This is a genomic window from Ruegeria faecimaris (assembly GCF_900182615.1).
Taxonomy (GTDB): Bacteria; Pseudomonadota; Alphaproteobacteria; order Rhodobacterales; family Rhodobacteraceae; genus Ruegeria; species Ruegeria faecimaris.
The window spans coordinates 57,672-172,614 of record NZ_FXTE01000007.1; the positions used below are offsets into that span (position 1 = coordinate 57,672).

Below are 114,943 nucleotides of genomic sequence, written 5' to 3' on the forward strand. Positions count from 1 at the left end.
GGGCAAATTGTCTGGACATCCCGGTGTCACGCCTGTGATTGTAAAAGGACATTCGGCCCGCACTATCATCGACTATTCCGAGGCGCATGGCATCGACTGCATCGTGCTTGGATCCCACAAACCTGGTCTGAGAGATTATTTCCTGGGCTCCACAGCTGCTCGCGTCGTGCGGCACGCAGGCTGTGCCGTCCATGTGCATCGCGCGTCCTCTTGATGACGCTCTCCTCTCCTTTCAAGAAAGGCCCTTCTGCAACATGAACATAGACAAGAAGATCACCGATGATCTTGTCGCGAATGACATCTCGTTCGTGACGACGGTGCCCTGCAAACAGCTTGCGGGCGTTATCGAGGAAATAGACCAACACCCCGATATCTTCCATATTCCGTCGAACAAGGAAGACGAGGGCATGGGCCTGTGTGCCGGTGCGTGGATGGGTGGAAAACGCCCTGCGATCATCATGCAGAACACAGCCATTGGGGTGACGATCAACACTCTTGCGACGTTGATCCAGTATTACCGGATGCCGCTGCCGATGTTGATCAGCTACCGCGGAGAGCTGCGCGAACCTGTGGCGTGCCAGGTGGAAATGGCGGTGCATACCAAGGCGCTGCTGGCGCAGATGAATATCCCCACCTACCACTTCCATCACCAGAAGGATGTGGAAGAGCTGGATATGATCCTGAAGTATACCTTTATGTGCAACAAACCCGTGGCAATCCTGACCGATGCCAATTTCTGGGGAGGCTATGGCGACCAATGATCCGTTCTGAAATCCTCAAGGAAATTGCACCTCAACTCCGTGATCAACTAGTGGTCTGCAACATTGGCATCCCCAGCCAAGAACTGCATGCCATCGACGATCAACCAACGAATTTCTACATGCTCGGCACGATGGGCCTCGCTTCGTCTATCGGCTTGGGTCTGGCGCTGGCGCAGCCTAAAACCGTGATCTCCATTGATGGCGACGGGTCGGTGTTGACCAATCTGGGCACTTTACCGACCATCGGGAACAATATGCCTCCAAACTTTATCCTGATGATCATCGACAATGGATCATATGGATCAACCGGTGATCAGCCGACCTATACCGGGCGCAAGACCGATCTGGCAGGCATGGCGCGTGCGGCCGGATGTGACAATGTCGTTGAAGTGCAGGATGTAGATACCGGGAAAGCATTGCAAGAGGCGATGGACGCGCAGGTCGGCACGGTCATGATCGTGAAGTGCGACAGTGGAAATGCCAAGATGCCGGTCATCACGATGGACCCAGTGATCATCAAGGATCGCTTTATGAAAGCGGTGGCTGGTTGATGAACCGCGCCGCGCGAATTCATTCCAGTGAGGATGCGCGGCGTTTGGCCAAGGCACGTCTGCCTTGGATGGTGTTTGACTATATCGATGGGGCCGCAGGGTCAGAAACGGGGGCTGCGCGTAACCGCGCTGCTCTGGATGACATTTGCCTTGAACCCCGGATATTGAAAGACGTCAGCAATCGGTCTTTGGACATGCCGCTGTTTGGCAAGATTGCCAAGCGGCCCTTTGGCATTGCGCCGATGGGGATGTGCAACCTGTCCAGACCTGGTGCCGATCTGATGCTGGCGCGGTTGGCCGCGCGCGAATCCGTGCCTTTGGGGGTCTCGACCGTGGCCTCAACCCCGCTGGAAAAAATGATCGAGGTTGCCGAAGGGCACGCGTGGTTCCAGCTTTATTTCAGCGGGGACGGAACGGGGTCGTTCAAGCTGGCAAAGCGGGCGCAAGATGCCGGATACGAAACCCTGATCGTAACCGTCGACGTGCCCGAGGTTGGTCGCCGACCGCGTGAGTTGCGCCATGGTTTTACCATGCCATTCCGTATCGGACCCCGCCAATTTCTGGACTTTGCCCTGCACCCGCAATGGTCGCTTATGTCACTTGCCGCAGGTCGTCCGCAGGTGGCAAATTTCGAGATGCCGGGCTTTGAATTCGACCGCACCGAAAGCCGCGCGAGGGCGACTTGGACAACATTGAAGGCTCTGCGCGATTTGTGGCAGGGCAACCTGGTAGTAAAAGGCGTGACCAACGCCGAGGATGCGCTGCAGCTGAAATCCGAAGGCGTTGACGCCATTCAAGTGTCAAATCATGGCGCACGGCAACTTGAAAGCGCACCCGCTGCCGTTCACGCGCTGGGCCGGATACGAGACAGCGTTGGTGCGGATTTTCCGCTATTCTACGACAGTGGCTTACGATCTGGCGAAGACGTTCTGAAAGCCCTCGATCAGAGTGCAAATTACGTGTTTTTTGGCCGCGTATTGCAATTTGCCATCGCCGCGGCCGGCGAAGAAGGTTTGCATAGACTGTGGAATATCCTCAGCGAAGAGTTGTCGAGTGCACTTGCTCAGGTTGGTCGGACGAAACTGACCTGAAGCATCTGAACAAATGTGAATGCCGTCGGTAACGCCTCTAACGCAAACAATCCGGATGCCGCTACGAATTATTTTGCCCTGGACGCTGTGTTCGACTACGCCAGCGGCCCGAGGTGTTTGCCCGCCGGTTCGAGAGTGCAAAGACCCTGAATTGGGAAGCGTTGGGAAACCTAAGCAACCATCCATTTCAGACGCGCATGCGTGCGCTTTGCAGGAATCGAAAGCCGATCACGTTTCTTTTGCCGACCGCGATTTTAGCCAGTTTACGACTTGCATCACCGCGTGTTGGTTTGCGGCCGAACGCTCTATGAGGAGGTAAAAATCGCTACCACCGATGTCTCTTGCCGCACCAACCTCTACCAGGCGTCCTGCCTCAAGATCTCGGGAAACCATGAAACGGCTGACAAGGGCCACACCCTGTCGCGCGATGGCAGCGTCAACCGCTAGCGCTGTCTGGCTTAATCGAAGGCCGCGTTGCGATTTGTCACGAACCCCTAGGTCTGCAAGGTATCGCGGCCAAAGGTCATGCGTGTCATGAATTTTGGGCAGGTGTGCAAGGTCATCTGGTGTTAACGAATCGAATGCTTCGCTGATAAACTCGGGTGCGGCTACGGCAATCACCTCTTGTCTGAAAATAAGCGCCGCACGAAGCGCGGCGCCAAACGGCGGCGATCCCTGCCGGACGGCAAGGTCGATCCCGTCGCTGTGAAAGCTGGAGACTTTTTCAGTGGCCAAGATCCGCAAGTCGATTTCCGGATGGCTCTCTGCAAAGTCTGGCAGATTCGGGATCAACCATCTCGCAGCAAAAGTCGGGGTGACGCTTATTATAACCTTGTCCGGTTCCGGCTTTAGCTCGGCGGTTGCTGATCTAAGACTTGCAAAGGCAACCGATATACGTGCGTGATAGCTACGGCCAACCGAGGTGAACTCCAATCCTTTGGGCACCCTTTCGAACAATGTGACTTCTAGGTGAGCTTCCAGCAGTCGCACCTGCTGCGCCACCGCCCCTTGTGTTACGCCCAACTCATCTGCAGCGGCGCGGAAACTGAGGCGGCGCCCAGCGACTTCGAATGCCCGTAAACCGTTGAGGGGAGGAAGATCAGCCATGAGACAATAGTATTTCTACTGTAATGAAACATCAAATCTCAATCGAACGACGCATCGAAACAGGATATTTTCACAGAATACAAAAGGGGAATCGTCAGATGGCAGTAGAAAAAGTAGCTTTGATTACCGCGGGCGGGAGTGGCATGGGGGCTGACGCGGCGCGCCGGCTCGCCAAAGATGGCTTCAAAGTCGGCATCCTCTCTTCTTCGGGTAAAGGCGAAGCACTCGGCGCCGAGCTGGGTGGTTTTGGCGTCACTGGTTCTAACCTCAGTGGTGACGATCTGACTGCTTTGGTCACGGGCGCGACGGAGCGTTGGGGCCGCGTCGATGTCTTGGTCAATTCCGCCGGTCATGGCCCGAAAGGGCCCGTATTAGAGATCGGTGACGATGACTGGCATCAAGGGATGGAGGTCTATTTGATGAATGTGATCCGCCCAACACGGCTGGTGACACCCTTGATGCAGCAACAGGGCAGGGGGGTGATTATCAACATCTCTACTTTCGCGGCGTTTGAGCCCGATCCGCTGTTTCCAACATCAGGCGTCTTCCGGGCAGGATTGGCCGCCTTTGCCAAACTCTATTCTGATAAATATGCCGCAGAGAATATTCGCATGAATAACATCCTGCCGGGTTTCATCGACAGCCTGCCCGAAACAGAAGACCGCAAAGCCCGGATTCCGATGGGACGTTACGGTCATGCTGCGGAGGTCTCTTCGCTTGTCTCATGGCTGGCGTCTGAAGGCGGTGGCTATATGACGGGTCAAAACTTGCGCGTTGACGGAGGATTGACCCGCGCTGTTTGAGGCAACGTATCTGTTTGCACAACATCAAGCCTCAATGCACTTGTGCATTGCCTGAGGCAGTACAAAAGGAAGCGGGCCGGTCGGCACCATGCCGATCGGTAGGTTGATGCCGTAAACTTGCTGCATCAGGTCATCGGTGAGGGTATTTGAAGGTGTGCCAGAGCCCCAGACAGTGCCCTGTGACATCACGTAAACACAGTCCGCAAATAGCGCGGTGAGGTTCAGATCGTGCATCACCACCACCACACCTCCACCTTGGGCGGCAAAATCGCTTGCGATACCAAGGACCGTAAATTGATGCGCGATATCCAGGCTGGCAACCGGTTCGTCCAGTAAAAGCCAACTGGGATGATCGGCCCGTTGTGCCTGCCAGACCTGCGTCATAACACGGGCTAACTGTACGCGCTGCTGTTCACCCCCGGACAGGGTCTGGTAAGACCTCTGCTCGAACCCGGCTAGGTCGACATGTGCCAGGGCGGTAGTGACCGAACCGTCATCTTGTGCGGCCAACCCGTTTGCCAGCCCCAGTCTGACAATCTCGTGCACTTTGAAAGGAAAGGCCACGCTGGTCGATTGTGGCAGCACGCCCCGTTTCGCGGCCAGTTGCCAGGGCTTTAACTCTGAGATGTCGTGGCCGTTCAGGGTGACGGTTCCGGTCGAGGCAATCTCTCCGGCCAATGCCTTTAGTAAGGTCGATTTGCCCGATCCGTTGGGCCCGATGATTGCGGTGACATGACCGGGATCGGCCTTGAAATTCACGTCGTGCAAGATGTCCTTTCGGCCCAGGCTGACGCAGATGTTCTTACCTTGCATGATTTACATTCCCATAATGCCGTGGCGGCGCAGGAGGATCCAAAGAAAGACCGGTGCGCCGAGAATTGCCGTGACGATCCCGATTGGCAGTTCCGCCGGGGCCACCACGACCCGGCTGATCATGTCGGCGCAAAGCAGCAGACTGGCACCCAGCAGGGCGGAATTCACCAAAAGCCTGTGGTGGTCCGGCCCTGTGGCCAGACGTAGCAAATGGGGGACCACAATTCCGATGAATCCGATGCCGCCGGACACGGCAACAGCGGCCCCTGTTGCACCGGAAACTGCAAGAATGGCGATGTTCTTGCTGCGCTGAACCGGGATGCCCATGTGATGGGCCACAGCCTCTCCCATCGCCAGACCGTTAAGCGCGCGAGCCAGAAATTGTGTGCTTGCAAGAGCAACCAAAATGATTGGCGCAGCCGAGGCGATTTTGGTCCAGGTTGCCCCTGCTAACGATCCCATTCCCCAGAACGTCAGGTCGCGTAATTGCTGATCATCGGCCATGTAGACCAGAACACCCGATGCGGCGCCGGATAAGGCACCCAATGCAATGCCGGCCAGTAGCATGGTTGCGACCGATGTCTGCCCTCCGCTGGTCGAGACACGGTATAGGATCAGAACAGACGTCCAGCCACCAAGAAAAGCAGCAATGGCCACTAACCCGTTTCCTGTCCAAACCAAAACCGACACTGGCAAGTGGCTGCCAAGGATGATGGCTGAAATTGCGCCCAGACCTGCGCCCGCGCTGACGCCGACAATTCCGGGGTCCGCCAACGGGTTTCGGAAAAGCCCTTGCATGACCACCCCTGAAACAGCCAGTGCGGCACCGACCAGTATCCCCATTGCAAGCCGGGGCAAGCGAATGTCCCAAAGGACAATCCGATTCAGGTCAGACAGGGACCGCCCATTGATTATGTCAATCACCGCCATGTTTAACGACGCATCCGAAGCACCGACTGAAATGCTTGCGGCGCTGGTCAGGCCAAGCAATACCAGTAAGGCCAAGGTAACCCGCCGTGCGGTTGCTCGCCGATTGTACCCAAGTGCCTCGGCGCTCATATGATCCAACGCCAGCGTCATGAGCCACCTTCATCCTGCAGGGCTGCTGACAGATCAGAAATGGCACTGGCGGTTCGAGGGCCAAACCCAAGCAGATATGCACCCTGCATGCGGATCAGCATCTTGTTCTGGCCCGCCGGGGTCAGCTTGACTGCGGGCAGTGAAAAGAGCGCGGCATCCTCGGTATTATGATCACCCCGCCGATCCATCATAAGGATGACATCAGGCGCAGCTGACACCAGCGCTTCGGGCGTCATTGGCTTGTAACCTGACACTTTGGCGGCGGCATTTACACCGCCAGCCAGTCGAATGATGCTGTCCGCTTGAGTATCCATACCTCCCACTGTGATCCGGTTGTCCTGCACAGACAGAACAAACAGAACCCGTTTCGGGTTGGATCCTGCGGCACTACTAGCCGCCAATTCCGCCTGATTGATCTGGCGTATGGTTTGCGCTGCCAATCCCTCGGCAGCAACGTCAGTGCCCAGCACGGCCCCAACGGTTTGGATTTTTTCGACCACGCCTTCCAGAGAGAACTCATCCTTGATCGTGACGTATTGCACGCCCGCTTCCTGCAGAACCGCTATCGCCTCTGGTGGTCCTGAACCTTCAAGCGCCAGGACCAAGTCTGGTTCTACCGACAAAACGCCTTCGGGCGACAGCGCGCGTCGGTATCCGATATCGGGCAGGTTCATCGCTTCTGTCGGGTAGGTTGATGTTCGGTCGCGACCAACTAGCCTGTCTTGTTGACCCAGAGCGTAGACGATTTCAGTGATGGAACTGCCGATCGCGATGATCCGCTTTGGTTCGTCGTCCGCAGCCTGCGCGACCTGTGTACTTAGCAGCATAGCCAAGGCAGGCCAGATCACTCGCATCCTGTTCATGTCAGCGCGGCCTCGGGTTGGGGTTCAAGTGCGGCAACTAACTCATTCCAGATTGGGCGATGGTCGGATTCGCCGGCGCGGCGGCCAAAAATCTGGAAGATCAGCCCACCTTCGGCATCGAAGGCCTCAACCGAGACGGCAGGGCCGCGCTGAGTCGGTTTGGTGACAGCCCAAACCTCTGCAATATGGTCCGTCCTCAGATGCAAATTGAAACGCGGGTCAAGCACATTGAACCAGGGTCCCATCTGCTTGATCGTTCCGATACGGCCACCGTGAATTTCGATACATCCACGATTGCCAACAAAGATCATCACCTCAATTTCCTTGTCACGCACCTGATCGAACATCGGCGATATCGCCGATGGGGTCAGTTCCCGGGCAAGCGGCTCACCGGCGATGCGATAGGCCCCCAAGCGGTTCATCTTGAGCTTTGAGGTCAAGCGCATGAACTGGTGGGTGTCCGTCATCTTGGCCCATTCCGCGCGCAGGATATCCGCCTTTTCCGGGTTGGCCTTGGGGGTCTCAGTCGGTTTTCGTGGTTCGACATCCAGAGTTTGCGATTGGTCCTCAGACGCAAGGGCGCTGACAAGCTGATCCCAATGGTCCAGATCCGATCCTTCGCGCAGGAATATCTTGTGCACCGCATCGCCTGCGGCATCAAAGACCTGAAGCGAGCGTTTCACACCGCTGTCTGTTTTGCGTTCGATCGCAAAGGCATGGACCCAATGGCTGGGAAACATGCGCAAATCAATCTCATCCGTCAGAACCATCGAGGCATGCGCGCCCGAATGGTAGTTGTCGTATTGACCGACCTTTTCGATCACGCAGGAGATATTGCGCGTCAACGCCATGACCTCTCCCAACCCGTTGAGCATTGGGAAAATGTCATCAAGTTTTGCCGTCAGCCGTGTAACGTCGTTCCCGGCGAAGGCAGCGACCAACTGGCCTTCGGTAAGTCCAATCGATTCTGCCAGATCGCGGTCACGTTTGCCGCTGTTTTGCGCATTGGCTGCACGAATTTGAGCCGGGGTGTTAGGCACCTGTTCCGTCATGGGTTTTCCCATCTTCGAGTTGATTTTCAGAGGTGCTGGCCCGGCAGCCGAATTGTTCGGGTGCCCGCTGGCGAGAGTCGGCGATGCGACGACGATTTATTGTTGACTGTTTTAGTAACCTTTATTAACGAGCACAAGTCGCCAAAAAAAGGCGGCTCCAAAAAACAATAAAACAGACTGACCAAAGCCAGCATGGCGCAAGCATTTCAGGTCCTCCTACTGTTTCGAAGGGACAGAGATGCGTGTGCAAATACGGAAGATAGCTTTGCTGGGAACGGCTTCGTGCCTCAGCATGATTGCGGCTGGCGCTATGGCGCAAGACCAAGACGATGGTTTCCTAGGCACCCTGATACTTGGGGAAAGCAAACGAGAGATTCAGACAGACACTGCCGTGCCGGTCACAAATATTGATCAGGAAGAGATCAACGACCGGCAGGCCAATACGGTTGCAGAGCTGATCGACTCGGTTCCGGGGGTAAGCCTGGTGAACGGCTCGACCCCTCAGGGATCGGGCATCAATATTCGCGGCTATGGTGCAAACGGCACGTTCGGAACCGACCAGAAGGTTCTGATCCTGGTCGATGGTGCCACAACGGGCGCGGAAGAGCTGTATCGGATCGGCAACCAGCTTTTTACTGACCCCCAGCTTTACAAAAGCGTCTCGGTCATTCGGGGCACTGTCGGGTCATTCGAATATGGGTCCGGGGTTGTTGGCGGTGTCGTTCAGCTGGATACCAAGGACGCGTCAGATTTCACCGGTGGCGAGCCGGGTTTTCGGTTCCGTCAAACCTTTGAGGGGTATTCGAACGGCAACGGTTTTGCCTCGTCCTCTATCCTGGCTTGGCAGCCGAATACCCAAACGGAATTCCTGTTCAACTACACCTATCGCGATCAGGACGATCAGGAGGATGGAAACGGCAATACGATCGGCAACAGCGCGTTCACGCTGCCGTCGCTTCTGGCTAAGGGCAAATACAGTTTCGGCAACGATCTCGAACATTCGTTCACCGCATCCTACAACCAGTCCACATCTGAAGAGCGCGACGTCCCTTATGACTCGTTTGGCACCACGTCGGATGCCTTTGGTAATGTAGACCGTGATATCGAAACAAAGATCGGTATCCTGCGGTATCAATATCAACCCACTGGAAATGATCTGGTCGATCTGGATGTGAACCTCAGCTATTCTGAGCAGGCGATCGAAAGCAGCTATGTTTCCGGGTCTTCCAGCCTTGAAGGCACGCCATTCTTCCCCGGCATTCAGGCCCTGGCAGATGCCACACATAACTATGAAACGACAAAGCTGACGATCAAGAACACGTCGTATTTCCAGACCGGCATCGCCTCGCATGATCTGCGGGCTGGGATTGAATTCATCAACCGCGAACGGTTGGACGCGGCATCGGCCCCGGGTGGAACCGACCGTCGATTTGCCCTGTTTGCTGTGGACGATGTGCAGATCGGTGACAATCTGACGATTACCCCCGCGGTGCGATATGAGACGCAGGACATCGACGGTGATGACGCCGCCGCGGCCCCGTTCAACGAAAGCTATGACAACAACGCGCTTATGGGCGGGTTGTCGGCGCGGTACGCGTTCAACAGCGGTTTCGCGATCTTTGGTGGTGCGGCCTACACGGAAAGCCTGCCGATCATCGATGATCTGGGCACGCCGCTTTACATGACGCAACCCGAGAGATCCCGCACGTGGGAAGCTGGTTTTTCCTATGATCGCGGTGACGTGTTTGCCGAGGGCGACGTGATCCGCGCCAAGGTCAATTTCTATCAAACGACCCTGTGGGATATCACCTCCTACGTCTCTGGCACCCCGTCTCAACCCCTGTCCGAAGTGGAAACAAAAGGCGCCGAGATCGAAGCCTCTTACGCCAATGCTGGTGGGTTCTACGTCGATTTCAACTCGAACATCGTGACGGGTACGGAAACCAGCGCCACCGGCGATGACTCGCGTTGGCGGAATGAGCCGTCGGATTCCGCGCGCCTGACATTGGGCAAGCGGTTCGGTCAGACGTTGGACGTCAGCTGGGAAATCTTCGGTGCCCGGGCCGGAACGGACTCGAGCGGGGACGCGACCGCGGGATACGGAGTAAACTCTCTGCGTGCGACCTACATGCCGCAAGAGGGTGTGTTTGAAGGCTTTGAGCTGCGCGCCGGTATCGAGAACATCCTTGATAAGGACTACCGCCCGAACCTATCGACCCGCAATTCGACGGGCCGGACCTTCAAGCTCGGCCTGGCCAAAACCTTCTGATCCCAAGGAAAGGACCCGTTATGCGAAGTGCGGCAGCAAACAAAGCCAGCGCTGTCCTGTCGACCCTGCTCTCAGTCTTGGGGGCAGGGATCGCCAGCGCAGAAGACGTGCCCAAGACTGGCGGCGTATCAATCGAACTCAGCTCTGCCGAAGCAAGGGGGCAAAACTGTCTGCTCAGCTTTGTCGCCGAAAATATGCATGAGGTTGACATCAACGGTGCGGTCTATGAAACCGTCCTGTTTGGCAAAAACGGTGCGGTCGCGTTAATTACCCTGCTGGATTTCGAAGAACTGCCCGCAGGCCGCCCACGGGTCAGGCAGTTTCAATTCACCGACATGGCCTGTGACCAGATCAGCCGGATTCTGTTCAACGGCGTGCAGGAATGCGTGACCCAGAGCGGTAACAAAGATGCCTGCATGAATGGCCTCAGTCTAAAAAGCCGCCTTGAAACTGAGATGATAGGATAAAGCCATGTCCGAAATGCTGCAAAAACTGATGGAAATCCTGCAATTAGGGGGCCCGGTGGTGGCGATCCTGATAGCAGCCTCAATCGCGACCCTCGCCTTGGTCTTTTACAAAATCTGGCAATACAAAGCGGCGGGGGTCGGCCGTCACGTCGAATTGTCCAGGGCGATCGACGCATGGGACCGAGAAGACCCCACGGCCGCCAGAACATACCTGAACAAAAGCCGTAGTTACCTGGCGCCGGTGATCGCAATGGCATTGTCCGGGAATGATCGCACCTTGTCCGAGCGGGTCGATGCCGAGGCTGAGACGCGATTTGCAAAACTGGAACAGGGTCTCAACGTGCTGGACATCGTCTCGCAACTTGCGCCCCTGCTTGGATTGTTCGGCACAGTGCTGGGCATGATCGAAGCTTTCCAGACTCTGCAGGGGGCGGGCAACGCCGTTGACCCGTCGCTGCTGGCTGGGGGCATCTGGGTGGCGCTGATGACAACAGCAGCGGGGCTGGCCGTAGCCATGCCGACGTCACTGATCCTGACCTGGTTTGAGGCCCGCGTGAACCGAGAACGCGTCTTTACCAACCGTGCGCTCAGAACAATATTTGCCCCCGGCCATGCCGAGGAGGCCGAGCAAACGGCAGGGGCCGCGATTACGGCACTGGCACATGGCGCTTGAGGTTCAAAGAAAGCGGCGCAAACGCCTGTCGATGACATCGCTCATAGATGTCATCTTTTTGCTGCTGCTGTTTTTCATGCTGACATCCACATTCTCGAAATTCGCCGAGATTGAGTTTTCGACGGCCTCAGTCGGCGGCGCAGAGCCAGACCAAGCCATCCGGTTTATTAAACTGAATGCAGACCGAATTCTGGTCGATGGTGCGCCTGTACCATTGGCGCAGGTGGCTCCAATGCTGCTCGACGCCAAATCCCAAGTTGCGCTCATCAGCCTGGGTCCGAGGGCAACCTCTCAGCAGCTGATTGATCTGTTCATCGTGCTGGCACCTGTCGAAAACCTGCGCACTCAGGTTTTGGGCTGATGCAGTTGAAATCGAAGCCCAGACAAAGCCGAGAGCCAACCATCGCGCTGATCAATGTCGTGTTCCTGATGCTTATATTCTTCATGATCGCGGGCACCCTTACGCCGCCGCTCAACGGATCAGTTCAGCTTGTCGAAACGATGGATCTGGAGGGGCGCGAGCCACCTGATGCATTGGTTATCCGTGCGGATGGCACACTTGAATATCGCGGGGCAGAGCTGACCAATGCTGCGGCCTATGTAGAGCGGGCGGCTGTTGATCTGCCCCTTGATGCGGTTCGGATCGTGCCGGATCGATCCTTGCCTGCGGTTGCGCTCAAACAGATCAGCGATGACTTGCGCGGGTTGGGTGCAAGTCAGGTTTATGTCGTGACCGAAAGGGGATTACGGTGATAACCAAATCCCGCGCGGTGGTTGTGATTTCTGTCGCATTGGCCGTAGCGACACATGGCCTTGCGCTTTTGGATTATTGGACCGCCGAACAGGTGCAGGTCGAAGGTGGCGGAGAGGAGAGCGCCGCCGCGCTGGGATCTGTATTCAAGGACTTCGTCGCCGGAACAAATGCACCAGCACCGGCCAGCACGCGCAAGAAACCGGCAGCACCTCATCGGTTGCAACCCAAGGCCCGCCCTGTCAAGCAGCAGCGCACAACGTCGCCGCAAACTCTCAGCCCGGTTGTGAGCAGCGCTACGGCCGCGACCGCTGTTGCGCCAAGCCCTCTCAGGCCTCAGGACGCTGAAACACCGAACAGACAGGGTGATGCTGCTTCGGTGTCGCCGACCGAGGATGCCAAGCCGCCGGAACCGAAGAAACAGGCAAGCAATCAAACTGCCACCGCGCATGGCAACGCGAAACAAACGGGGAAAAAAGGCGACGCCACCGGGAAAACCACGAAAGGCGCGGCAAAGGTTGTTACATCCACGTCAGCGCTGACCGCATCCGGCAATGCCGACGCCAGCAACTACGCCGGACAGATTAAACGCAAGATTATCCGCGCCCGGAGAAAGAGCGCCAATATTCGAGGTGCCGCGTTGGTGGCCTTTCGAATAGCTGAGAACGGGACATTACAGGCGGTTGGAATAGTACGCAGTTCAGGGTCAAAGCGGTTGGATCAGATCGCCCTTGCCCAGGTAAAAGCGGCTGCACCCTTCCCGCCACCTCCGGCAGGGGTGAGACGAGATTATACTTTCGAAATCATCGGGCAGCAATAAGTGCCATATCCCATCGAGCCATAGGGCCCCTGTGTAAAGATGGGGACAGGGCTGCGCTTTGCGCCATCAACTATGTACACCGGTGATCATGGCGACAATTTCGTTCTTGTCGGTCTCGGCAGTTGTTCTGACGCCTATCTGTTCACCCCGGCGTAAAACGCAGATGCGGTCGGCAAGACGAAAAACCTGATCCAGGGAATGGCTGATTATCAAAATTGCCAGATTGCGATCCTTAAGTGACGCGACGAGGTCCTCAACCTTCGCAGTCTCTGCAACGCCAAGTGCTGCAGTTGGTTCATCCAGAAGGATCAATTTGCTGGCCCAATGGGTTGCTCGCGCGATAGCAATGCCCTGTCTTTGGCCTCCGCTCAAATCACGTATGGCTGCGCGCTCAGAGGGGATGCGCACGTCAAGCTGATCAACAAGGCTTTGGGTTTCGGCACGCATGCGTTCTTTATCCAGCAGTCCAAAGGGTTTGCGCGTCAGTTCGCGGCCCAGAAACATGTTCATATAAACCGGCTGTTCGTCAGCCAATGCGAGGTCCTGATAGACCACCTCAATACCATGTGATCGAGCCGCGCTTGCATCCGAAAAACCGACTTCTTCGCCGTCAAGCGCGATCTCGCCGCTGGTTGGTCGATGCACGCCAGAGATGATCTTGACGAGCGTGGATTTACCCGCGCCATTATCACCGACCAGAGCCACGATTTCACCGGGGTAGAGGTCCAGTGAAAAATTCTGGATCGCGACCACTCCGCCAAAAGATTTGTGGATTTGCTTGAGGGAAAGAACCGGAGTCATTGCGCAAAGGCTCCCGGCCAGCTGACGTGGTCGCCAAAACCGTTTTCGATTGAGGTAAGCTCTGGCATTCCGCTGTCTACGCCTTTTATCCCGGCAACCAAAGCGCGGGTCACAAAGGCCTGCCCACGGAAACCGAAGACAACCGTGTCGCCTGGTGCGGGGTTTTGATCGCTGTCGCTGTCGATCATGGCGTAGTAATCTATTGCGGAATAATCAGGAATTTCGACATTTCGCAGGGCTGACCGGCTGATTGTCGGGCTGCTGCTGACCAGCGCCCGAACCTGGTATTTCGGGAAAACCGGATCGATATAGAGCCCGCCGCCAAAGCAATAGGCTTTCCCGCCGTGATGGTGCGAGACCTCGGAAAGGTAAAGTACGGCGGGATCCTCAGGAAGGTCTTCTACCGCATGGAGAGGCGTCGTGCCATGTAGGCCATTGCCCGGTTCAACCTGCGTGGCCCCGGCTTCGGCTAATGCTGGAAGAACAGCTGAAGATGTCGTTCCGGGGGCATTGATTTCGATCTCCGTACGCCCAGCACGCGCCAGAGCTTCTGCAGCCATGTTGAGCGTGTGGAGGTTTGGGGTCGGCACAACCTTGCGGGCATCCTGGTCGAAAAGCAGGGCGGGAAAGGTTGTAATGCCTGCAAAGCGCCCGCCCTGCAGCGCATCCAAACGGTCGGCCACCGCCAGGATATCATTCGCGTCAAATCCTCCCTCGTGGCCACGATAGAACGTATCCCCTTCGGTCTGGATGCGCGCCATCAGTGCCTGTTCTCTCTCGGCCCGAGCAGAGGCGTCCGCCGCCTCTTTTGCCTTGTTGTCCGAGAATACCGTCCAATAGTCCGGGCGTAGTTTGGCTGCGGCGAAGAGAGCTTCTTGGCGGGGCACCTGTACAAGGTGACCCAAATGACCTGTCCTTAAGCCAGCGCGGTCACATGCCAAGGCGCAGGCCATATCCACGGCGACGGACCGGCTGATGCCACCGCGCATGACCGCCTGACAAAAGCCGGAATGGCGACCCACCTGTTTGGTCATGGCAAAAGTTGTAAGGCCATGCCCACGGGCCACATCAGAGAAAAGGCGCGCGTTGCGTTCGACGGCATCCAGGTCAAGCACATAGGCGTTTGCGGGGATCTTCCCTTGTTGATGCAAGGCCATGGCGGCCTCGATGAACTTGGGGTTGCGACGTATGAGAAGATCAAGAAACATTGGGTTGCTCCGGTGTCTATCGGCGGATTTCGCGGAGTGAAATTGCTACGGCGATCAGTATGATCAGCCCGCGTACGATCATCTGGTCCGAGACCTGAAGCCCCATCAGGATCAGCCCGTTATTCAGCATTCCCATCATGAGCGAGCCCAAAAGCGCACCTATTATGGATCCCTTGCCGCCATTAAGCGCAGTGCCACCTACGATGACAGCGGCAATGACCGTCATCAGATCGCTTTCGCCCATTGTATATTTGGCGGCTTGAATGCGCCCGGCATAGAGCAAACCAGCCAGCCCAGCGGTTGCGCCGCACAAGGTCAGAACCATCAGCCGGATACGGGGAACCCTGATGCCAGAGACTTGGGCTGCGCGGGCATTGTCCCCAACGGCCAGAACGTGTGCGCCAAAACGTGTGTGCCGGTAGGTGACATGGCCAATCAGCACTGCAATCACGGTCCAGATAACAAGTGAAGGTACACCAAACAGCTTGCCCGAGCCGAAGACCCCGGTGAAAGTCCCGTTAACGACAGGAATGGATCGCAGATCGGTCATCGAACGCGCAATTCCGGCAAATAAACCCATGGTGGCCAAGGTCACCAGAAATGATGGCAACCGCAGATAGGCCACCAATGCACCATTGAACGCGCCGATCAGAATGCCTGCGCCAAGCCCCGCTGCGACACCCAGGATCATTGGGCCGTTCTGCATCGCAACAGCTGCCGAGAGGGCTGCAACTGCAACGACAGAGCCAAAACTCAGGTCGATCTCTCCGGCTGACAGGGCAAAGACCAATCCGATGGCCATGATCGTGGCTGGGGCTGTCTGAAGGACGATATTTGTCAGATTCCGACTGGTCAGAAACCCGTCATCGTAGAGAGTGATCCCAAAAAACAGAAAGATCGCAAGAAAGCCGAAATAAATGACGCAGCGCTGTAGATCCAAGTCGCGCATACGTTGAAAAGCCTGTTCCATGGATGCCTCTGGGAATATCCGGTTGCGGCAGGTCGCGAGTGGCGACCTGCCCATCAGGTCTCTACTTCGATGTCAGACTGGCTGGTGCATCAATATTCAGCGAGTTTTGCCATCCATCGGCAACGTTGTCCGCTGTGACTGTCAATGCAGGGGCTACAACAAAGGATGGTACCTCCTCGCCCAGCAGGTCGAGCACGGCACTGGCGGCCATTGCACGCCCCAGTTCATAGGCTTCATCGGCAACAATCGCCGCGACATTCCCACCCTGAACCATATCAAGGGCAATCGGCTCTGACAGATCCAATGTCACGATCTTGGTCGAGGTGTTTCCGCTCGTCCGCAGCGCTGCAAGAATACCCTCTGCCGGACCAGCCCAAGTTACGTAGATTCCACCCAGGTCTGGGTTTTTCAGCAGCATAGCATTGGCAATCTCTTCGGCGCGCGCAGGATCAGAAATGCCTTGTTCTGCAACGATTGTGATGTTCGGATAGTCGTTCTCAATCGTGGTCTTGAAAGCGTTGTCGCGCTGATTGGTCACATAATAATCTGCGTCGTGATAAATCCATCCAACTGTTCCTTCATTGCCCATGGCAGCCGCAAGCGCATCCGCCGCTTGTTTGCCCATCTGAAACAGGTCATCCGTCACGATTGCCGCATAGTCGTCCGGGTGCTTGTAGCCGGCCGGCAGGTTCGAGAGGAAACTTAGGGCAACTCCGGCCTCTTTTGCCTCTGCAAATGCTGCGGCAGAGGTCACCGGGTCCAGAGGAAGCGACAGAATGATATTGGGCGATTTGGCCATGACCGTCTCGATATCGCTACGTTGTTTTGCAGCATCAAATCCTGCGCTTGTCACGGCAACAACCTCTATCCCCAGACGCGCAAATTCATCGCTGGCACCTGCTGTTACCGCATTCACAAAGTCGGATTGGTCATGCCACAGCAAAGCAGCGGAATATCCAGCCTCTTTCACCTTTTCGACATCATCATCAGCGACAACAACCATTGATGAAGGGGTGGCACTTTCCCCCGCTGGACCGATGGTTTCGGCGTATAAGCTGCCCGCCAGCGCGAACATCGCGGTAGCGGCAAATGTGCTTCTAACAAGTGACATGTTTGTCCTCCTCAGGTTGGATGCATTGCGAGCGTGTCCGACGCACCGAACTGCGCTATGAAAAGCGCAAAGGCCCGGACGGCGGCGAGGTATTCTTCGACCTCAATTCGTTCTTCAAAAGTATGCGCCACGGCGATATCACCCGGTGCGCAGTAAACGGTTGGACAGCCGATCTGTTCAGTTAAAAATGGCATCTCAGACCAGTAGGGCGCGCCGCCGATTTCTACTTTTCGGGACAGAGTTTGCTGTACACAGTTCTGCAACAGGCGAACCGCCTCAGTATCGGGGTCGTTTTCAACTGGAGAGCCGCCCTTGGGATGATCACGACCGGCTGGGTAGTCGATGCACACCTCTATGCCCGTGGGTAGGTGATCCAGGCCAAGCGCTGATTCCAATGCTGCCGCTGCAACATCAAGCATTTCGCCAGGTCTAAGTTTCCGGATCAGCGAGAGCCTGCATTCTCCGGGCACTGCGATAAACCCGCCGCCATCGATATGCGTCACCAGAACAGAAGAGGCACCGACAAGGTCATGACGCGGGCCTGCGTTCAGTTCTTTTTCATGATCCCAGATTTTCGACAGAAGCGTATGCGTTGCTTTCAATGCATCGACCCCCAATTCGGGTCGGCCGAAATAAGCTGTCTTTCCAGTTATCGTGATCTCGGCGATAAAGAACCCGATCTGGGCGGAATAAATGTCCAAACTCGTTGGCTCGACATAGATCGCGAAATCAGGACGGGGGATTTCGGCGGACTTGATGCGTCCAACCAGATCTTTCGCCCCGGCGCTGACGCCGCTGCCAGGTTCACCGCTTTCTTCGTCACCGATGAAGGCAAAGGTCAGACTGGCTGAAGGCATAACGCCAAGTTTTTGCAGCAGGCGATACCCGGCAATCGCAGCGCAAATCCCACCCTTGAGGTCGCTTGCCCCACGCGACCAGATGTGCCCGTCCTGTTGGGCCGCGCCGAATGGATTTTTGCGTGCATCGTCTTCCCAATATTCCTCCCAGCCCCGGACATGCACCGTATCCGTATGGCCCAAAATCATGAGGTTGGGTCCCTCCACAGAAGCAATTCCCCAGACATTTTCGCGTTCACCCGCGAAACAGCCCCGTCCGGTATTCAGGCCCAGGGCCATAAGTTGCTGGTCCAGAAAACGCGCAAAACGTGTTTCATTGCCCGTCACGCTTTCGATGGACAGGGCATTGCGCAACAGAGTCAGGTCTGCATCAGCATCCTGTTCTTGACGCAAGCGTTCTGAAAGAGCCATAGCGGTCATGACATACTTGCCTTGAAGGTATCGAGCGCTGGAGGTGGTACGTTGATCTCGGCACCCTTCTGACCCTCGGCGAAAAGAGAAATATGTAGGTGCGACAGGGCTATAGACACACCTCCGGCAAGGGCAGCATGCGGACCCAGCTTTGAGGGCTGGATCTCTATTTCACGGGGGTAGCACTGGGCGGCAAAGCGTCTGATCCGGTGCATCAACTCGTCACGCGCGCCGATAGAGCCCCCCATCACGATAAGGGACGGATCAAGGACCGCTACAATCGACGCCGAAGCCCGCGCGATCTGACAAGCGACATTGTCCAGCGTTTGCTCAGCTGCTTTGTCGCCGTTATTGGCAGCCTCAAAGATCGCAGGAACTGAGCAAGTTTTGCCCGTAAGCATCCTGTATTCGCCGATGATTGCATCGGTGGCGGTTACGCGTTCCAGCGCGCCTATTTTATGGCTTTCCTTTGCAATGGGATCGGCACCAAAGGGAAGAAAACCTATTTCGCCAGCTGCACCAGATGCGCCACGCAGCAAAATACCTCCGACGACGATTCCTGCACCAATTCCGGTTCCGACGGAAACGAAGACCAGATCATCCTGGTCGCTTCGATGATCCATCCAATGCTCGCCCAGAGCGGCAAGGTTGACGTCATTTTCGACAAGGATATCTATCCCAAGCCGTTCGTTCAAAGTGCCAGCAAGATCAATCTGATCCAGCCCGGCTATGTTAGGCGCCATCAGGACCGCGCCGGTCCTGCTGTCCGGCACGCCTGGGACACCGACGACAGCTATTTTCAATTCGCCTGACGGGCATTGGGGGTCGTCTGCGGTTGCGCGAACCATACGGGCAACCTGATCGACCAATTGTCTGCCGCCGCTTTGTTCTGTCGGCTCTACGCGCTCGGCCAGAACGCGACCGGTCAGATCGCATAGTGCGACCCTGATCTTTGTTCCACCCAGATCGACGCTGGCGACCGTTGCCGCATCCGGAGCGATTTCATATACCACAGCGCGGCGTCCGACATGCCCCTCGGTCTGACCGACTGTCCGCACCCAGCCATCGCTTTCTAGGTTTCCCACAATTTCCGAGATTGTCTGTTTCGAAAGACCGGTCAGCTTCGACACGCTGGCGCGCGAAATGGGCCCATAGGTCGCAATCGCCTGAACGACCGCACTTTGAGACATTCGTCGAGAGATTTTCGTCTGCGTTGCCACGTCGATTCCATTTATTCGTTCTGTTACCGAACTAAATATGGAGTGCGATTTGAGTCAACCCGGTTTTTCTGCGCTAAAGCATGAAATACGAAAAATGAGCCTGCTGCGTCCGGGTCGAATTTTGGCTAAAGGCTTGGAAGCCGTTCTGAAAATTGGTGCTGGGTCAGAAGGTTTGGGTAAGGGTGCCCGAACCAGAAAGAATCTGATTGCGGGCTAAGAAAACCGGCTTATCCCAAGATGGCCTCGATCTTTTCAAGGGTCGCAATATTTACAGCCACGCCTTGTGTGGCCGATGCGACGCGTTTTGCGCGTCGGCCATCGCCAGGCAAATGTGCATCGTCTTGCGATCGAATGGCGTCGACGAGTTCCTCGATGCCCTGAGCAAAGCCACCCGACGACGATGTCGCCACAGGGTCGATCGCAATGAAAAACTGTCCGGTCTTAGGCGGGCCGCCAGCGGTTCCTGAAAAGGGCGAGGCGTTGATGCCCAGAGTGGCCCCTGTAAGAGCGGCCGCCATAACTTCGGTCAGAAGGGCCACACCGACGCCCTTGTACCCACCAGAAGGTGCCATGGAGCCCTTGAGGCCCACATTGGGATCAGTGGTCGGGTTGCCCTCGGAGTCCAATGCCCACCCAACGGGGATCGGCCTTCCTTCTCTGGCATGTTTCATGACCTCGCTCTTGGCGATTGTGCTGGCGCTTTGATCGATCAGCAGGGCGGGTTGCCCATCTGTACCGGGTACGGCAACGGAAAAGGGGTTGGTCCCTACAACCGGCTTTGCGCCACCCGATGGCGCGATCGAGGCTGGCGCGTTGGTAAAACCAAGCCCGACAAGCCCGGCCTGTGCCAGACGATAGGTGTGATAGCCCAGCACGCCGCAGTTATAGCTGTTGCAGATGCTCAGCACGGCAACGCCCTGTTCGCGCGCAGCGGTGATCAGCGTCTCATACCCGAGATCGATGGCTGAATGGGCAAATCCGGTTGCGGCATCTACGGTAACTACACCTGACTTGGGCCGTGTCATGACCGGTTTGGCAAGCCCGTCGACCTTGCCACATTGGACATGCTCACAATAGATCGGGATATAGGCCAGTCCATGGCTTGCCACGCCGTCCGCCTCGGTTGCCGCGGTCGCAACCGCCAGCGGGCGGGCGTTTTCCGGTGAAGTCCCCGCAGCAACAAGCGCGCGAAACGACAGGTCTTCGATTTCGTTCAGAGTAAGGGTCCGGGTCTCGGTCAAATCAGTACCTCATCAGTCATTATCAGAAAGCCCGGCCCCTGCACCCAGCAGGCGGGATTCCTCGGTTGCGGGGGCATAGGTGCGGTGGGCAAAGCGATTCAGCGTTGCCCAAGCCTGATCAGTCGGGGCGGCGCGGGTCTGATGTGGGCTGGGGCCTGTGCGCTGTTCCCCCAGCGAAACCACCACCCTGCGCGCCTGGGCGGGTAAGGTATCTGGGGTCGACACGGAATACCCATCACATGCCGCCAGATGCCCATCACAATCAAGCACCACACAGCCCTTGAGTTCACGTGCCGCATAGGCAGCAAAGGGCAGTAACAGGGCAGGGATTGCAATGTTGGCCATCTCAACCGGTCCGGCGCGCAGCTGTTCGGCACAATCCGACAGCAAGGTGCCAGTGGCCAGAGGGCACAAAGCGCCCTTGCCCTGCCATGGGCCCTGCATCGCATCTGGTCTGTGATCTGCCGGCGCCGCAGCCAAACCCAAGTCCAGCAGGTGGGCCAGCTCTGCCGTCCCGTCCAGCCCATGCCCGCACAACCAGCGTGTGGCTTTGGCGGCCTCTTCTGCCAGACCCCAGGCATACCCTGCCCCTCGGGCAGCGCGTTTAGAGGTGGCTTCGATCTCGTTCAGTGAATAGGTCATTGCGGCAACTCCGGATAAACCCACAGATCGGCATTTTCCGGCGTTAGCTCATCAGGATATGGTGCGCCGGAGTACATGCAGATCCGCACCCAGCGGTCCGACCGGGGGTCAAAATGGGTTGCCCCAAAAAACGACAGCTTGGCCCGCAGCATGTCGATAGGCAGGACAGCGGCGCTGATCGTGTTGTCGTGGATTTCACCATAGGGGGCTACTCGGCTCATTTGAGCGCGGCGCAGGGTGTGGCGATGTTCAGGATGGCGCAGCAGAAACTCTGCAACGGAGGAGCGAGTATCCCATTCGGCAAGTGCCTTAAACGCCATCGCGGCGTCACGGGCCGGGGCAAGGGGCTGTTCGTAACCGGCTATCGGTTCCTCAAAGCGCTCACCCAGTCGCGGCTCCAGCTTCTCCTCGGAGACATACCAGGCCCGCGCACAGTTTTCCGCTGCGTTCCAATCCAGATCCAAGGCCCAGCCAAAACTGTTACTGATCAGATCGCGCGCAGCGCCTACCGACATTGATCCATCAATCACATGGGCACTTGAATTACTGTCGGCCATACAACAGCTCAGCCCATCGACCAATTCGCCATAGGGCTCAAGGATAAGCGAGGCGAGCAGTTCCTGGCCCTCCTCGCTCAGCGCGGATTGCGACCACAGGATCAACCGATCCCAGGGTTGGTTCTGCGTCAGATCATCCCTGTCCAGATACCCAGAGATTGCCTGCAGATCGTTGTTGAGCGCCGCCAGCTTATCGCGCTGGACCGGATGCTCAGACTGCCACCAGGACATCGAGAGTTTGCTACGATCATAGATGCCACGGAATTGACGGGCCTCATCTTCCGAGGCGCTCAAGAGCGACCGTACACGGGCGATGGCCTCCTCTCGCGCCATGATCCAGTTATTGAACAAGATCGGATGGTTGACGATGAACGGGGCCATGCCCAGACCTGTGGAATTGCCAATGCCGAGCCAACTGGCGATCTGCGGATCTAACTGCGCGGTTTGATCGCCGCCCTTCACTTGGGCCATATGCTGCACCAGATCGCGCACAAAGGTCCGGGTCAGGTAGACCGACAACATCTCGGTCTGGAACGGGCCGTTGACCTCGGGGCGACTGGCTGTTTTCTCGCGATCTGCAGCCCCAAACTTGCCGGAACCATACACGGCGGTTGTCCGCATCAGGTAGCCAACCTGATAAATCTGTTCCAGATCAGGTTGTTGACCAGCGGCCAGACGGTCGACCACATGTGCCCACAGGCGGACTGACCGGTTGGCGCGCGACAATGACAGTTCTGACTCGCTGACGCGCCCGGCCTCTTGCACTGGTACGTTTTGCGACAGGCGGTGAATATCATCCGCCGTCGGAATGCCGTCAAATAGCGCGAAGGTGGCATCCCAGGCCTCGGCGATGACCCGGTCCGAGCGTTTTTCGGGCGGCAGATCATGGGCAAACGCCACAAGAGAATATGCGTGATCAGGGCCTTGCGCGGTATAGACCGCATGGCCAACGCCGTGTTCGTCAATCTCGAACGCAGGGCGGGAAAAACTCCAGTTTTCCTGCGCCATACGGCGGGTCAGTTGCCGCATAAAGCTGAGACGGCATTGATGCAGCGAGCCCAGCCGCGACAGCCGCATGACCATCGCGGGATCACGTCTGACATTTTCAGTCTGCACGCGTGTATTCATAGTGTTACCCTTGTGGGACGAAGTTCTCGGCGAAGAACTGATACCAATTCCTGCCCATGATCCCGGCCACTTCGTCATCGTTCAGGCCGGTCGCGCGTAACCCTTGTTCGATGTTCCCAAAATCTCGGTTGTCCTGAAACCAGCCCGGCATGGGCGGAAAGCCTGGTGCCGAAGCGGATCCCTCGCCATAGTCGATTTCCTTGGTCCAGCGGCCAACCCGCATCCATTCCACAATGCTGTCGGGTTGATCCTGACACAGGTCTGTGCCGATCCCCAGATGCTGCGCGCCGTATTTGTCGGCGGCGCGTGCGATCATCTCGCAAAAACTGTCCAGCGTGCAGTCGGATTTATCTTTCAGATGGTGGGGATAAACCGAAAAGCCAAGCATCCCGCCATTTTCCGTCACAGCACGAATGACATCGTCACGCTTGTTACGCAGCGCGGGCGACCAATCATACGGGTTCGCGTGAGTGATGGCTATGGGACGCTCGGACAATTCAGCGGCCTCGATGGTGGAACGGTCCGCCGAATGGCTCATGTCCACTACAAGACCTACGCGGTTCATCTCTTTGATCACCTGCTTGCCCATACGGGTGATGCCTGTGTCTTCGGCCTCATAACAGCCGGTCGCCAGCAAGGACTGGTTGTTATAGGTCAGCTGCATGAAACGGGCGCCAAGATCGTGCAGGATTTCGACTAGCCCGATATCGTCTTCGATGGGCGAGGGGTTCTGAAAGCCAAAGAACACAGCCGTCCGGCCCGTTTTACGAGCCGTATCGATATCGCTGGCCCAGCGCCCTTTCATGATCAGGTCCGGGTATTGTTCGAACCAGCGGTTCCATTTCTCGAAATTCAGAACCGTTTCGCGAAAGTTCTCGTGGTACGAGATGGTGACGTGGATCGCGTCCACGCCCCCGTCACGCAGTTGGCGGAAAATCTTTTCCGACCAGTTGGCATATTGTAGCCCGTCGATCCGCATCACACGGGGCCCGCGCTGATATAGGCGGTTTTGACCGTGGTATAGAACTCGGCCGCAGCCTTACCCTGTTCGCGCGGCCCGTAAGAGCTGTCGCCGCGGCCGCCAAAAGGCACGTGGTAGTCGGTGCCTGCAGTGGGCAGGTTCACAGTCACAACACCAGTGCGCGCATTGCGACGGAAATGCGTGGCGCGGGCCAGCGATTTGGTCACGATGCCCGAGGTCAGGCCAAAGTTGGTGTCGTTGACGACGCTCAGCGCTTCGTCATAGCTGCCAACCTTGATGACACAGGTCAGGGGCGCGAACATTTCTTCGCGGTTGATGCGCATGTCGTTGTTGGTGTTCAGAAACACGCCCGGCGACATGTAGAACCCGTCATGAGGCATCTCCAGCCGGGTTCCACCACAGGCCAGCTCGGCTCCTTCGGATTTGCCCAGATCAACATAGGCCAGGTTTTCGCTCAGCTGCTGTTGGCTGACGACGGGACCCATCTGCACGCCTTCCTCCAGCGCGTGGCCGACCTTCATCGCTTGCGCACCGGCCACCAGCTTTTCGACAAACGCGTCATGGATACCCGCATGCACGACAAGGCGCGAAGACGCCGTACATTTCTGTCCGGTGCCGCCAAACGCTCCTCCCAATGCCAGAGTAACGGCCAGATCCAGATCGGCATCGTCCATCACAGCCAGCGCGTTTTTTGATCCCATTTCCATCTGAACTTTGGTCAGGTTCTGGATGGCGGCTGCTGCGATACCCTTGCCGACCGGGACTGACCCGGTAAAGGAAATTGCATTGACCTTGGGGCTTTCGACCAGGCGTTGCCCGATGCTGCGCCCCGAACCCATGACCAGACTGAACAGACCTTTGGGGATGTCCTGACGTTCGATGATTTCGGTCAGTGCGACAGCGGATGCCGGGGTGATGTTGGCGGGTTTCCACACAACCGCGTTGCCATAGCACAGTGCTGGAGCAATCTTCCACGAGGCAGTCGCGGTAGGGAAGTTCCATGGGCTGATGATGGCGACAACGCCGACAGCTTCGCGGCGAACGTCTACTTCGATATCGGGGCGCACAGAATCCGCGTTCTCACCGATTTGACGCAGGCATTCAGCTGCGTAGTAGGTAAAGAACTGCCCGGCGCGGAACACTTCGCCTTTGCCTTCGGCCAGCGGCTTGCCTTCTTCGCGCGCCAAGAGCGTACCCAGTTCTTCGGCCCGGGCCATCATTTCATTGCCGATAGCGTTCAGAACGGCTTGCTTCCGTTCGATGCCATAGGCGGCCCATTCAGCCTGTGCAACACGGGCTTGATCCAGCGTCGCCTCAAGCTGGTCAGCGCTGGCCTGTGCAAACATGCCGACCAGATCGCTCAGGTCCGAAGGATTGCGGTTTTCGATTTCAGACTCACCTGCCAGCCATTCGCCAGCAATCAGATTCAGTTGTGTCACGTTACGCCCCAGTGCGATTTCATTTGACCTAGGATGGATTTTTTGGCGAACATCAGTCAAACTCAATTAAATGAAACAAATTGCAGAAAAACTGAAGTATGGCGATCAAGATTGAAACACTGCGCAGTTTTTGCACGGTTGTGCAGACTGGTAATCTGACCGAGGCCGCCGACCGTCTTGGACGAACGCAATCGGCGGTGTCGATGACGCTGAAGCAGCTTGAGGAGCACCTGGGTAAGAAGCTGTTCGAGGGAGAGCGCAAAAATCGACTGTCAGAAGTGGGTCGGCAGGTTCATGATTTGGCTTTGAAGCAGGTTAGACAGTTCGATCAAACAGTTCAGGATATCGAGGCAATAGCCAGCGCAGAGTACGGGCTGTTGCGGATCGTGTCTGTGCCGTCGGTGGCGGCGCTTGCCTTTCCCAAGGTGCTGAGTCACATGAATAGCCATTTCCCCGATATCAGGATCGAGCTCCGCGATACCGATACACAGCAGGTACTGGACGCAGTTGTGCAAGGAAAAGCGGATATCGGTATTGCATCCGGGTATCTTGCGCTAAACGGGGTCACAGCCACGCCCTTGTTCGAAGACAGGTTTGGGGTGGTTTGCACGGCTGCTCACCCGCTGGCACAGCAATCGGAGATGCCAACCATCGAACAGGTGGCTTCGGTTCCCTTCATACGCAATGCTCTGTGCGATCTGGTTCAGTCCCCGCGGTTTCACGCGGCGATTTCGAAGGCCGGTGTGACCATTCAGAACACCCATTCACTGATCGCATTGGTGCGCACCGAGGAATGGGTGACGGTTTTGCCGCAAACCGTTGCACGGTCTCTTCCTGAGGCTATCGTCTTCCGTCCTATAGCTGATCTCGAAGATCAAAGGCAGGTGTATCTTTATGTCTCGCAACGCTCGCGCTTTCAAACGCTGACGGACGCGTTTGGGGACTTCATCCTGAAGCAGGATCTTGTACTGGGATCTGAGGACTGACTGGATAAAATCTGTGCCCCTGTCTGAGATGGCGCCGCTTAGGGGATATTGATGGCAGACAAGCCCACTCAAGAATCGGCTGCACCTATTTCAGGCGTCATATCGATCAAGATCAGAATAAACCGAAACTAATATTCGAGAAAGACGCATATATCGATTTGTGGCATGTTGTTCTTGATGGGTCATGTGTCGGCATGTTTGAATTTTCCTGTCAAACCGGCGCGCCCGGTAACTGGCTAAGAAAGGGGGATGGAACGTCATCCCGATGTCGTTTGACAGGCGTACCGCTGCCCAGAGGGTAAGAAGAACAGCGCCTCGAACGCCCAACACGGAGAAATAATATGAACAAACTCACTATGTTACTGGGAGGCGCGTCGATGATGGTCGCTGTGCCTGCTTTTGCTGCTGACATTGTGATCGGTGTGCCGAACTGGCCATCGGTAAATGCAACAGCGCACATTCTAAAGGTTGCGATCGAACAAAATCTGGGGCTAGAGGTCGAGCTTCAGAATGGCACCAACCCGATCGTGTTCGAGGCGATGGATTCCGGCGCCATGCACGTACACCCCGAAGTGTGGATGCCGAACCAGCAGAACCTGCATGACACCTATGTAACCGAAAAGGGTACAGTTACCTTCAATTCCAATGGCGTTGAGGCATTTCAGGGAATGTGTGTCGACAAGGCGACCGCTGATGCCAATGATATCCGGTCCATTGACGACCTGACCAATCCTGACATCGCGGCACTGTTCGACAGCAATGGCGACGGGCAGGGCGAAGTATGGATCGGTGCCCCCGGCTGGGCGTCGACCAATGTCGAGAAAATCCGGGCCAAATCATATGGCTATGACCAAGTCATGGAACTGACCGAGATAGACGAAACCGTCGCCTATGCGAACCTTGATAACGCGATCAAAGCGGGTGAGCCTTGGGTGGGTTTCTGCTATACGCCGCATTACGTGTTTGAACTGCATGATCTTCAGATCCTGGAAGAGCCAGCCTATGACGCGGCAAAATGGAATGTCCTGCAGCCCACGGATGATCCGGATTGGCTGGAGAAATCCGAAGCAGGTGTCGCCTGGGATTTGGCCTATCTGCACCTTCACTATGCCAAATCTCTTGAGGATGAGTACCCCGAGGTTGCTCGGCTGTTGTCCAACATGAAACTGGATACTGCCGCTGTCTCGGCCATGACTTATGCGCTTGTCATAGATGGCAAAGAGCCGCTCGCATATGCCGAAGAATGGGTCGGTGCGAACGAAGATGCGGTTCTGAACTGGATGTCAGAGTGATCGGTAACGCTCGGAACTGAATTACAGATAGGCCGCCGGGAATGCCTGGCGGCCTGTTTTGCATTGAAGGGGCAAGTATGACCGAAACAGTCGTTAAGCTGACAGATGTCTGGAAGATTTTCGGTGCGCGGGCAGAGGAGGCCATGACCGCAGTACGGGATGAAGGGATTGGAAAGCCTGAAGTTCTTGAAAGGTATAATTGTGTGGTCGGCGTACAGGGTGCGTCTTTCGAAGTCCCGCGCGGCGAAATCTTCTGCATTATGGGTCTTTCGGGATCCGGGAAATCCACGCTGGTGCGCCACGTGAACCGCTTGATCGAGCCGACCTCAGGCAAGATCGAGATTCTGGGCCAGGACGTATCCAAAATATCCGAGGCTGAGCTGCGCCGTATCCGCGCGCAGCAGATCGGGATGGTTTTCCAGCATATGGCGCTGATGCCGCACCGATCTGTCAGAGACAATGTGGCCTATCCTTTGGAAATTCGAAAAGTGTCCAAATCCAAGCGCTGGGCAGTCTCGGACCATGCGCTGGGTCTGGTGGACCTGACCGGGTACGAAGATCGCTTGCCCAAAGAATTGTCGGGCGGGATGCAGCAGCGTGTTGGAATTGCCCGCGCGCTGGCCTCTGATCCGGAAATCCTGTTAATGGACGAGCCCTTTTCTGCGCTCGATCCGCTGATCAGGCTGCAGTTGCAGGACCAGTTCAAAGCGCTGGTCGCTCAGTTGCAGAAGACGACGTTGTTCATCACCCATGATCTGGACGAAGCGATCCGCATTGGCCACCGGATTGCGATCATGAAAGATGGTGTCATCGTTCAGATTGGCACACCGGAAGACATCGTGATGAATCCGGCTGATGACTATGTGCGCGAGTTTGTTCAGGGCATCTCCAAACTGAAACTTGTCAAGGCGCATTCAATCATGGAGCCACTGGACAGCTATTCCGGCCCGACCGACGGCGCGCCGCGCGCGGATGAGGGGGCCGATCTGGATCAGTTGATCGACCTGGCTGTCGACACGGACCTGCCGGTGATCATCACCGATGCAGGACAGGACGTGGGCGTCGTGACCAAACCGCGCCTGTTGCGCGGAATTCAGGGGGGCAAAAATGACTGATGTAACCACCGAAGTGAAAGTCACCGCCGCCTCGGATATCGAGGTCGACCATGAGGCACTGGATCGGTCCATTCACGAGTTTGCTGGTCCGAACGGGGACTATTACGTCAAGGCGTTTCACAAGATCCATGATGCAACCAGCGCGGTTCCGAATACGTTCAATCTCTGGGCCGCGGTTCTGGGGCCTTTGTGGTCAGCATCACGAGCTATCTGGGGGATGTTCTGGACCTTCCTGATCCTGGAAATCATCGCTTGGGTTCAGATCGGGCGTGGTGCCTGGGGCAATCCGGGCGCTGACATGGTGGAACGTGCCGAACGTCAGCAGGCACGCGCCGACGAGCTGCTGGCGCGGGCGGCCGATGCGACAGAGAAGGCCGATATTGACCGTTTCACCAAGCTGGCAGCGAATATACAGAAAGCCGCCGATGCCAGCTTTGGAAAAGCCGCGGCCGCGCAGTCTGAAGCGCTGAGCATCATGATCACCGGATTGCTGATGCTGCTGGTCTTCAAACTGGCACAGGGCTTCTATGCCGACCGCGTCTATGAAAAACAGTATTCAAAATGGCGGACCGATCCGGACAGTACCGAAAGTGGCCAGTCCAGGCGAAATATGGTGCTGGGGGCTGTGCTTGTTGCGGCGATTGGGCCGTTGATCGTCTACAAATTCACGGTCAATGCCTCGCTGGCCATGTTGGATGCATTCCCCGAAAAAGAAGTGTCCGCACTGATATTGGGTGAGGGCGGCGGGACCCTGTTTTCAAACCTTGCAAGCTGGATGGAGGCGCAGATAGATGCGGCCGCTCTTGCTGGCGGGGACGTATTCGATGGGATTGTCGCTGGGGTTCGGTCGGTTCTGGATGCCCTGACCATTGCGCTGATCGGGTCGCCTTGGCCGGTTGTGATGCTGGTGATATGTGTGACGGCTTGGCGGGCTGCAGGCCCCCGAGTGGCGATCTTCACGGCGTCTTCATTGGCCTATATCGCCTTGCTGGGATATTGGGATGTGGCGATGGAAACCGTGGCGCTGGTCGGTGCGGCGGTGCTGTTATGCGTTGTTTTTGGCATTCCACTGGGCATTTGGTTTGGCAAGTCCAGGCGTGCCTGCCGCGCGGCAGAGCCCGTGCTGGACTTGATGCAGACTTTGCCGGCCTTCGTCTATCTGATCCCGATTATCGCCTTCTTTGGCACCGGCAACCCGCCCGGCATTCTAGCCACGATCATCTTTGGCATGCCGCCGGTCATCCGACTGACCGCGCTGGGCATGCGCGGAGTGCCCGACAGTATCAAAGAGGCTGCAGTGGCCTTTGGGGCTTCGAAATGGCAGCTGTTGAAGGATGTCGAGATACCTCTGGCCTTGCCGTCGATCATGACCGGGGTGAACCAGACCATCCTGATGTGCCTATCGATGGTGGTGATCATTTCGCTGATCGGTGGCGGAGGGCTGGGCAAGGAAATCCTTGAGGCGTTGCAATACGCAGCCAAGGGGCCCGGCCTGTTGGGCGGCTTTGCCATTTTGTTCCTTGCTATGGTCATGGACCGTATTGTTCAGGGCGCATTCCGGCGAGAAGACGAAAGAATCTGAACTTCTATGCCCACGGCCCAAGCCGGGGGCTTTTTTTTACCGGAGGAAGAAATGGTCGACCGCTATGAGCAGTCCATGATGGACAATTTGTACTGGTGGGGCATACCGACGATGTTCCGCTGTCCCAATATCGGACCCGAGGGGCAGGATATTGCACTTGTCGGTGTGCCGCATTCGACCGGAAACGGGACAACCGAAAGGGATCAGCATCTGGGCCCGCGCGCCTTGCGGAATGTCTCGGCGGTACAGCGCAGGGTCCATTCGGTTTTTGAGATCGACCCCTGGAGCCGCGCCAAGATTGCCGATGTCGGCGATGTACCCTTTCCGCGCGCCAACGACAACGAAGACTGCATCGAACGCATTACCGCCTTTTACAAGGACATAGATACAGCAGGTGCTCGCCCGGTGTCAGTTGGCGGTGACCATTCCATTACCGGCGGGATCGTACAGGCGCTGGGCTGCGGGAAGCTGGCCGGAGGAGAGCCGATCAGCTTTCTGCATCTGGATGCGCATACGGATGTGTTCACCAAGGTCGACCACTTTCTGGGGGCAAAGAAATCCGCCGCCCATTGGGGGGCCTATCTGGCGGATCAGGGGCAGGTTGACCCAACCCGGTCGATGCAGATCGGCCTGCGAGGCCATCCGCGCAGCCTGGACTGGTTGCAGCCTTCTTACGACTATGGGTACAACATCGTCACCATGCGCGAATTTCGTCAGCGCGGGCTTGCAGATGTAGTGGCGCAGACCAAAGAGGTTCTAGGTGACCGCCCGGTCTATATCACCTTCGATCTGGATTGCCTTGACCCGACAATCGCTCCGGCGGTGTCCAATCTGGAGCCGGGCGAAAAGGGGTTCGACATTGACGAAGCCATTGGTATCCTGCGTGCCGCGCGCGGCTTGAACATTGTCGGCGGTGACGTTGTTTGCATGATGCCCACTAAGGACAGCCCCAACAATATCACCGCCCTGACCGCGGCGGCGGTGATGTTCGAGATGATCTCGATGATTGCCGAAAACACCGGTTAGCGGCGGGCGTCTACGGCCTGTGCCAGAACACACAGTAGCTCGAACATCAGTGAGATGCCCAGCCAGGCCGTGCCCCCAGCGGCATCGAAGGGGGGTGCGACCTCGACCAGATCAGCACCAACCAGATTGACACCGCTTAACTGGCGGATCACCTGCTGCGCCTGAAAGCTGTTTGGCCCGCCAATTTCCGGCGTGCCAGTGCCGGGGGCATAGGTGGGGTCCACAAAGTCGATGTCATAGGTGCAATAGGTCTGACCTGTTCCGACGATCTCCCGCACCTCGGCCATGACATCGTCAATGCCGCGGTCGAACAGTTCTTCGATGCGGATGATGCGGATGCCCTGTGCCTCGGCCCAATCGATATCTTCTGTGTTATAGGCCGTACCGCGTATGCCGACTTGGACAAAGCGCTTGGGGTCCACAAGGCCCTCTTCAACGGCACGACGAAACGGTGTGCCATGGGTGTATTTGTAGCCACCGAAATAGCTGTCGAACAGGTCGGTGTGGCTGTCGAATTGAATAAGGCCCAATGGCTCCGACTTGGCCAGAGCGCGCAAGACGGGCAGGGTGGTCAGGTGGTCGCCGCCTGCGGTTAGCGGCGTTATGCCCCGTTCGGTCAGATCGTCATAGAAAGACGTGACTCGGTTCATGGTGTCTTCGATGTCCACCGGGTTCGGCGCGACATCACCCAGATCGGCGCAATTCACCATGGTAAAAGGAGCTACACCGGTGACCGGGTTCATTGCGCGGATCATGGTCGAATAGTCGCGCAACTGCCGAGGCCCATGCCGCGCGCCTGGGCGGTTTGTGGTGCCGCCATCCCACGGGATCCCGATGATCCCAATATCAACTTCGTTGATCCGGTCGTCTTTGGGGGTCAGTCCGGGAAGGCGCATGAACGTGGGGACGCCGGCGAAACGCGCAAGCTCCATTGCCGAGACCGGCTGAAAGAAGGGGTTTGTCATGAGGGCCTCATCTGAGTGTATGTGCTGCAAGCCTACTGGCTAGAGTCGGTCGACGTAAGTCTAATAGAGAATGCGAAACCGTCTGCGGATTTCAGCGTCCTGTTCTTCGGTCAGGTATTGCGGATGATGTCGTGCCAGGATGTCCTTTGCGTGCCGGCGGGCAACCGTCCACGCATCTGCGGCCCCTTCGGTCTGCCATGTCCGGGGTTCGTTCCGGTCAGCCAGCGCTGGATAGAAGTAGTCCCGTTCCATCGCAGCATAGGTGTGGGCGCTTCCCAGAAAATGACCGTCGCCCAGTACCGCATGACAAATGGCGTCGAATCCCAGGTTTTCGTCGGTCACTTCGATGCCGCGCAAAGCGCGATAGGTGTGAGAGTGCATTTCGTCGTCAAGGACGAACCCTTCGAAACTGACGCCCAGCAACGAAGCGGTCATGCCCGAGCTTTCGTAGATCAGATTGCCGCCAGCCAGCGCCGCAGCGAGCGAGGTCATTCCTTTCTCGGCCCCGTACTGTGCGTCGATAGCTTTGGCATCAGTCATCGAGGCGGCCACTCCCGAAGGCAGCCCCAGTGCGTTAGTGATCTGTGCCGACGCCGCGTTCAGGATGGCGGTCTCACCGCTGCCACCTGCGAAGGATCCTGTGCGTAAATCAACAATGAAAGGCCAGTTCGAAAACACCATCGGAAACCCAGGCTTGATCGCGTTGACCATAACAAGGCTGGCCAGTGTCTCGGCCAAAGACTGCGCCAGAAACCCGGCGAGTGTCGCGGGTGCTGTGGCGCCCGCCTGTGCGGCGGTAATGCAGGACATCGGGATATTATGTGCGATACATTCATAGACAACATCCACCGCATCCTCGCCATAGCGCAGCGGTGAAATCACCGGGCTGATATGGGCCTTCAGAAACGGCCGCTTAGCGAACTCACCCGGCCCGCCTGCAACGATGTCGAGCATTTCGACGATCGGGGCCACATGTTCGGCAAGGGTAAACGACGTGGCAATCGGTTTGGTGGTATTGCGAACCAGAGCGTAAACCGTGTTCACGTCCAGATCGAAAACATCTGGCAGATCAGTCGCGACACAGCAGCGCGTAAACCAGCTGACATTGGCCAGCGTATCCTGAAGCCGCGTGAAATCATGCAGATCGGCCAGCGTGGATGGGCGATAGTGGCCGCTCTCCAGATCCAGCGTCTGCACCGCCGCACCGCCGGTGCCAAAGAACACACGATTTCCGCCCACTTCGATCGAGCGCGCTTCGTCCCGGCCATGAAAGGAGAAAGTCTTGGCAGCGGACCCAATAGCGTCTTCAACCAAGTTTCGAGGAAATAGCAGCCGCCCTTGCTGTCCGGTTTGTGCACCGGCTGACCGCAGGTCGTTGGCCAGCCTGTCCGGGACCTCGCCCATGCCCAGAGTTTCCAGAAGCCTTAAGGCGGTATTGTATATTTGTTTGACTTCGGACTGTGTCAAAGGTTGAAAGCGACCACCGGCTTGCCCGGGGGGGCACGGATCTATGGCGGGCTCTGCTGCGCGTTGCGCAAGACGCGCATTTCGACCGCTTCTTTTACTGCCCTTTGACAACGCCCAATCCTTTTCATGTCAGAATTCCCGGAATCGTAAAGGGCGATGCGGGGTCTCTGCAAAAGGGAAATGCGCCTTTCAGAATCCTCAATCGTAGTTTCGATTTTTCAGCACAAGCCATTCGTAAGCTGTTGCGAAGACCCGTTTTCAGCAAAACCTATTGGGGTTCAGAGGAGCAAAGCCAATGAAGTCGCGGACAAAAGTAGTGGTAATTGGTGGCGGGATCGCAGGGTGCTCAACTCTGTATCACCTGACGCAAGAAGGATGGGCAGATGTCGTCCTGGTCGAACGAAACGAGTTGACCTCTGGTACCACCTGGCATTCAGCCGCGCAGGTGACGAATTTTGGAACAAACCAGACCATGGTTGGACTGAAATCCCATTCGATCAAACTGTACCAAGACCTGTCTGCGAATCCCGACTATCCCATCAATTACCACCATGGTGACGGCGGAATCAGGTTGGCGAACACCCAAGCACAAATGCAGGGATACCGTCATTTCGCTTCGATGGCCCGGGGGATGGATGTCCATTTCGAGGTTATTGATGCCGAAGAATGCGCTCGGCGGCACCCTCTGATCTCGACCGAAAACCTAATTGGCGGGCTGTGGGATCCTTTGGACGGGGATATTGATCCGGCTCAGCTGTGTCAGGCGTTGGCCCGGGCTGCACGTTTGGCCGGGGCCGAAGTGTACCGGAATACCCCGGTTGTCGGGTTGATCCAGCACAAGGATGACACCTGGACGGTACAGACCGAACACGGTGATATCGACTGTGACATCGTGGTGAATGCCTGCGGATATCGTGTGAACGAAGTGGGCGCCTTGATGGGAGTGCACCACCCCGTGGCCTCAATGGAGCATCAGTATTTTCTGACGGAAGAAATTCCTGCAATCCGCGATGCCGGCCACCGAATGCCTTTGCTGCGATGTCCGATCAGCGATTTCTACTGTCGACAAGAAAAGAACGGCCTCTTGCTGGGGTTCTATGAACAGGACTGCAAGACCTGGGGCATGGACGGGATCGATCCAAATTTTGTAAATGCGCTTTGCCCGGACGATCTGGACCGCGTGTCGGACGTACTGGAAGGCGCTTTTGCTCGGATGCCTGCGCTGTTAGAGGCCGGGATTCACACGGTCGTCAACGGGCCGATAACCTATACGATTGATGGTGCACCACTTGTCGGGCCGATCCCGGGCAAGCGCAACGCCTTCTGTATTATCGGCCTGCGGGCTGGATTGGGTGAGGGCGGTGGCCATGGTTGGCTGTTGGCCCAGCAGATTGTGCATGGAGAGGCCTGTTATGACACCTGGTGCCTGGACCCGCGCAGGTTCACCGACCATGCGAATGTCGAACTGACGGCATTGAAGGCGGTTGAGGATTATCAAAACGAATTTCGCTTTCACCTCCCGCATGAACACCGCCCTGCAGGAAGGCCCGCCAAGACCACTGCTTTGACCCCGGTTCTAGCGGCCGAGGGCGCCGAATTCACTGTCGTCAATGGATGGGAAAGGGTGGATTACATCAAGCCTGACCCCAGCTTTGAACCGACCCTCAGTTTCGATTTTGACGAAACCTATGATCTGGTCGGGGCCGAGGTGGCAAATGTTCAGTCCAATGTCGGGTTGTCCGAGGTGAATGGTTTCAACCGTATCGAGATTACCGGCGCGGATCGGCATGCCTTTCTGGATCGTCTGTTTTGCGGTGCTGTCACGCGCCGCGACGGCAGGATTGGGCTGGGCTATCTTTTGAACCATCACGGGATGGTCAAAGCCGAAGCGACTGTGGCGAACCTGCCCGCCAGCGATCGCGGCCCTGCCCGGGTCTGGTATGGCTCGGCGGCGGCAAGTGAATTCCACGATATGGATTGGCTAAAGCAGAACCGCCACCCCGATGAAGACGTGCATTTACGCAGTCTGACCAACGACTACACCATTCTGATCCTTGCCGGCCCGAAATCACGTGATGTGCTGGCGTCCTGCGCGCGCGGTGATTGGTCCCCGGCAGCTTTTCCATGGCTGAGCGTCAGGGAGTGCTTTGTTGGCTTCGCTCCGGCAACGGTAATGGCGGTGAGTTTTTCTGGCGAACTTGCATATGAAATCCACGTTCCCAACCCTTCGCTTTATAGCGCATATCTGGCGCTGCGGCGGGCTGGAGAGCGCTTCGGCCTCAAGTTGTTTGGCGCTCGGGCGATCGACTCCATGCGGATGGAAAAGACGTTCCTGCACTGGAAGGCTGATTTGATCACCGAGTTTGATCCTTTTGAAACAGGTCTGAATCGGTTTGTGAGGTTGGAAAAGGGCGACTTCATCGGGCGCGATGCCCTGCTGAACCGTGATGCTGATGGGCCGCGGAGAAAACTCGTGCCGCTCCGGTTGGAAACCGGACAGGGACCTGCCCATGCCGGGGCTTCGCTTATGATGGGTGACACGGTTGTCGGGACAATCACCTCGGGCGAGTGGGGGCACCGCACCGGCCTCAATCTTGCCCATGGATTTGTCGATCCGTCACTTGCAGAAATCGGGTGCAAGATAGAGTTGGATCACTGTGGAAAACGGGTCAACGCAACGGTGATCGCACCTTCGCCCTATGACCCGGACCATAGCAGGCTCCGGGCTTGACGCAGAACGGGTTGCAAGTTCATCATTGCAATGAGGGGCGTTCTTTGTTTCGCTAGTTTTGATGTAATCGAAACAACGGACTGTAAATGTGCCAAAGTCGCTAAGCCTCCGCTGGCTGGAAGTTTTTCAGTTGGTCGCAAAGTCAGGATCGATCCAACAGGTCGCATCGGAAACCGGTTTGTCCATCAGCACAGTTTCCAATCACCTACGAAGCCTTGAGACTGCGTTGGGCATTGATTTGGTGGATCACGGGCGTCGTCCAATGGGTCTGACACCTGCCGGTGAAGTCTATGCGCGCCATGTCCGCGATGGGCTGATCGTTTTGAAAAAGGCCGAAGCGGAGATCCGGTCGGGTAACTGGCGCCATGCGACGGATTTGAGGCTGGCACTGATTGATGATTTCGACAATCAAATCTCGCCAGACCTGTTTCGGTTTCTTGCGCATGCTTTGCCGCGCTGCAGTTTTCGGCATTTCACACGCCCCAGCCATGAGATCATTGCCAAGTTGCAGGAACATAAGCTGGATGCAGGGGTGGCGACCCGACCGTTCGAACGGACCGAGGGCCTGATCGAATACCCGTTGATGCGCGACCCTTTTATCGTTGTTTTGCCCGGAGGGTTCAGTGGCATGCCCGAGGAGATGTTTTCATCAAACGCAGAATTGCCGTTGCTGCGCTATTCGCGTGATTACGTGATCGGCAAGCAAATTGAGATACAGCTCAGGCGAGGTAAATTTGATCTGCCCAACAGGTTCGAACTGGAATGCAATCAGTCGATCATAGGATTGGTCGCTGAAGGCACCGGTTGGACCATTACCACGGCCGCAAGTTTTCATAGGGCCCACAGATTTCACGACCAAGTTCGGGTGGTGCCATTTCCCGGCCGAAACTTTGTAAGAACAGTGTCTTTATTCACGACCGACGTATACCCCGAGACCACTTCGAAGCTAATCCAAAGAGCGATGGGAAAGCTCATCCGTCAACATTTTACCGACCCGATGTGCGCAAGTCACGCCTGGTTGAAAGGTGAGTTTCGCACCATGGAAAACGAGGCCGCCTGAAGTCAGCCGGGGCGCCCCAGCGATTGGCGTTCGACCAAATTGGTTCGCAACTGTACATTGCAACTTTCGGTGGGCTTTTCGATTAATCCAACCAGTTCCAGCGCAGCCCGTCGACCCATTTCCCGATGTGGGACATGCACGGTCGTCAAACCTGGATCGGTGATCTGCGCCAGTTCGATATCGTCAAACCCTGTGACGGATACGTCCTGAGGAACTCTAAGCCCCATCTCTTTGGCCCGGCGCGACGCACCGATAGCCAGAACATCGTTCCCGCACAGCACCGCTGTTGGTCGATCTTGCCGAGACATCAGACGGGAAAACGCCTCTGCCCCGTTTTCGATTTCATATGGCGTTTCTACGATCGTCAGCCGGTCATTTGGGATGTTGTTGCGGCGCATTGCTTCTTGCACCCCTTCGATCCTCAGTCGGGCACGGTCGTTTCCGGTGCTGACACCAGAAATCATACCCAGGGTTCGGTGACCCAGCTTGATCACTTGATTTGCCAGTTCGGCCATGGCCGCACGGTTGTCAAATCCGACTGAAGGGACTGGTGCGTCTGCCTGAAACGACCACGCTATCAGAACCGGAATCCTGCGCTTTGCGAGATAGTCATAGATCCGCGAGTCTCGATCATGCCCGATCAGCAGCAACCCATCCGCCCCCCGTGCGACCAGGTTGCGTATCTGCTCTTCTTCGATCTCAGGCTGATAGGCCGAACTAGAGACAAGCAGGGTATAGCCATGCTGGCGCAGCTCTTCCTGAAAGGCCTGAAGTCCACGCGCAAAGATCGCGTTTTCCATGGTGGGAATGATGGCGCCGATGGTGTGCGACCGTCTGGCAGCCATAACGCGTGCGGCAAAATTCGGCGTGTATCCCAAAGCGTCAACGGCAGACTGAACCCGATCACGCGTAGCCTGCACCACCAGGCTCGGAGAATTGAGGCAACGTGAAACCGTGGCGGTCGATACGCCCGCGAGTTTCGCAACATCCTCTAGGGTCGGTGCAGTTTTTGCCTTTGGCATTGTCAAACCTGAAATTTGATTTTGCAAATATGTGTAAGCTCTGCGCCGTTCAGGTGAAAGCGAAATGTAACCGCTTACAGAGATTGATTGCTTTGTCGCAGGCAAACCAGTGCTGGCTTGGCTCAGGAAATTACCAACCCGTCGCGATTTTGTGGTTGGTTATTCAGAATATATAAACTTCAAGTATAAAATATTTTTACTTGAAGGGATGGGCCGCCTGGTCTAGCGTTTCAGGTAAAGCTGCGAATGGGGGAAAGTAACGATGCGTGTTGCATGTCTCGGCGGCGGGCCGGCTGGCCTCTATTTCGGGATTTCAATGAAGCTCCGCGATCCGGATGCCGAAGTGGTTGTTATCGAGCGAAACCGCCCGGATGACACCTTTGGCTGGGGCGTCGTGTTGTCTGATGAGACGCTGGATAATCTTGCCGCCAATGACGCAGCCAGCGCGGCGGTGATACGTAAACACTTTGCCTATTGGGATGACGTAGCACTTGTGCATAAAGGTCAGCGCACCGTGTCCAGCGGCCACGGATTTTGCGGGATCGGACGCAAGCAACTGCTGCTCATTTTGCAAGACCGAGCGCGCGAGCTTGGTGTCGAGATGCGCTTTGAGACCGAGGCGGCATCAGCCTCGGACTATATGATGAGCTACGACGTCGTTGTGGCTTCGGACGGGCTGAACTCCAAGTCACGGGCCGAGTTCGCAGATGTTTTTCGACCCGATATAGACCAACGACGGTGTCAGTTCGTCTGGCTGGGTACGCATCAGAAGTTTGACGACGCCTTCACCTTTATTTTTGAGGAAACGCCAAAGGGCTGGGTCTGGGCACATGCCTATCAGTTCGACCGGGATACGGCGACTTTCATCGTGGAATGCTCACAACAGACCTTCGATGCTTTTGGGTTCGGTGAGATGACCAAGCAAGAGTCCATCGCTTTGTGCGAAGACATTTTCAAAGATCATTTGGGCGACCATCCCTTGATGAGCAATGCCAGTCATATCCGCGGCTCGGCCTGGCTGCGGTTTCCTAGGGTCTTGTGCGAAAAATGGAGTTACAAAAACCTGGTATTGCTGGGAGATGCCGCAGCGACCGCACATTTTTCCATTGGCTCGGGAACAAAGCTGGCACTGGAAAGCGCTATAGCGCTGGCTGACTTCGTCCATAAAGAAGATACGCTTGAAGCGGCTTTCGCGCGGTATGAGGACGAGCGTCGTCTTGAAGTGTTGCGCCTGCAATCGGCAGCGCGGAACTCGGTCGAATGGTTCGAGAATGTCGAACGTTACCTCGATCAGGATTCGGTTCAGTTGAATTACGCGATGCTGACACGGTCTCAGCGGATCAGCCACGAGAACCTGCGCCAACGCGATGCCAACTGGCTGGGGCATGCCGAGGCATGGTTCATGCAACAGTCTGGGGGCGCGGTTGATGGTCCGGCCCGGCCCCCGATGTTTGCGCCATTTCGCCTGCGGGGGATGCAGTTGAAGAACCGGATCGTGGTGTCACCCATGGCACAGTACAAGGCGGTTGATGGGTGCCCGGTTGACTGGCACCTGATCCATTACGGTGAAAGGGCCAAAGGTGGCGCCGGGCTGGTATACACCGAAATGACCTGTGTCAGCGCCGAAGGCCGGATCACCCCAGGATGCCCGGGGCTTTATGAGCCCGAACACGAGGCCGCATGGGCTCGACTCACCGAATTTGTCCATGCGGAAACCGACGCCAAAATATGCTGTCAAATCGGCCATTCGGGCCGCAAAGGTTCAACCTGCATCGGGTGGGAAGGAATGGACCAGCCGCTGAAGGAAGGAAACTGGCCTTTGATATCAGCTTCGGCGATCCCTTGGTCCGACGGTAACGCTGTGCCCAGCGCGATGGATCGTGCAGATATGGATAGGGTCACGTCCCAATTTGTGACCGCAGCCCGGATGGCAGATCGTGCTGGGTTTGACATGATCGAACTGCATGCGGCGCATGGCTACCTCATCTCGTCCTTTATCTCTCCTTTGTCGAACACGCGCGACGACATGTATGGGGGCAGTCTTGAAAACCGTATGCGTTATCCGCTTGAAGTTTTTTCAGCTATGCGGTCGACCTGGCCCAAAAATAAGCCGATGGCGGTGCGCATTTCTGCCAATGACTGGGTCGGACCTACTGGCGTGACGCCGCAACAAGCTGTGGATATAGCGGCGATGTTCGATGCGGCGGGTGCAGATATCGTGGATGTTTCCGCCGGGCAGACTTCGACCGATGCTAACCCGGTTTACGGCCGTATGTTCCAGACCCCTTTCGCGGACCGCATTAGAAACGAATGCGGCATCAGTACTATGGCGGTGGGGAACATCTATGAAGCCGATCACGTAAATTCGATTCTCATGGCCGGTCGTGCGGATCTGGTGTGCCTTGCCCGGCCTCATCTGGACGATCCGTACTGGACCTTGCACGCGGCTACGGCGTTGGGGGACCGGCAGGAAACTTGGCCCCGCCCCTATGAGGCCGGACGGGATCAGGCCTGGCGCCTGGCAGATCGCATGGCGGAAACGGCGGGTGAAGTATGAAACATGTCGTCATAACTGGCGGCGGCACCGGTGTTGGTGCGGCTATAGCCCAAGATTTCGCGAATGGCGGAGCAGCCGTTACCATTTTGGGCCGTACAGAGGCCAAGCTGCAGCAGCAAGCCTTGCCGTATGTCCTTTGTGATGTGACCGATGACAAGCAGGTCCGAGCTGCTATTGAAACAGCACGGGCAGAACGCGGCCCGATTTCGATAGCGATTGCGAATGCCGGCGCGGCTCATTCGCTTCCGTTTCATCGGATGACCGCCGATGATCTGCGGACCCTGACGGATGTGAATCTGGTGGGTGTTTTCAATCTATGGCAGGCGGCTTTGCCTGACATGCAAGCCGCAGGAGCGGGCCGTCTGATTGCCATCGCGTCCACCGCCGGTTTGAAGGGCTATCCATATGTTTCCGGCTATTGTGCGACAAAACATGCGGTGGTCGGGCTGACGCGGTCTCTGGCGGTCGAACTTGCGGCGACGGGCATCACCGTCAATGCGGTTTGCCCGGGGTTTGTGGAAACGCCGATGCTGGATCGCTCGATTGCGAACATCGTCGAGAAGACGGGAATGAGCGCGGAAAATGCGGTGAAAAGCCTGAAAAAGATAAACCCACAGGGCCGTTTCATCCAGGTCGAAGACGTAGCAGGTGCCGTGAGGTGGTTGTGCTCGGATGCGGCAAACTCAGTCAACGGCCACGCGCTTAGCCTGTCCGGAGGCGAGATATGAACCCAAACCCGCTTCAAGCACCATTGGAAGACCCTTCCAAAGAGAGATTGCGGTTATGGCTGCGGCTGCTCAAGACCACGCGTGGCATCGAGGCGGCGCTAAGAGAGAACCTCAGGGTAGAGTTCGACACGACACTGCCGCGTTTCGACGTGATGGCAGCCCTGTCGCGGTTCGAAGATGGGCTGAAGATGAGCGAAATCTCGGGCGCGCTGCGCGTTTCGAACGGGAATGTGACCGGAATCGTGGATCGGCTGGCCGATGACGGCCTGCTAGTGCGCGTACCTGTGCCTGGGGATCGTCGTGCCCATCGCGTACGCATGACACAAAAAGGATGCGAGGAATTCGCACGTCAGGCCGCGGCGCATGAGGCGTGGATATCCGATATGCTTGGCCAGTTTTCCGCCGAGGACGCCCGCACTCTGACAACCGAACTCACTATTTCGGAGGAAATCGATGGCCAGTGACGTCAAACATTTTCGCTGCGAAATCCGGAACCGGGTTGCAACGATTGCACTGAACCGACCAGAGCGTAAGAACCCTTTGACCTTCGACAGCTATGCCGAACTGCGCGATTGGTTCAGGGATCTGGTCTATTCAGAAGAGGTAGATGCAGTGGTGTTCGCCTCAAATGGTGGCAATTTCAGCTCGGGCGGCGATGTGCACGATATCATCGGTCCGCTAACGCGCATGAAAATGAAAGAGCTGTTACTCTTCACGCGAATGACCGGAGATCTCGTCAAGGCGATTGTGAATTGTGGCAAGCCGGTGATTGCTGCGGTGGACGGTATTTGCGTGGGGGCCGGGGCCATCATCGCTATGGCTGCGGATTTGCGTATCGCCACCCCGCAGGCCAAATGTGCATTCCTGTTCACGCGGGTGGGGCTGGCAGGGTGCGATATGGGGGCCTGCGCCATCCTGCCCCGTATCATCGGGCAGGGGCGTACGGCCGAACTGCTCTATACCGGGCGCAGCATGACCGCTGATGAGGGGCTTTCCTGGGGGTTCTACAATGCGGTGGTTGATCCATCCGAGCTTGACGCTACCACGCAATCTCTGGCTGACCGTATCGTGGCTGGCCCCAATTTTGCGCATATGATGACCAAGACCATGCTGGCGCAGGAGTGGTCTATGTCGATCGAACAGGCAATCGAAGCAGAGGCACAGGCCCAGGCGATCTGTATGCAAACCGGAGATTTTGAACGCGCCTACAAGGCCTTTGTTGCAAAAGAAAAACCAGTATTCGAGGGCGATTGATGGCAGATCAGAGCTTTCTTACGTGGCCATTCTTTGACCCTCATCACCGGGGCTGGGCGGATCGGGTGCAAGAGATTGCTCGGGGACTAGCTATTGACCATTGCGACCCGGACCAGGCTTGTCGCGATCTGGTCCGCCAGCTGGGCGACGCCGGGCTGCTGCAGCCTACTTCGGACGAAAATGGCCAATTGGATGTCAGGACGCTGTGCCTCAGCCGTGAAACACTTGCCCGCCATGATGGGTTGGCCGATTTCGCCTTTGCAATGCAGGGGCTTGGAACTGGTGCGATCTCGTTGTTCGGCTCAAAAGGCCAAAAGGCGCATTGGCTGCCGCAAACGCGCTCTGGTCAGGCTATCGCGGCCTTTGCATTGACTGAACCTCAATCGGGGTCGGATGTGGCAAATTCGACAATGACGGCTATCCGTGATGGCAACGACTTTGTCCTGAACGGTGAAAAGACATGGATATCGAACGGGGGTATCGCAGATGTCTACACCCTGTTCGCCCGTACTGGCGAGGCACCCGGGGCCAAAGGGTTGTCAGCTTTTATCATCACTCCTGATCTGAAGGGTTTCGAAGTTGTCGGGCGCCTGGACACAATCGCGCCACACCCATTGGCGACTTTGCGTTTCAATGATTTGCGTGTGCCGGCTAGCGCGATGATCGGTCAAGCTGGCGCAGGATTTCGTATTGCAATGTCTGTGCTGGACCTGTTCCGCCCGACAGTGGCCGCCGCTGCCCTGGGATTTGCACGACGCGCGCTGGATGAGGCGCTGACACGGGTATCGGAACGGCAGGTGCAAGGCGCGCCGTTGTTTGATTTGCAGATGGTGCAGGGGCACATCGCCGAGATGGCACTAGATGTCGATGCTTCGGCGCTTTTGATCTATCGGGCAGCGTGGGCCAAGGACAGCGGAGCGGCGCGCATCACACGTGAGGCGGCGATGGCCAAGTTGTTTGCTACCGATCAGGCACAGTTGATTATCGACAAGGCGGTTCAGTTGTTTGGTGGCGACGGGGTGCGTTCTGGGATGGCGGTTGAATCTCTGTACCGAGAAATCCGTGCCTTGCGCATCTACGAGGGCGCCTCGGACGTTCAAAAAGTAATCATTGCACGTCAGACGATGGCCGCGCACATGGAGGGAAGGTGATGCTTGGACCGTCTGCACATACCGACACGTTCAGCCGCGATAACCTGCCCCCCCAGGATCAGTGGCCCGACTTCCTGTTGGCGGGTTTTGCATATTCCGATCATGTGAATGCAGCATATGAGCTGACCGATGCCATGGTTGCCAAGGGCTTTGGTGATCATACCGCTTTGATCGGCAATGGTCGGCAACGAACATATAAAGAGCTCAGCGACTGGACCAACAGGCTGGCACATGTATTGGTCGATGACTTGGGCGTCGAGCCGGGAAATCGGGTGCTGATCCGATCGGCTAACAATCCGGCAATGGTTGCGTGCTGGCTTGCCGCAACCAAGGTGGGAGCGGTTGTCGTCAATACTATGCCGATGTTGCGCGCTGCAGAACTGACGAAAACTGTCGATAAGGCGGAAATCCAGTTTGCATTATGTGATACCCGGCTGATCGACGAAATGCAGTCCTGCGCCAGTGATAGCCGGTTCCTGCAGCGGGTCGTCGGGTTCGACGGAACTTCAAACCACGATGCCGAGCTTGATCGTCTTGCACTTGAAAAGCCGGTACAGTTCGATTGCGTTAAAACCGGGCGCGACGACGTGGCCTTGTTGGGTTTCACCTCCGGCTCGACAGGTGAACCCAAGGCCACCATGCATTTTCACAGAGATATTCTGATCATTGCCGACAGCTATGCGCGTGAGGTGTTGCAGGTCGTTCCAGAGGACGTTTTTGTTGGTTCTCCACCTTTGGCCTTCACATTCGGGTTGGGTGGTTTGGCGGTGTTTCCGTTGCGGTTCGGCGCGACTGCAACCCTGTTAGAACAAGCCTCGCCTGCGGGCATGATCGAGATAATCGAAAAATACAAAGCGACTGTCTGTTTCACTGCGCCAACCGCCTATCGGGTCATGCTGCAGGCGATGGATGACGGTGTTGATCTGTCTAGTCTGCGTGCGGCTGTGTCGGCGGGCGAGACCTTACCGCAGCCAATCTATGACGAGTGGATTTCCAAGACAGGCAAACCAATGCTCGACGGGATCGGCGCGACCGAGATGTTGCACATCTTTATTTCAAACCGGTTTGACGATCACCGCCCGGCCAGTACCGGCAGGCCGGTAACCGGATATGAGGCCAAAGTGTTAAACCCAGACGGAACTGAAGCTGCGGTTGGGGACATCGGACGCCTGGCTGTTCGTGGTCCGACAGGGTGCCGGTATCTGAATGATAAGCGGCAGGCGGGTTATGTAACAGATGGATGGAATATCACTGGTGACAGCTTTCATCGGGACGCGGAGGGGTATTTTCATTTTTCTGCGCGCAATGACGACATGATTATCTCGGCCGGATACAACATCGCCGGACCCGAAGTAGAAGCCGCACTTCTGGCGCATGAGGCCGTTGCGGAATGCGCGGTGATCGGCGTCCCAGATGCTGAGAGGGGTCATATTGTCCAAGCACATGTTGTTCTGGCTTCAGGTACGGCTGATGACGCTATGCGCGAAGCCCTTCAGGCTCATGTGAAATCTATGATTGCCCCGTATAAATACCCGCGCTCGATCCGGTTCTGCGATGGTTTGCCCAAAACCGCGACCGGAAAAATCCAGCGTTTCCGCCTGAAATCATGATCAATGTATCTAGAATATAGCGGACAGAAAGAATGTAAGAAAAAGACCGAATTGCCAAAGGCATAGACCGAACGTTGAGAATAATGACATAAATCGCGTTCATAGGGCCAACGAAGGGAGAAGACGATGAAGAGACTATTGGCGGCTGCAGCGATCACCGCGCTGTGCGCGACGGGTGTTACAGCGGAAGTTAAGGTGGGGATGATCACAACGCTTTCAGGCGGCGGGGCCGGTTTGGGCATCGACGTACGGGATGGGTTCATGCTTGCGATTGCTCAATCGGGGCGGGATGATATCGAGGTGGTGATCGAAGACGACCAGCGCAAACCGGATATCGCGGTACAGCTGTCAGACAAGATGATCCAATCCGAACGTGTAGATGTGATGACCGGTATCATCTGGTCAAACCTGGCGATGGCGGTTGTGCCAGCCGCCGTGAACCAGGACGTTTTCTATCTGTCACCCAATGCGGGCCCGTCACCTTTGGCGGGGAAGGGCTGTCACCAGAACTATTTCAACGTCGCCTGGCAGAACGACAACCTGCACGAGGCCGCGGGTGCATACGCCAATGGTGCGGGTTACAAGAGCAGCTTCATACTTGCTCCGAATTACCCGGCGGGTGTCGACGCGCTGACTGGCTATAAACGCTTTTTCGAAGGTGATCTGGCCGGTGAGATCTATACCGAGCTTGGCCAGACTGATTATGCAGCTGAAATCGCGCAAATCCGCGCAAGCGATGCGGATAGCGTATTTTTCTTCCTGCCCGGCGGGATGGGGATTTCGTTTCTGAAGCAATATGCCGACAGCGGGATCGATCTTCCAGTTGTTGGCCCAGCCTTCAGCTTTGATCAGGGCATTCTGCAGGCGGTAGGCGATGCAGCTCTGGGCGTGGTGAACACTTCGCAGTGGAACAAGGATATCGACAACCCGACCAACGCTGCCTTTGTTGAAAGCTTTCAGGCAGAATACGGACGTCTGCCCTCGCTTTACGCCAGTCAGGGATTCGATACCGCCAACCTGTTACTTGCCGCGCTTGACGAGGCTGACCCGTCAGATGCGGATGCCTTCCGCGAAGCGCTGAGGGCGGCGGATTTCAACAGCACACGAGGGGATTTCAGCTTTGGCCCGAACCATCATCCGGTTCAGACCATCTATGCGCGCGAAGTGATCAAAGAAGGTGATGTATTTACCAATAAGATCCTTGGCGTAGCTCTTGAAAACCACTCTGATGCCTACGCGGCCGAGTGCAAAATGTAACTGAATTTCTGCCTGCCCCTAAAAGTGGGGCGGGCAGATCACCGGAGTTTCCATGTCCTCGATCCTGATTATCGAGCAGATCCTGAACGGGCTGCAGTTCGGCGTCATGTTGTTCTTGATGGCTGCTGGCCTGACGCTGATCTTCGGGGTGATGGGCCTGATCAACCTGGCCCATGGCTCTTTGTACATGGTGGGTGCATTTGCCGCTGCAGCAGTTGCAGGGGCGACCGGGTCATTTCTGCTTGCTCTGATTGCTGCTCTGGCTGCGGCCGCACTGGCCGGGGTGATCGTAGAAATGCTCGTTATCCGGCGGCTTTATCAGGCACCACATTTGGATCAGGTTCTGGCCACCTTTGCACTGATCCTGATCTTTTCCGAAGGGACAAGGTGGGTCTTTGGGTCTTTCCCATTGTTCCTGGATATTCCAACGGCACTTTCGGGTCCGATCACGCTGCAGGGCGGGATCGAATATCCCCTCTATCGCCTAACCCTGATCGGGATTGGTCTTGCTGTTGCAGTAGGTTTGTGGGCCCTGATCGAACGCACGCGTTTGGGTGTGCAGATACGGGCCGGTAAGAACGACCGGGAAATGATTGCCGCACTGGGCGTCGACATCTCGAAACTTTACACGTTGGTCTTTGCACTAGGGGCGGGGCTGGCGGGGCTTGCCGGTGCTTTGGTTGGGGCAATTCAGTCGGTACAGGTGGGCATGGGTGAACCTGTTCTGATCCTGGCCTTCGTGGTTATCGTAATCGGTGGCATAGGCTCGGTTCGGGGGGCGTTCATCGGGGCGCTGTTGGTTGGGCTAACCGACACGCTGGGCGGGGTTTTCCTGCCCGAGCTGTTCAAACTGTTCATGGAACCGGGAGCCGCTCAGAAAAGCGGCTCGGCTCTGGCATCAATGGGAATCTATGTCCTGATGGGACTGGTCCTGATCTGGCGCCCAACAGGTCTGTTCGGAGCCCGCGCATGAGAATGAATGAAAGATACATCAATGGCCTGATGATCGCCGGCCTGCTGGCGCTGCCCCTTTGGGCGCTGGCCGCGGACCAGCCCTTCACAATCACGCTTGTGACGCGGACGGTGATCTTGGCGCTTGCAGCGGTTGGTCTGAATGTCATCCTGGGAATTGGGGGGTTGGTCAGCTTTGGCCATGCTGTTTTCTTCGGGATCGGCGGCTATGCGATGGGCATTCTGACCTATCACGCGCAGACCTACACGGCACTGGATCTGGGCTTGATTTCTATCGAAGGCAGTAAATCCATGCCCGTGATCTGGATAGTTGCGATGCTTACTTCGGGCATTGCTGCCTTTTTCGTCGGTCTTCTGTCCCTGAGAACGTCAGGCGTTTATTTCATCATGATTACGCTGGCCTTCGGACAGATGTTTTACTACTTCGCGATTTCTTGGGCGCAATACGGGGGCGAAGACGGATTATCCATCTATGTTCGCAACGGTTTTCCCGGCCTCAACACATTGGATCCGATCCAGTTTTACGGCATCTGTTTCGCGCTGCTATGTCTCGTCCTGTTCCTGTTTGCGCGGATGCAAGCCGCGCCATTCGGGCTGGCTCTTAATGCGACACGGCAATCTACGGCGCGAGTCGAGACTGTGGGATTGAACCCCATGCGGCTGAAACTTCTGGCCTTTGTTCTGTCCGGCGCTGTCACTGGTCTGGCCGGGGCGCTGTTTGCCGATCTCAACCGGTTCGTTTCGCCGTCTATGTTCAGTTGGCAGCTTTCGGGCGAATTGATTGTGCTGATAATCATCGGGGGTGTCGGACGCCTGATGGGTCCGGTAATTGGGGCTTGCGTGTTTGTCGCGCTCGAGCATTTTCTGGGTGAACTAACCGATTTCTGGCATGTATATTTGGGTATTGTTCTGCTGTGCATCGTTCTGTTTGGTCGCGGTGGCCTGATTGGGCTGCTAACCGGGAAAGAGGGGGCACATGTCTGATCCGGTCCTTGCCACCGAGAGTCTGAACAAAAGCTTTGGCGCGTTAAAGGCTACGGATAACGTCTCGATTGATCTCAGGCCAGGAGAGATCCACGCCATCATTGGTCCGAATGGAGCGGGAAAATCCACGTTGATCCAGCAGATTTGCGGAGGTTTGCAACCGGATTCGGGGCGTGTTTTGCTGTGCGGACAGGATGTGTCGGACCTGGGCACGCAAAAGCGGGCAAAGGCAGGGATGGGGCGGACGTTCCAAATATCTGAACTGTGCATGGAAGATACGGTTCTGGAAAATGTCGTGTTGAGCGCCATGGGGGCGGAAAACCTCGTATGGCGGTTCTGGAAACCTGCCTTGAAACGGCCAGAGCTGCTCGAAAGGGCCGAGGCTGCGCTGGAAAGGGTGGGCCTGGGCGATGAACGCGAAACGCGTTGCGCAAATCTCAGCCATGGTCAACGCCGCCAGCTTGAAGTCGCCGTGGCTTTGACTTTGTCACCTCGGGTCTTTGTTATGGATGAACCGATGGCCGGGCTTGGCGCTGGAGGGTCCAAACGGTTGACCGGGTTTCTTGACGGTCTGCGGGAAGAGGCGCCCATCTTGCTTGTTGAACATGATATGGACGCCGTTTTTGCGCTGGCTGATCGGATCAGCGTATTGGTCTATGGCAAGGTGATTGCAACCGGGACGGCAGATGAAATCCGCGCAAGCCGTGAGGTGCGCGATGCCTATCTGGGGGATGAGGCATGACTTTGTTGCGGGTAGAAAACCTGACCGCGACATATGGCGTCAGTCAGGCTTTATTTGGTGTCGATCTTTCTCTGGCGCAGGGCGAGGTTACAGCCCTTATGGGGCGCAATGGGATGGGCAAGACCACGACTGTCAAAGCCATTTGCCGGATGATCCGGTCCGAGGGCACCCTGTCGCTGAACAATCAGAATCTGCACGCTTTGCCCAGCTATAAGGTCGCGCGTCTTGGTGTCGGGCTGGTACCCGAGGGGCGCCGGTGCTTTGCCGACCTGACGGTGCGCGAGAATCTGATCGCCGCTGCCAGACCCGGCGAGTGGACATTGCAGAAGGTGGCTGAACTGTTCCCACGGTTAGAGGAACGTCAGGGCCAAGGGGCAGCCTCACTATCCGGCGGAGAACAACAGATGCTGGCTATCGGGCGCGCCCTGATGACAAATCCGCAGCTCTTGATCCTCGATGAAGCAACCGAAGGGCTGGCTCCGATCGTGCGACAGGAAATCTGGTCGGTCTTGCATCGCCTGAAACAGGAAACCAATGTTTCGATCCTGTTGATCGACAAGTCTCTGAAAGAGTTGGCGCTGGTGTCTGACCGCGCGGTCATTCTTGAGCGCGGTAAAACAGTCTGGTCTGGCGCGATGGTGGATCTCGGTCATGACATCACAGAAAAATATGTGGGGGTCTGATGACTTTTGAATTCCACCAAAAGGTTCTGTTCAAACATTGCGACCCGGCGGGGATTGTCTTTTTCCCGCGCTATTTCGAGATGATCAATGATTGCGTTGAGACCTATTTCGATCAGGTGCTATGCAAACCGTTTGAAGAGATTCATCCTGTTGGCGCAGTGCCTACCGCACAGATACAAACCCGATTTTCAGCGCCCAGCCGTCACGGTGACCATTTGATATTCCGGATGAAGATCACAAAGATCGGACGCAGTTCAGCCGAATACTCGGTCGTGGCCAGTTGTGCGCAAGAGGAGCGACTGACAAGCGTAGCAACGCTTGTTCATGTAGATTCAAAGGGCGGTCCAACGGCCTGGCCCGCAGACATCCGTAAAAAACTCGAGGCATTCAGGGACGACGCGCTATGAGCCACAAGACAATTCACCCCGACGGCTGGTTGCCTGCCAAAGGATATGCCAATGGCGTTTTGACCAAAGATGGAACGTTACATATCGGCGGGCAAATAGGATGGGACGCGAACAAGAAATTTGTCAGCGGCGGGTTCATCGGACAGATGAAACAGGCGCTGCAGAATATCGTTGATATTGTCGAGGCCGCTGGTGGCTCGGCCCGCGATGTGACCCGCCTGACCTGGTTCGTAACAGACAAACGCGAATATCTGTCTCTGCAAGCCGAAGTTGGGGCCGCCTATCGTGAGGTTTTCGGCAGGCATTTTCCTGCGATGTCAATGATCATCGTGGCGGGTTTGGTCGAAGACGAGGCCTTGTTGGAAATTGAAGCGACAGCACATTTATCCTGAAGGCAAGCGACATTGAAACGGGCCCAGCGGAATGAATTTGAGCGATTTTCACCATAGGAGGTGAGAATTCTGCCAAACCTCTTTTCTGAAATCACAGGGCCGCCGAAGCGGGTTGCAGCGGCCTAAACCGGGCTGGATTTTGCGCTCGTACCAGAGTGAAAAGGCCAACGTGCAGGGCGTAACCAAGTCATTTGGGCGACCGATTGAATGGTGAGGGGAGACAAAAACAAACTTCCGCCGCTATTTCGTCAGATCAATCACAAATTCATATCTCAAACAGATCCTCAACAAAACATGAGGGTCGACGCAGTGAAAAGAGTCACAAGGCATCTAAGTCTCGAAAGACGGCGGTTGTCGCTGATTGCGGCTCTGGCTTTTGCCTCAGGTTTCACTCTTTACTCACATATAGAGGCAACGCGTTTCGGATTACCCGTCCCGGTTGTTATCGGCCTGATCTATATGGCTGTCATTGTATGCGCGACGGCTCTATCCACCTATTTCCTTCCTGGCTTGCGCCGCGTCACGGATACGGTGGCGATGACGCGTCTGGCATTTGCTCTTTGGGTGGCCGGAACCCAAAGCCATGAGATCGCAGCCTCGCCCACAATCAGCGCCGCCGTTGTAGTAGGGGGCGCGATCTTCGTGTTGCAAACGGGTTCTTTGGTTCAAAAGCTGGCCGGTAATCGACCGGATTTCGGCTTTGTCCCTCACATTGTTGGAAACACGCGTCTGTTTCTGGCCTGGTTGGATAACGCCTGCGAATATCAGGGTGCCCGGGTCCAGCCGGTATTTGCAGGAAAGACGCCTCGAACGGTGGTCTGATGGCAAAACTCTGGTTTATTTGGTCAGCGTTGCACAGGCCGTCTGGGCCCATCTAAGGGCCAGAGGCGAAAGATGCGGCCCGACCTGTCTGAGAACCTTGGCATGATAGTCATTGATCCAGTCAATTTCTAACTGATTCAGCATATCTGGCATCAACATATCCGTCTGGATCGGGATCCAGGTCATGTTCGAGAACTCCAGAAATCCGTCATCTGCCTCGACAATTTCGAACAGGTTTTCGATGCGAATGCCGAACCTGCCGGCCTCGTAATATCCCGGCTCGATCGACATAACCATGCCAGGCATCAGGTCGACCGGGTTGTAAGGTTTGCCAATGCGCTGCGGATGTTCATGGACAGACAACCGGTGGCCAATTCCATGACCCGTACCGTGGTCATAATCCAATCCCAGATCCCACAGCGGGCGGCGACAGATTGCATCAATGTGATGGCCCTGTGTGCCTGCAGGAAAGCGCAGCGTGGCCAGAGCGTGAAAGGCCTTGAACACTGCGGTATAGGCCCGGTCATATCCATCAGGCCGCTGAGGCCCGAACGAAAAGCTGCGCGTGGCATCCGTTGTGCCGGTGTCGTACTGCCCCCCGGAATCCAGCAGGTATGTGCCCCGCGGTTGGATCGGAACGGTATTGTCGGCCTCGGTAGCGTAATGGCACATCGCGGCATTGCCATCGGCGGCCGAGATTGTGTTGAAGCTTTCGTGGATGAACCCATCCTGAGCGCGGCGGAAGGCCAATACCCGCTGTTCTGCTTCACGCTCGGTCACCGGTTCAGCCTGTTTCTGTACCTGAGCCGCCAGCCAGGCGCAGAATTCGGTCCAGGCGATCCCGTCCCGGATATGGCAAGCGCGCAACCCTTCCAGTTCCGTTGTATTCTTGCGGGCTTTGGTTTTGCTTAACAATCCGTTGACCGGCACGCCCTTTGCTCCGGTACGCTCCAGCACTTGTTTGACCGCCGTCGGCGAAAAATCGGGGTCGAAAATCACAGCCTGGCCGGGCGCTGTGAGATCACTGAGTGTAGACAGAAAACCATCCGGCGCCTGAACCGAAACATTTTCCGGCATGTGGTCAGTGACATCGGCATCCAGTTTTTGGTCAGACACGAACCAGTGAACCTGGCCCGAGCTTTGCAACAGAAGGAAAGAGTTGGGAACAGGGTTGAAAGCCACGTCTGAGCCACGCACATTAAGCAGCCAGGCGATGTTGTCGGGCTGAGTTTCCACCAGCAAGCCGGCCTCTCGGCGTGTTAGCTCAGTGGCCAGATCCGAGATCTTATCACCCGCCGCCCGGCCCGAAAACTGAAGTGGAAATGGCTCGATCTGTCCTTGGGGGGCAGCGGGTTGGTCGGTCCAGACTGCATCGACCGGATTTGAAGCCGTCGCTACCATCGCGGCACCGCTGCCTTCCAGCCCGTGCTCAAATCGGTCAAACCAGACCGGCGGTAGGTGCATCGAGTCAAAGCCGATTTTCCATCCTTTCTGTGCAACGGCGGCCAGCCAGTATTCGGGCGGCTCGTTAAACAGATGATGGTGCGAGAAAACAGCCTCGGCACACTGGTTTGCAGCCTGCACCACATAGCGGCCATCGACAAATAAAGCGACAGTTTCGGGTGTGACGATGGCCATGCCTGCCGAGCCGCTGAAGCCAGTTACAAAGGCGAGGCGTTCATCATGAGGGGCAACATATTCGCCCTGATGTGCGTCGTAGCGGGGCACGATAAAGGCATCCAGACCTTGTGCTTTAAGCTCTGCGCGCAAGGCCGAAACAATCGCGGATCGGTCGGTTCCGGGGGCATCAAGCATCGGCATTTATCTCTTCAACATGGTGACAGGCGACCTCGCCACGATTTTCAAAAGGCATCAGGGCAGGCACTTTGGTTTCGCATATGTTGCTGGCGTGAGGGCACCGGACATGGAACGGACACCCTGAGGGCATGTTCAGTGGTGAAGGCAGCTCTCCCTCAAGCCGCTTGACGGCACCGCGGTTGTCGGGGTCCAGCGAAGGGGCGGCTGAAAGCAGAGCTTGGCTGTAAGGGTGGGAGGGGGCGGAAAACAAGGTTTCGCTGTCGCCGATTTCAACGATCCGCCCAAGGTAGATTACCGCGACCCGGTTTGAAACATGACGGACAAGCCGCAGGTCATGGGCCACAAACAGGATTGTCAGATCAAGTTCCCGCTGCAGGTCCAGCAACAGGTTTACCACCTGCGCCTGAACCGAAACATCTAGTGCCGAGACCAGTTCGTCCGCAATCAGAACTTCGGGTTCGACCGCCAATGCGCGCGCAATGGCGATCCGCTGACGCTGACCTCCGGAGAATTCGTGCGGCAGCTTGTCTTGCGCGTCCTTCGGAAGGCGGACCAGATCAAGCAACTCGGCCACACGGTCGGGAATTTCTGCTTCTGGGCGCATGTTGTGAACGCTCAGGGCTTCGGCCAGAATTTGCTCTGTCGTCATCCGGGGATTGAGCGATGAATAGGGGTCCTGGAACATCATCTGAACCCGGCGGTTATAGGTGCGGTCAGCTTTGATTTCGCCGTCGAATATGTCCTGACCTTCAAAGTAGATTGAACCGTCGCTGGGCTTATGAAGGCGCACGATACACCGGGCTAGTGTGGACTTTCCACACCCGGACTCTCCGACGACGCCCAGAGTTTCGCCGCGGGTCAGATCTAGGCTGACACCATTCAGCGCCCGTACTTCGCGACCAGGACGCCGCGAAATGACATCGCCGATGCTGCGGCCCATTGGGAACCGCAGATGCAGGTCGCGGATTTGCATCAGGGCAGTCATGCGGCGTTCCCTTGGGTTTTGGTTATCGGGTTGAAACAGGCGACCTGTCTTTGATCGGTGATCAGGGTCATCGCTGGGCGCTCTTGCGTGCAGGCGTCTATGCAGGCGGCACAGCGCGGTGCAAACGCGCATCCAGCAGGCAGGGCATCCAGTGCGGGCGGCACTCCGGGAACAGAATATAGCGGCGTGCGAGGAGCGATGTTTTCGGGCACAGACCGCATCAGACCCACAGTATAGGGGTGATGCGGTGCCCGCAGCACATCGCGGACCGGCCCTTGTTCGACGATCCGCCCCGCATACATAACGGCCACGTTGTCGCAAGTCTGGGCAACCACGCCAAGATCATGGGTGACCAGCACAACCCCCATATCCATATCCTGCGCCAGTCGCAGGATCAGATCGAGGATCTGCGCCTGTATGGTCACGTCCAGTGCTGTGGTGGGTTCATCCGCCAGCAACAGTTTGGGTTCTGCGGCAAGCGCTATTGCGATCATGACCCGCTGGCGCATTCCGCCGGAAAATTGGTGAGGATAATCCTTCAAGCGTTGCGCTGCCGAGGGGATGCCGACAAGGTCCAGCATTTCGATTGCCCGATCCAAGCGCGCGGCGCGGGGCAGGTCGGTATGGGCACGCAGGGTCTCTTCCAGTTGCAGTCCGACAGTCAGCAGAGGGTTCAGCGAAGTCATCGGTTCCTGAAAAATCATCGCGATTTCACGACCCTGAAACCGACGAAGAGCCCTGTCTGACATGGATATCAGATCACGCCCATTCCAGCGCACCTGGCCGGTCACGTCGCCATAGCGGCGCGCCAGCCCCATGATCGAGCGCAACGTGACGCTCTTGCCCGACCCGCTTTCGCCGACTAGCCCCAAAACCTCACCCCGGTTCACGCCGAAACTGACATTGCGCAGCGCAGGCAACGCGCGACCGTTCTTGTGAAAGGTTGTGCATAGCCCGGTTACTTCTAGAAGTTTCGTTTGGTCCTGCATCGCTATCCCCGCGGTCTCAGCAGATCGGCAAGCCCATCGCCCAAAAGCGAAAAGCCAAGGCCGGTCAGAACGATGGCGATGCCGGGCATCAGGCTCAGCCACCAGGCGGTCGAGATAAAGTTGCGCCCTTCGGCAATCAGCACGCCCCATTCGGCCTGCGGTGGTTGCGCCCCCAACCCCAGATAGCCAAGGGATGACCCCAGCAAGATCACCAGCGCCATGTCAGTCATCCAATAGACAATAACCGGTGTTATCGCGTTTGGCAGCAGGTGGCGGAAGATGATGCGGCTGTCGGAATATCCCATCACCACCCCGGCCGAGGCATAGTCATTCCCCATTTGAGCGATTACCTCGGCCCGCATCAGGCGCGCATAATAGACCCAGTAAACAACTGAAATCGCGATATACATGTTGATCAGGCCCGGCCCTAGAACCGCAACCACGGCAATGACAAGAACCAGGAAAGGAAAGGTGATTACAGCGTCAACGATGCGGCCAAAGATCATGTCCGCGATGCCGCGATAATACCCGACCAGCGCGCCAATCGTTATACCGGTGACCAATGCGAATACAGTCCCGAAAATTGCCATCTGCATGTTGACCTGATAGGCCCAGATGACGCGGGATAGGCTGTCGCGCCCTAACAGATCTGTACCGAACGGATGTGCCCAGGATGGTGGTTGGCGCAGGGCCTGATAGTCGATTGCGCTTGGGTCATAGGGCGCGAATACGCCAGGAAACAGGGCAAGCAGCACCGAAAACCCGATGATGATGCACCCGGCCACGAACCCAGGTTTGCGCAAGGCCCGCTGCATGAAGGTGGGGCGCTGCGAGGTGCTGTTGAAGGTCGCGTCACTCATTGCAGGCGCATCCTTGGGTCAAGGCGACTCTGAAACAGGTCGGTCATCAGGAAAACCACGGAAACCAGAACAGCAAATGTCAGGGTCAGCCCCTGAATCAGGGGGTAGTCGCGGGCAAAGATAGCCTCGAGCATCAGTCGCCCCATTCCGGGCACGGCGAATACGGTTTCGGTGACCAATGTCCCGCTCATCAGATTGCCGATAGACAGGCCCAGCAGGGTTACCGTGGAAATCAGCGCATTGCGCAGGACGTGGCGACCCAGAACCAAACGAGGAGGCAGGCCTTTGGCACGCGCGAACTGGACATATTCGGCGTCCAGAACCTCGATAATCGCGCTGCGCAGGTTCCGCATGATGATGGCCGAGGTGTAAAGCGCTACGGTCACTGAAGGCAGGAACAGGTGATAGAGCCGCTCGGTAAAGGTGTCGCCATATCCTCCGACCGGAAACAAGCGCAGCTGTGCTGCCAGAAAGGTCAACAGAACGAGGCCAATATAGAACACCGGCATCGACAGCCCGATCTGAAAGACAGTGCGGATCACAGCATCAGGCCAGCGCCCCCGGTTGAGCGCGGCAACAAAGGCCAGCGGACCGGCAATCAGCAGCGACAAAACCACCGAATACACGGTCAGGAAGACAGTGATAGGAAGACGGTCAGAAATCACATTGATCACATCCGAGCGCATCAGGATGGACCGACCCAGATCGCCCTGCACGGTGTTGGTCAGGAACAGCCAGAATTGCACCAGCATAGGTTCGGTCAACCCAAGCCGTTCACGGATGGCCTGGATGTCGGCGTCCGAGGCACGATCACCGGCCATCGCAATGGCAGGGTCCCCCGGTAGCAATCGAACAAGAAGAAAAATAATGATCATGACCAGAAAAAAGGTCGGGATCATCATCAGGAGTCGTTTGAAGATATAGGACAGGCTGGACAAAGCGAGCTCCGCAAATTTGTCCCGCCGCCTGAAAGCGGCGGGACCAGGGGTCTTACCTTAGCGGCTGACGGTTGCTTGATCGAAGATATTGTTGCCCAGAGGGGTCTGGACATAGCCTTCGACAGCCGAGCCAACTGCAACGGCAAAGGGGGTCTCATACATGAACAGCAGGGGGGCTGCTTCGGCATAGAGCTCTTGCATTCGGGCGAATTTCGCTTTGCGCGCCTCGGCGTCCATTTCACCGGCGGCTTCGTCGAACAGGGTGTTAAACTCGGCGTTTTCCCAGCCGGTTCCTACTGCCTTGGCCGTGGGTGTGTGGCCCAGCCAGCCCACCACCTGACTGGGATCATTTACATCGTTGACCCAGCCATAGGTGTGAATGTCAAACTCACCTGATCGGTTCTTAGCGCCGCGTGTTGCGCCGTCCACTTGCTCGACCACAAGATCGACGCCCAGAGGAGCCCACATCTGCTGAAGCGCCGCAAAGATGGTTGCATCGTCCGCAGAACCTGCCAGCGTGGTAAAGGTGATTTCGGTTCCATCGGCAAACCCGGCCTCGGCCAACAATGCCTTGGCCTTGTCCACGTCATAGCCATAGAGCGGGGTCATGTCGGCGGCATATTGGGTAGCCTTGGCCATCAACGGCGAGCTCATCGGTTGACCCGCGCCATGCAGTACCAGCCCGATCAACGCTTCTTTGTTGGTGCCATAGTTCAGCGCCTGCCGGACGCGGGCGTCGGCCAGTGGGTTGGCAGAACCATCGGCTCGGTTATCGCGCGTATTGATTGGCGAATAGATGATCCGCGTGGACGGATAGAGGTTCATGTTGATGTTAGATTCCTGCTCCAGCTCGGCCACACGGCTGAACGGGATGAATTCTGCGGCATCAACTTCTCCGGCCTGCAAACTCAGGATGCGGGTAGCGTCATCCGGGATGATCTCAAAATGTACGGCATCCAGATAGGGCAGAGCTTTGCCGTCTGCGCCCATGCGCCAATAGTTTTCATTGGCGCAGAAATCCATCGATGCACCTTGTTCAAAGCCACACAGATAGAAGGGGCCAGAGCCTACTCCGGCGACTGTGGCGGCAAATATCGCAGCGGATTTTTCCTGATCTGTTGCACCTTCTGCGGCCTCAAAGGCCGCTTTGGACACGATTGCCGTGTTGAATGTGGCCAGCATGGACAGGATGGTTGGATCCGGGCTGCCAAGGGCAACCGTGATCGCGTTTCCATCTGCGGTAACCGCGTCGATCGAACCCAGCAAGCCAGCCCAGGGGCTCAGGTCGGGATTGCGCGCTCGGTCGAGGGAAAAGACTACGTCGTCACCTGACATGGGCGTACCGTTTGCGAATTTGATCCCCTCGCGCAGGGTCAGCGAAACCGTTTTACCATCGTCAGAGACTGTATAGGTCTCAGCAAGGCCCGGTTCGACGGAATTGCCGTCGGCACTGCTGCGCAGCAGGGTGTCGAACAGGCTGCCGACCATCCAGATATCAGGGTTGCGATCCGCATAGATCGGATCAATCAGGCGCGACCCGTCATAGCGTGCAAAGTTGAGTGTGCCGCCTCTTTCCTGTGCCAAAGCAGGCATGGCCAGGGTAGCGGCAACGGTTAGTCCCAAAACCGTCTTCAATTTCATAATCAGTCCTCCCGCAGAATGAATTCATGCTCGGGGCGACCATATCCGATTCTTAACAATACTAAAGCTTTTTTTAGTGGTGGGTGAAAAGTGGCCAAATGTATTTAGGCTGACCTCTGTTCGGTTGGTCAATTTAACTTGCCACAAAGCCGGAATCATTGATCGGAGAGGTTGTTACCCAAAGCTCTACGGCTTCTACGTCCCCCAATACGACTGAGAAATGACGGGTGGATGTGTCGTGGTGAACGACGTCACCTGGCGACATAATGAAAACCTTGTCACCAAGGTGATATTCAAGCCGTCCCGAGATCAGATAGCAAAACGCCTCGCCCTCATGCCGCATCTTTTCGGAAACGTGCCCCGGGGGGCGATGAACGATCTGTGGGTTGAACAATGCACCGGTAAAACCAGGGCCCAGCTTCTCATAAAACCTGCCCCGCATACCCAAGGAATATGTCTGGCGGTTGTCCTTTGCCACATATTCGCTGAACACCTCGGGTACGCTGAGCAGCTTTTCGATGCTGGTTTGAAGTGCCGCGGCAATCGCCATCAGCGAGGTCAGCGAGGGTGAGCTCAGGCCGCGCTCGACCTGAGACAGAAAGCCCGTTGTCAGATCAGAGGTCTGTGCGACCTTGTCCAAAGTCAGGCCCATCGCCTTGCGCCGTCTGCGAATTGCCTGCCCCAGCTCGGTCGGCGTGCCTTTCGGCTTTGATTTGTCGCGCGCGTTTTCTGCGGTCATTCCCTGTCTCCCGGAATCGTGGGTTGGCGCGCATTCAACCGGATCGCAGAAGAAATATCAAAATTTTTTTTAGCAGAGGTAAATTTTTTTGGGAAGATCCGGGTGTAAACCTTCAAACCCCTCAATTTTTCCAACGGCTTAGTATCTAGCGAAACAGAATCAGAGTTTGATTGAGTGACGCCGATCCGCCGAGATCATGTCGCGGATGTTCTGGACGATTTGTTCCGCATGGGCGCTCGCCAACCGGTCGGCCTCGGTGATGTCCTGGGCCGCTATAGCTGCGATTATGTCGTCATGTTCCAGGGAATACCGATCCGGTAACCGATCCCCAAAGGACGAATAATAGGGCCGCATGATCCGTTGCCCTTCGTTCAGCAATCTGCGCGTCAGGCTTTCGTAATATGGGTTGCGCCCTGCTTTGGCGATTGCATTATGAAGCTCTGCATTTTTTGCGATCATGGTCAGAACGTCATTTTTGGCAGCTGCATCCGAAAATTCCTGCTGCCGCATGCGAATGTCGCACAGATCCTGGTCCGTTCGGTATTCGGCGGCCAGCCGGGTTGTAACGCGATACATCAGGGTCATCGCATCAAAGAATGTGTGAAGATTCAAAAAGTCTATGGGCGCCACGATGCTCGCGCGGTTCGGCAGTGTCGCCACCAACCCTTCCGACGTCAGCCTGACAAGGGCTTCACGGATCGGGGTGCGCGACATCGAGAACCGCTCGCTCAGCTTGGCCTCGTCTATGGCGCTGCCGGGCGCAAGGGCGAGGTCGATGATTTCGTCCCGCAGGGTTTCATAGACGAACTGAACGCCTGATCCACGTTTGCGGCCGGCTTCGACCGGCTTTCGTTTTTCCATGTCAGAGCATTCCCTAGCCGCTGGATCGCGGTCCATCTGCGTTCGCACATCAATTTTGCCACACGTACCGGTGCTAAGTCGAGTGTTAATCCCAGCCAAAAACCAGTTGTTTTCACGTATTTTAGGGCCTTATTCCTTCTTGTCGAAAATTTGTCGACAAATAAAATATTTAAAGTAGACTGACGGCAAGATTACACGAATCCCTAACCCGGTGGGGCAATCCACCGGCCCGGCAAAAAAATACGGAGACCCAAATCGTGAACCCGAATGTCTTTTCCGGATGCATCCCGGCCCTGATGACGCCCTGTCGCGCGGATCGCAGTCCTGACTTTGAGGCGCTTGTGCGTAAAGGTCATGAGCTGATCGAGACGGGCATGTCCGCGGTTGTCTATTGTGGCTCGATGGGTGATTGGCCCCTTTTGACCGATGCGCAGCGTATGCAGGGCGTCGAGGCGTTGGTCGGGGCTGGTATCCCGGTGATCGTGGGAACAGGCGCGATCAATTCGGCCTTGGCAATCCAGCATGCCGCACACGCGCAGAAAGTGGGCGCCAGCGGCTTGATGGTCATTCCCCGTGTACTGTCACGCGGCGCGTCCATGACTGCGCAGCGGCACCACTTCAAAGGCATTCTGGCCGCAGCACCGGATCTTCCCGCAGTGATCTACAACAGCCCTTATTACGGATTTACCACCCGTGCGGACCTGTTCTTTGATCTGCGCAAGGACCACCCGAACCTGATCGGATACAAGGAATTCGGCGGCGCCGAAGATCTCCGCTATGCGTCCGAAAACATCACCAGCGGTGATGACAATGTTTCCCTGATGGTCGGCGTGGATACCGCGGTGTTCCACGGGATCGTGAATTGTGGCGCAACCGGCGCCATCACTGGGATCGGGAATGTGCTGCCCGATGAGATTCTGCATCTGGTGGATTTGTGTCAGGCGGCGGCCAAGGGCGATGCCAACGCGCGTGCCCGGGCGTTGGAGCTTGAGGCGGCTTTGGGCGTTTTGTCGTCCTTCGACGAAGGCACCGATCTTGTGCTCTACTACAAACACTTGATGGTTATGACGGGTCATCCCGAATACACGCATCATTTCAACGAAACAGATGCCCTTACTGACAGCCAGCGCGGCTATGTTGAACAACAGTTCAGACTGTTCCGTGCCTGGTACGAGAACTGGAGCAGTCAGGCCGGTTCTTCGGCGCAAAATGCAGCGTGAGGATTGGGTATGTCGTTGAATAATGGATATGTTTTTCGCGGTCAGCACTTGATTGGCGGTCAGTGGGTTGGAGCTGATGAAAGCTTTGCCTCCAGCCCTGTCTCGGGTGAGGGGAGCAACTTTGCTGCGGGAACGCCTGAGTTGGTTGATCAGGCCTGTACCCTGGCCGAGGCTGCCTTTGGAGATTACGCCAATCGCAGCCGAGGGGATCGAGCCAGATTCCTGAATGCTATCGCGGATGAGATCGAGGCCCGTGCCGAGGCCATCACCAGCATTGGCAGTGCAGAAACCGGTCTGCCCGAGATGCGTCTTCAAGGCGAGCGGGGACGCACGGTTGGTCAGTTGCGCATGTTTGCCGAATTCGTCCAGGATGGTGCGTATCTAGAGCGCCGCCATGATCTGGCGATGCCGGATCGCCAACCCGCCCCACGTCCTGACATCAAGATGATGCAGCGCCCGGTTGGCCCGGTGGCTGTTTTTGGCGCCTCGAACTTCCCCTTGGCATTTTCGGTTGCCGGAGGTGACACCGCATCGGCACTGGCCGCAGGTTGCCCGGTCGTGGTCAAAGGCCACCCCGCCCACCCGGGCACCGGCGAAATCGTCGCTGATGCCATCCACGCGGCGGCCAGGGCGACCGGTATGCCCGACGGCGTATTCTCATTGGTGCAAGGTGGGGACCGCAGCATCGGAGAAGCATTGGTAAAGCATCCGGCAATCCGTGCCGTGGGCTTTACCGGTGGGCTGGCCGGAGGCAGGGCGCTGTTTGACCTCTGCGCAAGCCGCCCAGACCCGATCCCGTTCTTTGGTGAATTGGGCTCGGTCAATCCGATGTTTGTTCTTCCAAACGCTATGGCCGCCAGAGGTGAAGAGATCGGCAAAGCCTGGGCGGGGTCGATGACCATGGGGGCAGGGCAGTTTTGCACCAATCCGGGCGTTGCCGTGATGATCACAGGCGATGATGCTGACCAATTTATCGATGCTGCTGCGAGTGCCCTGAGTACAGTGCCGTCACAGACCATGCTGACCGATGGGATTGCCGAGGCATTTCGATCCGGCCAATCGCATTTGGCCGAACATCCTGCCGTGCGCACGATCCATCAAGGTTCCACTGCAGGCCGTTCAGCTGAACCGGCGCTATTCGAAACCGATGCCGAAGCGTTTCTGGCTGATCCCAGCCTCAGCGAAGAAGTGTTTGGGCCCGCATCGCTGATTGTGCGCGTGGGCTCGGAAAAAGAGATGGTTGCCTTGTCAGCCCAGCTGGACGGGCAACTTACGGCCACGATCCAGATGGATGACAGTGACACCGCGCTGGCGCAGCAACTCTTCCCGATTCTGGAGCGCAAGGCCGGGCGGTTGCTGTTCAACGGCTTCCCAACCGGGGTCGAGGTGGTGGGGTCCATGGTCCACGGGGGGCCTTATCCTGCCAGCACGAATTTCGGCGCGACAAGCGTCGGCACAATGGCCATCCGCCGTTGGCTGCGACCCGTAGCATATCAGAACATGCCCGCCGCACTCAGCCCCGAAGATCTGGAAGGCTCGACGCAATAAGCGGTGAACCACAGGGCTGAGGCAAGAAATTCCTTCGGCCATATCAAAGGCTTTGGCCCCGGTGAACGGGGCCGGGCAGGGACACCCAGATCGGCTGTTCCGTATCATCCGCAACACTCTGCCATAGAAGCAGATCACCGGAAATTCCGCGTCATTCGACGTGCAAAATCGGGCTTTGGCCCATAACAGGAGGACAAGATGAAACTCTTCTCGAACTTTGCCGCCCTGGCGGTAACAGCCACGCTTGCAATGCCCGCAAGCGCCGCAGAAATTGAATGGAAGATGACCGCAGCGATTGGTGAAGGTTCATTCTTTTACCAGAACTTCATGGAACGATTTGCGGCTAATGTGGACACACTGACCGCGGGGCGCATGCATGTCCAACCTTTTGGCGCGGGCGTTCTGGCCCCGGCCTTCAAGGCGTATGAAGTAGTTCAGGACGGCATCGTCGAAGCCGGGCATTCCACGCCGTCTTATCTGGTAAACCAGGACCCGACCAATGCCGTTTTCGCCAGCTTCCCCGGTGGAATGTCCGGCGAGGCGACCCTGCACTGGATCTATGAAGGCGGCGGTGAGCAGATGCTGCAGGATTTCCGCCGCGAAGAAATGGGTCTGCACACGCTGGTCGTTGGGGTCGGTACGTCCGAAGTTATGGCGCATTCGAACGTCAAGATCGAAACAACCAACGATCTGAAGGGCGTCAAATACCGGACCTCGGGCGCATGGGCCGCTGTTCTACAGGAAAGCTTTGGCGGCGTTCCGACGGTTGTCCCGGGAAATGAAATCTACACTTTGCTGCAGCGTAAGGGTGTGGACGCGGTCGAATGGTCGACACCAGGAGGCAATATCTCTGAAGGTTTCCACGAGGTTGCGCCCTATATGATCATGCCCGGCGTGCATCAGCCGTCCTTTCTGTGGGAAGTCTTCGTCAAACAGGAAACCTGGGATGCTCTGCCCGAGGATATCAAGCTTCAGGTTACCGCAGCGGCCAAGCTGACAACATACGAAAGCTTCACACATTTCGGTCACGCGGACATTCAAGCCATGGCTGCCTTCCGCGACACCAAAGTTGAAATCATCAACATGGTACCAGCGGAATCCGAAAAGATCCGCGCCGCCGGGCGCGATTGGGCCCGTAGCCAGGCTGCCAAAAAAGCCGAAGGCGGAAGCGCCCGGATGCAAGAGGTTCTGGACAGCTACCTCACCTATCAAGCGAACTGGGCCGAGAATTCGGGTTATTTGGTTCGCGACAGCGCCGAATAAGCTCTGCCCTGACATTGGTTGGATGACTGGATATTCGTGCCGGTCATCCGTTTCCGGGGACATACATGACCACTATTCTCAGAGTCATCGACGCGATTGCTGGGGCGCTGGCCCTGCTGGGTCGATGCGTAATTTTTGCCCTGATCGTGGCAATGCTGTACGAGGTTGTTGCTCGCTATGCGTTTGGTGCGCCGACGCTTTGGGCGTTTGATATCTCGTACATGCTGAACGGTTCGGTTTTTCTGCTTGGGGCGGCTTATGCCCTGCGCTGTGACGTGCATGTCAGGATCGACTTTCTGTCGCAGCGTATGCCAATGCGGGCGCAGCAGCTGTTGAACGGTGCTGTCTTTCTGTTGGTCATGACACCGATCACGACCATCTTTGCCTGGGTTGCAAGCAAAAAAGCCTGGAAAGCACTGATCACGGGAGAGGTCGAAAGCGTCAGCCCCTGGGCGCCGGTTGTCTGGCCGTTTTACACGGTCATCGCCGTTGGTCTGGCGGCCTTGGCGCTGCAATTCCTGGCTGAGGCGATCAAGTTGCTTTCGGGGCGCAAGAACCCTGGTGAGGCGCCCGGCGAACTGGACGGCATGGAAGAAAACCAATGACACCATTACTGATGTTTGCAGCCCTTTTTGTGCTGGTCTTTGCCGGAGTGCCGGTGGCCTTTTCGCTCATCATCATCTCCGTCGCCTTTGGCTACATGGTGTTCGGCGAGCTGATCTTTTTGCAGCTTTATGGTCCGCTGCTTCATACGGCTTCGAATTTCGTACTGGCAGCAATCCCTCTGTTCATTTTCATGGGGGCGATACTTGAGCGTTCGGGGATCGCGAAACGTCTGTTCTTTGCACTGCAGTTGTGGCTGGGCGGCTTGCCCGGTGGATTGGCGCTGTCGACGATTGCAATGTGCGCGGTTTTCGCCGCCGCATCCGGTGTTGTAGGTGCGGTCGAGATAGTTGTGGGGTTGATGGCCATCCCAGCCATGACCAAAGCGGGTTATCGTAATGACCTCATCGCGGGAACAATCTGTGCAGGGGGCTCACTGGGGACAATAATTCCACCCTCGGTCATTGTGGTCGTCTATGCGTCGATTGCGCAGCTGTCGATTGGCAAGCTGTTTGCCGCATCTATCCTGCCCGGCTTGCTGATGGTGGTGTTCTTCGTGATTTATATTTTGGTGCGCAGCATGGTCCGACCTGCTGACGCTCCTCCGTTGCCACAGGCAGAGCGCGCGATGCCAACCGGCCGTAAGATGAAGGTGACGTTGACAGCATTGTTGCCCCCGCTGGCATTGATTGTCCTGGTGCTGGGCTCGCTTCTGGCCGGTGTTGCCTCGGCTACCGAAGCTGCCGCAGTCGGGGCCGCCGGTACGATCCTGCTGGCTTTGATGTTTCGGGAACTAAACCTGAAACTGATGTCCGAGGCACTGAATGTGACCCTGCGCATCACCGCTATGATCATGTTGATCGTGGCCGGAGGCACGATGTTCACCAGCATCTTTGCGGTCACCGGAGGCGGACAGCTGGTGCGCGATACTGTTGCCGGGATCGGGTATGGCAATGCCGGTATCATCGCATTCTTTTTGTTGGTGGTCTTTTTCGCGGGCTTTGTACTGGACTGGGTGTCGATCGTTCTGATTTTCATTCCGATCTTTGCCCCGATCGTGAAATCCGCCGGAATCGATCCGATCTGGTTTGCCATGATGGTTCTAGTGGTGATTCAGACTTCGTATCTGACACCGCCAATGGCACCGTCGATTTTCTATCTTCGCTCAATCGCTCCGCGTGACATGAGCTATGGGCAGATGTATCGCGGCGTGTTGCCCTTTGTAGGGGCGCAAATGCTGGTTCTTTTGGTTATCATCCTGATCCCCGAAGTGGCGACATGGTTGCCAGAGATATTGGTCGGGCTTTGACATAGATCTTGGTCTTGCCCCTTCAGATGCCTGGCCCCTGTTCAATGGGCTAGGTCATCGCCCTAGTTGTTTCGAAAGATCTTTCGGTTCCGGTAACTTGTCCGCATTCTGCGCCGCCCATTGATGCATCTCATACAGCAGTGGAAGCAGGCTTTGACCCAGAGGTGTGAGGCTGTATTCGACATGCGGCGGTATGGTCTTGAAGTCTTTGCGAGAGACAAAGCCCGTCGTCTGCAACTCGGTCAGCTGGCGCGTCAACGTTCGATGCGTGATGCGTCCGAGGTTTCGCTGAAGCTGGTTGAACCGGCAGTCCCCCTGCGAAAGCCAGTAGATGATCAACAGCTTCCATCGACCTGAGATCGCTGAGATCAATGCTTCGATCTGACAATGATCCTCTAACTCATCATGTTTCAAGGTAGTATCCTATATGACCGTACTTGTTCGTGTGAACGTGCAATTTTAGATAGTGGTCAGAACGTTATGCCGCAACGGGGGGACCCTATGGCGAAGAAGAAAATTGTGATCATTGGCGGGGGATATGTCGGGTTTGAAGTTGCCCGGGAACTGGACGCTTGCGCGGACGTCACCCTGATTGAGCAACGCGAAGCGTTCGTGCATCCGCCTGCAGCGATCCGCGCGCTGGTTGAACCCGCCTTGCTGGACCAGATCATCCTGCCATACGACAATCTGCTGCAATCGGGTAAGGTCGTGCGTGGGCGCGCCGTTTCGGTCTCTGAAACCGAGGTCACTTTGGAATCTGGAGCTGTCTTTCCGGCGGACTATATCCTGATCGCCACCGGATCATCCTATGCAGCGCCGTTCAAGCCGTCGGGTGACAGCATTGCGGATTTTCAGCAAGCGAGCAAAGACGTCAGCGCGCAACTGGCCAAGGCGAATTCAGTTGTGATCGTAGGGGCAGGCGCTGTCGGTACAGAGCTTGCGGGCGAAACAGCCTCGGCACATCCGGGTAAATCCATCACCTTGGTTTCGTCGGATGATACCTTGTTTCCCAAGTACCCGGCCAAGCTAGGCGCGCAACTCAAAGGTAAATTGGAACGGCTGGGCGTCACTGTCATTCTCGGCCAGAGGGCGCAGGATTTACGCCATTTGGATCGGCCCTACGAAGGATCCGTGAGTTTGACCGACGGTAGAGTGATTGCGGCCGATCTGGTATTTCCGGTGGTTGGATCGAAACCTCAATCGTCTTTGGTTCAAAGCCTTCCGGGCGTGTCGGCTGATGCATTGGGTAGGGTCAAAACCGACAAATGGTTGCGACCGTCAAGCTATCCGAATGTCTTCGTCGGCGGTGACATTGCCGACATTGGCGACGGAATGACAATCGTAGCAACGGCACGGCAGAATCCGTGGCTGATCAAAACGCTTAAGAAAGTAATCGAGGGCGCACCCGTCGAAAGTCAGAAACCCTACGCGCCCTGGAAAAAAGCACCCATTCTGGTGCCCCTTGGGCCGGTCATCGGCAGCAGCTGGCTTTTTGTGACAGTGGGTGACTGGATCACACGCAAGATAAAGGGGAAAGATATTTTCATTCCCAAATATCGAAAGGCTTTTGGGATTTCGAGCTCCGGAAAATAGTTCCTCCTGAACATTGCGATTTGCCAACGTTCAGGCATCCCACACAGATGATGTCTCTGACATTCGTGTTGGCCTGCCTCTAGTCGTGTGCGAGGTTGCGACTGGCTTGTGCCTGCTGAATATCTTTCGGCCATGTGGAACGGATATAAGCCAGAACATCCCATATGCCGTCATCAGTCAAAGTGCCTTCGAAACCCGGCATGCCACTGTTGAAATTCTTGACGCCGCGTGCGGCCAGTGTCTTTGCACCGCCGAATTTGGTGTAGTCAAACAAAAGCAGGCTATCATGGTGCCATGTGTGCCCGGTCACGTCATGTGGTGGCGCAGGCATCACACCGTCTTCACCCGGTGTTTGCCAGTTGGGTTGGCCTTCCAGGTTAACGCCGTGGCACGCGGCGCATTGATCTACGTAGAGCCTCTGTCCATTCGCCACGTCTCTGTCTGTAAACGTATGATCCGCGGCAACGCTGGAATAAACGCTGCATAGGACCAATATAAATAAGTGCCTGGTCATCTCCACCCACCTCAATTCGGAAGCGTCAGAACGGTTGTTAGTGTCGCCGTAGTTGTCAGCACCGCCAGAACGATCAGCGCCTCAACTTCGATGGAACGGGCGAGGTGCTGCGCCGCCTTGGTATCTCCGTCTAGCATTGCCGGAACAAATCGAAGCTTGTTCGCGGCGGCTAGGATCAATAGCAGCCCTACAAATAGTACTTTGAGCAACAGGGCCTGCCCATAACCAGTGGAGATGAGCGCTCGGAGATCACCAACAAGCAACCAAGCCATCCAGAAACCTGCGACGATCAATGCGGGTACCATCAGTGCCGCAGCTTGGCCAAACCTATGCCCAAGTGCAGCAGCGTCTGCAATTTGCTCAGGTTGAAGAGCCATACTCCGCAGCGGGCTGAAGATGCCTACCCAGAAAGCTACACAGATCAGGTGTGCTAGTAACAAGAGTTGGGTACCAAAATTCTCTAGATCCGATAGGTGCCCGATCTGTGCAAAGGACCACAGAGCCATCGTGCCACCCACAAGTGCGATCCCTAAACCAAAGCGCGGAACAGACAATCCGACAAGGATCATTGCTGCGCCTATCACTCGAAGAACAAATACATCGCCTACGGAAGTCTGCCAGAGTAATCCAAGCATTTCGGGGTCGACCAGCCCATCCGCTCCGCCTGTCAGGAGGGCACCACTAAGCATGAATCCCAGTGCCGTCGCGATGAGGGCAAGCCACGCCAAGGCCATGGATTGGCGTTTCATCGCCAGGCTTATCGGTGTGACCAAGCTGGAATAGAGACACTTAACGATCACAAGGCCAGTGGCCCCCGCAAAGCCGATATAGAGTGCTAGCTTTGCGAGGATTGCAGCAATTCCCCAGATGTCTGGCATGCTCATTCCACAGTAAAGGTAAACGCGCCCTGCATAGCATGACCATCCTCACCTAAACCGCGCCACTCGATGACATAGGTGCCCGCGCCATTGCCTGGCAGTGGAATTTTGAACTTCTGAGCAAATCTTGCCTGGTCGCCTAGATCCAGTCGTACTGCCCCGTGTTCTTCATGTGCCATCTCTATCCGGGTCAACCGGATGTCTTTCGAGAAATTGAGGCCAATTTCAGCGGGCACAATCGTTACTGTGGTTCCATCTGCAGGTGTTGTTTCTGTGGCCTTGGAATGCGCCAGCGCAAAATTGGGGAGCGCGGCCAAGAGTATAAGCGTTACAATCTTCTTCATGGGGCTATCCTCAATTTATTCCGTTGGCGCGCTGGATTTCGCGAATGTAGGCGATCACCATAGCGACGTCACCTCGCGTCAAGCCGTCGACGGGTGGCATGTCTCCAAACTGCCAATGGTGACTTCTTACACCCTGTGAAACCGCCCTCTGAAACGCTTCATCAGCGTGGTGACTAGGTTCGTATATCTTGTGGATCAGTGGCGGTCCTGCGCCGTCAATTCCGACCGCATTGACACCGTGGCAAGTGGCACAGGAGGCATCAAAGACCCGCTGGCCGATTGCTGCATTGCCCTCAATAGGCGGCATCTGAATTGCGACTAGGCCGTCTCTTGAAACTGTCGCCTGGGGGCTGGCTTCTTCGATTGGGTCTGAACGAAAAACTATGAAAGCGGCAACAGCCGAGACGACGCAAGCGCCGATTAACACGTGACTTTTCTTCATGGGTTGAACCTGACTTTGTAGAAGCTGGAAGTGCTGCGGCACATCGCAAACAGCCGCAAGGGCCGGTCACTTAGGCGCGCGCGGATTTTGGCAGCTTCAAAGGTCAGGGGGTCTGTAGGGGCTATCTGGTTCAGTCAACTTGGATTGGAATCCAATCTGGAACTCTCGGTCAAGCTGATATTGATTCCACACGACTTGGCTGTTCTGCGAGATCAGTACGACGGCTTGGCAAAGCGAAGGGTTACACTCTCCGGTTCCGGCATTATCCGTGTCGTGATGGCTGCTTTGGGCCGAGATGTCAGGGATGCTTTTCACCGCGGCGGAGTGTCCCGCCGATTGCATATGGTCCCCGCAGTGAAGCCCGACGCAGGCATGAGACTCGCCACCAAATCCGGCCAGAATGACCAGAAGACTCGTCAATAGCGCAAATGTGTTTCGTCGGATGACCATGATTCCGGACGCTAATGCAGCGGAACACACAAGACAACGCCTGCAGCTTCATTATGCCCCACGCCGTTCTAAAGGAAATTACGACGCTGATTTTCGTGATGGGGCATTCCCCGCTCTTGTCCGGCGCGCGATTCTCATCAAATGCAGAGAGTCCGGGTCTATTTTGATTTCTATCAGTCGGGCCTAGCAACTGATTAGCGGCCAAACGGCAACACAGGTCGCAACATTGTCAACGCGCAGAATCTCACTGGAACCAGCCAAGTTCCAGCCGTGCGGTGCCAATAATTTGGGGCAACGTAGTGGTCTGAGGGTGCTGGTGTTTCTGCTTCTTTGACCCGCGTTCAGACGCGCTTATTGAGAACTTTGAACCAAAGATATATTTTGACCGGATTGCGAACGAAAAGGAAAGTTCATGATCAGAACTACTGCACTGGCGCTCCTAGCGCTCCTTTCGGCTACCTCGGCATTCGCAACTGTTGGGCTGTATTGCGAGGCCCCTGATGGATCAGGCGCTGTATTTGATGTCGGATTGGGAACTGTCCCTGGTCTCGCAGTCGTAAGCGCGACCATTCACGCAGACGGCAAACACTGGAGCCTTACTGAAGTCGATGGTGCGATACCAATCATCGTGGCACAGGGGGCCGATGTCGATATGCGTACTGTTATCGACTTTGCCGATCCCGAATACAGTCGGATCGTTGCCTCTGTTCGATTGATAACCGCTGTCGAAGGAGACGAATCCGTCACTGTAGGCACGCTCACGATTCCGGAAATCGGTGCCTTCCCGCTGGTTTGCGAAGGGCCGTAGCCGCCCGATGTTGTGCAATGTACCGGGGCTAACTCGGCGGAAGCGGTCATCCCAAATTCTGCTTTGCTCAAATGTCTGAAATGGGCCGCGAGAGAGAGTAGTTTTAGATTGGGGGTGCTGCACGTTCTGTGACCAATTGTCTGGCTACGACTCTTTCGCGATGAATCATGTACAGCCCTGCACTGATGATGATTGCAATACCAAGTAGGCTAAGCGTGTTCGGGAAGTCATTGAAGACAAGATAGCCGAACAGGGTCGCTACCGGCAGCTCAAAGTACTGCAAAGGCGCCAATGTGGCCGAAGGCGCGAACGAAAGCGCATAGGTCATCATCATGTGGCTCACCGTTGCAAAAAAACCAGCTCCCAAAAGCCACAACAAAGCGATGTCTGTCGGCCAAACAGGATCGAACAGCTCCGAACCAGAGCCTTGCACAAATATTAAGATTGGAATGGAAAACAGGCTGGCAATCAGGCCAGTGTGGAATTGCAGAGCTACGGGATGCATCCGACGCGACAATCCTCGCGTCACAAGAATGTAGAAAGCGAAAGCAACTGCCGTACCAAGCGGAATTATTGCAACCGCGCCGAAGGCCGCGAAACTGGGCTGGATGACGAACATTACCCCAACAAACCCGACAAGAGCTGCCCCGACACGACGCGGACCTACGTCTTCACCAAGGTAAAACTTACCAACCAACAAGACAATGAACGGGGCCACAAACACGATCGCCAACGCATCGGCGAGTGGCATCACACGGATGGCAGCAATGAAGCAAAAAGTTGCGAACAGCAAAAGTAATGAGCGGAATGCGAGTACGATCAATTTGCCTCGCGCTACATGCAACGACAGCCCCATTATCCAGACGAACGGGGCCATCAACACGCACTGCACTACAAAGCGAGCAGCCGTAATCTGCCCAACTGGTACGCTAGCCGACGCGAGTTTTGCAGCTACGTCCAGCAAAGGAGCGGTGAGGCAAAATCCAAGCATCAGTGCAACTCCCGCAAGAATGCGATCCGTAGATTGAGGTATGGAATCAGCCGAGGACATCTCATCTTGTAGAAACGTCGCTAAACGCGTGTCTGTTCTCTATGCGACGCGGAGCAAAAATCCCTCAACTTGCGAGTTGGGGGTGGGTTCGAATTTGCGCTAACAACGAACATCAGGTTCGATGAGATGCGCAGCAGCAGATGGCCGGTTCAAAATTGGTCTACAAGCTCTTGATCTCGATTGCTGCTGCGATGGCAAAGGCGTCTTCAAGCTCGACGCTCAGATGCCGAACCGTGCTTACCATCTTTGCATGACCCAAGAGCAACTGAATCGCCCGAAGATTTCCTGTCTTTTCTTGTCGAACTGCGTGACTTTGGTTCGGCGCATTGAGGGAGTTCCGTAGGCGCTGGCCCCAAAGCCAATGGGCTTCATCCAGTCCCGGACAATCCGCGCATACTGGCGTGTTGAGATGTGTAGGAAAACCAAGTGATAGATCCGCGGTCACAGCAACTTCTTTCTTCCCAAGGGAGACACATACAAAAAGCTGTAATTCCGACCCCTGTGAAGCTCTTGGTGATTGATCTGCTTGTTCGCGAATTCGAATTGGTTACTATTGTCGCATGACAAATTGGAAACCATCCCGAGATACGCTGAGTTCACCGCTGCATACGAGCCTTGCCACGATGATTGCAGGCGCGATCGAAGACGGCAGTTTGTCACCGGGACAGAAATTACCAACACACCGGAAACTGGCCGATGACCTGAGGTTGAGCGTTAATACCGTCAGCAAAGCTTACGACATTCTGCGTCGCCAAAACCTGATCGATGGTCAGATTGGGCGTGGCAGCTATGTTGTCGACACTGACAAAACCGACGGACAGCCATTCAAGTTAGAGTCAGAACCTCGAAACTTGTTCGACATGTCGATTTCGCGCCCCTTGTTTAATGGCCTGCATGTTGAGGCGATGCAATCAACGCTGAGGACTTTGCATGCCGGGCTCGACCCGGCAATATATCTTTCTACACGCCCGAATGTAGGCCACGAAACTCACCGAAAAACGGGAGTCAAATGGCTTTCACATTGCGGCCTTGAGACAAATGCAGATTCAGTCCTCATGACGAACGGGGTAACGCATGGAATGTCGGCAGCAATGTCTGCGATATTGCGTCCTGGCGACGTCATTCTGTCAGATATGGTCACGCATCACCTCTTGGTTTCGAGTGTCGCATATTTCGGATACCGACATGTTGGCCTTGAAACTGATGAGCACGGAATCCTGCCCGATGCATTGGAAAGGGCGTGCGTTGATAAGTCTCCTAAAGCATTGTATTTATTACCATCTCTTGCCAACCCTAATGTACATATGATGCCAGAGGAACGTCGGCGCCAAATTGCTGCAATCGCCCGCAAACATAGGCTGCATATTATTGAAAACGATGCGTTTGGTCCGGTCGCAGCGGATCGCCAGCCGCCTGTTTCGATGTTCGCACCAGAACTGTCGGTCTACCTGACAACGTTCACCAAATGCACGGTCAGCGGGTTGCGTGCGGGTTATGCCGTTGCTCCGGACCATTTGCTTCCTGCATTGACAGCGAGACTGATCGTATTTGGTTGGATGGCAACGCCGCTGATCTGCGAACTTGCCTCACGCTGGGTGGAAGATGGCACAGCACAAGCGCTGGCGGATTGGCAGCGCGCAGAAATAGTCAAGCGGTATCATATAGCAACGCAAGAGCTTGCTGGTTTTAAATGGACGGGCCATCCGGCCAGTTTGCATCTTTGGTTGCAGCTCCCTCCAGATTGGGATTCCAACAGTTTTGTCGCCCATGCCCGCGAACTAAATGTTGCGGTGTCCCCTGAAAGCCCATTCCTTTCTCCCAAGGCTACCCCAACAAATGCAGTGCGCATTTCGGTGGGAAGCATTCGCGAAATCGAACGTTTTCGCCAAGCTCTGAAGCTTCTGGCCGGTTTACTTTTGCGCCCACGCGAGCCTTTGCCGCAATTCGCTTATTAGAATGTAGCGCAACAATATAATAATTGACTCGCAGTACAATCTTCGGGATGTGGTGGAACATCACTAACAAAGAAGGTGATATCTGGGAGGATATGATGACCAAGACTGCACGTTTTACCCTGCGCGTCTGCGCACCCCTTGCTGCTGCATTGCTAACCTCAACTGCCGCTTATGCGGACAACTGGCGCTATGCTATGGAAGAGGGGCTGACAGATCCGCAAGGCCTGTACGCCACCAAGTTCAAAGAGGAAATCGAAGCCAACTCGGATCACACAGTCCAGATTTACCCTGTGGGTACGCTTGGTGAATCGGCCGACGCCATGGAGCAGGCCCAGGCTGGATTGCTGCAGTTCATTGATCAATCTCCAGGTTTCACCGGTGCGTTGATCCCAGAGGCCGAAGCCTTTCTGGTGCCATATATCCAGCCGACGGACCCTCAAGTCGTGCGCAAGTTTTTCAAAGAAGGCGTCGCTGTGAATGAGATGTTCCACGACATCTATCGCGAACAGGGACTGGAATTGTTGTCGGTGTTCCCGGAAGGTGAAATGGTGGTCACCACAATGGAGGAATTTCGGACACCTGCCGATTTGGAAGGTATGAAAATTCGGACCATGACCTCACCATTGCTTTTGGAGACTTACACGGCCTTTGGCGCTTCCCCGATTGCCATGCCTTGGGGCGAGTTGATCGGCGGACTGAAAACTAAAATGGTTGACGGGCAAGAAAACCCGGCAATTTGGATCGAGGCCTATGATCTGGATAACCTGACTAATGTGATGACCTATACCGGACATGGTCAGTACACGACTGCTGTGATGGCAAATGCAGAGTTTTACGACGCGCTAAGCGATGCGGACAAAGAACTTGTTCAGAATGCGTCGCAAGTCGCACTCGATTATATTCTTGATGTTGCCGTCGAACTGGATGCAACCGGTCTGGCAAAAATTCAGGAGAGCAATCCGGGCTACACAATAAACCGGCTAACCGAGGAAGAGCGTGCACCCTTTAAAGAACGTGCAAAAGCGGTCGAAGCAGCCTTTGTCGAAAGAGCGGGCGAACGTGGCGCTGCCATCCTCGAGCAAATGAAGAAGGATCTAGCGGCTGCGCAGCAGTAGCGCTTTGCCACAGGCATCCATCACGTTTGCGATGTGTTCATCTGAAAAATCGGTGCAGGCCCAGAACCATAGTTCGGGCCTGCAATTTGGAAATAGTAAACCGGCGATCAGCCTATGTTGCGAATGTTCGGGGGGAATATGAGCGAAACGACGCAGAAAAAGTCGGGCCTTGCCGGAATTGTTGATGGCATTGACAAGGGGATCGCTGCGCTTGAGCGGGTGATCATGGCCACAGGCGTCATTCTGATGGCAGTCAACACCATCGCAAATGTCATCAGCCGGTTTGTTTTCAACCACTCCATTATATTCGCCGAAGAGTTGAACAGTATATTCATATTGTTGGTGACATTTGCTGGTATCGGCTACGCCGCGCGCCATGGTCGGCATATCCGCATGTCCGCCATCTCAGACGCGTTACCCGAACGGGTCAGAAAAATCTTGATGGTTGTAGTCACGGGAGTCACCGCTGTGCTGTTGCTGCTCTTGGCGTGGTACGCTGTGCAATACATCATCAGCATGTACGCCAAGGGGCGGGTCTATCCCGCCCTCGGATTCCCTGTTTATCTCAGCTACATCTGGGTGCCGATTGGGCTGTTTGTGACCGGGGTTCAATACGCGCTCACTTTCATCAAAAACCTTCAGGAACCTGAAATCTACCTGTCAACTGATCTGCGAGAAGCAGATGCGCGGGAACTGGAAGTGGAGCTTTAACCATGGCACTCTTAATGTTTTCCGCAATGGTTGTCCTGCTGCTTATGGGGTTTCCGATGATGGTTCCCCTCATTGCCGGCGCGTTCATCGGCGTGATCGAGCTGTTTGGCACAATCGACAAAACCGAGTTTATGATTCAGCAAATGTTGGGTGGCATCCGGCCCTCTTCACTGATCGCCGTTCCTATGTTCATTCTGGCAGCGGATATCATGACACGTGGCCAGTCCGCAGGGCGGCTGATTGATATGGTCATGGCCTTTGTTCGCCATGTTCGAGGGGGGTTGGCCGTCAGTACAGCTGCGGCTTGCGCATTGTTCGGTGCCGTGTCCGGGTCCACCCAAGCCACGGTCGTTGCGGTGGGAACGCCACTCAGGCCCGGAATGCTGAAAGGTGGCTACAAGGATTCTTTCATTTTGGCCCTGATCGTCAACTCAAGTGACATCGCGTTCCTGATCCCGCCCAGTATTGGGATGATCATCTACGGTGTAGTTGCCAAGGCCTCCATCCCTGAACTGTTCATCGCGGGCATCGGGCCCGGATTGTTAATCCTGTTCATGTTCTCTGTCTACAGTATGATCTACGCCAAATTAAATGACGTCCCCACTGAACCGGCCGCCACATGGTGCGAACGCGCGGCAGCGGTGAAACGGGCCTTGTGGCCGCTGGGTTTCCCGGTTCTGATCATCGGCGGCATCTTCTTCGGCGTTTTCAGCCCGACCGAAGCCGCAGCAATCAGCGTGGCCTATGCGGTGTTGCTGGAAGTCTTCATTTTCAAAACAATGAAAATCACCGGCCTATACCAGATCGCCCTGTCAACGGGCATGGTAACGGCGGTAGTTTTTATTTTGGTGGGGGCAGGTGCTGCCTTTGCCTGGGTTCTGTCATTCGCGCAGATACCGCAACAGATTTTGGGCGCTCTTGGCATTGATGAAATGGGGCAGATCGGCGTCCTGTTCACAATCGCGATTGCGTTCTTCATCGGCTGTATGTTCGTGGATCCCATCGTGGTCATCTTGATCTTTGTTCCGATCTTTGCGCCCGTGGTCGAGAAAACCGGACTGGACCCAATTCTGGTCGGCACTTTGATCACATTGCAGGCCGCCATCGGCTCGGCCACCCCGCCGTTCGGATGCGATATCTTCACGGCGGTAGCGGTATTCAAACGTCCCTATCTGGAAGTAATCAGAGGAACGCCGCCTTTCGTGATCATGCTTTTGAGTGTCTCGGTCTTGATGATCTTCTTCCCGCAGGTGGCACTGTTTTTGCGCGACATCGCATTTAACAAATAAAAGGAGCGACAAATGTTCAAATCAATACTCGCTGCTTTTGACGGGTCTGAAGGATCAGAGGCCGCCCTTCGCAAAGCCGCTGAATTGGCTAGGTTGTGTGATGCGGAAATGCTGGTACTGACGCTCTACCGTCATCATTCGATACTGGAAGGATCGATGTATGTCATCGATGCAGAAAAGCCTGATGATATTGACGGGATCATGCGCGATCACGCAAAGGAAACTGCTGAACGCGGCGCGTCCATTGCGCACGAGGCAGGGTGCGAGAACATCCGGGCCTTTGTCAAAGGCGGGCCAACGGCGCGAACTATCGTCAGCTTTTCCAAAGAACATGAGAATGACCTGATCGTCATGGGCAGCCGAGGATTGGGATCGATTGAGGGTTATTTGCTGGGCAGCGTCTCTCACAAGGTGACCAGCCTTGCGCAATGCCCGGTTCTGGTGGTGTGAGGATGGCAATGGCTTTGGATATACAATCTTCGACTTCGTCTGTGGCTCTCGCGCTGGATGCTCGCCCTGTCACACATCGTATCGGGCTGGTCGCGCTGGCCACGGATCATACGACGGAAACTGACTTCGCACGCATTCTGCAAGGGCATGATGTGGGCGTATATGTAAACCGGATCGGGTTTGAAAACCCAACCACACATGAAAGCCTTTTGAAGACAGGGCCGCTGCTGACCGATGCCGCAGCAGAGATTCTGCCTGGCGAGGCGCTAGATGTATTGGTCTATGGATGCACGGCAGCTTCGGTAGTTTTGGGGAACGACAGAGTGGCCGAGCACATGAACAGCGCAAAGCCGGGCACGCCTTGCGTCACACCCAGCTCGGCAGCCTTTGATGCATTTGAGGCTTTGGGGGTAAAAAAAGTAAGCGTTCTTACGCCCTATACGCAGGATGTGACGGATTCTCTGGTCACCTATTTCTCGCAACACGGCCTCGACGTGGTGAACGCTGTTTGCTTTGGATTGTCCGATGATCGCGACATGGCGCGCGTCTCAATGGACAGCATTATCGAAGGTGGTGTTGCTGCGTGCGATCCCGATGCTGATGCGCTTTTTATTTCCTGTACGGCGGTGCGTGCCGCCCCATGTGTCGCACAATTGGAGGCCCGGCTTGGCAAACCGGTTGTTACCTCCAATCAGGCGATGGTTTGGCGCTGCATGAGGCATCTTGGGGTTACTTCGAATTATCCCGCGGGCGGTATGTTGTTCAGTAAATAGGAAGAAAGTCAGGACAAGAGATGAGCTCTGAAATCACACTTCAGGATAGTTTTGCTGCGCGCGCGCGGATCGCACAGTCGATCCGGGTCACGCCGACGGTGTCGTCAGACGCGCTCAGCAAAGCCACCGGCGGTGATATTCGCCTCAAGCTGGAGCAAGGCCAGATCACCGGCAGTTTCAAGCTGCGCGGGGCATCCAATGCTGTGTTGTCACTTAGCGATGCGCAGCGCGCCAAAGGTGTGGTGGGTGTATCGACGGGCAATCACGGGCGCGGTTTGGCCTATGCGGCAAAGCAGGCCGGGGTGCGGTGTATCATCTGCATGTCGGAACTGGTGCCGCAAAACAAGGTGGACGGCATCAAGGCGCAAGGCGCAGAGGTGCGCATTGTCGGGCGTTCTCAGGATGACGCACAGGTAGAAGTTGACATGCTGGTCGCCGATGGGATGGTCATGCTTCCCCCGTTTGATCATCGCGATATCATTGCCGGGCAAAGCACCGTTGCACTGGAAATGCTGGAACAATCCCCGGATCTTGAAACGGTTCTGGTGCCGCTGTCGGGCGGCGGGCTGATTTCCGGCGTCGGGATGGTGATGAAGGCGGTTAATCCGCAGGTCCGCGTTATCGGAATTTCGATGGAGCGCGGGGCGGCTATGTATGAAAGCCAGAAGGCGGGGAAACCGGTTCTGGTCGAAGAACTGTCGACACTGGCCGACTCGCTGGGCGGTGGGGTTGGATTGGACAACCAGCACACTTTTGCCATGACTCGTGCCTTTGTTGATGATCTGATTCTTGTGACCGAGACCGAGATTGCTGCTGCCATCCGCCACGCCTATTGGCAGGAACGTCAGATCATTGAAGGGTCCGGCAGTGTCGGCATTGCCGCGCTTCTGGCGGGAAAAATCAAAGACCCAGGTAGGTGCGTCGCGCTGATCTCGGGGCAAAACATCGACATGCAGCTGCATCACCGGATCATTTCCGGCGAAGATGTAGATGTGACGGCGGAGGGCTAAAATGGCGCAGATTAAAATTCTGACAGAAGCCGAATTGCGCGATCTGGTGCCGCTCGATATCGATGCAGTGGACTGCATCGAACAGGGTTTTTCGACACTGGCCGGGGGCAAAGTGGTCATGCCGCCAATCATGACACTGATGGTTCCAGATCATAACGGTGAGGTATGTGTAAAGTCAGCCTATGTCCCGGGCATCGACAGCTTTGCCATGAAGATGAGTCCCGGCTTTTTCGATAATCCCAAGCTGGGCCTGCCCAGCACATCAGGCTTGATGGTGCTATTCTCAAGCACCACTGGCGTTCTGGAAGCTTTGCTTCTGGATAATGGTTATCTCACGGATGTGCGCACCGCCGCTGCAGGAGCGGTATCTGCGCGCCACCTTGCGCGCGAGGACGCGACACGCGCGTGTATCATCGGTGCTGGTGTGCAGGCAAAGCTACAACTCAAGGCGCTGACCCTTGTGCGCGGCATCGAAAGCGCTGTGATCTGGGCGCGGGATGCGGCCAAGGCCGAAACCTTGGCTTCCAGCCTTCGCGAAGAACTTGGGGTCGACGTCACGGCCAGCACTGATAGGGCGGGTGCCGTGTCCTCGGCAGATATCATCGTCACGACAACCCCTTCGGACATTCCGCTGATCAAAGCGGAATGGCTGCAACCGGGGCAGCTTGTCATTGCGATGGGTTCGGATCAGGAACACAAGGTCGAGCTTGACCCGGGTTGTCTTGCCAAGGCAACGCTCTATGTGCCCGACAGCCAAGCCCAATGCGCCCTCAAAGGCGAACTGCGCAGCGCCATTGCGGTGGGCATTTTCCCGGCTGATGGCAGGTTTGCTGAACTGGGTGATATCACCTCCGACAAGGCGCCGGGGCGACAATCCGACAGTGACATCATTATTGCTGACCTGACAGGTACGGGTGTCCAGGATACCGCCATTGCCACGCTTGCTCGCCAGCGCGCGGAAAACTCAGGCAAAGGCACCACGTTTTCAAGCTAACAACGGATTAATTCTATGCCAGAACCAAAACTCCACTTCTCACGCGATGAGTTCAGCCAGCGCATTGCAAAAACCCGCGCCGCCATGGCCGAACGTGGGCTTGACCTTCTGATCGTGACGGACCCTTCGAACATGAACTGGTTGACCGGCTATGACGGTTGGTCTTTTTACGTGCATCAATGCGTAGTGCTGAGTCTCACTGGCGAGCCGGTCTGGTACGGCCGTGGACAAGATGCCAATGGCGCGCTTCGCACCTGCTTTATGGATCCCGCCAATATCATCGGTTACCCGGACCATTATGTACAATCCACCGAACGTCACCCGATGGATTACCTGTCGGCACAGCTGGCCGATCGTAAGCTGGATAAGGGCCATATCGGCGTTGAGATGGACAACTACTGGTTCACAGCTGCGGCCTTTGCCGCGCTACAGCACCACATGCCAAATGCCAAATTTTCCGATGCGACTGCGTTGGTCAACTGGCAGCGCGCGGTAAAATCTGAAACCGAGCTGGAATACATGCGCCAAGCAGGCCGCATTGTGGGCCGTATGCATGAACGTATCTTTGAAAAGGTCGAGCCGGGCATCCGCAAATGCGATCTGGTGGCGGAAATCTATGATGCGGCCTTACGCTATGACGCACAGATCGGTGCGGGCGGAGACTATCCCGCGCTGGTGCCACTTTTGCCCTCAGGCGCGGATGCCTCAGCCCCGCATTTGACATGGGACGATCAGCCAATGAAATCCGGCGAAGGTACGTTTTTCGAGATCGCAGGTGTCGTCAAACGGTACCACTGCCCGCTGTCGCGCACGGTCTTCCTTGGAAAGCCCACGCAAACATTCCTCGACGCTGAAAAGGCTGTGCTTGAGGGCATGGAGGCCGGGCTGGAGGCTGCAAAAGAGGGCAACCTCTGTGAGGATGTCGCCATTGCCTTCTTCAGCGTGCTAAAGAAATACGGGATCACCAAAGATAACCGCACCGGTTACCCGATCGGTGTCAGCTACCCGCCTGACTGGGGCGAACGGACCTTCTCGCTTCGTCCCGGCGACAAGACGGTTCTGCAGGAGAACATGACCCTGCATTTCATGACCGGCCTCTGGATGGAGGATTGGGGTTTTGAGATTACTGAAAGCATCCGCATCACCAGATCCGGCCATGAGTGCCTGGCCAACGTGCCCCGCAAAATGGTTGTGAAGGACTGAGTAATGACACCCAACCCAATTTCCCCGACGATCCCGCTGGATAGCGATGGTATCCACCACGGTTTCCTACGGATGCCTTACAGCCGGGATGACAGTGCTTGGGGGTCAATTATGATCCCGCTAACGGTTATCAAAAACGGAGATGGGCCTACAGCTTTGCTGACCGGCGCCAACCATGGCGATGAATATGAAGGGCCCGTGGCGTTGCAAGAACTGACGGTTACGCTAAAGCCCGAGGACATCACCGGACGCGTGATCATCGTGCCTGCCTTCAATTATCCCGCTTATCGCGCCGCCTTACGCACCTCGCCCATCGACAAAGGCAATATGAACCGTGCCTTTCCGGGCCGGCCAGATGGCACCCCAACCGAAAAGATTGCCGACTATTTCCAGCGCGTTCTTTTGCCAATGGCCGATATTGCGGTGGATTTTCACTCGGGCGGAAAAACGCTGGATTTCGTGCCCTTCGCGGCGGCCCATATCCTTGAAGATAAAGCCAATGAAGCGGCCTGTTTCGCCGCGATGGCCGCCTTTAACGCCCCCTATTCGGTGCAGCTACTGGAGATCGACAATGTCGGAATGTACGACACCGCGGTCGAAGATATGGGTAAGGTTCTGGTTTCAACAGAATTGGGCGGTGGTGGCTCTGCAACAGCCAAGTCGATTGCTGTTGCAAAAAAGGGCCTGCGCAATGTGCTGATTCACGCTGGAATTCTGAAGGGGGAGATGCAGATTGACCCCACCGTGCGCCTGGATATGCCCGATGGTGACTGCTTTGTTTTCTCGGAAGACGATGGCCTCTACGAGCCGATGGTTGATCTTGGTGAACAGGTCAGCCAAGGCGATGTTGTGGCCCGCGTTTGGCCCGTTGATCGCACCGGGATTGCCCCGATTGAATACCGCGCCAAAGTTACGGGCCTTTTGATAAGTCGCCACTTTCCCGGTCTCATCAAAGCGGGAGATTGCGCGGCGGTGATCGGGTTGAACGTTGGATAACTTTATTCCCCGGAGGTGAGACCATGCGGCTCGACGCCCGCGATCTGGATATTCTACGGGTGCTTTCAACCGACGGGCGCATCACAAAAACGGCTTTGGCCGACCGCGTTGGCCTGTCGCCCACCCCCTGCTGGGAGCGGCTGAAAAAGTTGGAAAAAGCCGGGTTGATCAAGCGATATAGAGCCGAGATCAACCTGCGCAAACTTGGGCCACATGTAACTGTTTTTGTTGCGGCCGAACTGTCCGATCATACCGCTGCCAGCTTTCAGGCTTTTGAGGCCGCAATGCAACGCTATGAAGAAGTGTTGGCCTGCTGGGCGCTTGGCGGAGGATTTGATTACATCCTGCAAATCGTGACGCGCGATATCGATGCCTATCAACGCCTGATTGATGAAATGCTCAATGCTGACATAGGTCTGGAAAAATATTTTACCTATATTGTCACCAAACCAGTGAAGGGGCAGGGCGTTCCGCCGATTTCCCTCATTGCTGGATGGCAGGAGTAACCCTCTGCCTGAGAGATGGTTTACAGCAGAATACTCTGCTTTGGACCCGAAATTTGGTCTCATCCTTTGCCTGTAATGCCCGACATTGTCGGGCATCGAGGGAGAGGTTTCCATGAAAGACACTGCACTTTCTGCGCGCGATGATATTGCTGACAAATCTTTGGCGCGCAGTTTTTCCTATGTGAATGGTAAATGGTGTGCAGCTTCGTCGGGTTACACCATCCGCGTCACCGATCCGGCAACTGGCGATGTTATCGGTGAGGCCGCCAGCCTTTCGGCAGAGGAATCCTCTGCCGCCGTGGATGCGGCACAAGCTGCCTTTCCGACCTGGTCGGGCCTCTTGCCACAAGACCGATCCGCCATTCTGCGCCGTTGGTTCGACCTGATGCTGCACCACAAAGAAGATCTGGCACGGATCATGGTACTGGAACAGGGCAAGCCCCTGTCCGAGGCGCGCGGTGAAATTGATTATGCTGCGTCTTTTGTAGAATTCTACGCCGAAGAGGCCAAGCGACCCAATATTGAAGGCGTCACCAGCCATCTGCCCGATGCCGAGGTCGAGGTTTGGCTAGAGCCGGTCGGGGTGGTGGCAATGATCACTCCGTGGAATTTCCCTGCTGCCATGCTGACCCGCAAAGCAGCAGCAGCCATGGCAGTGGGATGTACGGTTGTGGCTCACCCCTCAGGTGAAACCCCGTTTTCGGCCCTCGCGTTGGCTGAACTGGCGGAAAAGGCGGGTATTCCGGCGGGCGTGTTCAACGTGGTCACCGGCCAGGCCTCGACCGTGGTCGAACCTTGGACGAAAGACACCCGTGTTCGGGCACTCTCGTTCACAGGCTCCACCGAAATCGGACGGTTACTTTACCGTCAGTCCGCCGACACAGTGAAAAAACTTGTAATGGAACTAGGCGGGCATGCACCGGTGATTGTGTTCAAAGGGGCCGATCTTGAAATTGCGGTTTCTGAAACGATCAAGGCCAAATTCGCCACATCCGGGCAGGACTGTCTTGGCGCCAATCGGATATTTGTGGAGCGCTCAATTTACGACGCATTCTGCTCGCAGTTCACCGAAGCGACCCGCAGGCTGTCCCTTGGCATCGGTATGGACGACCCCGACATCGGCCCTCTGATGAATGAAAAGGCGGTTCAAAAGCAGGAAGAACATGTCGCTGATGCGCTGGCCAAGGGGGCCAAACTGGCGTGCGGAGGTGCAAGGGATCCTCTCGGCCCGCTGTTTTATCAGCCCACGGTTCTGACCGACGTGCCCGCCGATGCCGTGCTTATGTCAGAGGAAACATTTGGCCCTGTGGCGGCCATTGCGCCCTTTGATACCGAAGAAGAGGTGATCGCCCGGGCCAATGACACCGAATACGGTTTGGTTGCATATCTGCATAGCCATGACCCACGCCGTATTTACCGCGTATCTCGTGCATTGCAATTTGGCATGGTGGCGGTGAATCGCACCAAGGTCACCGGCGCGCCGATCCCCTTTGGCGGCACCAAACAATCCGGTCTGGGCCGTGAGGGGGCAAGACGGGGAATGGAAGAGTTTACCGAAATCAAATATGTCTGCCGCGACTGGGCATGAGGAGTGAAAAGATGCTGAAGAACGATCAACTTGACCAATGGGACCGCGAGAACTTTTTCCATCCCTCCACTCATCTGGCCCAGCACGCGCGAGGCGAAACAGCGACCCGTGTGATCAAAACCGCAAGCGGGGTCCATATCGAAGACCGTGATGGTACCAAATTGCTGGACGCCTTTGCAGGACTTTATTGCGTGAATGTGGGCTATGGCCGTCAGGAAATTGCCGAAGCGATTGCGGATCAAGCCCGCGAGTTGGCCTATTATCATTCCTACGTGGGCCACGGCACAGAAGCCTCCATCACGCTGTCCAAGATGATCCTTGATCGCGCGCCTTCGAATATGTCCAAGGTCTATTTCGGCCTGGGCGGTTCAGATGCAAATGAGACCAACGTCAAATTAATATGGTATTACAACAATATCCTGGGCCGCCCCGAAAAGAAAAAGATCATCTCGCGCTGGCGAGGGTATCATGGCTCGGGCCTTGTCACCGGGTCGCTGACTGGGCTGGAACTATTCCACAAAAAGTTCGATCTGCCGCTCACGCAGGTGGTTCATACCGAAGCGCCCTATTATTTCCGCCGCGATAATCTGGACCAAAGCGAAGCCGAATTCGTCGCGCATTGCGTTACTGAACTGGAGGCGCTGATTGAACGTGAAGGCGCTGATACAATCGCCGCGTTTATTGGCGAGCCGGTGCTGGGAACCGGTGGTATCGTGCCCCCGCCCGAATGCTACTGGGCCGCCATCCAGGGCGTATTGCGCAAGCATGATATCCTGTTGGTTGCCGATGAAGTTGTGACCGGGTTTGGCCGCCTGGGCAGCATGTTCGGGTCGGAGCATTACGGCTTGGAATCTGATATCATCACCATCGCCAAAGGCCTCACCTCGGCCTACGCGCCACTGTCAGGTTCGATTGTTTCTGAAAAAGTGTGGAAGGTGCTGGAACAGGGCACGGATGAAAACGGCGCCATCGGCCACGGCTGGACCTATTCGGCACACCCGATCGGGGCGGCGGCCGGTGTGGCAAACCTCAAACTGATTGATGATCTGAACCTGATCGAAAACGCAGGCAAAGTCGGCGCTTATCTGAAGCAGTCGATGAAGGATGCACTGTCAGCACACGCCAATGTCGGCGATGTGCGCGGCGAAGGAATGTTGTGCGCGGTCGAGTTCGTGAAGGATAAAGATAGCCGCACCTTCTTTGACTCCGCGGACAAGATCGGCCCGCAAGTCTCAGCCGCTCTTTTGGCACAGGATAAGGTCATCGCACGCGCTATGCCGCAAGGCGACATCTTGGGCTTCGCGCCACCGTTTTGCCTGAGTCGTGAAGAAGCTGATACCGTCGTCGCCGCAACTCTGCGCGCGGTTACAGCAGTATTAGGCTAGGGGATGTCTGTCTCGCCCACCCTTGGCTGAGTGGATAGTGGTCGACATTACCGCATCAAACTCCGGGGTGGGCACAGCACTCGATTGAGACCGCTTTGATTTGGCAATATTGCCTGGATCAGGCCGCAATTCCAAGATTCCTTACTATACGGCCCAATCCGGTCAAAGCGGCCAAGATTGAAACTTGAAACAAGCACACGTCACAATTGTCGCAATGTGCTACAGACCAGATATTATCAATCATGGGTAGAGCGGCGGAAAAGTCCGCAACGTGTGGGTTGTCATTCCTGTAGCCAGACAGACGATGAAGCAGGAAGAGCTCAAGCGGAAGTTGGAAGATTTCGAAGTTCCGCATAGGAATTTTGAAGAGATGTTCGAACCGGTCGCCGAAATTCTGTCAAAATCTTGGAAAGTATGGAAAAAAAGCGACTATAGGGGGAAGAGAGCGCTGCTTAGAATGCTATTTGTTCAGAAGGGAAGTTACTCTTCCAAATCGGATCTTCGAACCGGTGAATTATCTTTTCCATTCAGATTCTTAAGTGACGCAAAATATCTGTATGAGGTTTTGGTGGAGCCTAGGGGAGTCGAACCCCTGACCTCTTGCATGCCATGCAAGCGCTCTCCCAACTGAGCTAAGGCCCCATACAGGTACTGCAGAAGCAGTGGGCGGACGTTTATGAGACAGTGGCGCTAAGCGCAAGTCCAAAAACAGGCGTCGCCGTTAAAATTTTGCAACCAGATTGCAAATGGCGCGAGGCGGCGCGAGGCCGCCTCTGACCGTGATCAGCTATCGTCCTCTGCTGGAATGTCAGTGATGTCGTCCAGCGGAACTTCATCACTGCTGTCATCATCGTCATCCAGCAGATCATCATCCAGATCGACGTCGACATCGTCGTCGTCATCCAGAACCAGTTCTTCCTCAGGCGCGTTTTCGCGCGCCTTGGCCGATGCGGCATCTTCTGCATCTGCTGCGATCATCCGGCTTTTACCGGTTTCGAGTTCCACGATCTCGCCGGTATAAGGGCTAACGATCGGGTCTTTGTTCAGGTCATAAAACCGTTTGCCGGTGGTCGGGCAAACGCGCTTTACACCCCATTCTTCCTTGGGCATGTCCAATCCCCTTGATATCAGGTGAGTCGTATCGACGATTCAGGTCAGGTGCCACAAGCAGCGGGCACTGTCAAAGCCTTTGAGCAGGAGAAACAGACCTATGGGAGATCACGCACTGCCAGGATCGCCTCCGGTGCCGCTGACATTGCGCAAATCGGCGCGGGCACGGCGGATCAGTCTGCGTATATCCCAGTTGGACGGGCGTGTTACACTGACCTATCCAAATGGCGTTGCTGAATCAGATGCGTTGAACTTTGCCCGCCAAAAAGAAAGCTGGATTCGGCAGCACCTGAGTGATCGGCCAGACCCCTCGGTGGTTCAATTTGGGCAGCATATTCCTGTTGAGGGCACCCAACGGCGCATTGTCCGGGCAACGGGCCGACGCGTTCTGTTGCAGGCGGACCAGATTTCAGTACCTGAAGGCGCTGAAGCGCGACGTTTGGCGCGCTTTTTGAAAGAACTGGCACGCGACCGGCTGACCGGCGCATGTGATGACTACGCAGCGATGTTGGGTAGGGCTTATGCCAGCATCTCCATTCGGGATACCCGATCGCGCTGGGGATCATGCAGTTCTGAGGGTGGGTTGATGTTTTCCTGGCGGCTGATTCTCGCTCCACCAGACGTCCTGCATTATGTTGCCGCACATGAGGTGGCGCATCTGGCCGAGATGAACCATTCCCCTGCCTTTTGGGCCCAGGTCGAGCGGTTATTCGGAGATTACAAAGAACAGCGGCGCTGGCTGCGCGACAACGGGGCGCAGTTGCATCAGTTCAGATTTGACGCGCCTGCGAGTTGACCTGTGCGGTGTTTGTGATCACATAGAGACATGTTGAACACACGCCCCTCGGAAACGCAGACCGCAACGCATGACCGGGTGTACCGGGCCCTGCGATCCCGCATCATGCATGGCGACATCGCCCCCGGTCAGGCACTGACCTTAAGGGGAATTGGGAAAGAGTTTGGTGTCTCGATGACTCCGGCCCGCGAGGCGGTGCGTCGGCTTGCGGCTGAAGGGGCGCTGTTTCTGTCGTCCTCGGGCCGCGTCTCGACGCCCGAGCTGACCAATGACCGGATCGAAGAGCTTGCTGCGCTGCGGGCCTTGCTTGAGGTCGAGCTGGCCAGCCGGGCATTGCCCCGTGCGCATATTGCCCTGATTGAGCGATTGCAGAGCATCAACATGACGGTAGCCGAGATGGTCACCAAACGTGATGCCGTTGGATATATTCGCACCAATCTGGAGTTTCACCGAACTCTGTATCTGCGGGCGCAGGCCCCAGCGATGCTGGCGATTGCCGAAACCGTATGGTTGCAGCTTGGGCCGACGATGCGCGCGCTTTATGGGCGGCTGCGGCGAACGGAACCACCGCATCACCACAAGCTGATAATTGCGGCGCTAAAGGCCGGGGATGAGCCGGGTCTGCGCCTTGCGGTTCGCTCGGATGTTACACAGGGCCTGCGGATGCTGGTCAGCTAAGCGGCTTGTTGCCGAAGCTGCCGAAATCGCCCGGTTCGGTATCGCTGTTCTGGCCCCGGCGATTTCTCTGCGCTAGGCTGTGAGAAATCACAATAAGAGCAGTTTTCAACCATGATTGATCGACGGTTATTTTCCCTTGGGCTGGGCTCCGGCTTGTTGGTTGCCTGTACGGACAGCGTGCCTTCTTCTTCGGCGCCGGCCACGCGCACGCAACCGGTTCGGAACGCGGGCTGGGACGCCTGGGTGGCGGGCTTCAAAAGCCGCGCGGCCGCACAAGGGATTTCGCAAAGCACAATTAACCGCGCCTTCCAGGGCGCCGGATATCTGCCCGGAGTGATCGAGCGGGACCGAAATCAGGTCGAGTTCAAGAGGTCGCTTGAAGACTACCTGGCGATTGCAACCTCGGATGAACGGATCGCGACCGGCAAGCAAATGCTGGTGCGTCATGCGGGAACGCTGTCTCAGATCGAGGCGCAGTACGGCGTGGACAAAGAAGTTGTCGTGGCAATTTGGGGGCTTGAAAGCCGTTATGGTGCGCGGCGTGGGGATGTGCCTGTTGTATCGGCCCTGTCGACGCTGGCCTATGACGGTCGGCGCGGGCAGTTCTTTGAGAGCCAACTGATGGCAACGATGAAGATTCTGCAGAACGGCGACACGGCGCCTGCCAACATGACAGGTAGCTGGGCCGGTGCCATGGGGCACACGCAGTTCATCCCGACCTCTTATCTGGCCTATGCGGTAGATTTCACCGGCGATGGACGGCGCGATATCTGGTCCGACGACCCAACGGATTCGCTGGCATCAACGGCGGCTTATCTGGCGCGTTCCGGTTGGGTGCGTGGGCAGCCCTGGGGCGGTGAGGCCGGGACGGTATCCGGTACGCCGGTTGCTGTGCTGCAACCCCAGGTGCCAGGGCCCCGCATTGCCGTGTTCCGCAATTTTCAGGTGATCAAACGGTATAATAACTCGGACAGCTATGCGATCGGGGTAGGGCATCTATCAGACCGAATTGCCGGAGGGGCGCCGTTCCAGGCCTCGTTCGGCCCGGATGAGACTGGGCTGACACTTGAGAACCGCAAAGAGTTGCAGCGCCGTTTGACATCCGCGGGCTACGATACGCAAGGGGCGGATGGTGTCATCGGGAATAACACGACATCCGCGATTTCTGCGTACCAGCGGGCCAATGGGCTGCCCGCGACCGGAGAGCCCTCAGTTGCGCTGCTGAGGCAGTTGGGGGGCTGAGGGTTACGCAGCCAGCCCTTTTGAGCCGATGTCGAGGAATTTTTGACGACGATCTCTGATCAGGGCGGCGGAATCCTTGCCGTCCAGATCCTTGAGCATCGCCGTAATCGCATCCCGCACGGAGTCCACGGTCGCAGCGCGATCGCGATGTGCGCCGCCCTTGGGTTCCGAAATGATCCGGTCGCAAACGCCCAGCTTGTGCAGGTCTTGCGCGGTCAGCCGCAACGCTTCGGCTGCTTCGCGCATTTTCTCTGAATCTTTCCAAAGGATCGAGGCGCAGCCTTCGGGTGAAATGACCGAATAGACCGAATGCTCCAGCATCGCGACACGGTTTGCCGTTGCAAAAGCCACTGCACCGCCTGATCCACCTTCGCCGATGATGACCGAGACCAACGGGACGCCGATCTTCAGGCACATTTCGGTCGAGCGGGCAATCGCCTCGGACTGGCCGCGCTCTTCGGCGCCTTTGCCGGGATAGGCGCCAGCCGTGTCGATCAAGGTGATAACCGGCAGTCCAAAGCGTCCTGCCATTTCCATCAGTCGGACAGCCTTGCGATACCCTTCGGGGCGAGCCATGCCGAAATTGCGTTCGATGCGCGATTTGGTGTCGCTGCCCTTTTCGTGGCCGATCACCATAACGGGTTGATCGTTGAACCGCGCCAGACCGCCGATCACGGCCAGGTCGTCAGCAAAATTCCGATCGCCTGCCAGAGGTGTGAATTCGGTGAACAGATCTTCCACGTAGTCTTTGCAATGGGGACGTCCAGGGTGACGAGCGACCTGACATTTTCTCCATGGCGTCAGATCGGCATAGAGTTCGTCCAACAGCTTTTCAGCCTTGGCATCCAGAGCGGCGGCCTCTGCGGCCACATCCATCTCTTCATTGGCGCGCGCCAGTGCACGCAGTTCCTCGGCCTTTCCTTCGATCTCGGCCAAAGGTTTTTCGAATTCCAGATACTGGGTCATGACGCCTCTCAACGCGGAAGTTCCCTGCTATATGGCCTGACGTTGCCCCGGATGCAACTCAGCAAGATTTAAAGGGTTGGTAGGGGTGACCGTATTCACCCTCAAAAGGACCTTGATGACCGGTCATTGCTAGCCTTCGAACGTTCTCAAACGGGCCAAAGCACAGGGTAGAGCGACGCGACCAGCAGCCCCGCCATCACCCAGTTGAACAGCATCAGTCGGTGTGGGTTCGTGAGAATCCGCGCCATCTGCTGCCCGAGTACCGTCCACGTGCTGACCGAAGGTAAATTGATTGCGCCGAAAACAATCGCGACACCAACGATGGCGTTCAGGGAGCGATCGGGAGTGTATACGGTTGTTGCTGTCAGGGCCATGGCCCAGGCTTTTGGATTGACCCATTGGAATGCTGCGGCCTGTAAAAACGTCATCGGTGTCCCCGCAGGTGCGCCCGCTTCGGCTGGGGCCGAATGCGCGATTTTCCATGCCAGATACAGCAGATAGGCCACCGACGCCGCTTTCAACACGGTATAGCTGATCGGATAGGCATCAAACACCTGCACCAGCCCCGTTCCGACCAGAAGGACCATGACTGTAAAGCCCAACCCGATTCCGAACATATGTGGGATTGTGCGTCGAAACCCGAAATTCGCGCCCGAGGCCATCAGCATCAGGTTATTGGGTCCCGGCGTGATCGACGAGACGAAGGCAAAGGTGACGAGGGCAAATAGCAATTCAGGGTTCATAGCGCAGATAATTGATAGATTCCGCCCAAATGAAATTGCGTTTGCGCTGGCTATTGCGGTAATTCTGCAATTAATGATCAAGTTGGATGGAATAAATCGCCATATATTGCGTGAGCTGACGCGTGATGGGCGGATAAGCAACCTTGAATTGGCCGATCGGGTCGGGCTGTCAGCCTCGGCCTGTTTGCGCCGTGTTCAGGAATTAGAGCGCGCGGGCGTGATCTCGGGCTATCGTGCTGTATTGAACCCACCTGCGCTGGGCATCGGCTTTGTCGCCTATATTGGCGTGGGGCTGGGCGAACATACAAAGGCCGCTCAGGAAGGGTTCGAGCGTGCATTGCAGCGCGCGCCTGAAGTGGTGGAGTGCCATAACATCACCGGCACGATCGAATACCTGTTGCGCGTGGAATGTGCAGATCTGTCGTCTTACAAAACTTTTCACACCGAAGTTCTGGGGACTTTGCCCCATGTCACGTCGATCACGTCCTATGTCGTCATGGGCTCGCCCAAGGATATGCGGGCCTGACATTGGAAAGATGATTCTGTACCGACTTGCCGGAGTTGGATTCACGTTTTACTGTCTTGCCAAAGAATTGACCAAAAATGGGGACAACCCCAACCGGTCGTATTCAGGGAGAAGACGATGAAACTTGTTCGGACCGGAGCACTGGTCGCAACTTTGGTGATGATTGCGGGTGCATCTTTTGCAGCTCCGTTAAAACTGCAACCTGCCAACCCACAGCCCAGCCCCAAGGCGGGATTGAATGTGAATTACTTTGGCACTGGCAATCAACACAAGAAGATCCGAGATCTGAGCCATGCAAAAAGCATGCTGTCTAAAGCGCAGCCCGGACAACCGTTGCGGGGCTTGGATTACAGGGACACCAGTAAGGGTCAGGACGTCATGACGTTTGACGGCGCTTACAATGTCGCCGCCGAGATTACGGGGTACATGCGGTTCGACTCTGCTGGAATCTACGAGTTGGAAACGTGGTCAAATGACGGGATAGAGGCATTCGTCGGAGGCCAGAACATTGGACAAGTCTCGGGCATTCAGGGCTGCGAGGCCAATCAGCGGACCGAAGTCGATGTGCCCAAAGCCGGGTGGTACGCGCTCAAGATCATCTATTTCCAGAAGCTCGGGACATCCTGTCTGATGATGAAATCTGGTAAAAAGGGTGAACGCTTCACCTGGACGCCCAATGATGTCTTCGGACGGTAAGAGAAAGGCGCCCGGTGGGGCGCCTTTTTACGTTTAGCTGTTGGCCGCGATCAATTCGGCCTGGGCCACGATCACCTCGGCCTGTTTGATCGAGGCGATATCCACCAGACGCCCCTTGTAGACCGTCGCACCTTCGCCATTGGCCTTGGCCTGCTCCATTGCGGCCAAGATCTCGCGGGCCTCTGACACGGCTTCATCGGACGGGGTAAAGACCTGGTTGGCCAGTGCGATCTGCTTGGGGTGGATTGCCCATTTGCCGACCATGCCCAAAGTGGCAGAACGTTTGGCCTGCGCGATATAGCCTTCGTCATCGCTGAAATCGCCGAACGGTCCATCCACCGGCAGCACGCCATGGGTGCGGCAGGCGGCAACGATGGCGGCCTGCGCCCAGTGCCACGGGTCGGACCAGTGTTTTTCACCTTCGCGCAGCATGTAATAATTTTCCTGCGTGCCGCCGATGCCAGTTGTCTGCATGCCCATCGAGGCCGCAAAGTCGGCGGCCCCAAGGCTCATGGCTTGCATCCGGGGGGACGAGGCAGCGATTTCTTCGACATGGGCGAGACCAGCTGCGGATTCGATGATGACCTCAAAGCTGATTGGTTTGGTACGGCCTTTTGCGCGTTCGATGGCGGTGACCAGCGCGTCCACCGCATAGACATCCGCCGCACAACCGACCTTGGGGATCATGATCTGGTCCAGTCGATCTCCGGCCTGCTCCATCACATCTACGACATCGCGGTACCAGTAAGGCGTATCCAGCCCGTTGACTCGTACGGACATGTATTTAGTGCCCCAATCGAGGGTGTTCAGCGCCTCGATGACATTGGCACGCGCTGTATCCTTGTCAGATGGTGCAACCGAATCCTCAAGATCAAGATTGATCACATCCGCCGCAGAGGCCGCCATCTTGGGGAAGAGCTTGGTGTTCGACCCGGGGCCGAACAACTGACAACGGTTAGGGCGCGCGGGGGCGGCGGGTTGAATGCGAAAGCTCATCTGGACCTCGTGCAGGAAAGGAAATTGCGATTTTGTTGTCTTATGAGGTATTAAATTGCGCAGGTCTCCGCAAGCATGTTTGTGCATCTGCGGCAATGCAGTCGCAGCATTCGCCGCAATGCGCCGTGTCTCTGGTGATTAAAGTTTAATCGCTTTAAAAACTTGAAAGAATTTTGCGCAAGCTACGATATTTGCGCGAAATTTTCCTGCGGGATCCAGCGATGCTGGGCGAAATCGAGAAACACTCGCCTTGCCCGTCCCATAGCCTGCGCCAGAATCAAAGGAGTGCACCGCAATGATCGAGACACCGTATCTGTTGTTTTTGGGCGATGCGCCCGACCAGCTGGCGGCCAAGGTTGCCGTTGGAATCAAGGACTGGCGTCCGGAAAACGCCGTGGGTCAATACCGGATGGAGGGCTGTAAAGCCGATCTGGGCCTGACCGACATGTCCCTTGCTAAGGCCAAAGAGGCCGGGGCCAAGACTTTGGTCATTGGCGTGGCCAATCGTGGCGGTGTGATCAGTCAGGAATGGAAAAAGGTGCTGGTCATGGCGTTGGAGGAAGGTTTCGACCTGGCCTCGGGCCTGCACAACCTTTTGTGTGATGAACCCGATCTAGTCGCAGTCGCCGAAGCAACAGGCCGCAAGCTGCATGATGTGCGGGTTCCGTCGGTCGACTATCCAATCGCCAACGGCATCAAACGTAAAGGTAAGCGCTGTCTTGCCGTGGGCACCGATTGTTCGGTTGGCAAGATGTACACCGCGATGGCCATGGATGCCGAGATGCGCAAGCGTGGCATGAAGTCGACCTTCCGAGCTACTGGCCAGACTGGCATTCTGATCACCGGTGACGGTGTACCGCTGGACGCGGTGATCGCAGATTTCATGGCGGGATCGGTCGAATGGCTGACACCCGACAATGATGACGACCACTGGGACTTGATCGAAGGGCAAGGGTCACTGTTTCATGTGTCATATTCCGGTGTGACAATGGCGTTGATCCATGGCGGTCAACCGGACGCGTTGATCCTGTCCCATGAACCCACCCGCGAGCATATGCGCGGTCTGCCGACCTATAGTTTGCCATCTTTGCAGGCTCTGCGGGACACGGCGCTGGCGCTGGCCAAGGTTGCCAATCCTGAGTGTCAGGTCATCGGTGTTTCGGTCAACACGCAGCATATGAGCGAAGCAGACGCATCCGCCTATCTGGCACAGATCGAAGCCGACATGGGGCTGCCCGCGACGGACCCGTTCCGTTTTGGTGCAGGCAAGCTGGTCGACGCGCTGGCAGCAGTATAAAGCGGTCTGGTCCCGCCGGCCCGGATCTAAATTGGAAAATCCGGGCGGCTCTGCCAGGAAAAGGTATGTTATGCAAATTGACGTCTCTCGCGATGTATTCAGGCTGGCTCAGGTCTTTACAATTTCACGTGGGTCACGGACCGAGGCCAAGGTTCTGACTGTACGCATTTCTGACGGCCGGTATCAGGGCTGGGGCGAATGTGTGCCCTATGCGCGTTATGGTGAAACACTGGATTCGGTCGAGGCTGAAATTGCCGGATTGCCCGACAGTTTCGACCGAGTGCAACTGATGGACTTATTGCCTGCGGGCGCTGCACGGAATGCCGTAGATTGTGCGCTGTGGGATCTTGAGGCCAAGCGTGCCGGTAAACGCGTCTGGAATCTGGCTGGGCTGCCTCAGCCGGGCCCCGAAATCACGGCCTATACATTGTCATTGGACACCGCCGAGGCGATGCAGGCGCAGGCGGCTGCGAATGCACATCGCCCGCTTTTAAAGATCAAACTGGGCACGCCGGATGACATGCCCCGACTTGAAGCCGTTCGCGCAGGCGCACCGGATGCGACGATCATCGTGGACGCAAATGAAGGTTGGTCCGCCGCCGTTTACACCGATCTTGCGCCACATCTTGTGCGCCTGGGTGTGGCCTTGGTCGAGCAACCTCTGCCCGCCGGTGACGATGAAGCGCTGATCGGGATGGAGCGCCCGGTTCCCGTATGCGCCGACGAATCCTGCCATGATCGTGCCAGCCTGCCCAAACTGAAGGGCAAATATGATGTGATCAACATCAAGCTCGACAAGACCGGAGGTCTGACCGAAGCGCTGGAGCTGCGCAAAGCGGCGATTGCTGAAGGCTATGACATCATGGTCGGCTGTATGGTCGGCAGCTCTTTGGCGATGGCCCCTGCGACATTGCTGGCGCAGGGTGCGATGGTAACGGACCTTGACGGACCACTTCTGTTGGCCGAAGACCGCGACAACCCACTGACTTTTGATGATGCCGGAGTGTACCCGCCATTGGCGGCGCTCTGGGGCTAAGGAGATTGACATGACCCGCACCGTTTATGTGAATGGCGACTACCTGCCCGAAACCGAAGCCACAGTGTCGATCTTTGATCGTGGCTTCCTGATGGCCGATGCCGTGTATGAGGTGACCAGCGTTCTGGACGGCAAGCTGATCGACTTCGAAGGCCACGCGGTCCGCCTCAAGCGCTCGCTGGACGAATTACAGATGGCTGAACCCTGCGCGAAGGACGAGCTGCTGGAGATCCACCGCAAGCTGGTTGAGTTGAACGGCATTGAAGAGGGGCTGGTCTATCTTCAGGTCACGCGCGGCAGCGACGGCGACCGGGATTTTGCATTTCCTGCGGCTGATACCAAACCCACACTGGTTTTGTTCACCCAAAACAAGCCGGGTCTGGCAGACAGCCCTGCTGCCCGGAAAGGTGCCAAGGTCATCTCGATCGAGGATATCCGTTGGGGCCGGCGCGACATCAAGACGACACAGCTGCTCTATCCCTCGCTGGGCAAGATGATGGCCAAGGCCGCGGGCTGTGATGATGCCTGGATGGTCGAAGGCGGCTATGTGACCGAGGGCACCAGCAACAACGCGTATTTTGTTAAAGGCAACAAGATTGTCACCCGGCCCTTGTCGAGCGACATCCTGCACGGCATCACCCGCAAGGCCGTTCTGCGAATGGCAGCCGAAGCGCAGATGGTTGTCGAAGAACGCCTGTTCACTATCGACGAGGCCAAGGAGGCTGATGAGGCGTTCACCACCTCTGCCAGTGCTTTTGTCATGCCTGTGGTTGAAATTGACGGCACAGCGCTGGGCGACGGCACGCCGGGACCCATAGCCAAACGTCTGCGCGAGATTTATCTGGACGAAAGCCGCAAGGCAGCACTCTAAAGAAATCCCATGCTGGGCGTTTGTGTGGCATGGGGTGGTCGCAACGAATTTGACAACATTTGGTGCCGCGTGCAGATCTTGGTCGGGATGAACGGCGCAAAGAAGGTGCGGCACCAAAATCTCAGAGCGCGCACTGAACACGATAGTTGGTGATCCTGCATCCTGACAGGCCGCTTTGAGAATAGGCATACTCAGCCTGACAAAGGGTATTGGTATGGCCGAAACCAGGCGGCATATTACGCGCTGAGTTGCGGTTTTCAGGAGCCAACTTCACACATGATGATGGCGAAGCCCCTACGTGTTGCTGGTGTAGCTAGGGGGCAGAGGGCCGGAGATGCCCCGTCACACGACCAATGGGCCTCAATGGCCGCTATTGGTGCCGATGAAAATGTTGGTCTATCATGTCCTCCTGTGGTCCATTTCAAATGAGTTAACTTATGGCCGATCCATACTCTGACCTCGGCGCGCAAGACACCGCCCTTCAAGAGCGGATCGCAACAGCAATGGAAGTGCGCTGTTTAGAGCCTGCGCAGATTGCAATTCGCAAAGCCTACATGGAAAACCTGAGGCTCCCCAAAGGTGCACGGGCGCTGGAGCTTGGTTCAGGAACAGGACATGTTACCCGAGATTTGTTGGAGCTTGCAGGAGCCGCAACGGCTCATGGAATTGAACCCTCGCCCGTCATGGTCGCACGGGCCCAGAAGAGCTTTGGGGATGATGATCGACTTAGCTTTGATATCGGGGATGCCAAAAACACAGGTTTTGAAAGCGAGACCTTTGACCTTGTGTTAATGCACACGTTGTTGTGCCACGTCCCTGGACCTGAAGACGTTGTTCAAGAGGCCTTCCGCCTTTTGAAGCCCGGAGGTGTGCTGGCAATTTGTGATGGCGACTACAGTACCGCAACTGCGCAGATCGCGGACTTTGATCCGCTCGATCAACTCATCAAATTCATGATCAATCAAAATGTCACTAATCTTTGGATAATGCGTCAGATTTCAGGCATCCTGGTCGATGCCGGATTTCAACTTGGGGCCCGGAAAGGTCATGGATATGTGGCAGAAGGGGAAGCGACCTATTTTCTCACCGTAATTGAACGCGGAGCAGAACGCATGGTGGAAGAGGGTCTGTTATTTTCCGAAACTGCAGAGGCTTTGAAATCAGAAGCGAAACGCAGAGTATCTGCCAAGATGTTTTTTGGTTTTATGTCCTATGTGAGCCAAATCGCGAATAAACCCAAGATCGTTTGACCGTTCTCAGTAATCGAGCAGACAGACATTGCACAGCATCCGGCCTTCTTGGTTCAAAGCGGACCCTACCAGTTACCAGTAACAAAAAAGGCCGCCCCAAACGGAACGGCCCTTTATTCACTGTCTCTTTACAGAGGATCAGGCGGTCAGAGCAGCCTGAGCCTGGGCGACGATCGCGCCGAACGCTTCCGGTTCGTGCACGGCCAGATCGGCCAGAACTTTACGGTCCACTTCAATACCGGCCAGGTTCAGGCCGTTGATGAAGCGGGAATATGTCAGGGCTTCGTCATGCGAACGTACAGCAGCGTTGATCCGCTGGATCCACAGCGCGCGGAAGTTACGCTTGCGGTTCTTACGGTCACGGGTTGCATATTGGTTGGCCTTGTCTACGGCCTGACGGGCAACCTTGAAGGTGCTTTTGCGGCGGCCATAGTAACCTTTGGCGGCCTTGATAACCTTCTTGTGACGGGCGTGAGTTACGGTTCCACCTTTAACGCGGGACATGTCTTAATCTCCTCTTATCGATCGTAGGGCATATAGCCCTTGACGATTTTGGCGTCGGGGGCGGACAGGGTGGTGTTGCCACGAGCATCGCGGATGAATTTCTTGGTCCGCTTGATCATGCCGTGACGTTTGCCGGCCTGGCCAGCAAGGACCTTACCGGTCGCAGTCACCTTAAAGCGCTTTTTGGCGCTCGACTTTGTCTTCATCTTAGGCATTTCCGTCTCCTTTCGGGGTTCGGTTCGAAACGCGACTCGGCATGCCATCTCGGCCGGTCACGCGATCAGAAGCGCCGTTTACGCAAGTTCGACCATACTGGCAAGGGGGTTTTGGCTGAATCTGCAATTTTAGCAGCCCAGTCAGGCACCGGGGCGACGCAGGCCGCCCCGGTGGTCTATTTAGTGACCGTATTTGCGGATCTCACCGCTTTTCAGTCTTTCACTATACGATGCCAGTTCCTGACGAACGATCTTCATCAGGAAGTAGAGCGCAAAGACGTTCACAACCGCCATCGCAAAGATCGCCGCATCCGAGAAGTCGATAACCGGGCCGAGGTTGGCCGCAGCACCGATCACCACGAAGACGCAGAAGATGATCTTGAACACCAGCTCTTTGGTGTGCCCCTCACCGAACAGATAGGTCCAGGCCTTGAGGCCATAGTAGGACCAGCTGATCATAGTCGAGAAAGCAAACAGGATCACCGCAATCGCCAGAACATAGGGGAACCAGCTGAACGCGCTGCCAAAGGCGGCAGAGGTCAGGCTGACGCCTGAGTTGCCGTCAACGGTCGCAATAGCGCTTCCTGCTTCGTTCAACATATAGTTGCCGGTCTCGGGGTCGATGATCAACTGCTGAGTAATGATGATCACCAGCGCAGTCATGGTACAGATCACGACCGTATCGATGAACGGCTCAAGCAGCGAAACAAAGCCTTCTGTGATCGGCTCCTTTGTGCGCACCGCCGAGTGGGCAATCGCAGCAGACCCAACGCCGGCCTCGTTCGAGAACGCGGCCCGTTTGAAGCCCTGGATTAGAGCACCGACCATTCCGCCGGCCACACCAAGACCGGTAAACGCACCGGCAAAGATCTGACCAAAGGCCCAACCGATCATATCCGCATTCATGACGATGATGACCAGAGCCGCCGCGACATACATCACGCCCATAAAGGGCACAACTTTTTCAGTCACTCGCGCGATGGATTTAAGTCCACCGACGATCACCATGAACACGACACCCGCAAAGACCACACCGGTGATCCAACCCGGGTAATTCCCGACGATGCCTGCAATCTGCTGATGCGCCTGATTGGCCTGAAACATGTTGCCCCCGCCCAGCGCTCCAAGAATACAGAAGATCGAGAACACAACCGCCAGGATCTTACCTCCGGGCAGGCCAAGCTCGTCAAAACCCTTGGACATATAGTACATCGGGCCGCCCGAGACGCTGCCGTCTTCGTATTCGTTGCGATACTTTACGCCAAGTGTACATTCGGTGAATTTTGACGCCATGCCCAGAAGACCAGCCAGGATCATCCAGAAGGTCGCCCCGGGGCCACCAATGCCAACAGCAACGGCAACGCCTGCGATATTGCCAAGCCCGACCGTGCCCGACAGGGCAGTGGCCAATGCCTGAAAGTGGCTAACCTCACCAGCATCGTTGGGATCGGAATAGTCGCCTTTGACCAGACTTATCGCGTGGCCGAAAAAGCGCATCTGCACAAAAGCAAAGTACAGAGTAAAGACCGACGCCGCGATAACCAACCACATCACGATCCAGGGAAATCCTGTCCCGGGAATTGGTGCGAATATGAAGCTAACGAATGGCCCAGTGATATCAGCAAAAGCCTGATTGATCTTTTCGTCCAACCCGGGCGCCTCTTGCGCGGCGACGGGGCTGGCCATCAGGGTGGCGGCTGCCAATCCCAGTTGAGATAGTGTTTTCATTCCTGTGCCTCCCTCAATTCACGACCGTGACCGGTACATCGGCATGCATTACAAGGTTTTGCGTTGAGCTGCCGAAGATACGCTTTTTGAGGCCATCCGCGGACGAGCGTCCAACGACAATCTGTACGGCCTTGCTGTCTACCGTGATGGCATTCAGCGTTTCAGCCACATCTCCGTGGCGCACCACTCCGGTCGCGGCGAAACCCGCGGCCTTCAGGGCGTCGACGGCGGGTGCCACCACCCGTGTCGTTGCTAGTTCAATCTCCTCCTCACGCCGCATGTGCCGCTTTGCGTTTTCTTCAGGTGTCTGAAAAGTGTAGGGCGACCATTCAATGACATATGCAACCAGAAGCTCGCATGAACCAATTCTTTCAGCCAAATCTTTGGCGAAGGCGATGGCACGTTCTCCGGATTCTGTCCCGTCCAGTCCTATGACAATTTTTGTTGTCATCTCGTTCCTCCATTTATTGTTCATTTGACCGGGGCCCGTGCCCCCGGCAGGGCAGCCGGAACTTGGAGCATTTATTGTAGACTGCCCTCAAGTCAGTATCAGGAAAAATCACTAGGAAATGGTATTATTTTTGGTCTATTCTCAGTAAATTATCCCATTATGCGCCAAAATTACAGGGAATTTTCCTAATGGACAGAGAATTGGACAAGATCGATCAACGCATCCTGCGGGAATTGGAAGCCAATGGCCGCCTGCCGATCGTCGAGCTTGCCATGCGGGTAAACCTGACCAACACCCCGTGTTCCGAGCGTGTAAAACGACTGGAAAGAACCGGCTATATCACCGGATACAGCGCCGTTCTGGACAAGGAGCGGTTGGGTCTCGGGCATATGACGGTTGTGCAGGTTTCCCTGGCTGCAACGTCTGAGAACTCATTGGATAAATTCAACGATGCCGTGCGCGATGTCACCGAAATCGAAAGCTGCCTGATGGTGGCGGGGTCGTTTGACTATCTGTTAACCGTTCGCACACGCGACATCGCCCATTTCCGCCAGACCCTGGGGGAAAAGATAAATAAGCTTCCGGGCATTCACCAGACCAGTTCCTTTACCGTGATGGAAATCGTCAAGGAACCGGTCGGGCAGAATGTCATACCCGCCTGATCAGCCAGGATCCGTGTTATAGATCAGCCTCTCGTCGCAGGGCGCGATCCGCAGGATATTGGTCGTGCCGGGCACGTTGAACGGAACACCAGCGGTGACAACGATCTGATCCGTGTCAGTTGCAAATCCACCAGAACGAGCAGCACGGGCGGCGCTGACGACCGCCCCTTTGAAACGCTCAAGCTCGGGCGTCATTACGCAATGGCAGCCCCAGCTCAGGCATAACCGACGGGCCGTTCCCTTTGCCGGGGTCATTGCAATGATCGGAACTCCGGGACGTTCGCGCGCGGTCAACAGCGCAGTTGTGCCGCTTTGAGTGAAACAACAGATGGCCTTGATATCCGTTTTCTCGGCAATTTCGCGAGCGGCGGCGACGATGCCGTCGGCCACGGTGGTCCCCTTCGCCGTGCGCGATGCTGCGATAATCTGATCATAAGTGGGGTCGGCTTCGACCTCGATGGCGACCTTGTTCATGGTCTGCACGGCCTCGATCGGATATGAGCCAGCGGCAGATTCCGCACTCAGCATGATGGCATCCGTGCCTTCGTAGATTGCGGTTGCCACATCTGAAACCTCGGCCCGCGTGGGCATCGGGCTTTCGATCATGCTTTCCAGCATCTGTGTGGCCACAATCACCGGCTTGGCGGCGCTACGGCACCGGCGGACCAGACGTTTCTGGATCGGGGGCACCGCGGAAACCGGTAGCTCCACGCCCAGATCTCCGCGCGCAACCATAATGCCGTCAGAGGCATCGAGGATGTCGTCAAACGCTTCAACCGCAGCAGGCTTTTCAATCTTGGACAGGATCGAGGCGCGCCCATCGGCCAGTGCCCGAGCCTCAAAAACATCCTTGGCCCGCTGAACGAAACTCAGCGCCAACCAATCCACACCCAGCTGGCAGACGAATTCCAGATCACCACGATCCTTGGCGGACAAAGCGGCCAAGGGCAGCACGACATCCGGCACGTTCACGCCTTTTCGGTTCGAAATTGTCCCGCCGACCTCGACGGTGCAATTCGCATGATCCTGGCCGCAATCCTGTACGATCAGGCGAATTTTGCCATCATTGACCAAGAGACGCGCACCGGGTTCCAGCGCAGCAAAAATCTCGGGATGGGGCAGGCATACGCGACCAGCGTCGCCCGGGGCCGGATCCAGATCCAACCGAAACACGGCACCCTCGATCAGCTCTTCCGCATCATTGGCAAATACGCCGACACGCAGCTTTGGCCCCTGCAGATCTGCAAGAATGGCGATAGGGCTGTCCAGATCCTTTTCGACCTGACGGATGATCCGGTGCCGCTCGCGGATTTCGTCATGGCTGCCATGGCTCATGTTCAGGCGAAATACGTCGGCTCCAGCTTCGTGCAATGCGCGAATGGTGTCATAGTCATTGGACGCCGGCCCCAGCGTCGCCACGATTTTCACATTTCTCAGGCGTCGCATTGACCTTGTTCTCCTCAAATCATGTCCTGAATTTGCGCGAATGTTACCGCAAACATCGACTCTGCCCGCTTATTGCGCAATTCCCTTTCCGAAGCAACTGTCCTAAACCTGCCGGAAACAACATGACAGGCTTATGACGTATTCTCCGTTTTTTATCCATGGCGCGGATCGCCCTTCCCGCTGGCTGATCACATGTGACCACGCGACCAATACTGTTCCACCGGGAATCAATGGTGGGGATCTTGGCTTGCCGCGTGAGGATATGGAGCGCCACATTGCCTATGACGTGGGCGCCTATGAAGTATCGAAACATCTGGGTGAAATTCTGAACGCGCCTGTGATCGCGGCGAATTTCTCGCGCCTTGTGATCGATCCGAACCGAGGCGAGGACGACCCGACTCTTGTGATGAAACTGTATGATGGGTCAATCATTCCCGGCAACCGTAACGCCGATGCGGATGAGCGCGAGCGGCGTCTGAACATGTGTTACCGCCCTTACCATAGGGCATTGGCTGAGCTGGCCGCACTGCCCCATGCGGTGATCGTGTCGATGCATTCCTTCACCCGGCAGTTGCGTGGACGCGAACCGCGTCCCTGGCATGTCGGTGTGCTGCACACTCCGGATGAGCGTTTTTCGCGCCCACTGATCCACCGGTTGCAGGCTGAAAAGGACCTATGTGTTGGCGTCAATGAACCCTATACTGGCGTTCTGCCGGGCGATGCGATCGACAAGCATTGCACTGCCTTTGGCCGCCCTAATGCGTTAATCGAACTGCGCAATGACCTGATCGCCGACCACGCGGGGCAGCGCGCGTGGGCCGAACGTCTGGGAATTGTCCTGGAAGACGCCCTTTCGCAAAGCGAATTGTGACTTTTGGTGGCTGAGAGCCTGCGCACCATTGAGCGACCACGCCCGAAACCCCATATATCAGGCGAAAGGAGGCGATCATGACGCAAGAGCTTTTGACATCTGTTTTCGGCTGGATGGCGGTGATCAACCTTGCTGTGTTACTATTTTCGACCCTGATGGTCGTGCTGATGCAGGATTGGGCGGCTGGCATCCATAGTCGGATGTTCCAAATGGACCGCGCGGATGTGAAACGTGCGTATTTCAGGTATCTGGCCAATTACAAAATTCTGGTGCTTATCTTTTCCATCGTGCCCTGGCTGGCGTTGAAACTGGCCTAGCGCACTGAGGTGTTGCTGATGATTGAAACGGCCCGCTTTGGTTGTTAGGTCATCTTGAACATATTGGGCAAGCATCCGGAGCGAGAACATGGACCAGAAAACTGAAACCGAACTTCAGGCCGCCGCATTCCGCAGGTTGCAGCAGCACCTGATGGAAGACAGGACCGATGTTCAGAACATCGACATGATGAACCTGGCCGGATTTTGCCGCAACTGCCTGTCGCGCTGGTATCAGGAAGCGGCCAATGAACAGGGCATTGAGATGGACAAGGACGAAGCCCGCCAGATCTTTTACGGGATGACCATGAGCGAATGGAAAGCCAAGTATCAGACCGAAGCCAGTCCTGAAAAGCAGGCGGCTTTTGAAGTCTCATTCGAAGAAAATGTCGGCAAAAAGAGCTGAACGTGAAAATAGAAAGGCCCACCATTTCGGCGGGCCTTTTCTCAGTGAGGCGGCTGTCAACAAAGGTTTCACGGCGTCCGCTACATTCGCTTCTTACGGTTGTTCCGATCCGAAAGCGACTGGCGCGGCGAATTGCGCAAATGCCCAGCTTTACCTCAGCGCTCCTAAGATTTTGCCTTTAAGGCCTGCGCCCGACATTTACGCTTTCTCCGAATTAAGGGATGGTTCTTCTGCTGACTTTCAGTGCAAGAAAGGATGTCTTTGCTCTTACTGACGGGTATGAAACGTGTTGAAACTGATCAAGAATGCGCGGCTCTATACGCCTGAGCCTGTTGGTTTAGGCCATATTCTCACCGCGGGTGAACGCATTATTTACCTCGGTAGCACTCAACCCGAACTGCCGGATCCGCTTCAGGCTGAAGTCGTTGACGTCGAAGGTGCATCGGTTGTTCCGGGTTTGATCGACGGACATGCGCATATCACGGGTGGTGGCGGTGAAACCGGGCCAGCCAGCCGGGTGCCGCCGATGGTCTTGTCCTCGTTCACCCGTGCCGGGGTCACGTCGGTTGTCGGGGTGTTGGGGACGGACGATCTGACCCGCAACACGCAGACGTTGGTGCAGCAGGCCTATGGGCTGCGGGAGGAGGGGCTTTCGGCTTGGTGTCACACTGGTGGCTATCACGTCCCTCTGACCACCCTGACCGGTTCCGCCCGGGGTGATATAGTATTCCTTGATCCGGTTATCGGCGTTGGGGAACTGGCGATCAGTGATCACCGGTCAAGCCAACCGACACTGGACGAGTTTCTGCGGATCGCAAGTGAGGCGCATGTCGCGGGCCTGATGACCGGCAAGGCAGGGATCGTGCATTGCCATATGGGCGACGGCGACAGGGGCCTGTCGATGTTGGGGCAGGCTATTGCGACCTGCGAAATTCCCGCACGCGTCTTCAACCCGACCCATGTCAATCGCAACAAACCCCTGTTTGAACAGGCCGTCGCGTTGGCGCGGCACGGATGTTACATCGACGCCACCGCGTTCCCCTGCGAACACATCGAGCCGGGCATATCAGCCGCCGAGGCCTATATCCAATTTTGCGATCTGGGTGGTCGTGCGGACCGTTTCACCATCAGCTCTGACGGCGGTGGCTGCTTGCCGGCCTTTGACCGTGAGGGCAACCTTACACGGTTCGGTGTGGGATTGTCGGACACTCTGCCTGAAACACTGCGCGACCTGACCGATAAAGGAATGCCTCTGTCTGATGCACTTGCTCCGATGACCTCTAATGTCGCCGATCTGCTCAGGCTACATCGAAAGGGCCGTTTGAAAGTGGGTATGGACGCCGATCTGGTGGTTCTTGACGAAAACACCGCTGTGCGGCATGTGATGGCCCGGGGGGAATGGCATGTCCGCGATGGCCAGATAGCCCGGCGCGGCATGTATGAACAGATTTGAACGTCCGCGCGGTCCCCGGTGGCTGCCCGCTATAGCTCCGGAAGGTAGTTAAGATATGTGCCCTGCACCCATTGATGCAGAGACCCCGCGCGGGTTCATCATCCCGATCGGCGGTGGCGAAGACCGCGTCAAGGAAATGCAGATTCACCGCAAATTCGTGGAGCTGTCCGGCGGCGGCGATGCCGATATTGTCGTGATCCCGACAGCCTCGATGCTGGAAGAAACAGGGCCGGATTATAACCGCATTTTCTCTGAGCTTGGAGCGGGTCAGGTTGAGTTCCTGCCCATCTCGCGTCGCGCCGATTGCGACAATCCCGACTATGCCGAGATGTTGGACCGCGCCACCGGGATATTCATGACCGGCGGGAACCAGCTGCGCTTGTCGGCGATTCTGGGTGGCACGCTTGTTGCTCAAAAAATCCGGCGCCGGAATGCGGCGGGGATACCGATTGCGGGAACCTCAGCCGGGGCGTCGGTCATGTCCGAGCATATGGTTGCAGGCGGCAGCAGCAATTCCGCCCCAGCCGAAGGCAATATCACTCTGGCCCCGGGCATGGGTTTGACCAATGCAGTCATCATTGACCAGCATTTCACGCAGCGTAACCGCCTGGGGCGCCTGTTAACTGCCTCATCTTTCAACCCTTTCCTGATCGGGTTGGGCGTTGACGAAGACACGGCGGCCTTCATTGGACCCGATAACGTCCTTGAGGTAGTGGGCAGCGGAACGGTCACTGTGGTGGATGCCAGCCATCTGACGCATTCATCGATGTGGGATGCCCGCCGCGGAGAGGCGTTGAGCCTTCTGGGACTTCGGCTTGACGTTCTGGGCGAAGGGTGCCGTTATGATCTGACGGCTCGCCAGGCGTTTCCGCCGGATGAGCATATGGCGTTCTGTACATTGCCGGACCTGTCCGGGGACGAGGGCGCCGGCGGGGGAAAATAAAAACTAACCAACAGGGTGCCTCATGAAAATAATTTCGACCAACGTCTTTGTCGGCCCGAATGTTTGGGCAAGTTTTCCGGTTATTCGCCACGTTATCGATCTGGGTATTCTGGAAGAATGGCCTTCGGCAAGAATTGGTTCGGAATTTATCGACGCTCTGGTCGCTGCACTTCCCGGTTTAGCAGAACATGGCTGTTCCTATCGCGAACCCGGCGGGTTCATCCGCCGCCTGCGCGAAGATGAAGGCACCTGGCTGGGTCATGTGCTGGAACATTGCGCTATCGAGGTGCAGAACGTAGCTGGTACGGATGTGACTTTTGGCCGAACGCGCGGCACTGGCGAACCCGGCCAGTACAACATGGTCTATGAGTACCGCCAGCGCGATGTCGGACTGGATGCGGGCAAGCTGGCGATGCGTCTGCTAATGCATCTGTTGCCACACTCCCTCAAGGACCAGGTGGATTACGATTTTGATCCGGATTTCAACTGGGATGATGAGTTACGCAGCTTTGTGCTGCGGGCGCAGCGCAAAGAATTTGGCCCCTCGACCGGCTCGTTGGTCAAGGCGGCACAAGAGCGGGACATTCCGTGGATCAGGCTGAACTCTGGCTCGCTGGTGCAGTTCGGACACGGGAAGTATCAGAAACGCATCCAGGCTACCATCACTTCTGAGACCAAACATATCTCGGTCGAGATTTCCTGCGACAAGGAAGATACCCACAATCTGCTGAACGATCTGGGTCTGCCGGTACCACAGCAGCGCATGGTCTATTCGGCACGCGAGGCGGCAAAAGCAGCGGGACGTATCGGGTTTCCTGTTGTCGTCAAGCCGCTCGACGCCAATCATGGGCGCGGTGTTTCGATCAATCTGAATTCAGAGTCCGAGGTCGAGGCCGGTTTTGCCGAAGCCAAGGAACATTCTCGGAGCAGGGCCATTCTGGTGGAAAGCTTCATCACCGGTTTTGACCACCGAATGCTGGTTGTGAACAACAAACTGGTTGCGGTGGCCAAGCGTGTCCCCGGACATGTCGTTGGCGACGGCACACACACGATTGCCGAACTGGTTGACATCGTGAACCAGGATCCGCGCCGTGGCATCGGACACGAGAAAGTGCTGACCATGCTGGAAATCGACAATCAGGCCAAACGCCTGATGGAGAATGCGGGCGTGACCGAAGAAACCGTGCTGTCGGAAGGCGAGATCTTCTATCTCCGTTCAACGGCAAATCTGTCGACGGGGGGTACAGCGATTGATCTGACGGATGTGGTGCATCCTGACAATCGTGACATGGCCGAACGCGCCATAATGGCGGTTGGATTGGATGTGGGAGGTGTGGATTTTCTGATCGACGACATCACCAAATCCTACAAGGATATTGGCGGAGCTATCGTCGAGGTGAACGCCGCCCCGGGCTTTCGGATGCACGTGGCGCCGTCCGAAGGTCAGCCCCGCGACGTGGCGGGCAGAGTGATCGACATGTTGTTCCCAGCCAATGAGGAAACCCGCATCCCGATTGCGGCGATCACAGGAACCAACGGCAAGACGACGACCTCGCGGATGCTGGGGCATATTATGAAAACCAGCAGCAAGACCGTTGGCATGACCTCGACCGATGGCGTCTATGTGGACGGTAAACTAAGCGTCAAGGGCGACATGACGGGACCGAAATCCGCACAGATCGTCCTGCGTGATCCGGCGGTCGATTTTGCGGTGATGGAAACCGCACGCGGCGGGCTTGTGCGGTCCGGTCTGGGCTATCAGCGGTCGAACGTGGCGGCGTGTCTGAATGTCTCGGCCGATCATCTGGGTCTCGGCGGCATAAACACGGTCGAGGAGCTGGCCGTTGTCAAGCGCGTGGTGGTTGAAAGCGCTGTGGATACTGCAGTGCTGAATGCCGATGACATCAACTGTCTGAAAATGGCCGACTACGCTCAAGCGGATCAGATTTTCTATGTCACGACCAATCCAGCGCACAGTCTAGTCAAGGAACATATCAAGGCCGGCGGCAAGGCTATCGTGCTTGAAAAAGGCATGAATGGTGACATGCTGACCATCTATGACAACGGGCTTCATATCCCGGTTCTGTGGTCGCATCTGATCCCCGCGACGTTGGAAGGCAAGGCAATTTTCAACGTCCAGAATGCGATGTTCGCCGCCGCGATGGCCTATAGTTTCGGCGTGGACCTAGATAATATCCGTCATGGGCTGCGCACCTTCGACACCAGCTATTTTCAGGCACCTGGACGGATGAATGTCTATGACGAACATCCCTTCAAGGTGATCCTCGATTATGGCCATAACCCCGCCGCGCTGAAAGCGATGGCGGCGCTGGCCGATCAGTTAGAGATCAAGGGCCGCAGGCTGTGCGTGGTAGCGATGCCTGGCGACCGGCGCGACGAAGATATTGTCGATGGGGCCGCCGCCCTGGCCGGACATTTTGATCATTTCATCTGCAAGGCAGATGACCGCCGTCGCGGACGCGGGCATGACGAGGTGCCGCAGATGATGCGTCAAGCCCTGATCGACAACGGCGTGGATGCCGCAGCCATCACGGTCATCCCCGACGAGGTTGAAGCGGTCAGTGCCGCGTTGGTGCAGGCCGGACAGGGCGATCTGTTGGTGATCTTTGGTGATGACACAACGCGCTGCTGGAAACAGATCATCTATTTCAATTCTGATGGCGAAGAACCTGAGGTCGCACCTGTGGCAGCCCCCGCCGAAACCTCGTTCGAAGATATGTTCGAAGGCGACCAGAACCTGATCCGGGATGAGCGTGGCGTGCGTCTGGCCCGTGAAATCAGCGAAGACGCGGATTGAGCGGAGGCACCGGAATGGACCGGATCGAAGAGCTTGAGACCGCGCTGACAATAGAAAGCGCGACCGTTGACCATATTCATGTGGATGACGCCCGGCGTCTGACCGGGCCGGGCCTGCTATGGAACCGACCGGGCGCGGTGATGGATGTTTTCTTCACTGATATCGACGCGACGCAGATCACCGACTTGTGGGAGAAGCATGCGCGCCGGGTTCTGGACGCACTGGGCTGGCAGGGACAGGGTCTGATCCACCGTACCTTTACGGGCGGCGTCAATCTGGCGATCTCGACACCGATGGATCAGCTCTATTCCGGGATATTCGCAGCGCAAACCGCCTGGCATTTCTGTGCTGCAGAACTGCTGGCATCCGAGCCCGGAGATTTCGATCAGATGGTTGCGGATGTCAAAGGCGTCATGGAAATGGAAGCCAATCCTGCGCTGATCGCCTTGATCGCAGCGGCTGAGGTGCATGGCGTGGATATCCTTTGCGATGATGACGAGGTGTCGATCGGGCATGGCACAGGCAGTCAGACTTGGCCTGTTGATGGGCTGCCCACCCCGGGTGAGGTGGACTGGTCTGCGCTGCATGATATCCCGGTCGCGTTCATCACCGGAACCAACGGCAAGACCACTACGACCCGGCTGCTTGAGGCTATCGCGCGCGCTTCGGGCAAGGTTGCTGGGCTAACCTCGACCGAGTTTGTCCGCGTGGGCGATGACATTCTGGACCGTGGCGATTACTCGGGCCCCGGCGGCGGCCGGATGTTGCTGCGCGATAAAAGGCTGGAGGTTGCCTGCCTTGAAGTCGCCCGTGGGGGCATCCTGCGCCGGGGTCTGCCGACCCGCGCTGCCACGGCGGCGGCTGTCACCAATGTGGCCAACGACCATCTGGGCCAATATGGGGTCAACACGGTGCCAGAACTGGCCCAGGCCAAATTCGCCGTACATCGAACATTGGCCGAGGGGGGCGTGCTGGCCCTGAATGCCGATGACGGCTTTGTCCGTGCCGAGGCGGAGAATACCTCGGCGAATATCTGGTGGTTTTCGCTGGACGCGCAGAACGACCTGATCCGCCGGGCGCGTGATGCAGACAGGTGCTGCGCCTATGTGCGGCAGGGTGATATCGTGTTTTTCGACGGTGCGGTGGAACAGGTGGTGATCGCAGTTTCCGATGTTCCCCTGACCATGGGCGGCGCTGCGAAGTACAATATCCTGAACGCGCTGGCGGCCTTGTGCCTGGCTTTGGCGCTGGACTTGCCCGTTCAGGCGGCTAGGGATGGGTTGGCCGGGTTCAAACCAGACGCTAAGGATAATCCAGGCCGTTGCAACGAGTTCCGATACAACGGCGCACGGGTCTTTGTGGATTTTGCACATAACCCGCATTCGATTTCCGCCGTTTGCGATGCGCTGTCGAGTTTGCCAGCAAAACGGCGTTTCATCATGCTCAGCCATGCGGGGGACAGATCGGATCAGGATATCCGGGACGTAACCGCGACAGCGCTGAATTTCCAACCCGACGTGGTCGTCGCAACCGAGTTGGAAGGGTATCTAAGAGGCCGCGAGCCAAGGGAAATTTCTGATCTGATCGAAAGGACAGCGTTGGAACATGGGTATGGTGCAGAACAAATACTCAGAGCCGCTTCGCCCACACAAGCCGCATCAATGATACTTGAAAAGCTACAACCGGATGATATCGCTTTGCTGCTGGTTTTGTCCGATCGTGACGCTGTTCTCGCTATGCTCGACGGGTGAGAACAGAGGCGCGTGTCGGGATCACAGAGAGGGCGTGTTAGGAAATGAGTTTTTGGGCGATCGGCAGTCCACATCCGACGCCCTCACCCAATGTCAATACGGCCCTGTCGGACCTTCGTCCCTATCGTATATCCGCCTCATCTCGGATTTTTTGTTTTGCGCATTGCATCATACTGTCCCGCAATTCGAGGCCGAGTGAGCTGGTGCGACGCCGTTCAAAGGGCATTGAGCCTCTGAGCATTGGCCGTCGGGGCAGGTATGATACCTGCCCTCAACTCGCTCGTGGCTGCCGAAACGGGCTCTAGCTGCCGGCAGAGACGCGCGACGAACCCTGCGGGATCACCTCGTATCCAGGCTCTTCTGGTTCGTCATCCGCCATTTCCGCAGGGAAGCCGGGGGCAAGGATGGAAAGACCGGTGGCGTCCTCTAACCGGCGGATAATGTTGGGCGATAGCTCGCGATCGCCATAGCGTGCGATGCCGTCGTCAAAAATCTGGCAAATCAAGGGTGAGACTTCCAGCGGCACATTGTTTCGTTCGGCAATACTCTGGAACAGGCCCACATCTTTTTTCACCAGATCCATGGTGAATGAGATATCGCGCGAACCGTTCAGGATTACCTGGCTTTCGGTAACATGGGAAAAGCTGTTACCGGACGAAATTTTGATCGCCTCGTAGGCTGTGTTCAGGTCCATACCTGCAGCCTTCGCCGTCACCAACGCTTCGGCATTGGCGACCAGATGGACGGTGGCCAGATAATTGGTAAGTACCTTGAGCATCGAGGCGCTGCCAAGCTCACCGGTATGCAGGATACGCCGTCCCATTGTCTTCAGCAACGGCAGAACTCGCTCGAACGTTGAGCGGTCACAGCCCGCAAATACCGAGATATTACCAGTGTCGGCGCGGTGGCAACCGCCAGATACCGGGCAATCGACTGCGGCACCACCGGCGGCGATGACGATACCGCCAAGGCGTTCGGCTTCAGCTTGGTCAGTGGTAGACATCTCCAGCCAGATCTTGCCTTCTTTCACCTCTGGCAGCATCTCCTGCAAGACAGCGTCCGATGCGGCAGGCGAGGGTAGGCAGGTGATGACGACATCGCAATCACGCATCAATGCTGCGGCATTTTCCGCCAACTTGGCACCCTTGTCCGCCGCCGCTTCCATCAGGTCGCGGTTTAGATCAAGAACCGTCAGGTCGATTCCGTTCCGCAAAAGGCTGCCTGAAAGCTTTCCGCCGACATTACCAAGTCCAATGAACCCTACTTTCATCTTCTATTCCTTCCGAGTGTACGAAAAATCCAAACAAACAGATCCGCTAGGTGAGCGGTCGATAAGCGATTCCCGAGAACAAGGTGCCACCGATCCCTTTGTCAGATGAACGACGTTGGAATCTGCAATAACGCCAAGACCGGCCGCGTTTGCCACGAAGTCGAAGCCAAGCGCCGGATTGGCCACGAATGCGGCAATTCTGACTTTCGTCGATGAGACGTCTGGTTTGATCAAGTCCAGATTCCCTGTTCGAATTTGAGACAACTCAAAAACTTGTATCGCGACCTGAGCCGCAAGTGAAAATGATAAAACAGGCTATCTACCACAAAAATTATTTGTCTCTAGATTAGATCAAACCCAATACGCATAGTTGGTTACGCAGCTTCGAGGCAGCGGCCCGACATTTGAACGTTTCGCATATCGATGTCGACCTGTTCAAAGCTTGGCTGCGTGGACAGTTAGCCACGGCTTAGGTTCTGGACCTATTAATTTGTTTGCCGTCATCCCGCCTGCGTGATTCATACCCGTGAGTTTCAGGGGTATAACATGAGCAATCTATTCTGGTTGACTGACGAGCAGATGGCGCGGCTTCAGCCTTACTT

Annotated in this window: 112 protein-coding genes, 1 tRNA gene and 1 pseudogene (1 of these 114 running past the window's edge); 69 read left to right on the top strand and 45 right to left on the bottom strand. The window is 56.3% G+C overall.

The window, feature by feature from the left end; all coding sequences use genetic code 11:
* The 4 genes in view from FN806_RS12770 to FN806_RS12785 are tightly spaced (at most 40 nt apart) and all read left to right on the top strand, a layout consistent with a single transcriptional unit that may run on beyond the window.
* Positions 1–214, top strand: partial view of a universal stress protein gene (locus FN806_RS12770; protein WP_142637712.1) — the 3' portion only. 200 nt of this gene lie to the left of the window's left edge; 214 of the gene's 414 nt are visible here — the last part of the coding sequence; its start codon lies beyond the left edge, outside the window; its stop codon occupies positions 212–214.
* A gap of 40 nt (positions 215–254) precedes the next feature.
* The gene (comD, locus tag FN806_RS12775; RefSeq protein WP_142637714.1) at positions 255–761 is read left to right on the top strand and encodes a sulfopyruvate decarboxylase subunit alpha; all 507 of its coding nucleotides are present in this window, start codon (positions 255–257) and stop codon (positions 759–761) included.
* Positions 758–1,312 carry a sulfopyruvate decarboxylase subunit beta gene (gene comE, locus FN806_RS12780; protein WP_142637717.1) on the top strand — a complete coding sequence of 185 codons (555 nt, stop codon included), beginning with the start codon at positions 758–760 and terminating at the stop codon, positions 1,310–1,312. The genes comD and comE overlap by 4 nt, the downstream gene beginning before the upstream one ends.
* A complete protein-coding gene (locus tag FN806_RS12785) occupies positions 1,312–2,403 on the top strand; it encodes an alpha-hydroxy acid oxidase (RefSeq protein WP_142637719.1) in 1,092 nt (363 codons plus the stop codon). The genes comE and FN806_RS12785 overlap by 1 nt, the downstream gene beginning before the upstream one ends.
* A 228-nt stretch (positions 2,404–2,631) precedes the next feature.
* On the opposite strand, the gene FN806_RS12790 is transcribed toward FN806_RS12785, so the two are convergent.
* The gene (locus tag FN806_RS12790; protein ID WP_142637721.1) at positions 2,632–3,510 is read right to left on the bottom strand and encodes a LysR substrate-binding domain-containing protein; all 879 of its coding nucleotides are present in this window, start codon (positions 3,508–3,510) and stop codon (positions 2,632–2,634) included.
* Positions 3,511–3,608: 98 nt separating this feature from the next.
* Between FN806_RS12790 and FN806_RS12795 the strand changes: the two genes are divergently transcribed.
* Entirely contained in the window at positions 3,609–4,313 is a 705-nt protein-coding gene (locus tag FN806_RS12795; protein ID WP_142637939.1) for an SDR family oxidoreductase, read from the top strand.
* A gap of 24 nt (positions 4,314–4,337) precedes the next feature.
* On the opposite strand, the gene FN806_RS12800 is transcribed toward FN806_RS12795, so the two are convergent.
* From FN806_RS12800 to FN806_RS12815, 4 genes are read right to left on the bottom strand one after another with little or no spacing between them, the layout of a single operon-like run.
* Positions 4,338–5,126, bottom strand: a complete 789-nt coding sequence (locus tag FN806_RS12800) for a heme ABC transporter ATP-binding protein (RefSeq protein WP_221929486.1) — start codon at positions 5,124–5,126, stop codon at positions 4,338–4,340.
* A gap of 3 nt (positions 5,127–5,129) precedes the next feature.
* Positions 5,130–6,206 (bottom strand): FecCD family ABC transporter permease, encoded by a 1,077-nt coding sequence (locus FN806_RS12805; protein WP_142637725.1) that lies wholly within the window; start codon positions 6,204–6,206, stop codon positions 5,130–5,132.
* Positions 6,203–7,069, bottom strand: coding sequence for a heme/hemin ABC transporter substrate-binding protein (locus FN806_RS12810; protein WP_142637727.1), 867 nt, complete (start codon positions 7,067–7,069; stop codon positions 6,203–6,205). Before FN806_RS12810 ends, FN806_RS12805 begins: the two co-directional genes overlap by 4 nt.
* On the bottom strand, positions 7,066–8,121 hold the full coding sequence (locus FN806_RS12815; RefSeq protein ID WP_142637729.1) for a hemin-degrading factor: 1,056 nt from the start codon (positions 8,119–8,121) through the stop codon (positions 7,066–7,068). Before FN806_RS12815 ends, FN806_RS12810 begins: the two co-directional genes overlap by 4 nt.
* A gap of 238 nt (positions 8,122–8,359) precedes the next feature.
* Between FN806_RS12815 and FN806_RS12820 the strand changes: the two genes are divergently transcribed.
* The 6 genes from FN806_RS12820 to FN806_RS12845 are packed head-to-tail and all read left to right on the top strand — an operon-like array spanning position 8,360 to position 13,101.
* Positions 8,360–10,390, top strand: coding sequence for a TonB-dependent receptor domain-containing protein (locus tag FN806_RS12820; RefSeq protein WP_142637731.1), 2,031 nt, complete (start codon positions 8,360–8,362; stop codon positions 10,388–10,390).
* 20 nt (positions 10,391–10,410) lie between these two features.
* The gene (locus FN806_RS12825; protein ID WP_142637733.1) at positions 10,411–10,857 is read left to right on the top strand and encodes a hypothetical protein; all 447 of its coding nucleotides are present in this window, start codon (positions 10,411–10,413) and stop codon (positions 10,855–10,857) included.
* A 4-nt stretch (positions 10,858–10,861) separates the two neighbouring features.
* The gene (locus tag FN806_RS12830) at positions 10,862–11,530 is read left to right on the top strand and encodes a MotA/TolQ/ExbB proton channel family protein (protein ID WP_142637735.1); all 669 of its coding nucleotides are present in this window, start codon (positions 10,862–10,864) and stop codon (positions 11,528–11,530) included.
* Between the two features lie 31 nt (positions 11,531–11,561).
* Positions 11,562–11,891, top strand: coding sequence for a biopolymer transporter ExbD (locus FN806_RS12835; protein ID WP_246097242.1), 330 nt, complete (start codon positions 11,562–11,564; stop codon positions 11,889–11,891).
* On the top strand, positions 11,891–12,283 hold the full coding sequence (locus tag FN806_RS12840) for an ExbD/TolR family protein (RefSeq protein ID WP_142637739.1): 393 nt from the start codon (positions 11,891–11,893) through the stop codon (positions 12,281–12,283). Before FN806_RS12835 ends, FN806_RS12840 begins: the two co-directional genes overlap by 1 nt.
* Entirely contained in the window at positions 12,280–13,101 is an 822-nt protein-coding gene (locus FN806_RS12845; protein ID WP_185956702.1) for an energy transducer TonB, read from the top strand. The genes FN806_RS12840 and FN806_RS12845 overlap by 4 nt, the downstream gene beginning before the upstream one ends.
* 66 nt (positions 13,102–13,167) lie before the next feature.
* On the opposite strand, the gene FN806_RS12850 is transcribed toward FN806_RS12845, so the two are convergent.
* From FN806_RS12850 to FN806_RS12900, 11 genes are all read right to left on the bottom strand, one after another.
* Entirely contained in the window at positions 13,168–13,902 is a 735-nt protein-coding gene (locus tag FN806_RS12850) for an ATP-binding cassette domain-containing protein (protein ID WP_142637743.1), read from the bottom strand.
* Entirely contained in the window at positions 13,899–15,110 is a 1,212-nt protein-coding gene (locus FN806_RS12855) for an alanine racemase (protein ID WP_142637745.1), read from the bottom strand. The genes FN806_RS12850 and FN806_RS12855 overlap by 4 nt, the downstream gene beginning before the upstream one ends.
* A gap of 16 nt (positions 15,111–15,126) precedes the next feature.
* Entirely contained in the window at positions 15,127–16,080 is a 954-nt protein-coding gene (locus FN806_RS12860; protein WP_142637747.1) for an ABC transporter permease, read from the bottom strand.
* Between the two features lie 61 nt (positions 16,081–16,141).
* Positions 16,142–17,191: a substrate-binding domain-containing protein gene (locus tag FN806_RS12865; protein ID WP_221929487.1), complete on the bottom strand. Its 1,050-nt coding sequence runs from the start codon at positions 17,189–17,191 to the stop codon at positions 16,142–16,144.
* Positions 17,192–17,202: 11 nt separating this feature from the next.
* Entirely contained in the window at positions 17,203–18,468 is a 1,266-nt protein-coding gene (locus FN806_RS12870; RefSeq protein ID WP_142637749.1) for a M20 family metallopeptidase, read from the bottom strand.
* Positions 18,465–19,649 (bottom strand): ROK family transcriptional regulator, encoded by a 1,185-nt coding sequence (locus FN806_RS12875; protein WP_142637751.1) that lies wholly within the window; start codon positions 19,647–19,649, stop codon positions 18,465–18,467. Before FN806_RS12875 ends, FN806_RS12870 begins: the two co-directional genes overlap by 4 nt.
* Positions 19,650–19,906: 257 nt before the next feature.
* Positions 19,907–20,920, bottom strand: coding sequence for an Ldh family oxidoreductase (locus FN806_RS12880; RefSeq protein WP_142637753.1), 1,014 nt, complete (start codon positions 20,918–20,920; stop codon positions 19,907–19,909).
* A 12-nt stretch (positions 20,921–20,932) separates the two neighbouring features.
* Complete coding sequence (locus FN806_RS12885; RefSeq protein ID WP_142637755.1) at positions 20,933–21,562, bottom strand: DUF3726 domain-containing protein; 630 nt, start codon at positions 21,560–21,562, stop codon at positions 20,933–20,935.
* Positions 21,559–23,247 carry a hypothetical protein gene (locus FN806_RS12890; protein WP_142637757.1) on the bottom strand — a complete coding sequence of 563 codons (1,689 nt, stop codon included), beginning with the start codon at positions 23,245–23,247 and terminating at the stop codon, positions 21,559–21,561. Before FN806_RS12890 ends, FN806_RS12885 begins: the two co-directional genes overlap by 4 nt.
* Positions 23,248–23,251: 4 nt before the next feature.
* Positions 23,252–24,226, bottom strand: coding sequence for a membrane dipeptidase (locus FN806_RS12895; protein WP_142637759.1), 975 nt, complete (start codon positions 24,224–24,226; stop codon positions 23,252–23,254).
* Positions 24,226–25,668 (bottom strand): aldehyde dehydrogenase family protein, encoded by a 1,443-nt coding sequence (locus FN806_RS12900; RefSeq protein WP_142637761.1) that lies wholly within the window; start codon positions 25,666–25,668, stop codon positions 24,226–24,228. Before FN806_RS12900 ends, FN806_RS12895 begins: the two co-directional genes overlap by 1 nt.
* 98 nt (positions 25,669–25,766) lie before the next feature.
* On the opposite strand from FN806_RS12900, the gene FN806_RS12905 reads away from it, so the two are divergent.
* The 5 genes from FN806_RS12905 to FN806_RS12925 all read left to right on the top strand — a co-directional run bounded on the left by FN806_RS12905 (position 25,767) and on the right by FN806_RS12925 (position 31,669).
* Positions 25,767–26,654, top strand: coding sequence for a LysR family transcriptional regulator (locus FN806_RS12905; RefSeq protein WP_142637763.1), 888 nt, complete (start codon positions 25,767–25,769; stop codon positions 26,652–26,654).
* 341 nt (positions 26,655–26,995) lie between these two features.
* Complete coding sequence (locus FN806_RS12910) at positions 26,996–27,946, top strand: ABC transporter substrate-binding protein (protein WP_142637765.1); 951 nt, start codon at positions 26,996–26,998, stop codon at positions 27,944–27,946.
* 77 nt (positions 27,947–28,023) lie between these two features.
* Positions 28,024–29,061 (top strand): quaternary amine ABC transporter ATP-binding protein, encoded by a 1,038-nt coding sequence (locus FN806_RS12915; RefSeq protein ID WP_142637767.1) that lies wholly within the window; start codon positions 28,024–28,026, stop codon positions 29,059–29,061.
* Positions 29,054–30,643 (top strand): ABC transporter permease, encoded by a 1,590-nt coding sequence (locus FN806_RS12920; RefSeq protein WP_142637769.1) that lies wholly within the window; start codon positions 29,054–29,056, stop codon positions 30,641–30,643. Before FN806_RS12915 ends, FN806_RS12920 begins: the two co-directional genes overlap by 8 nt.
* 51 nt (positions 30,644–30,694) lie before the next feature.
* Entirely contained in the window at positions 30,695–31,669 is a 975-nt protein-coding gene (locus tag FN806_RS12925) for an arginase family protein (protein WP_142637771.1), read from the top strand.
* Here the strand turns inward: FN806_RS12925 and speB are convergent.
* Both speB and FN806_RS12935 read right to left on the bottom strand, forming a co-directional pair.
* Positions 31,666–32,634: an agmatinase gene (gene speB, locus FN806_RS12930; RefSeq protein WP_142637773.1), complete on the bottom strand. Its 969-nt coding sequence runs from the start codon at positions 32,632–32,634 to the stop codon at positions 31,666–31,668. The two genes, FN806_RS12925 and speB, sit on opposite strands and share 4 nt — an antisense overlap.
* Positions 32,635–32,694: 60 nt before the next feature.
* Positions 32,695–34,212 carry a trimethylamine methyltransferase family protein gene (locus FN806_RS12935; RefSeq protein ID WP_142637775.1) on the bottom strand — a complete coding sequence of 506 codons (1,518 nt, stop codon included), beginning with the start codon at positions 34,210–34,212 and terminating at the stop codon, positions 32,695–32,697.
* Between the two features lie 184 nt (positions 34,213–34,396).
* Here FN806_RS12935 and FN806_RS12940 point away from each other — a divergent pair, with 184 nt between their 5' ends.
* Positions 34,397–36,832, top strand: a complete 2,436-nt coding sequence (locus tag FN806_RS12940; protein ID WP_142637777.1) for a GcvT family protein — start codon at positions 34,397–34,399, stop codon at positions 36,830–36,832.
* A gap of 88 nt (positions 36,833–36,920) precedes the next feature.
* Positions 36,921–37,892, top strand: a complete 972-nt coding sequence (locus tag FN806_RS12945; RefSeq protein WP_142637779.1) for a LysR family transcriptional regulator — start codon at positions 36,921–36,923, stop codon at positions 37,890–37,892.
* A gap of 2 nt (positions 37,893–37,894) precedes the next feature.
* Here FN806_RS12945 and FN806_RS12950 read toward each other — a convergent pair whose 3' ends face one another.
* Positions 37,895–38,914 carry a LacI family DNA-binding transcriptional regulator gene (locus FN806_RS12950; RefSeq protein ID WP_142637781.1) on the bottom strand — a complete coding sequence of 340 codons (1,020 nt, stop codon included), beginning with the start codon at positions 38,912–38,914 and terminating at the stop codon, positions 37,895–37,897.
* Positions 38,915–39,176: 262 nt separating this feature from the next.
* Between FN806_RS12950 and FN806_RS12955 the strand changes: the two genes are divergently transcribed.
* From FN806_RS12955 to FN806_RS13020, 14 genes are all read left to right on the top strand, one after another.
* On the top strand, positions 39,177–41,471 hold the full coding sequence (locus FN806_RS12955) for a bifunctional salicylyl-CoA 5-hydroxylase/oxidoreductase (RefSeq protein WP_142637783.1): 2,295 nt from the start codon (positions 39,177–39,179) through the stop codon (positions 41,469–41,471).
* Positions 41,468–42,199 carry an SDR family NAD(P)-dependent oxidoreductase gene (locus FN806_RS12960; RefSeq protein ID WP_142637785.1) on the top strand — a complete coding sequence of 244 codons (732 nt, stop codon included), beginning with the start codon at positions 41,468–41,470 and terminating at the stop codon, positions 42,197–42,199. Before FN806_RS12955 ends, FN806_RS12960 begins: the two co-directional genes overlap by 4 nt.
* Entirely contained in the window at positions 42,196–42,663 is a 468-nt protein-coding gene (locus tag FN806_RS12965) for a MarR family winged helix-turn-helix transcriptional regulator (protein WP_142637787.1), read from the top strand. The genes FN806_RS12960 and FN806_RS12965 overlap by 4 nt, the downstream gene beginning before the upstream one ends.
* Complete coding sequence (locus tag FN806_RS12970; protein WP_142637789.1) at positions 42,653–43,453, top strand: enoyl-CoA hydratase family protein; 801 nt, start codon at positions 42,653–42,655, stop codon at positions 43,451–43,453. The genes FN806_RS12965 and FN806_RS12970 overlap by 11 nt, the downstream gene beginning before the upstream one ends.
* Positions 43,453–44,604: an acyl-CoA dehydrogenase family protein gene (locus FN806_RS12975; RefSeq protein ID WP_142637791.1), complete on the top strand. Its 1,152-nt coding sequence runs from the start codon at positions 43,453–43,455 to the stop codon at positions 44,602–44,604. The genes FN806_RS12970 and FN806_RS12975 overlap by 1 nt, the downstream gene beginning before the upstream one ends.
* Positions 44,604–46,214: an AMP-binding protein gene (locus tag FN806_RS12980; RefSeq protein ID WP_142637793.1), complete on the top strand. Its 1,611-nt coding sequence runs from the start codon at positions 44,604–44,606 to the stop codon at positions 46,212–46,214. The genes FN806_RS12975 and FN806_RS12980 overlap by 1 nt, the downstream gene beginning before the upstream one ends.
* Positions 46,215–46,340: 126 nt before the next feature.
* Positions 46,341–47,471 (top strand): ABC transporter substrate-binding protein, encoded by a 1,131-nt coding sequence (locus FN806_RS12985; protein WP_142637795.1) that lies wholly within the window; start codon positions 46,341–46,343, stop codon positions 47,469–47,471.
* 52 nt (positions 47,472–47,523) lie between these two features.
* A complete protein-coding gene (locus tag FN806_RS12990) occupies positions 47,524–48,444 on the top strand; it encodes a branched-chain amino acid ABC transporter permease (protein ID WP_142637797.1) in 921 nt (306 codons plus the stop codon).
* Between the two features lie 2 nt (positions 48,445–48,446).
* On the top strand, positions 48,447–49,427 hold the full coding sequence (locus FN806_RS12995; protein WP_142637943.1) for a branched-chain amino acid ABC transporter permease: 981 nt from the start codon (positions 48,447–48,449) through the stop codon (positions 49,425–49,427).
* The gene (locus FN806_RS13000; RefSeq protein ID WP_142637799.1) at positions 49,420–50,169 is read left to right on the top strand and encodes an ABC transporter ATP-binding protein; all 750 of its coding nucleotides are present in this window, start codon (positions 49,420–49,422) and stop codon (positions 50,167–50,169) included. Before FN806_RS12995 ends, FN806_RS13000 begins: the two co-directional genes overlap by 8 nt.
* Complete coding sequence (locus tag FN806_RS13005) at positions 50,166–50,852, top strand: ABC transporter ATP-binding protein (protein WP_142637801.1); 687 nt, start codon at positions 50,166–50,168, stop codon at positions 50,850–50,852. Before FN806_RS13000 ends, FN806_RS13005 begins: the two co-directional genes overlap by 4 nt.
* A complete protein-coding gene (locus FN806_RS13010) occupies positions 50,852–51,259 on the top strand; it encodes an acyl-CoA thioesterase (RefSeq protein WP_142637803.1) in 408 nt (135 codons plus the stop codon). Before FN806_RS13005 ends, FN806_RS13010 begins: the two co-directional genes overlap by 1 nt.
* Positions 51,256–51,651 carry a RidA family protein gene (locus tag FN806_RS13015; protein ID WP_142637805.1) on the top strand — a complete coding sequence of 132 codons (396 nt, stop codon included), beginning with the start codon at positions 51,256–51,258 and terminating at the stop codon, positions 51,649–51,651. The genes FN806_RS13010 and FN806_RS13015 overlap by 4 nt, the downstream gene beginning before the upstream one ends.
* A 309-nt stretch (positions 51,652–51,960) precedes the next feature.
* A complete protein-coding gene (locus FN806_RS13020; RefSeq protein ID WP_142637807.1) occupies positions 51,961–52,473 on the top strand; it encodes a hypothetical protein in 513 nt (170 codons plus the stop codon).
* Between the two features lie 15 nt (positions 52,474–52,488).
* On the opposite strand, the gene FN806_RS13025 is transcribed toward FN806_RS13020, so the two are convergent.
* From FN806_RS13025 to FN806_RS13060, 8 genes are all read right to left on the bottom strand, one after another.
* Positions 52,489–54,288: an aminopeptidase P family protein gene (locus tag FN806_RS13025; RefSeq protein ID WP_185956703.1), complete on the bottom strand. Its 1,800-nt coding sequence runs from the start codon at positions 54,286–54,288 to the stop codon at positions 52,489–52,491.
* On the bottom strand, positions 54,281–55,276 hold the full coding sequence (locus FN806_RS13030) for an ABC transporter ATP-binding protein (protein ID WP_142637811.1): 996 nt from the start codon (positions 55,274–55,276) through the stop codon (positions 54,281–54,283). Before FN806_RS13030 ends, FN806_RS13025 begins: the two co-directional genes overlap by 8 nt.
* On the bottom strand, positions 55,273–56,265 hold the full coding sequence (locus FN806_RS13035) for an ABC transporter ATP-binding protein (RefSeq protein WP_142637814.1): 993 nt from the start codon (positions 56,263–56,265) through the stop codon (positions 55,273–55,275). The genes FN806_RS13030 and FN806_RS13035 overlap by 4 nt, the downstream gene beginning before the upstream one ends.
* Positions 56,266–56,267: 2 nt before the next feature.
* Entirely contained in the window at positions 56,268–57,125 is an 858-nt protein-coding gene (locus FN806_RS13040; RefSeq protein WP_142637816.1) for an ABC transporter permease, read from the bottom strand.
* Positions 57,122–58,063 carry an ABC transporter permease gene (locus FN806_RS13045; protein ID WP_142637818.1) on the bottom strand — a complete coding sequence of 314 codons (942 nt, stop codon included), beginning with the start codon at positions 58,061–58,063 and terminating at the stop codon, positions 57,122–57,124. Before FN806_RS13045 ends, FN806_RS13040 begins: the two co-directional genes overlap by 4 nt.
* A gap of 57 nt (positions 58,064–58,120) precedes the next feature.
* Positions 58,121–59,704, bottom strand: coding sequence for an ABC transporter substrate-binding protein (locus FN806_RS13050; protein ID WP_142637820.1), 1,584 nt, complete (start codon positions 59,702–59,704; stop codon positions 58,121–58,123).
* A gap of 133 nt (positions 59,705–59,837) precedes the next feature.
* A complete protein-coding gene (locus tag FN806_RS13055; protein ID WP_142637822.1) occupies positions 59,838–60,443 on the bottom strand; it encodes a helix-turn-helix domain-containing protein in 606 nt (201 codons plus the stop codon).
* Positions 60,444–60,602: 159 nt separating this feature from the next.
* Positions 60,603–61,304: a GntR family transcriptional regulator gene (locus FN806_RS13060; RefSeq protein ID WP_142637824.1), complete on the bottom strand. Its 702-nt coding sequence runs from the start codon at positions 61,302–61,304 to the stop codon at positions 60,603–60,605.
* A gap of 257 nt (positions 61,305–61,561) precedes the next feature.
* On the opposite strand from FN806_RS13060, the gene FN806_RS13065 reads away from it, so the two are divergent.
* The 5 genes from FN806_RS13065 (at position 61,562) to FN806_RS13085 (ending at position 67,247) form a co-directional block, all read left to right on the top strand.
* The gene (locus tag FN806_RS13065; protein ID WP_142637826.1) at positions 61,562–62,524 is read left to right on the top strand and encodes a dihydrodipicolinate synthase family protein; all 963 of its coding nucleotides are present in this window, start codon (positions 61,562–61,564) and stop codon (positions 62,522–62,524) included.
* Positions 62,525–62,533: 9 nt separating this feature from the next.
* Positions 62,534–64,072 (top strand): aldehyde dehydrogenase (NADP(+)), encoded by a 1,539-nt coding sequence (locus FN806_RS13070; protein WP_142637828.1) that lies wholly within the window; start codon positions 62,534–62,536, stop codon positions 64,070–64,072.
* Between the two features lie 198 nt (positions 64,073–64,270).
* Complete coding sequence (dctP, locus tag FN806_RS13075) at positions 64,271–65,335, top strand: TRAP transporter substrate-binding protein DctP (protein WP_142637830.1); 1,065 nt, start codon at positions 64,271–64,273, stop codon at positions 65,333–65,335.
* A 65-nt stretch (positions 65,336–65,400) separates the two neighbouring features.
* Entirely contained in the window at positions 65,401–65,940 is a 540-nt protein-coding gene (locus FN806_RS13080) for a TRAP transporter small permease subunit (protein ID WP_142637832.1), read from the top strand.
* A complete protein-coding gene (locus tag FN806_RS13085; RefSeq protein WP_142637833.1) occupies positions 65,937–67,247 on the top strand; it encodes a TRAP transporter large permease in 1,311 nt (436 codons plus the stop codon). The genes FN806_RS13080 and FN806_RS13085 overlap by 4 nt, the downstream gene beginning before the upstream one ends.
* 54 nt (positions 67,248–67,301) lie before the next feature.
* Here FN806_RS13085 and FN806_RS13090 read toward each other — a convergent pair whose 3' ends face one another.
* Complete coding sequence (locus FN806_RS13090; protein WP_142637835.1) at positions 67,302–67,661, bottom strand: winged helix-turn-helix transcriptional regulator; 360 nt, start codon at positions 67,659–67,661, stop codon at positions 67,302–67,304.
* 87 nt (positions 67,662–67,748) lie between these two features.
* Between FN806_RS13090 and FN806_RS13095 the strand changes: the two genes are divergently transcribed.
* Positions 67,749–68,840 carry an NAD(P)/FAD-dependent oxidoreductase gene (locus FN806_RS13095; protein WP_142637838.1) on the top strand — a complete coding sequence of 364 codons (1,092 nt, stop codon included), beginning with the start codon at positions 67,749–67,751 and terminating at the stop codon, positions 68,838–68,840.
* 79 nt (positions 68,841–68,919) lie between these two features.
* Here FN806_RS13095 and FN806_RS13100 read toward each other — a convergent pair whose 3' ends face one another.
* The 4 genes from FN806_RS13100 to FN806_RS13115 form a co-directional block, all read right to left on the bottom strand.
* A complete protein-coding gene (locus FN806_RS13100; RefSeq protein WP_425472001.1) occupies positions 68,920–69,273 on the bottom strand; it encodes a c-type cytochrome in 354 nt (117 codons plus the stop codon).
* Between the two features lie 92 nt (positions 69,274–69,365).
* The gene (locus FN806_RS13105; RefSeq protein ID WP_246097244.1) at positions 69,366–70,238 is read right to left on the bottom strand and encodes a copper resistance D family protein; all 873 of its coding nucleotides are present in this window, start codon (positions 70,236–70,238) and stop codon (positions 69,366–69,368) included.
* Positions 70,235–70,576, bottom strand: a complete 342-nt coding sequence (locus tag FN806_RS13110; RefSeq protein ID WP_142637842.1) for a copper resistance CopC family protein — start codon at positions 70,574–70,576, stop codon at positions 70,235–70,237. The genes FN806_RS13105 and FN806_RS13110 overlap by 4 nt, the downstream gene beginning before the upstream one ends.
* A 10-nt stretch (positions 70,577–70,586) precedes the next feature.
* Complete coding sequence (locus FN806_RS13115) at positions 70,587–71,018, bottom strand: c-type cytochrome (RefSeq protein WP_142637844.1); 432 nt, start codon at positions 71,016–71,018, stop codon at positions 70,587–70,589.
* A gap of 862 nt (positions 71,019–71,880) precedes the next feature.
* On the opposite strand from FN806_RS13115, the gene FN806_RS13120 reads away from it, so the two are divergent.
* Positions 71,881–72,276, top strand: a complete 396-nt coding sequence (locus FN806_RS13120; RefSeq protein ID WP_142637846.1) for a hypothetical protein — start codon at positions 71,881–71,883, stop codon at positions 72,274–72,276.
* Between the two features lie 103 nt (positions 72,277–72,379).
* Here the strand turns inward: FN806_RS13120 and FN806_RS13125 are convergent, their stop codons facing one another.
* Positions 72,380–73,327, bottom strand: coding sequence for a DMT family transporter (locus tag FN806_RS13125; RefSeq protein WP_342782016.1), 948 nt, complete (start codon positions 73,325–73,327; stop codon positions 72,380–72,382).
* Positions 73,328–73,487: 160 nt separating this feature from the next.
* Positions 73,488–73,744: pseudogene (locus FN806_RS20675) on the bottom strand (site-specific integrase); the annotation flags it as partial.
* Positions 73,745–73,887: 143 nt separating this feature from the next.
* Between FN806_RS20675 and ehuR the strand changes: the two are divergent.
* The 13 genes from ehuR to FN806_RS13195 all read left to right on the top strand — a co-directional run bounded on the left by ehuR (position 73,888) and on the right by FN806_RS13195 (position 87,302).
* Positions 73,888–75,282 (top strand): MocR-like ectoine utilization transcription factor EhuR, encoded by a 1,395-nt coding sequence (gene ehuR / locus FN806_RS13135; RefSeq protein ID WP_142637850.1) that lies wholly within the window; start codon positions 73,888–73,890, stop codon positions 75,280–75,282.
* 95 nt (positions 75,283–75,377) lie between these two features.
* The gene (dctP, locus tag FN806_RS13140) at positions 75,378–76,397 is read left to right on the top strand and encodes a TRAP transporter substrate-binding protein DctP (RefSeq protein ID WP_142637852.1); all 1,020 of its coding nucleotides are present in this window, start codon (positions 75,378–75,380) and stop codon (positions 76,395–76,397) included.
* A gap of 138 nt (positions 76,398–76,535) precedes the next feature.
* Positions 76,536–77,108: a TRAP transporter small permease gene (locus FN806_RS13145; RefSeq protein ID WP_142637854.1), complete on the top strand. Its 573-nt coding sequence runs from the start codon at positions 76,536–76,538 to the stop codon at positions 77,106–77,108.
* Between the two features lie 2 nt (positions 77,109–77,110).
* Positions 77,111–78,397, top strand: a complete 1,287-nt coding sequence (locus FN806_RS13150; protein WP_142637856.1) for a TRAP transporter large permease — start codon at positions 77,111–77,113, stop codon at positions 78,395–78,397.
* 12 nt (positions 78,398–78,409) lie between these two features.
* Positions 78,410–78,847 (top strand): universal stress protein, encoded by a 438-nt coding sequence (locus FN806_RS13155; protein ID WP_142637858.1) that lies wholly within the window; start codon positions 78,410–78,412, stop codon positions 78,845–78,847.
* 8 nt (positions 78,848–78,855) lie between these two features.
* Positions 78,856–79,620, top strand: coding sequence for an ectoine utilization protein EutA (eutA, locus tag FN806_RS13160; RefSeq protein ID WP_142637860.1), 765 nt, complete (start codon positions 78,856–78,858; stop codon positions 79,618–79,620).
* Positions 79,621–79,640: 20 nt separating this feature from the next.
* A complete protein-coding gene (gene eutB / locus FN806_RS13165) occupies positions 79,641–80,630 on the top strand; it encodes a hydroxyectoine utilization dehydratase EutB (protein WP_142637862.1) in 990 nt (329 codons plus the stop codon).
* Between the two features lies 1 nt (position 80,631).
* Complete coding sequence (gene eutC, locus FN806_RS13170; protein WP_142637864.1) at positions 80,632–81,624, top strand: ectoine utilization protein EutC; 993 nt, start codon at positions 80,632–80,634, stop codon at positions 81,622–81,624.
* 15 nt (positions 81,625–81,639) lie between these two features.
* Positions 81,640–82,827: an ectoine hydrolase DoeA gene (gene doeA, locus FN806_RS13175; protein ID WP_142637866.1), complete on the top strand. Its 1,188-nt coding sequence runs from the start codon at positions 81,640–81,642 to the stop codon at positions 82,825–82,827.
* Positions 82,828–82,830: 3 nt separating this feature from the next.
* Entirely contained in the window at positions 82,831–83,823 is a 993-nt protein-coding gene (gene doeB / locus FN806_RS13180) for a N(2)-acetyl-L-2,4-diaminobutanoate deacetylase DoeB (protein ID WP_142637869.1), read from the top strand.
* A 23-nt stretch (positions 83,824–83,846) separates the two neighbouring features.
* Entirely contained in the window at positions 83,847–84,329 is a 483-nt protein-coding gene (locus FN806_RS13185; protein WP_142637871.1) for an Lrp/AsnC family transcriptional regulator, read from the top strand.
* 112 nt (positions 84,330–84,441) lie between these two features.
* Positions 84,442–85,917 carry an NAD-dependent succinate-semialdehyde dehydrogenase gene (locus tag FN806_RS13190; RefSeq protein ID WP_142637873.1) on the top strand — a complete coding sequence of 492 codons (1,476 nt, stop codon included), beginning with the start codon at positions 84,442–84,444 and terminating at the stop codon, positions 85,915–85,917.
* An 11-nt stretch (positions 85,918–85,928) separates the two neighbouring features.
* Positions 85,929–87,302, top strand: a complete 1,374-nt coding sequence (locus tag FN806_RS13195) for an aspartate aminotransferase family protein (RefSeq protein WP_142637875.1) — start codon at positions 85,929–85,931, stop codon at positions 87,300–87,302.
* 566 nt (positions 87,303–87,868) lie between these two features.
* Here the strand turns inward: FN806_RS13195 and FN806_RS13200 are convergent.
* Positions 87,869–87,944 (bottom strand) — tRNA-Ala (locus FN806_RS13200).
* A 141-nt stretch (positions 87,945–88,085) separates the two neighbouring features.
* Complete coding sequence (locus FN806_RS13205; protein WP_142637877.1) at positions 88,086–88,412, bottom strand: TIGR02300 family protein; 327 nt, start codon at positions 88,410–88,412, stop codon at positions 88,086–88,088.
* Positions 88,413–88,512: 100 nt separating this feature from the next.
* Here FN806_RS13205 and FN806_RS13210 point away from each other — a divergent pair, with 100 nt between their 5' ends.
* The 3 genes from FN806_RS13210 to FN806_RS13220 all read left to right on the top strand — a co-directional run bounded on the left by FN806_RS13210 (position 88,513) and on the right by FN806_RS13220 (position 91,128).
* Positions 88,513–89,208 (top strand): M48 family metallopeptidase, encoded by a 696-nt coding sequence (locus tag FN806_RS13210; RefSeq protein ID WP_142637879.1) that lies wholly within the window; start codon positions 88,513–88,515, stop codon positions 89,206–89,208.
* 30 nt (positions 89,209–89,238) lie between these two features.
* Complete coding sequence (locus FN806_RS13215) at positions 89,239–89,886, top strand: GntR family transcriptional regulator (protein ID WP_142637881.1); 648 nt, start codon at positions 89,239–89,241, stop codon at positions 89,884–89,886.
* Positions 89,887–89,997: 111 nt separating this feature from the next.
* A complete protein-coding gene (locus FN806_RS13220) occupies positions 89,998–91,128 on the top strand; it encodes a lytic murein transglycosylase (RefSeq protein ID WP_142637883.1) in 1,131 nt (376 codons plus the stop codon).
* 3 nt (positions 91,129–91,131) lie between these two features.
* On the opposite strand, the gene FN806_RS13225 is transcribed toward FN806_RS13220, so the two are convergent.
* Together FN806_RS13225 and FN806_RS13230 are read right to left on the bottom strand one after the other, a co-directional pair.
* Positions 91,132–92,094 carry an acetyl-CoA carboxylase carboxyltransferase subunit alpha gene (locus tag FN806_RS13225; RefSeq protein WP_142637885.1) on the bottom strand — a complete coding sequence of 321 codons (963 nt, stop codon included), beginning with the start codon at positions 92,092–92,094 and terminating at the stop codon, positions 91,132–91,134.
* 146 nt (positions 92,095–92,240) lie between these two features.
* The gene (locus FN806_RS13230; RefSeq protein WP_142637887.1) at positions 92,241–92,837 is read right to left on the bottom strand and encodes a LysE family translocator; all 597 of its coding nucleotides are present in this window, start codon (positions 92,835–92,837) and stop codon (positions 92,241–92,243) included.
* A gap of 73 nt (positions 92,838–92,910) precedes the next feature.
* On the opposite strand from FN806_RS13230, the gene FN806_RS13235 reads away from it, so the two are divergent.
* Together FN806_RS13235 and FN806_RS13240 are read left to right on the top strand one after the other, a co-directional pair.
* Positions 92,911–93,363 (top strand): Lrp/AsnC family transcriptional regulator, encoded by a 453-nt coding sequence (locus FN806_RS13235; RefSeq protein WP_142637889.1) that lies wholly within the window; start codon positions 92,911–92,913, stop codon positions 93,361–93,363.
* A gap of 117 nt (positions 93,364–93,480) precedes the next feature.
* Positions 93,481–94,059, top strand: a complete 579-nt coding sequence (locus FN806_RS13240; RefSeq protein ID WP_142637891.1) for a PA14 domain-containing protein — start codon at positions 93,481–93,483, stop codon at positions 94,057–94,059.
* Between the two features lie 33 nt (positions 94,060–94,092).
* Here FN806_RS13240 and FN806_RS13245 read toward each other — a convergent pair whose 3' ends face one another.
* The gene (locus FN806_RS13245) at positions 94,093–95,055 is read right to left on the bottom strand and encodes an L-malyl-CoA/beta-methylmalyl-CoA lyase (protein WP_142637893.1); all 963 of its coding nucleotides are present in this window, start codon (positions 95,053–95,055) and stop codon (positions 94,093–94,095) included.
* A gap of 295 nt (positions 95,056–95,350) precedes the next feature.
* Here FN806_RS13245 and dgcN point away from each other — a divergent pair, with 295 nt between their 5' ends.
* The 4 genes from dgcN to FN806_RS13265 all read left to right on the top strand — a co-directional run bounded on the left by dgcN (position 95,351) and on the right by FN806_RS13265 (position 99,509).
* Complete coding sequence (dgcN, locus tag FN806_RS13250; RefSeq protein WP_142637895.1) at positions 95,351–96,352, top strand: N-acetyltransferase DgcN; 1,002 nt, start codon at positions 95,351–95,353, stop codon at positions 96,350–96,352.
* 70 nt (positions 96,353–96,422) lie between these two features.
* Complete coding sequence (gene dgcA, locus FN806_RS13255) at positions 96,423–97,388, top strand: N-acetyl-D-Glu racemase DgcA (RefSeq protein ID WP_142637897.1); 966 nt, start codon at positions 96,423–96,425, stop codon at positions 97,386–97,388.
* A gap of 10 nt (positions 97,389–97,398) precedes the next feature.
* Positions 97,399–98,259, top strand: coding sequence for a D-amino-acid transaminase (locus FN806_RS13260; protein WP_142637899.1), 861 nt, complete (start codon positions 97,399–97,401; stop codon positions 98,257–98,259).
* 503 nt (positions 98,260–98,762) lie between these two features.
* A complete protein-coding gene (locus tag FN806_RS13265) occupies positions 98,763–99,509 on the top strand; it encodes a methyltransferase domain-containing protein (protein WP_281286279.1) in 747 nt (248 codons plus the stop codon).
* Between the two features lie 138 nt (positions 99,510–99,647).
* On the opposite strand, the gene rplT is transcribed toward FN806_RS13265, so the two are convergent.
* The 4 genes from rplT to FN806_RS13285 all read right to left on the bottom strand — a co-directional run bounded on the left by rplT (position 99,648) and on the right by FN806_RS13285 (position 102,407).
* Complete coding sequence (gene rplT, locus FN806_RS13270) at positions 99,648–100,013, bottom strand: 50S ribosomal protein L20 (protein WP_142637903.1); 366 nt, start codon at positions 100,011–100,013, stop codon at positions 99,648–99,650.
* A 14-nt stretch (positions 100,014–100,027) separates the two neighbouring features.
* Positions 100,028–100,228 (bottom strand): 50S ribosomal protein L35, encoded by a 201-nt coding sequence (rpmI, locus tag FN806_RS13275; RefSeq protein WP_010443552.1) that lies wholly within the window; start codon positions 100,226–100,228, stop codon positions 100,028–100,030.
* A 180-nt stretch (positions 100,229–100,408) separates the two neighbouring features.
* Complete coding sequence (locus FN806_RS13280) at positions 100,409–101,956, bottom strand: alanine/glycine:cation symporter family protein (RefSeq protein ID WP_142637905.1); 1,548 nt, start codon at positions 101,954–101,956, stop codon at positions 100,409–100,411.
* A gap of 13 nt (positions 101,957–101,969) precedes the next feature.
* A complete protein-coding gene (locus FN806_RS13285; RefSeq protein ID WP_142637907.1) occupies positions 101,970–102,407 on the bottom strand; it encodes a universal stress protein in 438 nt (145 codons plus the stop codon).
* Positions 102,408–102,595: 188 nt separating this feature from the next.
* On the opposite strand from FN806_RS13285, the gene FN806_RS13290 reads away from it, so the two are divergent.
* Positions 102,596–103,069, top strand: coding sequence for an Lrp/AsnC family transcriptional regulator (locus tag FN806_RS13290; protein WP_142637909.1), 474 nt, complete (start codon positions 102,596–102,598; stop codon positions 103,067–103,069).
* Here the strand turns inward: FN806_RS13290 and pyk are convergent, their stop codons facing one another.
* Entirely contained in the window at positions 103,070–104,515 is a 1,446-nt protein-coding gene (gene pyk / locus FN806_RS13295; protein WP_142637911.1) for a pyruvate kinase, read from the bottom strand.
* Positions 104,516–104,648: 133 nt separating this feature from the next.
* On the opposite strand from pyk, the gene FN806_RS13300 reads away from it, so the two are divergent.
* The 7 genes from FN806_RS13300 to FN806_RS13330 all read left to right on the top strand — a co-directional run bounded on the left by FN806_RS13300 (position 104,649) and on the right by FN806_RS13330 (position 113,071).
* Positions 104,649–105,386, top strand: a complete 738-nt coding sequence (locus FN806_RS13300; RefSeq protein WP_142637913.1) for an N-formylglutamate amidohydrolase — start codon at positions 104,649–104,651, stop codon at positions 105,384–105,386.
* A 77-nt stretch (positions 105,387–105,463) separates the two neighbouring features.
* Complete coding sequence (locus FN806_RS13305; protein ID WP_142637915.1) at positions 105,464–105,703, top strand: DUF6868 family protein; 240 nt, start codon at positions 105,464–105,466, stop codon at positions 105,701–105,703.
* An 88-nt stretch (positions 105,704–105,791) separates the two neighbouring features.
* Positions 105,792–106,106: a DUF1244 domain-containing protein gene (locus tag FN806_RS13310; protein WP_142637917.1), complete on the top strand. Its 315-nt coding sequence runs from the start codon at positions 105,792–105,794 to the stop codon at positions 106,104–106,106.
* 286 nt (positions 106,107–106,392) lie between these two features.
* Entirely contained in the window at positions 106,393–107,559 is a 1,167-nt protein-coding gene (iadA, locus tag FN806_RS13315; RefSeq protein WP_142637919.1) for a beta-aspartyl-peptidase, read from the top strand.
* A gap of 55 nt (positions 107,560–107,614) precedes the next feature.
* Positions 107,615–108,502: a cyanophycinase gene (locus FN806_RS13320; RefSeq protein WP_142637921.1), complete on the top strand. Its 888-nt coding sequence runs from the start codon at positions 107,615–107,617 to the stop codon at positions 108,500–108,502.
* A gap of 22 nt (positions 108,503–108,524) precedes the next feature.
* Entirely contained in the window at positions 108,525–111,320 is a 2,796-nt protein-coding gene (gene cphA, locus FN806_RS13325) for a cyanophycin synthetase (RefSeq protein WP_142637923.1), read from the top strand.
* A 14-nt stretch (positions 111,321–111,334) separates the two neighbouring features.
* On the top strand, positions 111,335–113,071 hold the full coding sequence (locus tag FN806_RS13330; protein ID WP_142637925.1) for a Mur ligase family protein: 1,737 nt from the start codon (positions 111,335–111,337) through the stop codon (positions 113,069–113,071).
* 301 nt (positions 113,072–113,372) lie between these two features.
* On the opposite strand, the gene FN806_RS13335 is transcribed toward FN806_RS13330, so the two are convergent.
* Complete coding sequence (locus FN806_RS13335) at positions 113,373–114,341, bottom strand: NAD(P)-dependent oxidoreductase (RefSeq protein ID WP_142637927.1); 969 nt, start codon at positions 114,339–114,341, stop codon at positions 113,373–113,375.
* Positions 114,342–114,943 lie beyond the last annotated feature (602 nt).

Coding starts and splice junctions, on each gene's coding strand:
- comD (WP_142637714.1), top strand. CDS start 255: ATGAACATAGACAAGAAGATCACCGATGATCTTGTCGCGAATGACATC.
- comE (WP_142637717.1), top strand. CDS start 758: ATGATCCGTTCTGAAATCCTCAAGGAAATTGCACCTCAACTCCGTGAT.
- FN806_RS12785 (WP_142637719.1), top strand. CDS start 1,312: ATGAACCGCGCCGCGCGAATTCATTCCAGTGAGGATGCGCGGCGTTTG.
- FN806_RS12790 (WP_142637721.1), bottom strand. CDS start 3,510: ATGGCTGATCTTCCTCCCCTCAACGGTTTACGGGCATTCGAAGTCGCT.
- FN806_RS12795 (WP_142637939.1), top strand. CDS start 3,609: ATGGCAGTAGAAAAAGTAGCTTTGATTACCGCGGGCGGGAGTGGCATG.
- FN806_RS12800 (WP_221929486.1), bottom strand. CDS start 5,126: ATGCAAGGTAAGAACATCTGCGTCAGCCTGGGCCGAAAGGACATCTTG.
- FN806_RS12805 (WP_142637725.1), bottom strand. CDS start 6,206: ATGACGCTGGCGTTGGATCATATGAGCGCCGAGGCACTTGGGTACAAT.
- FN806_RS12810 (WP_142637727.1), bottom strand. CDS start 7,069: ATGAACAGGATGCGAGTGATCTGGCCTGCCTTGGCTATGCTGCTAAGT.
- FN806_RS12815 (WP_142637729.1), bottom strand. CDS start 8,121: ATGACGGAACAGGTGCCTAACACCCCGGCTCAAATTCGTGCAGCCAAT.
- FN806_RS12820 (WP_142637731.1), top strand. CDS start 8,360: ATGCGTGTGCAAATACGGAAGATAGCTTTGCTGGGAACGGCTTCGTGC.
- FN806_RS12825 (WP_142637733.1), top strand. CDS start 10,411: ATGCGAAGTGCGGCAGCAAACAAAGCCAGCGCTGTCCTGTCGACCCTG.
- FN806_RS12830 (WP_142637735.1), top strand. CDS start 10,862: ATGTCCGAAATGCTGCAAAAACTGATGGAAATCCTGCAATTAGGGGGC.
- FN806_RS12835 (WP_246097242.1), top strand. CDS start 11,562: ATGACATCGCTCATAGATGTCATCTTTTTGCTGCTGCTGTTTTTCATG.
- FN806_RS12840 (WP_142637739.1), top strand. CDS start 11,891: ATGCAGTTGAAATCGAAGCCCAGACAAAGCCGAGAGCCAACCATCGCG.
- FN806_RS12850 (WP_142637743.1), bottom strand. CDS start 13,902: ATGACTCCGGTTCTTTCCCTCAAGCAAATCCACAAATCTTTTGGCGGA.
- FN806_RS12855 (WP_142637745.1), bottom strand. CDS start 15,110: ATGTTTCTTGATCTTCTCATACGTCGCAACCCCAAGTTCATCGAGGCC.
- FN806_RS12860 (WP_142637747.1), bottom strand. CDS start 16,080: ATGGAACAGGCTTTTCAACGTATGCGCGACTTGGATCTACAGCGCTGC.
- FN806_RS12865 (WP_221929487.1), bottom strand. CDS start 17,191: ATGTCACTTGTTAGAAGCACATTTGCCGCTACCGCGATGTTCGCGCTG.
- FN806_RS12870 (WP_142637749.1), bottom strand. CDS start 18,468: ATGACCGCTATGGCTCTTTCAGAACGCTTGCGTCAAGAACAGGATGCT.
- FN806_RS12875 (WP_142637751.1), bottom strand. CDS start 19,649: ATGTCTCAAAGTGCGGTCGTTCAGGCGATTGCGACCTATGGGCCCATT.
- FN806_RS12885 (WP_142637755.1), bottom strand. CDS start 21,562: ATGACCTATTCACTGAACGAGATCGAAGCCACCTCTAAACGCGCTGCC.
- FN806_RS12890 (WP_142637757.1), bottom strand. CDS start 23,247: ATGAATACACGCGTGCAGACTGAAAATGTCAGACGTGATCCCGCGATG.
- FN806_RS12895 (WP_142637759.1), bottom strand. CDS start 24,226: ATGCGGATCGACGGGCTACAATATGCCAACTGGTCGGAAAAGATTTTC.
- FN806_RS12905 (WP_142637763.1), top strand. CDS start 25,767: ATGGCGATCAAGATTGAAACACTGCGCAGTTTTTGCACGGTTGTGCAG.
- FN806_RS12910 (WP_142637765.1), top strand. CDS start 26,996: ATGAACAAACTCACTATGTTACTGGGAGGCGCGTCGATGATGGTCGCT.
- FN806_RS12915 (WP_142637767.1), top strand. CDS start 28,024: ATGACCGAAACAGTCGTTAAGCTGACAGATGTCTGGAAGATTTTCGGT.
- FN806_RS12920 (WP_142637769.1), top strand. CDS start 29,054: ATGACTGATGTAACCACCGAAGTGAAAGTCACCGCCGCCTCGGATATC.
- FN806_RS12925 (WP_142637771.1), top strand. CDS start 30,695: ATGGTCGACCGCTATGAGCAGTCCATGATGGACAATTTGTACTGGTGG.
- speB (WP_142637773.1), bottom strand. CDS start 32,634: ATGACAAACCCCTTCTTTCAGCCGGTCTCGGCAATGGAGCTTGCGCGT.
- FN806_RS12940 (WP_142637777.1), top strand. CDS start 34,397: ATGAAGTCGCGGACAAAAGTAGTGGTAATTGGTGGCGGGATCGCAGGG.
- FN806_RS12950 (WP_142637781.1), bottom strand. CDS start 38,914: ATGCCAAAGGCAAAAACTGCACCGACCCTAGAGGATGTTGCGAAACTC.
- FN806_RS12955 (WP_142637783.1), top strand. CDS start 39,177: ATGCGTGTTGCATGTCTCGGCGGCGGGCCGGCTGGCCTCTATTTCGGG.
- FN806_RS12960 (WP_142637785.1), top strand. CDS start 41,468: ATGAAACATGTCGTCATAACTGGCGGCGGCACCGGTGTTGGTGCGGCT.
- FN806_RS12965 (WP_142637787.1), top strand. CDS start 42,196: ATGAACCCAAACCCGCTTCAAGCACCATTGGAAGACCCTTCCAAAGAG.
- FN806_RS12970 (WP_142637789.1), top strand. CDS start 42,653: ATGGCCAGTGACGTCAAACATTTTCGCTGCGAAATCCGGAACCGGGTT.
- FN806_RS12975 (WP_142637791.1), top strand. CDS start 43,453: ATGGCAGATCAGAGCTTTCTTACGTGGCCATTCTTTGACCCTCATCAC.
- FN806_RS12980 (WP_142637793.1), top strand. CDS start 44,604: ATGCTTGGACCGTCTGCACATACCGACACGTTCAGCCGCGATAACCTG.
- FN806_RS12985 (WP_142637795.1), top strand. CDS start 46,341: ATGAAGAGACTATTGGCGGCTGCAGCGATCACCGCGCTGTGCGCGACG.
- FN806_RS12990 (WP_142637797.1), top strand. CDS start 47,524: ATGTCCTCGATCCTGATTATCGAGCAGATCCTGAACGGGCTGCAGTTC.
- FN806_RS12995 (WP_142637943.1), top strand. CDS start 48,447: ATGAATGAAAGATACATCAATGGCCTGATGATCGCCGGCCTGCTGGCG.
- FN806_RS13000 (WP_142637799.1), top strand. CDS start 49,420: ATGTCTGATCCGGTCCTTGCCACCGAGAGTCTGAACAAAAGCTTTGGC.
- FN806_RS13005 (WP_142637801.1), top strand. CDS start 50,166: ATGACTTTGTTGCGGGTAGAAAACCTGACCGCGACATATGGCGTCAGT.
- FN806_RS13010 (WP_142637803.1), top strand. CDS start 50,852: ATGACTTTTGAATTCCACCAAAAGGTTCTGTTCAAACATTGCGACCCG.
- FN806_RS13015 (WP_142637805.1), top strand. CDS start 51,256: ATGAGCCACAAGACAATTCACCCCGACGGCTGGTTGCCTGCCAAAGGA.
- FN806_RS13025 (WP_185956703.1), bottom strand. CDS start 54,288: ATGCTTGATGCCCCCGGAACCGACCGATCCGCGATTGTTTCGGCCTTG.
- FN806_RS13030 (WP_142637811.1), bottom strand. CDS start 55,276: ATGACTGCCCTGATGCAAATCCGCGACCTGCATCTGCGGTTCCCAATG.
- FN806_RS13035 (WP_142637814.1), bottom strand. CDS start 56,265: ATGCAGGACCAAACGAAACTTCTAGAAGTAACCGGGCTATGCACAACC.
- FN806_RS13040 (WP_142637816.1), bottom strand. CDS start 57,125: ATGAGTGACGCGACCTTCAACAGCACCTCGCAGCGCCCCACCTTCATG.
- FN806_RS13050 (WP_142637820.1), bottom strand. CDS start 59,704: ATGAAATTGAAGACGGTTTTGGGACTAACCGTTGCCGCTACCCTGGCC.
- FN806_RS13055 (WP_142637822.1), bottom strand. CDS start 60,443: ATGACCGCAGAAAACGCGCGCGACAAATCAAAGCCGAAAGGCACGCCG.
- FN806_RS13060 (WP_142637824.1), bottom strand. CDS start 61,304: ATGGAAAAACGAAAGCCGGTCGAAGCCGGCCGCAAACGTGGATCAGGC.
- FN806_RS13070 (WP_142637828.1), top strand. CDS start 62,534: ATGTCGTTGAATAATGGATATGTTTTTCGCGGTCAGCACTTGATTGGC.
- dctP (WP_142637830.1), top strand. CDS start 64,271: ATGAAACTCTTCTCGAACTTTGCCGCCCTGGCGGTAACAGCCACGCTT.
- FN806_RS13080 (WP_142637832.1), top strand. CDS start 65,401: ATGACCACTATTCTCAGAGTCATCGACGCGATTGCTGGGGCGCTGGCC.
- FN806_RS13085 (WP_142637833.1), top strand. CDS start 65,937: ATGACACCATTACTGATGTTTGCAGCCCTTTTTGTGCTGGTCTTTGCC.
- FN806_RS13095 (WP_142637838.1), top strand. CDS start 67,749: ATGGCGAAGAAGAAAATTGTGATCATTGGCGGGGGATATGTCGGGTTT.
- FN806_RS13105 (WP_246097244.1), bottom strand. CDS start 70,238: ATGAGCATGCCAGACATCTGGGGAATTGCTGCAATCCTCGCAAAGCTA.
- FN806_RS13110 (WP_142637842.1), bottom strand. CDS start 70,576: ATGAAGAAGATTGTAACGCTTATACTCTTGGCCGCGCTCCCCAATTTT.
- FN806_RS13115 (WP_142637844.1), bottom strand. CDS start 71,018: ATGAAGAAAAGTCACGTGTTAATCGGCGCTTGCGTCGTCTCGGCTGTT.
- FN806_RS13120 (WP_142637846.1), top strand. CDS start 71,881: ATGATCAGAACTACTGCACTGGCGCTCCTAGCGCTCCTTTCGGCTACC.
- FN806_RS13125 (WP_342782016.1), bottom strand. CDS start 73,327: ATGTCCTCGGCTGATTCCATACCTCAATCTACGGATCGCATTCTTGCG.
- ehuR (WP_142637850.1), top strand. CDS start 73,888: ATGACAAATTGGAAACCATCCCGAGATACGCTGAGTTCACCGCTGCAT.
- dctP (WP_142637852.1), top strand. CDS start 75,378: ATGACCAAGACTGCACGTTTTACCCTGCGCGTCTGCGCACCCCTTGCT.
- FN806_RS13145 (WP_142637854.1), top strand. CDS start 76,536: ATGAGCGAAACGACGCAGAAAAAGTCGGGCCTTGCCGGAATTGTTGAT.
- FN806_RS13150 (WP_142637856.1), top strand. CDS start 77,111: ATGGCACTCTTAATGTTTTCCGCAATGGTTGTCCTGCTGCTTATGGGG.
- FN806_RS13155 (WP_142637858.1), top strand. CDS start 78,410: ATGTTCAAATCAATACTCGCTGCTTTTGACGGGTCTGAAGGATCAGAG.
- eutA (WP_142637860.1), top strand. CDS start 78,856: ATGGCTTTGGATATACAATCTTCGACTTCGTCTGTGGCTCTCGCGCTG.
- eutB (WP_142637862.1), top strand. CDS start 79,641: ATGAGCTCTGAAATCACACTTCAGGATAGTTTTGCTGCGCGCGCGCGG.
- eutC (WP_142637864.1), top strand. CDS start 80,632: ATGGCGCAGATTAAAATTCTGACAGAAGCCGAATTGCGCGATCTGGTG.
- doeA (WP_142637866.1), top strand. CDS start 81,640: ATGCCAGAACCAAAACTCCACTTCTCACGCGATGAGTTCAGCCAGCGC.
- doeB (WP_142637869.1), top strand. CDS start 82,831: ATGACACCCAACCCAATTTCCCCGACGATCCCGCTGGATAGCGATGGT.
- FN806_RS13185 (WP_142637871.1), top strand. CDS start 83,847: ATGCGGCTCGACGCCCGCGATCTGGATATTCTACGGGTGCTTTCAACC.
- FN806_RS13190 (WP_142637873.1), top strand. CDS start 84,442: ATGAAAGACACTGCACTTTCTGCGCGCGATGATATTGCTGACAAATCT.
- FN806_RS13195 (WP_142637875.1), top strand. CDS start 85,929: ATGCTGAAGAACGATCAACTTGACCAATGGGACCGCGAGAACTTTTTC.
- FN806_RS13205 (WP_142637877.1), bottom strand. CDS start 88,412: ATGCCCAAGGAAGAATGGGGTGTAAAGCGCGTTTGCCCGACCACCGGC.
- FN806_RS13210 (WP_142637879.1), top strand. CDS start 88,513: ATGGGAGATCACGCACTGCCAGGATCGCCTCCGGTGCCGCTGACATTG.
- FN806_RS13215 (WP_142637881.1), top strand. CDS start 89,239: ATGTTGAACACACGCCCCTCGGAAACGCAGACCGCAACGCATGACCGG.
- FN806_RS13220 (WP_142637883.1), top strand. CDS start 89,998: ATGATTGATCGACGGTTATTTTCCCTTGGGCTGGGCTCCGGCTTGTTG.
- FN806_RS13225 (WP_142637885.1), bottom strand. CDS start 92,094: ATGACCCAGTATCTGGAATTCGAAAAACCTTTGGCCGAGATCGAAGGA.
- FN806_RS13230 (WP_142637887.1), bottom strand. CDS start 92,837: ATGAACCCTGAATTGCTATTTGCCCTCGTCACCTTTGCCTTCGTCTCG.
- FN806_RS13235 (WP_142637889.1), top strand. CDS start 92,911: ATGATCAAGTTGGATGGAATAAATCGCCATATATTGCGTGAGCTGACG.
- FN806_RS13240 (WP_142637891.1), top strand. CDS start 93,481: ATGAAACTTGTTCGGACCGGAGCACTGGTCGCAACTTTGGTGATGATT.
- FN806_RS13245 (WP_142637893.1), bottom strand. CDS start 95,055: ATGAGCTTTCGCATTCAACCCGCCGCCCCCGCGCGCCCTAACCGTTGT.
- dgcN (WP_142637895.1), top strand. CDS start 95,351: ATGATCGAGACACCGTATCTGTTGTTTTTGGGCGATGCGCCCGACCAG.
- dgcA (WP_142637897.1), top strand. CDS start 96,423: ATGCAAATTGACGTCTCTCGCGATGTATTCAGGCTGGCTCAGGTCTTT.
- FN806_RS13260 (WP_142637899.1), top strand. CDS start 97,399: ATGACCCGCACCGTTTATGTGAATGGCGACTACCTGCCCGAAACCGAA.
- FN806_RS13265 (WP_281286279.1), top strand. CDS start 98,763: ATGGAAGTGCGCTGTTTAGAGCCTGCGCAGATTGCAATTCGCAAAGCC.
- rplT (WP_142637903.1), bottom strand. CDS start 100,013: ATGTCCCGCGTTAAAGGTGGAACCGTAACTCACGCCCGTCACAAGAAG.
- rpmI (WP_010443552.1), bottom strand. CDS start 100,228: ATGCCTAAGATGAAGACAAAGTCGAGCGCCAAAAAGCGCTTTAAGGTG.
- FN806_RS13280 (WP_142637905.1), bottom strand. CDS start 101,956: ATGAAAACACTATCTCAACTGGGATTGGCAGCCGCCACCCTGATGGCC.
- FN806_RS13285 (WP_142637907.1), bottom strand. CDS start 102,407: ATGACAACAAAAATTGTCATAGGACTGGACGGGACAGAATCCGGAGAA.
- FN806_RS13290 (WP_142637909.1), top strand. CDS start 102,596: ATGGACAGAGAATTGGACAAGATCGATCAACGCATCCTGCGGGAATTG.
- pyk (WP_142637911.1), bottom strand. CDS start 104,515: ATGCGACGCCTGAGAAATGTGAAAATCGTGGCGACGCTGGGGCCGGCG.
- FN806_RS13300 (WP_142637913.1), top strand. CDS start 104,649: ATGACGTATTCTCCGTTTTTTATCCATGGCGCGGATCGCCCTTCCCGC.
- FN806_RS13305 (WP_142637915.1), top strand. CDS start 105,464: ATGACGCAAGAGCTTTTGACATCTGTTTTCGGCTGGATGGCGGTGATC.
- FN806_RS13310 (WP_142637917.1), top strand. CDS start 105,792: ATGGACCAGAAAACTGAAACCGAACTTCAGGCCGCCGCATTCCGCAGG.
- FN806_RS13320 (WP_142637921.1), top strand. CDS start 107,615: ATGTGCCCTGCACCCATTGATGCAGAGACCCCGCGCGGGTTCATCATC.
- cphA (WP_142637923.1), top strand. CDS start 108,525: ATGAAAATAATTTCGACCAACGTCTTTGTCGGCCCGAATGTTTGGGCA.
- FN806_RS13330 (WP_142637925.1), top strand. CDS start 111,335: ATGGACCGGATCGAAGAGCTTGAGACCGCGCTGACAATAGAAAGCGCG.
- FN806_RS13335 (WP_142637927.1), bottom strand. CDS start 114,341: ATGAAAGTAGGGTTCATTGGACTTGGTAATGTCGGCGGAAAGCTTTCA.